This is a genomic window from Mesoflavibacter zeaxanthinifaciens DSM 18436 (genome assembly GCF_000422365.1).
Taxonomy (GTDB): domain Bacteria; phylum Bacteroidota; class Bacteroidia; order Flavobacteriales; family Flavobacteriaceae; genus Mesoflavibacter; species Mesoflavibacter zeaxanthinifaciens.
Map to the genome: position 1 here is coordinate 173,015 of NZ_AULQ01000002.1, position 115,343 is coordinate 288,357.

The 115,343-nt window shown below is 30.9% G+C and carries 99 protein-coding genes and 1 pseudogene (2 of these 100 running past the window's edge); 23 read left to right on the top strand and 77 right to left on the bottom strand.

All coding sequences use genetic code 11. The features are described from left to right. The 4 genes from H574_RS0103595 to H574_RS0103610 form a co-directional block, all read right to left on the bottom strand. Window positions 1-221, bottom strand: the 5' portion of a protein-coding gene (locus tag H574_RS0103595) for a hypothetical protein (RefSeq protein WP_027879246.1). 214 nt of this gene lie to the left of the window's left edge; 221 of the gene's 435 nt are visible here — the first part of the coding sequence; its start codon is at window positions 219-221; the stop codon falls past the left edge of the window. 5 nt (window positions 222-226) lie between these two features. Next, the gene (locus H574_RS14845; RefSeq protein WP_027879247.1) at window positions 227-10,759 is read right to left on the bottom strand and encodes an endonuclease toxin domain-containing protein; all 10,533 of its coding nucleotides are present in this window, start codon (window positions 10,757-10,759) and stop codon (window positions 227-229) included. 15 nt (window positions 10,760-10,774) lie between these two features. Continuing rightward, a complete protein-coding gene (locus H574_RS0103605) occupies window positions 10,775-13,483 on the bottom strand; it encodes a T9SS type A sorting domain-containing protein (protein WP_027879248.1) in 2,709 nt (902 codons plus the stop codon). A 167-nt stretch (window positions 13,484-13,650) separates the two neighbouring features. Continuing rightward, complete coding sequence (locus tag H574_RS0103610; RefSeq protein ID WP_027879249.1) at window positions 13,651-16,227, bottom strand: choice-of-anchor tandem repeat GloVer-containing protein; 2,577 nt, start codon at window positions 16,225-16,227, stop codon at window positions 13,651-13,653. Between the two features lie 152 nt (window positions 16,228-16,379). On the opposite strand from H574_RS0103610, the gene H574_RS0103615 reads away from it, so the two are divergent. Beyond that, window positions 16,380-16,625, top strand: coding sequence for a helix-turn-helix domain-containing protein (locus H574_RS0103615; RefSeq protein WP_027879250.1), 246 nt, complete (start codon window positions 16,380-16,382; stop codon window positions 16,623-16,625). A gap of 394 nt (window positions 16,626-17,019) precedes the next feature. Here H574_RS0103615 and H574_RS0103620 read toward each other — a convergent pair whose 3' ends face one another. Then, window positions 17,020-18,954 (bottom strand): hypothetical protein, encoded by a 1,935-nt coding sequence (locus H574_RS0103620; RefSeq protein WP_027879251.1) that lies wholly within the window; start codon window positions 18,952-18,954, stop codon window positions 17,020-17,022. 175 nt (window positions 18,955-19,129) lie between these two features. On the opposite strand from H574_RS0103620, the gene H574_RS14625 reads away from it, so the two are divergent. Genes H574_RS14625 through H574_RS0103635 form a run of 3 tightly spaced genes read left to right on the top strand, consistent with a single transcriptional unit; the run spans window position 19,130 to window position 22,086 of the window. Then, window positions 19,130-19,300 carry a hypothetical protein gene (locus H574_RS14625; protein ID WP_155912575.1) on the top strand — a complete coding sequence of 57 codons (171 nt, stop codon included), beginning with the start codon at window positions 19,130-19,132 and terminating at the stop codon, window positions 19,298-19,300. Window positions 19,301-19,316: 16 nt separating this feature from the next. Further along, window positions 19,317-21,467 (top strand): ATP-binding protein, encoded by a 2,151-nt coding sequence (locus H574_RS0103630; protein ID WP_027879252.1) that lies wholly within the window; start codon window positions 19,317-19,319, stop codon window positions 21,465-21,467. Beyond that, window positions 21,460-22,086 (top strand): response regulator transcription factor, encoded by a 627-nt coding sequence (locus H574_RS0103635; RefSeq protein ID WP_027879253.1) that lies wholly within the window; start codon window positions 21,460-21,462, stop codon window positions 22,084-22,086. The genes H574_RS0103630 and H574_RS0103635 overlap by 8 nt, the downstream gene beginning before the upstream one ends. Before the next feature lie 7 nt (window positions 22,087-22,093). On the opposite strand, the gene H574_RS0103640 is transcribed toward H574_RS0103635, so the two are convergent. After that, the gene (locus tag H574_RS0103640; RefSeq protein WP_205619336.1) at window positions 22,094-22,672 is read right to left on the bottom strand and encodes a TIR domain-containing protein; all 579 of its coding nucleotides are present in this window, start codon (window positions 22,670-22,672) and stop codon (window positions 22,094-22,096) included. Window positions 22,673-22,762: 90 nt separating this feature from the next. On the opposite strand from H574_RS0103640, the gene H574_RS0103645 reads away from it, so the two are divergent. Genes H574_RS0103645 through H574_RS0103665 form a run of 5 tightly spaced genes read left to right on the top strand, consistent with a single transcriptional unit; the run spans window position 22,763 to window position 26,111 of the window. Next, window positions 22,763-23,557, top strand: a complete 795-nt coding sequence (locus H574_RS0103645; protein WP_027879255.1) for a hypothetical protein — start codon at window positions 22,763-22,765, stop codon at window positions 23,555-23,557. 16 nt (window positions 23,558-23,573) lie between these two features. Further along, window positions 23,574-24,116: a toll/interleukin-1 receptor domain-containing protein gene (locus H574_RS0103650; protein WP_027879256.1), complete on the top strand. Its 543-nt coding sequence runs from the start codon at window positions 23,574-23,576 to the stop codon at window positions 24,114-24,116. A 28-nt stretch (window positions 24,117-24,144) separates the two neighbouring features. Beyond that, entirely contained in the window at window positions 24,145-24,564 is a 420-nt protein-coding gene (locus tag H574_RS0103655; protein WP_027879257.1) for a TIR domain-containing protein, read from the top strand. Between the two features lie 2 nt (window positions 24,565-24,566). Then, on the top strand, window positions 24,567-25,523 hold the full coding sequence (locus H574_RS0103660) for a caspase family protein (protein ID WP_027879258.1): 957 nt from the start codon (window positions 24,567-24,569) through the stop codon (window positions 25,521-25,523). A 3-nt stretch (window positions 25,524-25,526) separates the two neighbouring features. Then, window positions 25,527-26,111 (top strand): hypothetical protein, encoded by a 585-nt coding sequence (locus tag H574_RS0103665; RefSeq protein WP_027879259.1) that lies wholly within the window; start codon window positions 25,527-25,529, stop codon window positions 26,109-26,111. Here the strand turns inward: H574_RS0103665 and H574_RS0103670 are convergent. Next, entirely contained in the window at window positions 26,108-26,611 is a 504-nt protein-coding gene (locus H574_RS0103670) for a hypothetical protein (protein WP_027879260.1), read from the bottom strand. The two genes, H574_RS0103665 and H574_RS0103670, sit on opposite strands and share 4 nt — an antisense overlap. 66 nt (window positions 26,612-26,677) lie before the next feature. On the opposite strand from H574_RS0103670, the gene H574_RS0103675 reads away from it, so the two are divergent. The 3 genes from H574_RS0103675 (at window position 26,678) to H574_RS0103685 (ending at window position 31,630) form a co-directional block, all read left to right on the top strand. Continuing rightward, window positions 26,678-27,013, top strand: coding sequence for a hypothetical protein (locus H574_RS0103675; protein WP_027879261.1), 336 nt, complete (start codon window positions 26,678-26,680; stop codon window positions 27,011-27,013). After that, window positions 27,014-30,079 (top strand): type IV secretory system conjugative DNA transfer family protein, encoded by a 3,066-nt coding sequence (locus tag H574_RS0103680; RefSeq protein WP_027879262.1) that lies wholly within the window; start codon window positions 27,014-27,016, stop codon window positions 30,077-30,079. 63 nt (window positions 30,080-30,142) lie between these two features. After that, window positions 30,143-31,630 carry a recombinase family protein gene (locus H574_RS0103685; RefSeq protein WP_027879263.1) on the top strand — a complete coding sequence of 496 codons (1,488 nt, stop codon included), beginning with the start codon at window positions 30,143-30,145 and terminating at the stop codon, window positions 31,628-31,630. Here H574_RS0103685 and H574_RS13920 read toward each other — a convergent pair. After that, window positions 31,611-32,138: pseudogene (locus H574_RS13920) on the bottom strand (DNA-processing protein DprA); the annotation flags it as partial. The gene H574_RS0103685 and the pseudogene H574_RS13920 overlap by 20 nt on opposite strands. A 106-nt stretch (window positions 32,139-32,244) precedes the next feature. Between H574_RS13920 and H574_RS0103695 the strand changes: the two are divergent. Further along, window positions 32,245-33,183, top strand: coding sequence for an HU domain-containing protein (locus H574_RS0103695; RefSeq protein WP_027879264.1), 939 nt, complete (start codon window positions 32,245-32,247; stop codon window positions 33,181-33,183). A gap of 126 nt (window positions 33,184-33,309) precedes the next feature. Next, the gene (locus H574_RS0103700; RefSeq protein ID WP_027879265.1) at window positions 33,310-33,819 is read left to right on the top strand and encodes an acyl-CoA thioesterase; all 510 of its coding nucleotides are present in this window, start codon (window positions 33,310-33,312) and stop codon (window positions 33,817-33,819) included. On the opposite strand, the gene H574_RS0103705 is transcribed toward H574_RS0103700, so the two are convergent. The 23 genes from H574_RS0103705 to H574_RS0103815 all read right to left on the bottom strand — a co-directional run bounded on the left by H574_RS0103705 (window position 33,820) and on the right by H574_RS0103815 (window position 54,220). Continuing rightward, complete coding sequence (locus H574_RS0103705) at window positions 33,820-35,043, bottom strand: murein hydrolase activator EnvC family protein (protein ID WP_027879266.1); 1,224 nt, start codon at window positions 35,041-35,043, stop codon at window positions 33,820-33,822. Between the two features lie 2 nt (window positions 35,044-35,045). Next, entirely contained in the window at window positions 35,046-35,819 is a 774-nt protein-coding gene (gene lolB1 / locus H574_RS0103710) for a lipoprotein insertase outer membrane protein LolB1 (RefSeq protein WP_027879267.1), read from the bottom strand. Then, entirely contained in the window at window positions 35,819-37,183 is a 1,365-nt protein-coding gene (locus H574_RS0103715) for a tetratricopeptide repeat protein (protein ID WP_027879268.1), read from the bottom strand. The genes lolB1 and H574_RS0103715 overlap by 1 nt, the downstream gene beginning before the upstream one ends. 56 nt (window positions 37,184-37,239) lie before the next feature. Further along, the gene (locus H574_RS0103720) at window positions 37,240-38,259 is read right to left on the bottom strand and encodes a sugar phosphate nucleotidyltransferase (RefSeq protein ID WP_027879269.1); all 1,020 of its coding nucleotides are present in this window, start codon (window positions 38,257-38,259) and stop codon (window positions 37,240-37,242) included. Window positions 38,260-38,370: 111 nt separating this feature from the next. After that, window positions 38,371-38,805 carry a dUTP diphosphatase gene (dut, locus tag H574_RS0103725; RefSeq protein ID WP_027879270.1) on the bottom strand — a complete coding sequence of 145 codons (435 nt, stop codon included), beginning with the start codon at window positions 38,803-38,805 and terminating at the stop codon, window positions 38,371-38,373. 6 nt (window positions 38,806-38,811) lie between these two features. Beyond that, a complete protein-coding gene (locus H574_RS0103730; RefSeq protein ID WP_027879271.1) occupies window positions 38,812-40,266 on the bottom strand; it encodes an oligosaccharide flippase family protein in 1,455 nt (484 codons plus the stop codon). A 53-nt stretch (window positions 40,267-40,319) separates the two neighbouring features. Further along, the gene (locus tag H574_RS0103735; protein WP_027879272.1) at window positions 40,320-40,778 is read right to left on the bottom strand and encodes a hypothetical protein; all 459 of its coding nucleotides are present in this window, start codon (window positions 40,776-40,778) and stop codon (window positions 40,320-40,322) included. Between the two features lie 19 nt (window positions 40,779-40,797). Next, window positions 40,798-41,268 (bottom strand): hypothetical protein, encoded by a 471-nt coding sequence (locus H574_RS0103740; protein WP_027879273.1) that lies wholly within the window; start codon window positions 41,266-41,268, stop codon window positions 40,798-40,800. Window positions 41,269-41,376: 108 nt separating this feature from the next. After that, entirely contained in the window at window positions 41,377-42,237 is an 861-nt protein-coding gene (atpG, locus tag H574_RS0103745; RefSeq protein ID WP_027879274.1) for an ATP synthase F1 subunit gamma, read from the bottom strand. A 74-nt stretch (window positions 42,238-42,311) separates the two neighbouring features. Then, a complete protein-coding gene (gene atpA / locus H574_RS0103750; protein ID WP_027879275.1) occupies window positions 42,312-43,892 on the bottom strand; it encodes a F0F1 ATP synthase subunit alpha in 1,581 nt (526 codons plus the stop codon). A gap of 41 nt (window positions 43,893-43,933) precedes the next feature. Then, the gene (atpH, locus tag H574_RS0103755) at window positions 43,934-44,470 is read right to left on the bottom strand and encodes an ATP synthase F1 subunit delta (RefSeq protein WP_027879276.1); all 537 of its coding nucleotides are present in this window, start codon (window positions 44,468-44,470) and stop codon (window positions 43,934-43,936) included. Between the two features lie 7 nt (window positions 44,471-44,477). Further along, window positions 44,478-44,978 (bottom strand): F0F1 ATP synthase subunit B, encoded by a 501-nt coding sequence (locus H574_RS0103760; RefSeq protein WP_027879277.1) that lies wholly within the window; start codon window positions 44,976-44,978, stop codon window positions 44,478-44,480. Window positions 44,979-45,066: 88 nt separating this feature from the next. Further along, window positions 45,067-45,255 carry an ATP synthase F0 subunit C gene (gene atpE, locus H574_RS0103765; RefSeq protein WP_004569351.1) on the bottom strand — a complete coding sequence of 63 codons (189 nt, stop codon included), beginning with the start codon at window positions 45,253-45,255 and terminating at the stop codon, window positions 45,067-45,069. A gap of 37 nt (window positions 45,256-45,292) precedes the next feature. Next, window positions 45,293-46,417: a F0F1 ATP synthase subunit A gene (gene atpB / locus H574_RS0103770; protein ID WP_027879278.1), complete on the bottom strand. Its 1,125-nt coding sequence runs from the start codon at window positions 46,415-46,417 to the stop codon at window positions 45,293-45,295. 129 nt (window positions 46,418-46,546) lie between these two features. Beyond that, a complete protein-coding gene (locus H574_RS13925) occupies window positions 46,547-46,918 on the bottom strand; it encodes a DUF6168 family protein (protein WP_027879279.1) in 372 nt (123 codons plus the stop codon). Next, on the bottom strand, window positions 46,918-47,145 hold the full coding sequence (locus H574_RS0103780; protein WP_027879280.1) for an AtpZ/AtpI family protein: 228 nt from the start codon (window positions 47,143-47,145) through the stop codon (window positions 46,918-46,920). The genes H574_RS13925 and H574_RS0103780 overlap by 1 nt, the downstream gene beginning before the upstream one ends. Beyond that, on the bottom strand, window positions 47,114-47,503 hold the full coding sequence (locus H574_RS0103785) for a bactofilin family protein (protein ID WP_027879281.1): 390 nt from the start codon (window positions 47,501-47,503) through the stop codon (window positions 47,114-47,116). The genes H574_RS0103780 and H574_RS0103785 overlap by 32 nt, the downstream gene beginning before the upstream one ends. 12 nt (window positions 47,504-47,515) lie before the next feature. Continuing rightward, window positions 47,516-50,068: a type IX secretion system periplasmic lipoprotein PorW/SprE gene (porW, locus tag H574_RS0103790; RefSeq protein WP_036227056.1), complete on the bottom strand. Its 2,553-nt coding sequence runs from the start codon at window positions 50,066-50,068 to the stop codon at window positions 47,516-47,518. A gap of 137 nt (window positions 50,069-50,205) precedes the next feature. After that, entirely contained in the window at window positions 50,206-50,913 is a 708-nt protein-coding gene (locus H574_RS0103795; protein ID WP_027879283.1) for an ABC transporter ATP-binding protein, read from the bottom strand. 19 nt (window positions 50,914-50,932) lie between these two features. Beyond that, complete coding sequence (locus tag H574_RS0103800; RefSeq protein WP_027879284.1) at window positions 50,933-52,411, bottom strand: DUF5687 family protein; 1,479 nt, start codon at window positions 52,409-52,411, stop codon at window positions 50,933-50,935. A 52-nt stretch (window positions 52,412-52,463) separates the two neighbouring features. Next, window positions 52,464-53,153 (bottom strand): hypothetical protein, encoded by a 690-nt coding sequence (locus tag H574_RS0103805; protein WP_027879285.1) that lies wholly within the window; start codon window positions 53,151-53,153, stop codon window positions 52,464-52,466. Window positions 53,154-53,156: 3 nt separating this feature from the next. After that, complete coding sequence (locus H574_RS0103810) at window positions 53,157-53,882, bottom strand: hypothetical protein (protein ID WP_027879286.1); 726 nt, start codon at window positions 53,880-53,882, stop codon at window positions 53,157-53,159. Then, the gene (locus H574_RS0103815; protein WP_027879287.1) at window positions 53,882-54,220 is read right to left on the bottom strand and encodes a PadR family transcriptional regulator; all 339 of its coding nucleotides are present in this window, start codon (window positions 54,218-54,220) and stop codon (window positions 53,882-53,884) included. The genes H574_RS0103810 and H574_RS0103815 overlap by 1 nt, the downstream gene beginning before the upstream one ends. A gap of 111 nt (window positions 54,221-54,331) precedes the next feature. Between H574_RS0103815 and H574_RS0103820 the strand changes: the two genes are divergently transcribed. Further along, on the top strand, window positions 54,332-55,390 hold the full coding sequence (locus H574_RS0103820) for a ferredoxin--NADP reductase (protein ID WP_027879288.1): 1,059 nt from the start codon (window positions 54,332-54,334) through the stop codon (window positions 55,388-55,390). Between the two features lie 188 nt (window positions 55,391-55,578). Here H574_RS0103820 and H574_RS0103825 read toward each other — a convergent pair whose 3' ends face one another. After that, complete coding sequence (locus tag H574_RS0103825) at window positions 55,579-56,595, bottom strand: glycosyltransferase family 9 protein (RefSeq protein WP_240471248.1); 1,017 nt, start codon at window positions 56,593-56,595, stop codon at window positions 55,579-55,581. A 23-nt stretch (window positions 56,596-56,618) separates the two neighbouring features. Then, window positions 56,619-57,227 (bottom strand): DUF4254 domain-containing protein, encoded by a 609-nt coding sequence (locus H574_RS0103830; RefSeq protein ID WP_027879290.1) that lies wholly within the window; start codon window positions 57,225-57,227, stop codon window positions 56,619-56,621. A gap of 111 nt (window positions 57,228-57,338) precedes the next feature. On the opposite strand from H574_RS0103830, the gene upp reads away from it, so the two are divergent. Further along, entirely contained in the window at window positions 57,339-57,998 is a 660-nt protein-coding gene (gene upp, locus H574_RS0103835) for a uracil phosphoribosyltransferase (RefSeq protein ID WP_027879291.1), read from the top strand. Here upp and H574_RS0103840 read toward each other — a convergent pair. Further along, the gene (locus H574_RS0103840; protein ID WP_155912577.1) at window positions 57,987-58,910 is read right to left on the bottom strand and encodes a DUF6427 family protein; all 924 of its coding nucleotides are present in this window, start codon (window positions 58,908-58,910) and stop codon (window positions 57,987-57,989) included. The genes upp and H574_RS0103840 overlap by 12 nt on opposite strands. Window positions 58,911-58,948: 38 nt before the next feature. Between H574_RS0103840 and H574_RS0103845 the strand changes: the two genes are divergently transcribed. Beyond that, window positions 58,949-59,176 carry a DUF6341 family protein gene (locus H574_RS0103845; protein WP_027879293.1) on the top strand — a complete coding sequence of 76 codons (228 nt, stop codon included), beginning with the start codon at window positions 58,949-58,951 and terminating at the stop codon, window positions 59,174-59,176. Here the strand turns inward: H574_RS0103845 and purD are convergent. Next, on the bottom strand, window positions 59,171-60,445 hold the full coding sequence (purD, locus tag H574_RS0103850; protein WP_027879294.1) for a phosphoribosylamine--glycine ligase: 1,275 nt from the start codon (window positions 60,443-60,445) through the stop codon (window positions 59,171-59,173). The genes H574_RS0103845 and purD overlap by 6 nt on opposite strands. Before the next feature lie 287 nt (window positions 60,446-60,732). Between purD and H574_RS0103855 the strand changes: the two genes are divergently transcribed. Beyond that, window positions 60,733-62,040, top strand: a complete 1,308-nt coding sequence (locus H574_RS0103855) for a phenylacetate--CoA ligase family protein (RefSeq protein WP_027879295.1) — start codon at window positions 60,733-60,735, stop codon at window positions 62,038-62,040. On the opposite strand, the gene H574_RS0103860 is transcribed toward H574_RS0103855, so the two are convergent. The 11 genes from H574_RS0103860 to H574_RS0103910 form a co-directional block, all read right to left on the bottom strand. Next, on the bottom strand, window positions 62,024-62,803 hold the full coding sequence (locus H574_RS0103860) for a glycosyltransferase family 2 protein (protein ID WP_027879296.1): 780 nt from the start codon (window positions 62,801-62,803) through the stop codon (window positions 62,024-62,026). The genes H574_RS0103855 and H574_RS0103860 overlap by 17 nt on opposite strands. Next, the gene (locus tag H574_RS0103865) at window positions 62,803-64,215 is read right to left on the bottom strand and encodes an exopolysaccharide biosynthesis polyprenyl glycosylphosphotransferase (protein ID WP_027879297.1); all 1,413 of its coding nucleotides are present in this window, start codon (window positions 64,213-64,215) and stop codon (window positions 62,803-62,805) included. The genes H574_RS0103860 and H574_RS0103865 overlap by 1 nt, the downstream gene beginning before the upstream one ends. A 7-nt stretch (window positions 64,216-64,222) precedes the next feature. Continuing rightward, complete coding sequence (locus H574_RS0103870; protein ID WP_027879298.1) at window positions 64,223-65,212, bottom strand: UDP-glucuronic acid decarboxylase family protein; 990 nt, start codon at window positions 65,210-65,212, stop codon at window positions 64,223-64,225. Continuing rightward, entirely contained in the window at window positions 65,213-66,511 is a 1,299-nt protein-coding gene (locus H574_RS0103875; RefSeq protein ID WP_027879299.1) for a UDP-glucose dehydrogenase family protein, read from the bottom strand. It abuts the gene before it with no gap. Window positions 66,512-66,517: 6 nt separating this feature from the next. Beyond that, entirely contained in the window at window positions 66,518-68,479 is a 1,962-nt protein-coding gene (locus H574_RS0103880; RefSeq protein ID WP_027879300.1) for a nucleoside-diphosphate sugar epimerase/dehydratase, read from the bottom strand. Window positions 68,480-68,573: 94 nt separating this feature from the next. Then, entirely contained in the window at window positions 68,574-69,704 is a 1,131-nt protein-coding gene (locus H574_RS0103885; RefSeq protein WP_027879301.1) for a DegT/DnrJ/EryC1/StrS family aminotransferase, read from the bottom strand. A gap of 2 nt (window positions 69,705-69,706) precedes the next feature. Further along, complete coding sequence (locus H574_RS0103890) at window positions 69,707-70,348, bottom strand: acetyltransferase (RefSeq protein WP_027879302.1); 642 nt, start codon at window positions 70,346-70,348, stop codon at window positions 69,707-69,709. A 2-nt stretch (window positions 70,349-70,350) separates the two neighbouring features. Further along, complete coding sequence (locus tag H574_RS0103895; protein WP_027879303.1) at window positions 70,351-70,956, bottom strand: sugar transferase; 606 nt, start codon at window positions 70,954-70,956, stop codon at window positions 70,351-70,353. Then, the gene (locus H574_RS0103900; RefSeq protein ID WP_027879304.1) at window positions 70,956-72,155 is read right to left on the bottom strand and encodes a glycosyltransferase family 4 protein; all 1,200 of its coding nucleotides are present in this window, start codon (window positions 72,153-72,155) and stop codon (window positions 70,956-70,958) included. Before H574_RS0103900 ends, H574_RS0103895 begins: the two co-directional genes overlap by 1 nt. Further along, window positions 72,145-73,347: an O-antigen ligase family protein gene (locus tag H574_RS0103905; RefSeq protein ID WP_081653168.1), complete on the bottom strand. Its 1,203-nt coding sequence runs from the start codon at window positions 73,345-73,347 to the stop codon at window positions 72,145-72,147. The genes H574_RS0103900 and H574_RS0103905 overlap by 11 nt, the downstream gene beginning before the upstream one ends. A 158-nt stretch (window positions 73,348-73,505) precedes the next feature. Next, window positions 73,506-74,708: an O-antigen ligase family protein gene (locus tag H574_RS0103910; protein ID WP_081653169.1), complete on the bottom strand. Its 1,203-nt coding sequence runs from the start codon at window positions 74,706-74,708 to the stop codon at window positions 73,506-73,508. Between the two features lie 51 nt (window positions 74,709-74,759). On the opposite strand from H574_RS0103910, the gene H574_RS14545 reads away from it, so the two are divergent. Further along, window positions 74,760-75,908 carry an O-antigen ligase family protein gene (locus H574_RS14545; RefSeq protein WP_081653170.1) on the top strand — a complete coding sequence of 383 codons (1,149 nt, stop codon included), beginning with the start codon at window positions 74,760-74,762 and terminating at the stop codon, window positions 75,906-75,908. A gap of 72 nt (window positions 75,909-75,980) precedes the next feature. Here H574_RS14545 and H574_RS13930 read toward each other — a convergent pair whose 3' ends face one another. The 21 genes from H574_RS13930 to H574_RS0104030 all read right to left on the bottom strand — a co-directional run bounded on the left by H574_RS13930 (window position 75,981) and on the right by H574_RS0104030 (window position 97,055). After that, window positions 75,981-77,132 carry a glycosyltransferase family 4 protein gene (locus H574_RS13930; protein WP_051169819.1) on the bottom strand — a complete coding sequence of 384 codons (1,152 nt, stop codon included), beginning with the start codon at window positions 77,130-77,132 and terminating at the stop codon, window positions 75,981-75,983. A gap of 75 nt (window positions 77,133-77,207) precedes the next feature. Next, window positions 77,208-78,344: a glycosyltransferase gene (locus H574_RS0103935; protein ID WP_027879309.1), complete on the bottom strand. Its 1,137-nt coding sequence runs from the start codon at window positions 78,342-78,344 to the stop codon at window positions 77,208-77,210. Beyond that, entirely contained in the window at window positions 78,328-79,848 is a 1,521-nt protein-coding gene (locus H574_RS0103940; RefSeq protein WP_027879310.1) for a lipopolysaccharide biosynthesis protein, read from the bottom strand. The genes H574_RS0103935 and H574_RS0103940 overlap by 17 nt, the downstream gene beginning before the upstream one ends. 1 nt (window position 79,849) lies before the next feature. Next, on the bottom strand, window positions 79,850-80,734 hold the full coding sequence (locus H574_RS0103945) for a dTDP-4-dehydrorhamnose reductase family protein (RefSeq protein WP_036227059.1): 885 nt from the start codon (window positions 80,732-80,734) through the stop codon (window positions 79,850-79,852). Next, on the bottom strand, window positions 80,724-81,746 hold the full coding sequence (locus tag H574_RS0103950) for a polysaccharide biosynthesis protein (protein WP_027879312.1): 1,023 nt from the start codon (window positions 81,744-81,746) through the stop codon (window positions 80,724-80,726). The genes H574_RS0103945 and H574_RS0103950 overlap by 11 nt, the downstream gene beginning before the upstream one ends. A gap of 8 nt (window positions 81,747-81,754) precedes the next feature. Continuing rightward, window positions 81,755-82,291 carry a hypothetical protein gene (locus H574_RS0103955; RefSeq protein WP_027879313.1) on the bottom strand — a complete coding sequence of 179 codons (537 nt, stop codon included), beginning with the start codon at window positions 82,289-82,291 and terminating at the stop codon, window positions 81,755-81,757. Window positions 82,292-82,312: 21 nt separating this feature from the next. Then, window positions 82,313-83,596 carry a nucleotide sugar dehydrogenase gene (locus tag H574_RS0103960; RefSeq protein ID WP_027879314.1) on the bottom strand — a complete coding sequence of 428 codons (1,284 nt, stop codon included), beginning with the start codon at window positions 83,594-83,596 and terminating at the stop codon, window positions 82,313-82,315. Window positions 83,597-83,611: 15 nt separating this feature from the next. Then, complete coding sequence (cysN, locus tag H574_RS0103965; protein WP_027879315.1) at window positions 83,612-84,865, bottom strand: sulfate adenylyltransferase subunit CysN; 1,254 nt, start codon at window positions 84,863-84,865, stop codon at window positions 83,612-83,614. A gap of 14 nt (window positions 84,866-84,879) precedes the next feature. Beyond that, complete coding sequence (gene cysD, locus H574_RS0103970; protein WP_027879316.1) at window positions 84,880-85,785, bottom strand: sulfate adenylyltransferase subunit CysD; 906 nt, start codon at window positions 85,783-85,785, stop codon at window positions 84,880-84,882. Further along, complete coding sequence (gene cysC, locus H574_RS0103975; RefSeq protein WP_027879317.1) at window positions 85,778-86,380, bottom strand: adenylyl-sulfate kinase; 603 nt, start codon at window positions 86,378-86,380, stop codon at window positions 85,778-85,780. Before cysC ends, cysD begins: the two co-directional genes overlap by 8 nt. 7 nt (window positions 86,381-86,387) lie before the next feature. Continuing rightward, complete coding sequence (locus tag H574_RS0103980; RefSeq protein WP_027879318.1) at window positions 86,388-86,813, bottom strand: DUF2061 domain-containing protein; 426 nt, start codon at window positions 86,811-86,813, stop codon at window positions 86,388-86,390. Window position 86,814: 1 nt separating this feature from the next. Continuing rightward, window positions 86,815-87,624 (bottom strand): 3'(2'),5'-bisphosphate nucleotidase CysQ, encoded by an 810-nt coding sequence (cysQ, locus tag H574_RS0103985; RefSeq protein ID WP_051169820.1) that lies wholly within the window; start codon window positions 87,622-87,624, stop codon window positions 86,815-86,817. Then, the gene (locus H574_RS0103990) at window positions 87,611-88,624 is read right to left on the bottom strand and encodes an SDR family oxidoreductase (protein ID WP_027879320.1); all 1,014 of its coding nucleotides are present in this window, start codon (window positions 88,622-88,624) and stop codon (window positions 87,611-87,613) included. Before H574_RS0103990 ends, cysQ begins: the two co-directional genes overlap by 14 nt. Window positions 88,625-88,632: 8 nt before the next feature. Beyond that, window positions 88,633-89,487: a dTDP-4-dehydrorhamnose reductase gene (gene rfbD / locus H574_RS0103995; RefSeq protein WP_027879321.1), complete on the bottom strand. Its 855-nt coding sequence runs from the start codon at window positions 89,485-89,487 to the stop codon at window positions 88,633-88,635. After that, a complete protein-coding gene (gene rfbC, locus H574_RS0104000; protein ID WP_027879322.1) occupies window positions 89,484-90,029 on the bottom strand; it encodes a dTDP-4-dehydrorhamnose 3,5-epimerase in 546 nt (181 codons plus the stop codon). The genes rfbD and rfbC overlap by 4 nt, the downstream gene beginning before the upstream one ends. Then, window positions 90,029-90,895 (bottom strand): glucose-1-phosphate thymidylyltransferase RfbA, encoded by an 867-nt coding sequence (gene rfbA / locus H574_RS0104005; protein ID WP_027879323.1) that lies wholly within the window; start codon window positions 90,893-90,895, stop codon window positions 90,029-90,031. Before rfbA ends, rfbC begins: the two co-directional genes overlap by 1 nt. Continuing rightward, complete coding sequence (gene rfbB, locus H574_RS0104010; RefSeq protein ID WP_027879324.1) at window positions 90,895-91,905, bottom strand: dTDP-glucose 4,6-dehydratase; 1,011 nt, start codon at window positions 91,903-91,905, stop codon at window positions 90,895-90,897. The genes rfbA and rfbB overlap by 1 nt, the downstream gene beginning before the upstream one ends. Then, complete coding sequence (locus tag H574_RS0104015) at window positions 91,901-92,959, bottom strand: hypothetical protein (RefSeq protein ID WP_027879325.1); 1,059 nt, start codon at window positions 92,957-92,959, stop codon at window positions 91,901-91,903. Before H574_RS0104015 ends, rfbB begins: the two co-directional genes overlap by 5 nt. 6 nt (window positions 92,960-92,965) lie before the next feature. Further along, on the bottom strand, window positions 92,966-94,654 hold the full coding sequence (locus H574_RS0104020) for a DUF6909 family protein (protein WP_027879326.1): 1,689 nt from the start codon (window positions 94,652-94,654) through the stop codon (window positions 92,966-92,968). 29 nt (window positions 94,655-94,683) lie between these two features. Next, entirely contained in the window at window positions 94,684-96,186 is a 1,503-nt protein-coding gene (locus H574_RS0104025) for a GH3 auxin-responsive promoter family protein (protein ID WP_027879327.1), read from the bottom strand. Next, window positions 96,186-97,055, bottom strand: coding sequence for a M23 family metallopeptidase (locus H574_RS0104030; RefSeq protein WP_027879328.1), 870 nt, complete (start codon window positions 97,053-97,055; stop codon window positions 96,186-96,188). Before H574_RS0104030 ends, H574_RS0104025 begins: the two co-directional genes overlap by 1 nt. A gap of 119 nt (window positions 97,056-97,174) precedes the next feature. On the opposite strand from H574_RS0104030, the gene H574_RS0104035 reads away from it, so the two are divergent. Next, entirely contained in the window at window positions 97,175-97,354 is a 180-nt protein-coding gene (locus H574_RS0104035) for a Sec-independent protein translocase subunit TatA/TatB (RefSeq protein WP_027879329.1), read from the top strand. Window positions 97,355-97,423: 69 nt separating this feature from the next. Here the strand turns inward: H574_RS0104035 and H574_RS0104040 are convergent, their stop codons facing one another. Genes H574_RS0104040 through H574_RS13935 form a run of 4 tightly spaced genes read right to left on the bottom strand, consistent with a single transcriptional unit; the run spans window position 97,424 to window position 102,836 of the window. Next, a complete protein-coding gene (locus H574_RS0104040; RefSeq protein WP_027879330.1) occupies window positions 97,424-98,401 on the bottom strand; it encodes a DUF4837 family protein in 978 nt (325 codons plus the stop codon). A gap of 26 nt (window positions 98,402-98,427) precedes the next feature. Then, window positions 98,428-100,017: a lytic transglycosylase domain-containing protein gene (locus tag H574_RS0104045; protein ID WP_027879331.1), complete on the bottom strand. Its 1,590-nt coding sequence runs from the start codon at window positions 100,015-100,017 to the stop codon at window positions 98,428-98,430. A 38-nt stretch (window positions 100,018-100,055) separates the two neighbouring features. Further along, window positions 100,056-101,243 (bottom strand): phosphoglycerate kinase, encoded by a 1,188-nt coding sequence (locus tag H574_RS0104050; protein WP_027879332.1) that lies wholly within the window; start codon window positions 101,241-101,243, stop codon window positions 100,056-100,058. An 18-nt stretch (window positions 101,244-101,261) separates the two neighbouring features. Beyond that, the gene (locus tag H574_RS13935; protein ID WP_051169821.1) at window positions 101,262-102,836 is read right to left on the bottom strand and encodes an SPOR domain-containing protein; all 1,575 of its coding nucleotides are present in this window, start codon (window positions 102,834-102,836) and stop codon (window positions 101,262-101,264) included. 122 nt (window positions 102,837-102,958) lie between these two features. Here H574_RS13935 and H574_RS0104060 point away from each other — a divergent pair, with 122 nt between their 5' ends. Continuing rightward, window positions 102,959-104,113, top strand: a complete 1,155-nt coding sequence (locus tag H574_RS0104060; protein ID WP_027879333.1) for a DNA polymerase III subunit — start codon at window positions 102,959-102,961, stop codon at window positions 104,111-104,113. A gap of 58 nt (window positions 104,114-104,171) precedes the next feature. After that, the gene (locus H574_RS0104065; RefSeq protein WP_027879334.1) at window positions 104,172-104,567 is read left to right on the top strand and encodes a DoxX family membrane protein; all 396 of its coding nucleotides are present in this window, start codon (window positions 104,172-104,174) and stop codon (window positions 104,565-104,567) included. Between the two features lies 1 nt (window position 104,568). On the opposite strand, the gene H574_RS13940 is transcribed toward H574_RS0104065, so the two are convergent. The 6 genes from H574_RS13940 to H574_RS0104095 form a co-directional block, all read right to left on the bottom strand. After that, the gene (locus tag H574_RS13940) at window positions 104,569-106,287 is read right to left on the bottom strand and encodes a hypothetical protein (protein WP_027879335.1); all 1,719 of its coding nucleotides are present in this window, start codon (window positions 106,285-106,287) and stop codon (window positions 104,569-104,571) included. A gap of 132 nt (window positions 106,288-106,419) precedes the next feature. After that, on the bottom strand, window positions 106,420-106,932 hold the full coding sequence (locus H574_RS0104075; protein WP_027879336.1) for an OmpH/Skp family outer membrane protein: 513 nt from the start codon (window positions 106,930-106,932) through the stop codon (window positions 106,420-106,422). A gap of 232 nt (window positions 106,933-107,164) precedes the next feature. Further along, entirely contained in the window at window positions 107,165-108,016 is an 852-nt protein-coding gene (locus H574_RS0104080; RefSeq protein ID WP_027879337.1) for a class I SAM-dependent methyltransferase, read from the bottom strand. 75 nt (window positions 108,017-108,091) lie between these two features. Continuing rightward, the gene (gene mnmG, locus H574_RS0104085) at window positions 108,092-109,963 is read right to left on the bottom strand and encodes a tRNA uridine-5-carboxymethylaminomethyl(34) synthesis enzyme MnmG (RefSeq protein ID WP_027879338.1); all 1,872 of its coding nucleotides are present in this window, start codon (window positions 109,961-109,963) and stop codon (window positions 108,092-108,094) included. 73 nt (window positions 109,964-110,036) lie between these two features. Beyond that, window positions 110,037-110,453: an rRNA maturation RNase YbeY gene (gene ybeY, locus H574_RS0104090; RefSeq protein ID WP_027879339.1), complete on the bottom strand. Its 417-nt coding sequence runs from the start codon at window positions 110,451-110,453 to the stop codon at window positions 110,037-110,039. After that, the gene (locus tag H574_RS0104095; protein WP_036227062.1) at window positions 110,446-113,925 is read right to left on the bottom strand and encodes a DUF4175 family protein; all 3,480 of its coding nucleotides are present in this window, start codon (window positions 113,923-113,925) and stop codon (window positions 110,446-110,448) included. Before H574_RS0104095 ends, ybeY begins: the two co-directional genes overlap by 8 nt. Before the next feature lie 131 nt (window positions 113,926-114,056). Here H574_RS0104095 and gltX point away from each other — a divergent pair, with 131 nt between their 5' ends. Beyond that, on the top strand, window positions 114,057-115,343 hold the 5' portion of the coding sequence (gltX, locus tag H574_RS0104100) for a glutamate--tRNA ligase (RefSeq protein ID WP_027879341.1). Its footprint extends 225 nt past the window's final position; the window shows 1,287 of its 1,512 coding nt (coding positions 1-1,287); its start codon is at window positions 114,057-114,059; the stop codon falls past the right edge of the window.

Genomic DNA, 115,343 nt, shown 5'->3' on the forward strand with positions numbered 1-115,343 from the left:
AATTCATTACCTAAATAATATTTTTCATCTTCTTCTTTTTGAGATATTTCCCTACTTTGATTAAAACAATCAATTAAGGATTTTTTAATTACTGATTCATCACTACCTAGTGGTAGAACATAAATAGGTTTGCTGTGAATAGTCAACCAAGACTCAGTTCTATAACCAGTATAAATTCTAATAAAATCTTTTTTTAAACTTATAAATGTGCTTTTATACATATCAATTATTTTATTACTCTTACATTTACTTTAATACCATTTTTAGCGCCATATTCAATTACTCTATTAAGTTGTTTAATTTGAGCTTGAGTAGCTCCTCTAGGAATTCCAACTTCCATAATCTTAGATTTTATATCACTATTATTTAGTGTTTGTCCTAATTTAGTATCACTTGAAAAATTAATCATATCGTCTAGATACTTCTTAAAAGTTGAGTAAATTCGTGAAGGAGCTTCTTTATATGTATCATCTAAAAGATTTAATGTTTTCACACTCCATGCCTTTCCTTTATAAAAAGCATCAAATGTTTTAAAATTAGATGCCTTAAATCTATTTTTTATTACACCTGCTTTCTCTAAAATTTGTTCATAAACAACTCCTCTATTACCGAGTCCAATAGCTGGTAATTTCCAAAGAGTACCACCAGCTCTTTTTAAAATATTAAAAAGTAGACCTCCTGCTTTAAATATACCCCATCCTACAAAGTTTGCTTGTGCTTCATTCCAAAACGACTCATCTGCTTGATTATATTGTTTGTGATCAACATAATCGCCTCCAAAAAGATTTCCGATTTTTGCAAATAAATTTGAAGTGTTTTTATGATAATACGTTCCTTTTATTTTTGTTAACTCAAGATATCCTCCTTGACCTCCACTTGGTTTAACATTACCCATATATTCTCCAAAACTAGAATCTCCATCTATCCAAAAACCTTGATGGTTCATATAGTATTCTGGGGGTAGTCCTTCCATTCCATTAGGGTCAATAAAATTTACTGGGTTACTAAAAGTGTATTCATAAGGGCTTCTATTTGGGTATTTTTCTGTCATAGGGTCCACACTTAACCAAACAGACCACTTAGGGTTGTAATACCTTGAACCATAGTAATAATTACCGGTTTCATAATCTAATTCTTTACCATTAAACTTGAAGGGTGTGTTATAAGAATTTTGATGTTCATCAACCAAAGTTTCTCCGTAAGGTAAATACTCTATATGCTGAGTAACTACACCGTTAAGGTTGGTAATATAACTAGAGCTTCCTAAATGATCACTGTGATACCAGTAGGCGTCGTATTTTTTACCATCATGAGTAAATCGGGTAATACTGCCCTCAATTACTGGTGCGTTAAGGTTTATAGTCTGTTCTAAATCTGTATAAGTCTCTATTAAACCTGTGTTGGCTTCTTGTACACTGGTATTTGCCAGGTTACGTATGTTTGGGAACATCCCTTCTATTTTTGGAGGATACAGCCCTAAGTCTTTAGTTGTTCCCAAAGTACTATTAATGCGTTCAGAACCAATATAATAATGCTTAGTGTAATTACTAACCAAATCTCCTTTTTGTGGTGCTATACCAGGTTTACTTAAGGCTTTAGCAGTTACCAAAGGGCTTGGGTAAATCATTACTTCGTCTCGCTCGTTTTTTGACACATTGTTGGCATTGCTACTTACATCCAGTCGACCTGGTACATAACGTACAGCACGTTGCCCTGAGGCATCATAAGTATAAACGGCTATAGGGTGTGCACTTTTGTCTTCTGGGTTTAAATCTACAGCACGTAGGCGGTCTTCTTCATCCCAAATGTTTTTTTGCAAGGTTATTTCTTGCTGCTCGACAACACCTTCGTAAGCAGCATTTTGTGGCTCTTCAGTAACTACTTGCTTAATGGTGGTCTGGTTGCCGTTAGCATCATATTCAATCAGTTTCTTTTTATAATCAGGGTCACCAGTATTTAAAGTTGCAGAAGCATCAGGAGTTTCAATAATCTCCCTTGGTGCATGTGGCTGTACATAACCATACTCATCACCTTGGTTTTGGACTACATTTACACCCGAAGCGTACCCACCATATTCCAAATGATAATTGGTCTTAATCATAATTTCAGGAGTTGCAATGGTGCCTGCATAACTATCTACTGCCCCTTGTACATGAGATTGTGTCTTTTTGATAATGTTATGAGCCAAGTCATACTCCATATCCAAACTGTACTCCTGAGCCAATAGTGGTGCGGTCAAATCATTAGGGCCTGTATAGCGACCTTCGGCATGTATTAAACGGTTATAATCATCATACTCGTAAGTATGGCTTATTGGTCCTCCCAGTTGTCCAGTAGCAGGAATACTGTTCTGAGGGTTTTGGGTGGCAACACTAGTCACGTTGCTTAAGGCATCATAGCCATAGCGGTTGGTAATTCCAAAACCTGTAAACTGATGGCTTAAGTCTTTAAGACGTCTTCTATTATCATAAGTGTATGAAGAACTTGTGCCATTACCATAGGCTATTTCTGCACGCTCTCCTAAATTATTGTACTTTATATTACTTACTATAGGATCGTTGTTTACAATGCCATCAATAGTCCTAGTAATATTTTTGAGCGTACCTCCTAGATTATAGTTATAGTCCACAATTTCCCCATCGGGGTAAATAATACGCTGTACACGATTGTGGCTGTCATAAGTCCATTGGGTATGGTACCAAAAGGTATGTCTTCCTGCCACGGCCACACCTCGTAAATGGTTGTTAAGGTTTCCTAATTTATCATAACCAAACCCTTGAACACCAGAGGCATCTTCTTGCATATACAACCTACCTACTGCATTTCTGGCTACAGCATCTGAATTGTTTGGTGCACCATAGGTGTATTTAACATTATTCTCTGGGTTTTGAGGGTAAAGGACTTCTTTTAACCTATTGTATTCATAGGTATATTTTATAGATAATTGCTGGCCATCTACCAATAAATTTGAAGTGGAGCGTTCCAGTAGATTACCTACAGCATCATACTTATAAGTAGAAAGCCCTCTATCAGGATGCCTTTCTTGTATTCTTCTTCCTCCTAAATCATATTTATAAAAGTAATCATAGCCTTGTTGGTTCCTGACTTTAACTTTTTCATCAATAGCATTGTAATATATTAGAGTTGATATCTCGCCATTTTGAACAGATTTACGCTGCCTCCCTCTAACATCGGTATATGTTTCAAACGTCTGACCTAGCTCATTTGTTGCAGTGGTCAGGAACATTCCATCTGCAATACTAAAACTTGTGGTTGCTGTCTGGGATTCTCCAGGCTGTTTAATGCTTACTAAACGATCCCTATTGTCATAACTCATGATTGTTGGAGGTATCGAATTTTGGGTTGTTATATAATTAAAGGCACTTGTTGGTAAACTGTTAGGATTGGTAGGGTACCCTGTTTGGTACGTTGGCAAATAGGCTTCTATAACACGACCAAAAGTATCCTTTTTCTCTTTACCGCTCACAAGCCATCGCACCTGACTGCTGCTATTGGTATTTGCATATAAGGTTTTTTTAAGCTGAATGGCGCTGCCTGTACCATCTACCAAGCTTACAGTTAATAATTGATTGCCTTGTGCTTGAGTTACATTATGTCTAGTAACTGCATAATGCTTTGATGAAGTAGGTTGACTGGCTCCAGGGTTAATCGCTTGGAAATTTCCAGTTGCGGATAGTACAAAATTAGAACCATTAAAACTTGGTACATTTACACTCTCTCCTTGATATTGCATTCGTATTGTCCAACTGTTAGGCATTTCATTAGGAGCTGTAACCTCTACAAGGCGCCCTCTATTATCAATACGTGTGCGCAGTTGCTGACCATTCAAATCAGTAGCCAATACTGGTATCCCAAAGAGATAATCATAACTGGTAGAAGATACTTCATTAAAAGAATTTGATACTTGTATTGGATACGTATGAATAGTTGTATCGTAAGCAACAGTAGTCTCAAAACCATTTTGGAGTATCGATTTTATAAGGTTGCCGTAAGAATCATATAATAAGTCAACTTCATTGGTATCAGAACTGTTAAGTTTTGTTTTGACTTTAGTCAATTTACCTTGGGTGTTGTATTCGGCTTCGCGCTCACGTAACAATTGCCCATCACTTTGACGTTTAACCTGTATTTTTTTGACAAAACCAATACTATTGGTTAAGCCAGTGATTGAATTATAATATTCCAGTTCTGTACGATAGGCATCGTTAGATGAAGCAGAGGTATAGGTGTCACCAAAATTCTTATATGTTAATAAGTTACCTTTATTGTCATAAGCAGTGAACTGTTGCTCAACACTCAGACCATCTCCGTCTTCATAAGTCGTGGATACGGTTTTTACTGGCGCAACAAATAGACGAGAATAATCCAATAGATCTTCGCTCAACCCTGTTTGAAGATAGTTTTGAGATTCAGTACTATTAAGATTGACCTGAGGGTTTTCAGGGTTCATAACATTATATAGCGTTGAGCTTTCGTTAAGCATTGTATCACTGGCATCCAATACAGCAGTGTGTTTTACTAAACCTTTTAAATAGATATTATCATTGTGGTACTCAGCGACTGAATAACGAAAAAGACTTTGACTGTTGGGGTCTCGCTGTTCTATTCTGACTGATCCAAAACCTAAAAACTCTCGTTCTCTACGATCATGTTTAGGGTTTTCATAACTTATAGTGGTCAATGTTTCATCTGGTCCAAAATTAGAATCAGCTGTAAATCCATCATGGGTCTTTATTTCATTCAATACCCACTTGTTTTGAGGTAAATTGTAAGTGTTGCCTTCTCTTTTATAATCAACTGTCCAACTTCCTCCTAAAGGCGTATTAACCGTTTTAAGTAAATTGGTTTTACCAATTTTGTTAAGCTTAGCTACGACATCTCCATTGTCATTGCCTGCTTGTAACACATCAGGATAACCATCTCCATCGATGTCTTGTACTGTTATTCTTTTTTCATTTACCCCTGCATTTACTCCAGCGGTAGGTGTAAAAGTGAATTTAAGTGGAATTACTCCTATTACTACATAAATTGGAATGACAAATCCAGCCGTGAATGACCCGTATATATTTCCTGAAAATGATACATCTCTATCTATATTTCCATTATAAAATGTCTGTTGCGCAGTAGACTCAAAACTAACTCCATTATTTAGATAGAACTTATATGTTGCCCCTGTTTTTTCTACTAAATCAGGTAAACCATCTGAGTTGACATCAATCAAAGTAGCGTTAAGATTGGCGGTACTTTCCGCTGCACCAAACCCTGCTGCCCAAGATGCGTTTGGATTAAAATTTCCGCCAAGACCACCTCCAACACCAATATTATTTCTGGTACTTACATATAAGTCATTGTAACCAGAGCCCCAAACCACTTCGTTAGCAAAACCGTAGCCTGTATTGAGTTGTACCCTGATTTCAGATTTAGTTATAGTAACTCTATCTGTAAGACCATCTCCATTAATATCACTCCATTGTCTATTATTATAGGAGTTTCCATTGCTGGTATTTATCCCTGAGTTAACATTGGTTCTCGTGTTATTGTTGTTATCGGATTTTGTTGAGTTGGGTGCGACTCCAGAAATAGTGACACCAACTGTATCGTCCTTACTTTTTCCACCCGATACAAAGTTGTTGCCAATGGTTAGGTTTGATAAACTTCCTTTCATTCCAGTAAATTGTATATCCCCATCTGTAACGATATCAGGGTATCTGTCACCGTTGAGATCAATATACTGGTTAAGCACCTTCGAATTAGCTTCACTAATTGTTCCTGAAGCACCAGCTGGTCCTATACCTACATTTCCTGAGGTTGATTTACCCTTGGATTTTGAACGTTGTTTTAGTCCAACAAAGGCACTACCATTAATTAGTGTCTGAGGATCAGTCCATAAGTCGTATATATTTGGTTCTGCAAATCGTCCCAACAATACGGTTAATTGATTGCCACTATTAAATCCAAAACTAGCTGGAATGTACTCATTAGAAGAAGTATTGAACTTGTGTTTTATTGCTACGTTTTCATATTTATTGAATTCATTTACTTGAGTATAAAATGAGTATCGAATTGCTGTATCATTCAAATCCATATCATCTGGATTAGCTGAGTCGATATCATTTTGTAGTTGGTTTGGATCAGCTCCATAGTTAAAGACTGACATATCAATAGCCCCATCAAAATACGTTGGTGGTATTGTAGGAATGATTTCGCCTTCATCATCATATTGGAATTTAAGCCCTCCATTATATAAAAATTGACCCCAACCACGGTACGTCCACCCATAGAAAGCTGGTTGCTTAGCCATAAAAGGGCTGTCCAAAATTTGGGTGCTAAATGAATAGTTTGCAGTTTCATTAGGATGCAAAACAATACTAATATCAGCATTATTGCCTTGACCAAATTCAGGATTTTCTATATAAAAAGAAGCATATACATTACCTGAACCATTTTTGATTTCTTGTACTTTATCCTTGGAAAGGTCAAATTGAAAGTAAGGTTCGTAATAGGAATTTGATGTGTTTATTTCTGAACTGGTCGGTGAGCTAGAAGTTCTATAAGTATAGGTACAAAAATCTGGTTGTCCAAACGGAGGATCATAACAATTATTTCTGTGAAGATAAAAAGTACGTTTATGCAACACTCTTGAAACGGAATTAATCTCTTCTTTAATAATCCAATTAACTTTTATTGGAAATTGTACATCCTCAATACCAACAATAAACTGACTATAGTCAATACCAAACATATTGTGGCTTATTCTAAGTAAAGGATTATCCCCATCATTTGGAACATTAGCATCAATATTTGGAGTTGGGAAACTACTGCCATAAAGTTTGTAATTACTTTGGTTAATATTACTGTCAAAAGGTGTATAGTTGGTTGGAGCATAATGTGCGCCTGACGTACTTCCAGTAATGATTGGTTGCCAATTTATCTCATCCCATTGCACATTCGAGTCACTTTCAACATAAAAACGGTATTCATAGCTATACAAACTGCCATTAGCAAACTGATTTGACGTACCGTAAAATCCTGATGGTAAACTTGAAGTAGAGATATTTCCATTTTGGTGGTTATAGGTTTTGCTCCAAGTCCAAGTTTGAGGTGTTCCAACAATCTCACCATAATTATCATCATTAGGGTCATTGTTATGTTGTGTCCTTGTTTTCTCTATCCTGAAATGGACATTATCTGAAAATTGAAATTGGTTAAAATTCGGTAAATTCCAGTTGATGGCCACACTATTATCCTCTTTATCAGGACTCCAATTTCCTCCATTGTTCATCATATAGTCATCTTCCGCATTAAAAACCCTAAATTGTTTATCATGCTCATTGGTAGTATTGGGAATGTTAGATGATGATGTAAAGGTAACTACTGGATTCCATTCTATTTCACCACCACAGCCATATACCTTGTTGTGAACTCTGAAGAAGAACAAATCTCCTTTTGTAACATTACTTTGAGAAACATTAAGTGAAATTGTTTGATTAACATTAGTTAAGGTGCCATTTGAAATTTGGCTAGCTGTCCCTGAACTTTGCCCATTCGTTGCACGTTCAATAGTTAGTTTGAATTGATTAGGTTCATTTGAACTTCCACAATTGTTTTTAGCTATTAATTTAGCAACTCCTTGAATATTTATATTTCCGCTATAAGGTGCCTTCCAAACTTTCACATGATCAAATTGCGAGTGCTCTTCCCTAAGTTCATCTTTGGTCTCTAAATCTAAATTATCTATCAATGATGGATTAATAGACCCTGATACAATAGGGTTAGAGGTGTTGTCAGCCAGTATACTAAAAGCTGTATTAGTAGGTGTTTCCCATGCGTAAGTTGTATTAAATCTTACCGAGCCATTGTTTATTATATCAGGAAGTCCATCGCCATTAAAATCAGTAAAATAACCATCTGTAGCAGTTCGTGTTGTACTCCAGCTTTTTCCAGCTCCTACTACACCGAATAGATTAGCATCAACACCAGTTGTATTTGTCTTGGATTTGGTCTCATCAAGTTCGTTCCACCCCACAGAAAGTGCTGAACCAAAACTACCTTGACCATCAACATACCCTAAGTTAGGTAGGTATTTTAAGCCTCCTGAGTTAGGTTTATAGACCTTATCTGGTAATCCATCTCCATTGATATCCAAAAAGCTAATTCTGGTTTTTTCTTTAGCTTGACTATAATTGTATGACCCTCCAAGTGTATTGTTTACACTTGTAGATTGCCAACCAATCCCAGCTCCAGTTCTTAATCCCGCAGAAAATCCGCTGGTTGTACTTGTCCCTAAAGCAGAACCCGTAGGCACAGGAGTGCCACTAGGAGCCATATCTAAAAGTGGAGATCCTACAGTATCTGAGGTTCCATTCCAAGTTACAGAGATGTTATTGACTAATGGGTTTGTTCCTATCTCATCATAATACTCCATGGTATTGGAATAAAAAAGATTTCCTTCTGTATCGTATTCTGAAATCTTATTTAGCTGCATTTTTTTAAACGCTGACTCGACATAGTCAAAGCGATAGCCTCTAATGGCATTGGTTTGTCCATCATAATAAGAAACCTTAATTTCTGTAAGTAGTTCGTGTTCCGCCATCATGACTCCATTTCTTGCACTTAAGGTAACATCAGTACGGTTGACACTGCCTCCTGTTCCAAGACTGTAATCTTTTCTTAAGAAATCTACTTGATAATAATTAGGATTAGAACTTCCCTTTAATGTGTATTTGATAGTTTTAGGGTAAAAATATTGAGCTGTAACTCCATTGGTTTCATTAGTATTTGCTATTCCTTTATCATATTCATAGATCACATAATTCCCGTAAGGATCTTGTGTTTTATATAATGCCCAATGTGTGATGTTTCCAGAACTTATTGAAGCATCTCGAATGACAGTGTTAGAAACCGTTCCATAGAAACTTTTATTTCCATATTTATCGGTAACCTCCCACTTGTAGTTACTTGGATTTGAACCTTGGCGTACTATTTTTAAGTAACTTCCCTCGTTTCGAAGATAAAATATTCTATTGGATGAGCGTGGAATATCAGCTTGATGTCGGTGTGGATTGGTATATTCACTTCCAACTTTCATTACCATAGTTTCACCATTCATTTGATAAATTTCAGATTCTTTAGAAGATTCAAATCGAGGTGTTCCCCAACGGGTATCCAATGTTATAGCAGGTAATTGGAGATTCCATCCAACACCCATCCATCCATTGCCAGCTTCACTATTATAATTGATGCCCAAACTAGGCATCATACCATTTCTTCCCGTTGGTAGTTTTATAGGGAAACTTGTAGATACATTACCATTAGAGTTAGGGCTTGGGGGAGCAATGCTCACAACTCCCGCACTTGGATCTGCATACTTCATATCAGTAATGGTGGTTGGGGTAAAACTTGATGTTTCTGCCATTTCTGGCACTTTAATAACCCCATTTATGTAGTCCGTATCACCATTGTATTTTGTGACAACTACACTGTTTTCATAGTCCAAATTCTCTACAGGCAGGGTAACCCATTCCCTTTTTTCCTTGTCAAAGAAAAAGGTACGCACATCTTTATCTGTATAACCATCTGGTATTTTTGACTTGTCATACTTTAATTGCAATTCAAAATCAGCACTGTCATTCTTGATAAGCGTCTTAAGTCTATATCCTAAGAATTGTCCTGATGTCACATTGACAACATCGGAATTAACAGGTCGTAATTCCTCAAAATTTATCCCCTCAATCTGCAATTGGCTATCTGTTAAACCTGAAGTGTTTACAGTATTTTGTATAGTTAGTGCATCTAGGGATAAAACGCCTAACATATTGTTTTTATTTACTTTATTATCTGTATTCTCTTTTTTAGAAAAAGCGTAATCAATAGTCTCGTCTTTATAAGTGACTCTAATTTCTTCTTTATTATTAAGGTTTTTACCATAATTGATAGACAATATTCTTGTATTCTTAGGTACTTCATTTAAAATGGCTTCAAACATTCCATCTTTAATAGGTATTATCTCACCCAAAACCTCAATTTGATTGATATTATCATCAACAAACCCTGAAAGATAAATCTTATCTTTATAATTAGTTAATGAACTTGAAGTGGTAAAAACCTTATTGGAGCTTTTATTAACTAATTCAATTCTTAAATCTTTTACCTTGTACAGATAGTTTTTATCAGCTCTTCGATTAAAGAAAATTTCATTTTTCCCTGTTTTAAGGTAGGATTTAGGTAAATTTTCTTCAACTGAAATCCAAGTATCATTTAGTTTGATAACTTGACCTCCATAAATATCGTTACTATTTATACTTTTCGCAGTTTGTTCTGCACCTGAAACACCATAAACCTCATATTTTAATACAACATCATGGTTCTCTAAATCTATAGATTCAGGAAGTATTAACGTGAAAAAGTTATCACGAGGATTCTCCTTTTCAATCTCAGTAGTTATACCTATTACAGCTTGTTCTTCCAGTGCATAAAAAACTGTTGAAGTATTCTTTTTGAGTGTTTTAACTTTCTCTTTATTGGAAAAAGCAGGTACTACAGAGGATGTTTTTTCTTCAAAATTAGAGCTTGAAACATAAGCATAGTTTGAGTAGTTGTCAAAGGTCTCAAGTTGGTTGATTCTTTGAGTCATTTGCTGAATAGGCTGACCAAAGACTATAACATTACTTAAAAGAGAGGTTAATAACGTTCCTGTAAAATATGACTTTCTAATGGTTTTAAATAAGTTGTTATACATAACTAATAGCTTAGGTTATTCAATTATAATCTTGTCTGTTTTTACTCCTAATGAAGAAGTCGTTCTTATAAAGTACATTCCAGCAGAATTGAGGCTGAAAGGCAACGTATAGCTTGAGCTTCCTTTAATTTTCTTGGTGTATAGTTTGGCTCCTGACACAGTAAACACTTCAACAGTAGCCTCGAATTGTTCTGTTGCTATAGCTTCATAAGTAAAAGTTGCACTTGGTTTTGAAGGATTTGGATAAACTTTAGTTTTTAAATAGCTATTATCATCAGTACTTTGACTTAACTGAGTAGGTTGTGATGTTTCATTATCATTGTTTGGACAATATCCTTTAAATAAGAATGATTCGCTTACAAAACAATTATTTTCTATGACATCAGAAACTTCTACTCTTAAAATTCTAACATTTGATGGTGAGTTATAAATAGAATCTTGATAGCAATAAAAAGGATTTACAGAATCAAATGTAATTGTTGGTTGTTCACTTATAAGGATGTCATTTAAAAACCATTGATAGGTTGCTGTTGGGCTTGAAATTAATATACTTGCGTCAATTGTAAACTCTAAATTCCCATGTGAGAAAAATGGAATATTATAACCTAAATAACTAGGGTATGCAGGGTCTCCTGGATAATCAAGACAACTACTACAGATAACCTCTAATTGTGATGCTAAATCTAATTCAAATGATGGCATCACGAAATCTACAAGTCCCTCAAAAATTTCTCCAACATCATCTGTTACAGTAACTATATAAGATCCATAAGGAATATCGGTTATTGTAGTCGTACCACTATGGGCATAATTAATAGTTCCATCAACACCCTCTAAACTAGTTGTATAATTAGGTATACCTCCATCAATTGTAACCGTTAGACTATTATGTAACTGATCACAACCGTTTATGCTTGAAAATACGACTTCAAAATCTTTATAGAATATTTCTACAATATCAGATATCGTACAGGACAGGTCACCACTGGTAACTACTACCTCATATTCTCCAATTTCATCTATAGTTAATGTACTTCCAGTATCAGGTAATAGTACATCATTATGATACCACTCATAAGTGGCATCTGGATCATTTATTCCTTGTCCTGCATCAAGAGTAATTTCAGGTTGTGAGGCGCTTAAAAATTGATCAGGCCCCAAATTCAAATCAAAACCCCATGGCTCGACAGTCACTTCTATTTCAGCTACAAGACCCTGTGAGTCATGAACTATAATATGGTAGGTTACATCAGGTTCTACAGAAAAAGTATATGTATTATTATTTGTAGTATCTTCTATGTTGCCTTGATTAGATTCAACTACAATATGATATTCTGGTTTTCCTCCAGTAATATCAAGGACTATTTCCAACTTATCTTTTTTACAGCCTTGTACTTGAGCTTGTACAATCATTCGAGGTCCTACGCCAAAGGTAAATTGATCATATACACTTTGGTCAGAATCAAAATGTACGTCTCTAAAATAGGCTATTTTATTTTCCCAATCAATTTCACCTGCATAATACTCAATGTTTTCACTATCGAACTCAGATACTTCATCATTTCCTATATACTTGTCTTGTAAAAGCCATATAGATTCTTCTGGTGTAGATAGTAAATATTCTAATAAATCCTCGGTTAAGAATAATTTATAATGGATTGGAAATTCTTGTACGGCTTTTCCTGTACGTTGTGCCAACCATACTTTTTCCCAAAACTTAATTTTGTGTTCATTTTCTTTTATCAGCAAAGGTTTACCACCATTATCTCCAAACACTAGGAAATGGTCGTTTGGGATGTTTATCTGCTCTTGCTTTTCCATGTTGGTTTCAACAATATTATCAATAGCAGAAACCAAGTGATCTTTTAGATGTGTACTTTCGCTTTGTAGTTGGTTGAGAATAGAGGTATTGTCCTTACCAAAACCAAAAATTCTATTTGGAAACAACTTGTTATTGGAGTCATTCCAGAACACAATGTTTTTTGAACTTAAATAAGAGGTTTTTTTATTGAGAGTTAATCCGTATTTAAGAGCCAAGTAACTTTCAATACGGTTACGTTCGTTATTACTCAGTTCTCTAGGAAAGGAAATAAATTCAGGAAAGTTTCCAAAAAAGTAATTGTCCTCATAACTTTCGTCAGGGTCTATTTGTGTAGGCTTACCAATATAGAACGTCGTCTCACCTTCCTGACCGTAACTTTTAAACTTTTTATCAATATTGTAATTGTTGGTATGATAGAAATTTACATTAGCATTTTTGTCACTTGAGTAATCCGAATAAATTTCTTTTGTAAAGACATTTTTATTGTTAAAATCAAAAAAGTTTCTAATTATAGAATCTGACAGAATGTTTTGCCCAAAATCATGCCTCCACAATGTCCCCAAATGCGAAAAAGAGGGCTCTGGTTTTTCAGGCTCTCCAACAAAAAACACGTTTCTCCCAGTTGTATTTTCTAAAGGTGCAACGTATTCCAAACAAAGTTTTTCAGTAAAGATTGAAGGGTTAAAGTTAAAAAGAGCTTTTTCTGCTTCGCCACACTTATTAATATTAATATCTGTTTGTGCTGAATTTTGAAATTCTCCATTACCGATGTGTTCCCAATTAACCATATACCAAACTTCAGAGCCAGTAACACCACCCGGATAGTTTTGTGCGTTAGAAAGATTAACGGTTACAATAAAGAGAACTAATACTAAAATTTTGAAATTTAATTTTGAAAACATAATTAAAGCATTGATTAATAACAGTTTGAATTCGCATTGAATATTCAGTTAATTTAATATTTTTATCTAATATTTAATTACGGCAAAAACCGTAATTAAACTTAAGCTATTGATTATAAACGATTTAATTAAAGTTAATTAACGTTTTTTTAACATTGATATTCTTGTTAATTTTTAATAAATTTTAGAGTATTAATTATCATTGATTTATCAATTACCTTTAAGAAATATATACCCTCAGATAAAACCTTAACATCTATCAAATCATGATTTTGAAATGATATTACTTTTTGACCTTGTAGATTGTAGATTTCTACTTTATTAATTTCACTTTTTGATTTTATATTTATGAAGTCCGTGGTTGGATTTGGGTAGATTGAAATATTTACATCACTTTCAAATTCTTCTGTAGATAATGGCGCATCGTTAAGATCAATGATATTAAACGTAGTTTCAATATCAGAATTGAAATTATATGCTATGCTCATTGCTGTATCTCCTTGATTGTATGAAACAAGACTTAAAGGTGTCCCCGTAAAGGTTGGAGCTAAAAGCCTATCATCATTCATTATAGATATATTTTTATGCCATATTCTACTATTTGTACCGTTAGGGTTGTTAAAGGTATTCCCATCATATAATAGCGACACATTGTTAGTGTTGATATTAAATTCTGTTAAGTAATAAGAAAAAGCCTTCCCATCAGATTGAAAAACCGTTTGGCTCTCTACATACAGGTTATCATTAGCAGCATATATAGCAGTTGGATTTTGACCAGTACCATTTACAGCATTATCAAATTGGTAATAAACCGAAAACAAACCTGTAATCCCATCTATTTTAAATACTGAGCCATCTACTCCGTGAGAGTTTTGAAGTACACCATAAACATCACCACTGGTTACTTCAACAAAATCAGAAATGGAAGCGTTAGTTATATTCTCTATGACTAAAAATTGATTGGTTTGAATGTCATAAGAGAATACATATCCATTACCATTAGTACCGCCAGTACTTGTTACGCCATATATTATACCCTGTGAAGTTAGAAGAGATGCTCCTGTACTGGCTAAATCATCAGACTCATATAAAACGGAATAGGTGTGAGTTACTGTATTATACGAAAAGATAGTCCCTTTGTACAAGACACTATTCCCTCCCCAGCGCTTAATACCATAAATAATATTATCCTTTTCAAAAAGTTCTACATACTCACCAATAGTATTACCATCATACAAATCACTAAACTCATGGGCGAGTTGGTGATTTCCTGTGCTTGGGTCATATTCTATTAAAGAACCTTGTTGGGAAGCTAAGGCTCCAAAAGAGGTGTAAATGTATATTAAGCCATCAGTAGTTTCAATTAAATTAATAGGATTGTTACCGTAAATAAAAGTTGGTTCTGTAGCAAAATCAAGAAGTACATTATATTGATTTGTATTAGGGTCAAAACTAAAAAGCTTATCATCATAGGTGGTCGTAAAATTATCCGCAGTAACACCATAAATAATTCCTGTAGATGATTTAATCATCTTATTGGGTGTTTTACCATCTGTACCAAAATTAGTACCTAGTAATTCACTTGTTGTTTGCGAATTAATATCGTATTCGATAAGGTTTCCATTCCCTTGGTGTATTCTATTTCCATATACAATTCTATTGTCGATTGTTTTTATAATCGATGTGGTTATTATTCCATCATCCAATCCATTTAGAATATTACTGGCAGTATTAGTAACTACATCATATTCAAAAAATACTTGCTCGTTACTATTGAGCAAAAGGCTTACACCTAACAATTTATCGTTACTAAAAAACAGAGGGTTAAAATCTCTAAACCAGGCAGCATTCCCTTTAGGTTGAATATTTGCAGGAAAAGAATAGATATTATTAAAACTATTGGTATTTAAATCAAACTGATAAATTCTTGCGCCTCCACCTGTAATTGGATTGGTATATCCATAGAGTTGATTTGAATTTCCTTCAACTAAATTATCGGCTTTGTTAGTAGTCGTTAAATCATATAGTTTAGAATAGGTGTTGTTTGTTGTGTTGAATTCAAAAATAACACCTTCATCATTAGTGCCTCCATAGGTTGTTGCTCCATAAATATTGCCATTGCTATGTTCCATAATGGAATGACACCAATGTCCATCATTACTATTGAAAGTAAATTCGTTAGTTAACGAATTACTTGTTAAATCATAAGAGAACATTACATTTGTTCCAGTATCAGGTCGGCTAACACCATAGATTTTATTATTAGTAGTAAATATTAAGTCTTTGACCTCACTAACTCCTATGGAGCTCAAAGACACTAATGGTGTTATAGTCTGAGTATTTATATCAAATTCTATTATGGATGTGCCTGTAAAGAATTGGGTTTGCGTTCCATATATTTTAGTTCCATCTGTACATAAATTTGAGATGTAATCTAATGGTTCAAAGTAATATAATATGGAAGACGTCCCGTTACTGTAATCATACTCATATAGAGCTCCTTTACCTAAAACACTATATTCAGTAGTGATTCCATATATCTTTCCATTTATTTCTAATAAATTATCACTTGGTAATGCAAGTGCGCCATTATCAGTAAAAGTATATCCCGTTTGAGGTACATCGTCATTAATTGTGATGATAGAACCAAAGCTATTGGCATCATTGTTATCTGAAAAAGCAAGATAGTTGGTTTGAGTAAACCCTATAAGTGGAAGCAGTAGAATAAGTAGTATTTTTTTCATCCTTATTTAGTTTTAATTACCCTTTGGCTCCTAAGGGTGTTAATATTGAGCCATTTATAGTTCAAAGATAGATTTTATTTTTAAAAATACTACTTAAAAGTAGGAATTTATAAATAGTAACAAATTAATGTGAATTGATAGTAATTTGTTATATGGCTAAAAAGGATACATACACAGAAAAACAGCTTACAAATTTGGGTAACAAATTGCGTGAGTTACGCATACAGCAAGGCTTTTCGAATTATGAACAGTTTGCCTATGAGCATAATCTCCCTAGGGCACAATATGGCAGATATGAGCAAGGACAAGATCTTAGGTTCTCTTCCCTTCTCAAAGTTCTTAAAGCATTTAATGTGTCCTTAGAAGATTTTTTTAAAGATGGTTTTGAAGAGTTATGATTTTTTTCTTCGATATATGTTTTTTAGAGTTTCATCTAATTCATAAAAAACTACAATCTATTTGAGGTATATAGAATTTAGTGTCTTTATTAGTTTTCATTTTAGAAAATTTAAACTTTTTAATAAAAGAAAAAGACCATAACGAATTATGGTCTTAATAATCAGTGGTGTTCGGATAATGAATACAACACCTTGTTTTTTGAATTAGGGTACTCGTGTCCGTTTGGAGTTAGCTGATTATCTAACTAAGTCTAATTACCTAACGCATAATATACTTGGTAAGCTTCTTCCCTAGATCATTACTCCGACGATAGTTCGCGATTCATTTAAATCATAACAGAACATTTAAAAATTAAAAGCGATTTTATTTAAAGAAAATAAATAAAACAATTTGTCAAAAGTTTCTTAAGTTATAACATCTCTCAATTAGTGAATTTATGTCACCATCATTACCAATTAATGCTGTTAAAACAGTATCTAAATTTTGTTGATATTTAGTTTTATTTCCACTTCCAATCTGTTTTATAAGCATGTACTCTTCATTATCGATTATCAATTTTCTTTTACGAATCTGAGACCATACATACCTAAATTTTTTCTTATAATCATTTAAAGTATTTTCGTTTTCATCGTCTATTGCAGATGTCCACTTAAATACTTTGCGTGAAGCTTTTGAGATACCTGTAGGGTAATTAAGAAGAATATTTATATCTAATATTGCTGATGATATATCATCACTGAATTGATTAAGCCAAGCATCAATTATATTAATAACCCTTAGTTCAATCAATGATTTTATGCTTTCAATTAAACTTTTGTTAAACCCTTCATCATCTGTTTCATTAATATCATGTATGGCGTGTAATTTATTATTTAATTTACGAATTAAATTTGATTTTGCTAGCTCAATATTTCGGCATTCAGGATTTAAAAAGTTACTTGATTTATCTATGTAGTTTTTAAAATTCTTAATTAGGTTTTTATTATGACTTTTACTTAAAATAAATAAAAGTTTATTTTGTAGTGTTACAGAATGAATAGCCTCTTTGGTTAGCCAATCAAAATTGGCCTCATCACTATCTTCTGTATTTGGTATTACGCTATAAGTAGCTGTACTAAGCCATATTTTTGATTTAACAACCTCATTAATAAATTTTCCAGGAGTTGTTTCTTTAACAGTAATAAGTTCAACTCGATTAGCAAAGTGTTGCTCAATTAAATGCTCTATTTTATATCTAAGTGTTTGTGAGTCTGATTTAGTAAAACGATTCGATAAAAAAATCTTTGTATTTAAAGGCGATATCAAACTTTGTTCACGTAGATTATATAAAAAAGTAGAAAAATTTATAAATCTTTTAACCCATAATGATGAGGTTTGGTTAGCTAAATCATCTTCCAAAGTCTTGTCAACTTTTTCTGAGTGATAATTTAAAATACTTTGTCTTAGTAAGATTAAATCATTATCATTTTTAATTCTAGAATCATAATCTATTTTATCATTTTTTAGTTTCCTAAATTTTTCTTTAAAATCTTTTGAGCTAAATCCTATAATTTTATAGAGTTCGTTAATAAAAAAATAAGCAAAATATTTAGCATAACGTACTTTAAATATTGAATCTCCATATAAATCGTTGAGCTCTCTTTTAGTTTTTGTAAGTTCATAGAAAAATTGGTTAGAAAGCCCCCTTGTAGTAGAATTTATAGCGTCTGTTTTAGAGGTTATAGATTCAGAGAGGATTGATTCACAAGATTTCGCTTTTTTAATGGCAGCAGGTAAATCTGAATGATTTTCGATGTCAAAAAAGTTTTCAGCTACATCTTCCAAATATCGATTAAAAACGACATCTAGTCTAATTTTAAGACTTCTAAGAAATTCTAATTTACTCGTTAAAGCTTGATGTTCATTACTACTTTTAGCCTTATTTTCTATATATGGATAGACCCCGATTCGACACTCCCTTTCGTGACCATTAAATACTACTTTAAATTTTTCTGGTAAAACACATACTGGGATAGAGCCAAAACGATGTACAGCAATCGATATGTGTGGGATATTAAATTCCTTATCATAAATACTATTTACAATGCCCTTAGCTGTGTAAAATGAACCTTTACTTTTGTAAAGTTCTATTTGATTTCTAAGTGTATCAAAACTTCTTTTTACCTTTTTACTCTTAATAATATTTGATTTTGTTGTTAAAAGTAATGTTCGCTTTTTTAAGTTGTCTAACAAATCATAAGTAAGATACCCAGTACCTTTTTCACCATTAATTACAAATTCATACTTATAGCCATTGTCATTTTCGTTTGGTTGAATTATCTTAATCATACTTAAATAGTTTTAAAAGTTATTTTGCAATGTAATTGAAGTATTATTAGCATTTAACCTTGAAACAGATGATTCATTTAGTCCTTATTTTTAAGGAGGTAAAAACACTTAATTTAAATGAAATATGCTTTTAATTAGTTGTGCAACTTTGTTTTGAACGTTAAACAGAATAAACATGAAAAACAAAAACGATGAAACTGTTGAAAAAATGCAAACAGTAACGGAAACAAATGCATCAGAAAACAACTCTGAAGAAAAACCTAAAGATCCAAAACCAAGTACTGAATCATCAGGAGAGGTTATAAAGCCTGGTATTACCAAAGAGAAAAATCCAAAAAAAATGTAAGAATACATTTTTTCAGATGCTTACAAGATTTGGCTTTATTATCTTTAAAAATAATAAAGCCATTTTTATGATAAACCAAAAAGTACTAATTAAGAGGAATATTTTTCATATGACATTTTTTATATATCTAAGTTTAACCTTAAATTTTTTATATGGTCAAAATACAACTATTGTAGATAGTCTTTTAGATAAATTAAGTCAGCAGGTAAATATTGATAGAGTCGATACATTAAATGAATTAGCATGGGAACTAAGAAAAAATGATTCTGAACATGCGCTTGATTATGCTACAAAAGCAAAACTATTAAGTAATTCTTTAAATTATAGAGAAGGATACTTAACAAGTTTGAATCGTATAGGAACTATTTATATTTATCAAAAGAAATTTGAAAAAGCCGAATTTATTTATCAAGATATTTTAAGTAATGAGAGCAAGTTAAATAATGAATATGGTATAGGTAGAGCTTATAACCAACTTGGCTTAATCTACACTCAAAAAGGAGCCTTGAATCAAGCCTTGAGATATACTTTAAAAGCAGAACAAAAATTTGAGAAATTAGGAAAAAACAATATTGTAGCTATAACATCCAATAATATTGGAGATCTAAATCGTCAACTAGGAAACTATGAAATAGCAATGCAATATTTTTTAAAAAGCTTAGAATTAAAAAAGAAACAAAAAAACAAAGAAGCTATTGCTCTTACGTTACAAAATATTGGGTTGTTTCAATTAGAAATTGGCAACAATGATAAAGCTTTAAACTATTTATATCAGAGTAAATTAATATTTGAGCAACTCAATGATAAATATGAGCTAGCAAAGGTTTTTAAGAATATAGGCTCTATATATTTTAAGAATACTATGTTAGATTCCGCCTATATTTTTTATCAAAAATCTATCGCTTTGAAAAAGGAACTTGATATAGGTGATAGAGATGCTGATATTTATAACAATCTAGGAGTTATATATCATAAAAAGTACCTATATGATGATGCTTTGAATTCCTATAATGAAGCATTAAAAATTCATCCTACAAGTAATATTTATAACAATATAGGCCATTTATATTATGAAAAGGAAGATTATTTAAATTCAATTTTTTACTACCAAAGGGCTTTAGAAAAAGCTAATATTTCAGAGAGAAAACTAGATCAAATGGATGCCCTAAACAATTTGTCGGATGCAAATAGTAAACTTGGTAAATTTGACGTCGCTATGCGATACAATCAACATTATTTAAAACTAAGAGATAGCTTGGAGTTAAAATATAAGAATGCTACAAATCTTAAAATAAATTATGAGGAGCAACAGAAACAGAAAGCTCTCTTGGAAAAACAAGAAGCAGAAAACCAAAGTAAAGAAATTCTTATTTATAGCTTAATTGCAGGAATAGTATTAATAAGCTTATTATTTTTTGCAGTTTTAAGAGGTAATAAACAAAAACAACTAGCCAAAATTGCAGAAAAAAATAGATTGATTGAATCACAAAGAGTTGAAGAACTATTAAAAAATCAAGAATTAAAGTCAATGAATGCAATGATGGTTGGACAGGAAGAAGAAAGAAAGCGTATTGCTAGAGATTTACATGACCGACTGGGTAGTATGTTAGCCATGGTCAAAAACCATTTTAAGTCTGTTGAAACCAGTATTGACAGTATAAAAGACGCTAATACAACATTATATAAAAAAGCAAATAGTTTACTTGATGAGGCTTGTGAAGAAGTGCGCAAAATTTCACAGGATATGGCATCTGGGGTACTCACTAAATTTGGATTAACAGCAGCTTTAGAAGATTTAAAAGTTACCTTAGAGGAAAGTAAACGATTAGAAGTAGAATTTATAGCTCATGGATTAAGCGAACGATTACCTTTAGAATTAGAAATCACTATTTACAGGATAATACAAGAGTTAATAAGTAATATTTTAAAACATGCCAAATCTTCAGAAATTTCTATTCAATTACTAAAAAGTAAAAATGGATTAAATATTATTGTAGAGGACAATGGTGTTGGCTTTAATACTGACAACAATAATACTGGAATGGGATTGAAAAACATTCAATCAAGAGTTGACAGCCTTAATGGGGAACTAAAAATAGATTCTACCTTTAAAAAAGGAACCACAGTAACAATTGATATACCTTTAAATAGAAAAGCAAATGATTAATATTGTAATAGCTGATGATCACGAAATTGTAGTGGAAGGATTACGCTCTTTATTAGAAAATGAAGAAGAAATCGTAATTGTAGGCGAAGCCTATGACGGAGAAGAAGTAATACCTCTTTTAGCATCAAATAATGTTGATGTAGCCGTACTCGATATTAGTATGCCTAAAATGGATGGTGTTGATTTGACTAAATTTATAAAAACCAACTATCCTCACGTCAAAATTTTAATTTTAACAATGCATAATGAAATTGGTTTTATCAGAAGAATTATTGAAGCTGGTGCCCATGGTTATATATTAAAAAATAAAGGAAAAGAAGAGTTAGTGAGAGCCATCCAAGCATTACATAGCGGAAATGAATATTTAGGAGAAGAGGTTACAAAGACTTTATTCTCTAGTATTAGAAATGCTAATGTATATGGCGAAATACAACTTACAAAACGAGAAAAAGAAGTCTTAAAGCTAATAGCCAGTAGTTATACCACTCCAAAAATTTCTGAAAGACTCAATATTGCTCCTTCAACAGTTGAGACCCATCGAAGAAACTTAATTGAAAAGACAGGTGTTAAAAATTCAAAGGGATTGGTGAAGTTTGCAATTGAAAATGGTTACTACTAAAACTTTTCTACCATGAATTCCCCTTCCAGTTATTTTTCATAATAGGCATACTATTATTTGGAAGTATTTTATTTCTTCTTAAAAATGCATCATGAATCCATCTTTGATTTTCGAGAGGATTTTCAGACCAAAAATGAATACTAGAATAACGATTTTGAATATTTTGTATTAAACGTTTTGGAATGGTACGAGAATTATAGGTTTTTGATAAATAGGAGGTATAACTTGGTAAAATGATTCCAATTAGACCAGACCTTGAATTGTTTGATGTATCTTTAAGTGTATTATAAATCTCATAATCAACATGTTTTCTACTCCATGTAGATTCTCCTATCAAGACGACTGTAACAGTTGATTCCTTTAAATGTTTTTCTCTAATAATGCGTCTAAATTCTTCAGTCCCTACATTACCTATTTCATTTGGTTTTACGGCATAAGAGTTTAAAATATCTAATTGATTAGAAAATAATTCTTCAAACTTGAATCTATAATCGTAGTCTTTTTCATGATGATAACTAATAAATACTTTATGTTTCATAATTATTTTTTGACAAAAATAATGACCTAAACACAAAGAGAACTCCACACTTTTGAGGATAAAAATATCACTAGATATAATGTTATATAAGATGTAATGATTATTGAATTTTGACATATAAATTTAACGAATCATATTATGTCAAAACTACAAATTCAATACTCAAAAGAGCTAGCTAAAGAGCTAGGTAAGATTGCTGTTTACTTACCAGGAGAGAAAGTTAACGTAGGTGATATTATAGCTTTTCCTTTTGGAAAATCTTTTTTAGGAAAACCTCGCCCTCTAGGAACTTTCAAAAAAATTACATCATTACAAAAACTAAATGTAAAATATACTGAACCCTTGTTTTCAAACCAACCTGATACTTACCAATTCTCAAGTAAAAACGCTGTTGATTTTAACTTTAGCATTGGAGCTAATGCAGACTTAGGAAATGATGATTTACCAAAAGGTAATGCTAAAATGAAAATTAGTTTTACTTCCGAAGGAGCTATTTATTTTTTAGCAGTTGATTGTGATAAAAAGCAATTAGATGATTTAAGTGCTTTGGAAAATGAAATAAATGCTAAAGGGAAAAAAATGTTATGGAAAGATACTTTTCTAGTTACCTCAGTAACTGTAGCAAAAAAGGCATTCATTGCGCAATCACGTTCTAAAACTTCCGAGCTACTGATTGATGGAAATATCCAAGGACTTAAGTCGAATACGGCTAAAATTGATGCTGAGACAAAACTCAAAATAAATAAACAAGAGGGAGATATTTTTATTAAGGATTGGTCTAATAATGTTACTGTATTTATTGACCTTGTTAGGTTTGAAGAAGAAGTTTTTAGTGAAAACTACCGAGGAGACAAAGCAATCTCTAATGAGAAGTTTGAGGAATCAAGAATATCATTTAAACCAGTGCTTATCGAAGATTTATTAACGGATTAACTAAAAATAATATTACATGAAATTTTATACAAAGAGTTACTTATCAGACCTTTCCGAATCTAGAAAAAAAGGAGCCAAAACGTTTTCTTCTGTTATTAATGAAAACAGAAATCGAACACATTTTGACATTTTTTTGTCTCATAGTTTTAAAGACCAAAAATACATAGCAGGACTCTATTTAGAACTTACTTCAAAAGGCTACTCTGTTTATGTAGATTGGATTATTGATCCTCATTTTCAAAGAGATAATGTGACTAAAGCGACTGTTGACAAAATTAGATTAAGGATGAAGCAATCAAAATCTCTTATTTATGCCACTTCAGAAAATGCATCTAATTCCAAATGGATGCCTTGGGAATTAGGATTCATGGATGGAGACAAAGGGAGGTGTGCAATTCTTCCAATTACAGATTACGAAACAGATACTTTTAAAGGACAAGAATTTTTATCTGCTTATCCTCTTGTCACCAAAGGAAGTAATACTTTTTTTGAATCTGACCTAAATATACAATTAAGTACTTACTCTTCTAAAGAGATGAAAAGTTGGATGAGCTTTTAACTAAAACTAAAATTTAAAACCAAAAAATATGGCAAACACCCACAATCTTTTTATTAGTCACTCATGGCAATACTCCAATGCTTATGAAAGTCTATGTAATTTATTAAGTAATAGAAATTATTTCTATTACAACAACTATTCTGTACCAAAAGATGACCCTGTACATACCAACGGAACAGACAAAGAATTGGCTCAAGCAATCTATAATCGACTAAGACTATGTCACGTCGTATTAATAATGGGTGGAGTTTACTCTACTCACAGTAAATGGATCAATAAAGAAATACTAATTGCGAACAATAGTTTTTCAGTACCAAAGCCAATTATTGGTATTAAACCCTGGGGACAAACTAAAATTTCAAGTAGAGTTAAAGAGAATGCTGTCGAGATAGTAGGATGGAATACAGAATCTATCGTTGCAGCTATAAGAAAACATTCAAACGCATAATTATGAGAAAAGCATTAATAGTAGGTATAGATTATTACACGCATCAAAATTCACTTCACGGTTGTGTTAATGATGCTTACGCAGTAAAAACTGTTTTAGAAAGACATGGAAATGGTACAATCAATTTTGATGTTAAGCTCTTAACAGCTACTAGTGAAAATCAACTTGTAAAAAGGAGTACATTAAAAGAAAATATCATTGAATTGTTTAAGAGTGAAAGTGAAGTTGTTTTTTATTTCTCTGGGCATGGTCATATCGAGAGCACAGGTGGTTATTTGATAACTTCAGAATGTGAGGAAGGTGACCAAGGATTGCCAATGATTGAACTAATGGATATTGCCAATAAATCAAAAGCTAAAAATAAAATCATTATTCTAGATAGCTGTCATAGTGGTTATACTGGTACTGATTATCATTCTGAAGATAATGCGTTGTTATCAAAAGGCACTACCATTTTAACCGCCTCATCAAAAGATCAGTATGCAACAGAAAAAAATGGCTCAGGAGTTTTTACATCCTTATTGGTGGACGCTTTAAATGGAAGTGCAGCAAATTTAATGGGAGAAATAACACCAGGTAGTGTATATGCACATATAGATCAATCATTGGGACCATGGCAACAGAGACCTCTATTTAAAACTAATATAGAAAACTTTGTCTCATTAAGAAAAGTTCACCCTCCCATCGATCTTGAAGACATTTTACTAATAACCACTTTATTTGAAGAAAAAGGGATGGAGTATCAATTAGACCCTTCATATGAACCTGAAAGTGATACTCCTGACTCTGAAAACACCAAAAAATTTGCTGTATTACAAAAGTATGAGGGTGTTGGTTTAGTTATTCCTAAGGGCGCAAGTAAAGATCATATGTATCATGCAGCGATGGAATCTAAAAGTTGTGTTTTAACACTTCTCGGACAACATTATTGGAATTTAGTTAAAAATGAAAGAATATAAATTATGGACGAATTCACTTTCTATCTAACAAAATATGGGGTGTATATCCTATCTGGTATTATTGCTATTCTAGTTTTAAGATTTATTTTCAGTAAAACTAGAAAAAATTATCACTCGCGGTGGAATATCCTTATTGATAACTTTGAATATTCACCTAAAGAATTTTATGCCTTATTAAAAACCGAATTAGAATCTCATGGCATAACAAAAATCAATATCAAAGAAAAATTCATTAAAGAAGGAGGAGCAATGTCTCATTCTCGCATCTATTTACGAGCTACATGGAAAGATTACCAATATGATATTTGTGGAGCCAAGTTTGGTGATGGCTTTTTCGTGTCTTGGTGGTTGTTATATAAAGATTCCATTGGCAAGATACTGGTTGCTAAAATTCCATTTATAGGTGGTTGGCTTGCAAGAAAATTGTATCCAGTAACCTATTACCGAATTGATACTGCCAGTATGTTTATGAACTATGCTCAATCTTCTGTATTAAAAGTCATTGATGACATTACCAACGAAAAAGGAGTCCGTTCTATTAGTGAAGCAGACCGTAAGCCTATGCTAAATAATGTATTTGTCCGCTAGCTTTTGATGTTTCTCTTGTTTTTGTTTCTTTCAAGGGACAAGTCCAAGAATTTAAACTTTACACCAAGAGCTTCCATTTGTTGAACGGGATTGACTATATATGATATAGATAATGGTTTCAATATCTCTTTTGTGATGCACTCCATAGTTCCAAGTCCTTTGGTGTGGTAAAAGGAATTATGATAAAACGTATGTATATAACCACCATTACCATAAAGAGCCTCAAGGCTTTTTTCAAGGGATTGATAACCATGAATTGTAATTTCCTTTGTGTTTTTATAGAGATCAACACAAATGTTGTAATAGATTTCTTGGTCGCTAAACCTGAATGTTTGAATAGCATAGGTGTATGCCAACGCTATCCAATAATATGGTGTTGCATGGAAAGAAATATCGTCAAAAATAGTCTGCTGTGATCCATCAGTTCCCTTTTTTGTTCGTTTATGACGGGTTGGTGTAGTTCTTTCTATTCGATTTGAAGCTCCGTGATAAACATACATAACTAAAGTATAACAGATTGAACCTATAAATTGAAAAATCAAATACAAATCTTAAATTCAAATACAATGAAAGCACAAACTAAAAACTGGAACGATTTACCAACATTGACTGATGTACATGAAATATCAGCAAAAGATGATTTATGCCTTAAGGAACTACAATCCGTGATAGAAAAATATGGATTGACCTCAAAATTCGGTGTGGCACTTCTTCATAAACATTTTAGTATTGGAGATGATGAAGTTCTTTTGGAAAAGAATGACCCAGTAGAAAAATTATTGACGAGCAGTCCTATTAAAATATCTGAAATTAATAATGAGGGTTATGCTACGACCATTTGGCGTTTTGATGATGGACATAGGTATGGTTGTAGTTACTGCAATAAAAATCATTGTGATTAAATGAAATTAACAAGAAGTGAACAAGCAACACTTAATTTCTATAATTGGGAGTATCGATTTCGTGGGTATTACCATTTCGATACTCCTATTGATATTGAAGTGCCATATGTTCCCTTTCAACATGTAAGCCAAAACCGACCTTCAATACAAGATGATGGTCGAGCACCTTCGCTATTCAAACAAGTAACCAAACTACTTGCTCCTCCTAAAGAAGAAGAACCAGAAGAAGATTTAACAGAAGTTAAACCTCGTTTTCTTGAAGTTTCAGAAAAGCCTCAACTTGTTGGTCTCTCAATTTCTTTTCCGTCTGGGACAGAAATTATCCCAAGCAGGAATATTGAACTTCTCAATCTACTATCCTTTACGGAATATTTACTGTCCTTTGAAATTATTGGTAATTCAGACACTATCAAAATTCAAATGGTATGTAGTGAGCAGGATATAGGTAGATTGGAATCACAATTATTGGCATACTTCCCAACGGTTATCATTAAAACTATTGAAGTTGATGATTTTGGCTTTTCAAACGAAAAGGATATTGCTATTGCAGACTTTGGGCTTAACAGTGAATATATGCGAAGCATTGTTACGACTGATTCTTTTAGCATAGACCCATTAACTTCAGTCATCGCAACTATGGAAGCTTTGCATGATGATGATGTTGCTGTTTTTCAAATTCTGTTTAAAGGTATTAGCTCTCCTTTAGCAAAGGATACAGTATATTCGGTAAATGATGGTTCTGGCGGTTCTTTTTTTTCGGATGCTCCTGAAATGCCCCAGTGTGCCAAAGAGAAGATAGCACATCCACTATTTTCAGTGGTGATGCGTATAGCAACTCAAGGCAAGGATAATTACAGGAGTCAGTATCTGGCACAAGATTTAGCACGAAGTATTTCGGCAGTTTCAACCTCTCAACATAACAACCTCATCCCTTTATCCAATGAAGGGTATGATTATGATTTTCATAAATACAATCTACATCATCGCCTGAGTAACCGATTGGGTTTTGTGTTGAATTCCAAGGAACTGAATACCTTTCTGCACTATCCCAATAAAACGGTGGTTTCTAAAAAACTACAATGGCAAATTGGTAAAACCAGACGCATTCAACAGCAAGAGAATCAGGGTATCCTAATTGGAACCAATACCCATAATCAAGAAGATATTCCTGTTCAATTAAGCTATGAAACACGTTTGTCACATACACATGTAATAGGAGCAACTGGAGTTGGTAAAAGTACCCTACTGGCAAATATGATACTTGCCGATATTGAAAATGGGATGGGCTGTGCTATGTTCGACCCACATGGCGACATCATTGATGATATTTTAGAGCGTATTCCAGAAAATAGGATTAATGATGTAGTTTTAATAGACCCTTCCGATGCTGACTTCCCTATTGGATTCAATCTATTGGAAGCGCATACGGATGCTGAAAAAATTGTACTCTCATCAGATTTAGTTTCGGCATTTAAACGTCATGCAACTGCTTGGGGAGACAATATGACTGCGGTACTACAAAACGCAGTTAATACCATGTTAGAGAGTACTCAAAGAGGAACGCTTATTGAATTAAAGCGTTTTCTGCTTGAAGAACCTTACAGGGCTCAATACTTAAAAACAGTCAACGACCCTTCGTTACATTACTATTGGAATAATGAATATCCGTTGGTACGAAAAGGTATTGCACCACTCCTTACTCGTATAGATACATTTTTACGCCCAAAATTGGTTCGCTATATGTTGGCTCAAAACAAAGGTGTTGATGTACCAGATTGTCTTAATACCAACAAAATTGTTTTACTGAAATTATCGCAAGGACTTATTGGAGAGCAGAATTCCTATTTATTAGGCTCACTTTTCTTGGCAAAATTTAATCAATCGGCATTGGCAAGACAATCTAAAGGTAAGAATAGTCGTAAACCTTTTATGTTATACCTAGATGAGTTCCAAAACTTCATCACACCAAGTATTGAACGCATATTAAGTGGTGCCAGAAAATATGGTCTGGGTATTACCATTGCCCATCAAGAATTGGCTCAAATTGAAGATGTAAAATTGCTGAACTCTGTTTTATCAAATCCCAAAACAAGAATTTGTTTTCGTCTTGGTGATAGCGATGCGAAGCGATTGGAGTCTGGGTTTTCTTATTTTGAACAATCCGATTTACAGAGTCTTGGTCGAGGTGAAGCCATTATGCGAATAGGCTCTAGTACTAACGATTTTAATTTAAATACCAATCCGCTTTCTGAAAACAAAACCTATACTTCAGAAGATATTATTGTAAATGTTAGGAATAGATATGCATCGCCAAGAGCAGACGTTGAAGCTCATCTAATTGCAATGCTTCCTTCTCAAAACGTTAAATCCAAAGAGGTTAAAAAAGTTGTTGAACAAGAGGATCGGAAAGAAGAATCAATTAAAGACGCAACTGTAATAAATACACAAGAACTATCAAATCTGAAAGAAACACCAATAACAAATACCTCTAAAACGAATACATCCTCCCTGGAAAATCAAAAACAAGAATATATTCAGTATGAAGAAGAAAAAGAAATTTTTCGAAAACATCGTGTAATCCAAGATTATATTAAGGCACTTGCTTCTCAACGAGGGTTTGTTACTACTATTGAAAAAGAAATAGAAACAGGCGGTCGTATAGATGTAGTTCTTAATAGAAATGAAATAAGTATCGCTTTCGAAATATCTGTTACTAATAGTATTGATTATGAAGTACAGAATATTCAAAAATGTATTAAAGAAAATTATACACATATCTGTATGGTGTCTGAAAGTGATATTCACCTCAAAAACATTAAAAAAAGAGCAAAAAAACATATATCAGATACGATATTTAAAAAGATTTGCTTTATATCTCCGTCTGAAATAATACCGTTTTTAGATTCATTTGAAAATAAAAAGAACCTTATTAAACGAGTATGTGGATATCGAGTACAGTCAAGTTATCTAGATATGCAAGAAAATGATGTAAATATTAAAAGTTCAACTATTAAAAACATCGTATTAAAATCACTTGGGAAAAGCTCGAAAAGAAAGAAAAAATGAAAGCAATATCCTCTTGATTTTTAGCCACATGAAACGTAGGTTCGTTATATAAATTTTTGACAAATGGAACAAAAAAAGGTAGGTATTTGGGTACGCGTATCTGACCCAAAACAAGTTGTAAAAGAAAGCCATATTCATCATGAACTTCACGCAAAAAATTTCGTGGAATCTCGCAAATGGAAAGTGGCAAAAGTTTATCGACTTGAAGCGATGAGCGGTAAATCCATTATGAATTACCCGCAGACGAAAGAGATGCTCAATGATATTAAAAATGGCCTTATCTCTTGTCTTGTTTTTTCAAAAATTGCACGATTAGCAAGAAACACCAAAGAGCTTATTGAAATAGCTGATTATTTTAATGAATATAATGCTGATTTAATATCTATGGATATGACTGTAGATACCTCTACAGCAATAGGAAGACATTTTTATCGAACTATGGGTTCAATGGCTCAATGGGAACGAGAAATGACCGTTGAACGTATTAAATCTTCTATTCAAGCTCGAGCTCAACTAGGTAAACAAATAGGAGGTCAACCTCCTTTAGGATACATCTATGTAAATAAAAAGCTTACAATTAACCAAGAAGAAATATCTGTTATTAAACTAATATTTGAGCTTTTTTTAGAAAATAAAAGAAAACGAACAACTGCAAGAGAACTCAATAATAGAGGATATCGAACTCGTAGAGGTAATTTTTTCACAGACGCTACTATACGAAGAGTGCTTACTGATCCAGTATATAAAGGGCTGCATAGAATGAATTATAGTGCGATGGTAAATGGAGTAAGAGTTATTAAACCAAAAGAAGAATGGGTTTTTCATGAGGTTGAACCTATTGTGTCTGAAGAAGTGTGGAAACAAGTTAATGATATTGTCATTCAACAAATATCTTCTCACACGCAAGTATTAAATAGAAAAACGTATCTTTTTACAGGGTATATATACTGTTACTGCGGAAGTAAAATGTATACACATAACAAAACTAAAAATTACTTCTGTGACAAAAGATGTGGTAATAAAGTAAATAGAGAAGACCTTGAAGAAGTATTTCAAAGTCAATTACATTCATATACAGTATCACAAGCAGAAATACAAAATTATGAGATTAATATATTAAATATTATTCAACAAAAAGAACGTGAGTATTCAAGATTATTAAAGACGCGTGATGCACTTGAAAAGAAAATACAAAAACTTTTAGATTTACATCTAGAAGGACAAATTCCTACAAAATCATTTAAAGAACATCATGATACACCATACAAACAATTGCAAGAAGTTAAGGGACATATACAAGAAATTGAGAATGAAAAAACACTATTAGAAAATCAAAAATCAGTAGTAGAAGAAACAATTTCTGATGCAATAAATTTATATCAATCATGGAGTACTTTAGATCATAATCAAAAACGACAAGTAATCGAAACCGTGGTTAATAAAATAATTGTTGGCATACAAGATATCTCAATACAATTGTATAAAGTATTACCAAACGATATATTACCTCCATTTTCTAAAACAACTCCGAATGGGCTTCACAACCAATAGTTTGCAATTTGTTTTTTATTGCTGCTTTATGTGCGGTTATATCTGTACCATAAGCAAACCCAGAAATAATTATAGGCTTGTATACTGCTAAATCTTCAATTAATTTTTCGCAAAAAGCTATACCAGATGTTGTAATTTTTCTAGTACCAACTATGCTAATAATGTGTTGATTATTTAAGTTGATATTTCCTGACGAGAACAATAAAATAGGACCATCTAAGCAATGTTTTAATTTTTCTGGATACGTTTCATCTAAAAAATAATGACAATTTATACCTTCATCTCTTATGTATTTTAGTTCATTTTCTGCAGCTTCAAGATGATTTGATTTATGCAATTCACTCAATAAAACTTCACCAATACCATCAATTTTTAAAAGATTACTTCTTTTTTCTTTAAAGACAGCTTCTGCACTTCCGCAGTGATTAATTAGCTTTTTTGCAGTAGTATCTCCAATTTTTGATACGTGTTGTAAGGCTAAAATATGCAGTAATTGGCTATCTTTCATTTTATATTAATCTGATTTTTAAGCTACAAGAAAAGAAATTTATTGCTGTTAATAAATAATAGGGTCTAAATTTTATTCGCTTTTAAAAATTTATAACTTTGTTTTTATGCAATTAGAAACCTACATAAGCGATTTGTTATACCGTTACGATTGTGTGACTGTACCAGAGTTTGGTGCTTTTTTAACGCAACGTAAATCGGCTACGGTACACGATTCTACCAACGCGTTTTATCCGCCAAAAAAAGTATTATCTTTTAATGAACAAATACAAAATAACGATGGTCTTTTAGCACGTTATATTGCAGATGTAGAAAAGATTCCTTTTGAAGTTGCTACGCAAAATATAGCAATGCGTGTTAAATCGTTAAAATCTTATTTAACCGAAGGAGAAACTTTAACCTTTGAAAATATTGGCGATTTAAAGTTAAATAATGAAGGTAAAATACAGTTTACACCTTCTTATCACCTTAATTACTTAACAGATGCGTTTGGTTTATCTCAATTTGTAAGTCCTTCTGTAACAAGGGAAGAATACAAAAAAGAGGTTGAAACAATTGAAAAAGAAGTACCAACTATTGCAATTACCCAAGAAAAACGTAAAAGTAAATCTTATCTTAAATACGCTGCAGTTGCTATTATTGCATTAGGTTTAAGCGGTTTTGGAGTAACTAATTATTACAAAAATATAGAAAACCATAACCAAATAGCTCAAGAAGAAGCAGATGCACAATTAGAAAGTCAAATACAAGAAGCTACATTTGTAATAAGCAATCCTTTACCTGCTGTAACATTAAATGTAAATAAACAAATAGGTAATTATCATGTGATTGCTGGTGCTTTTAGATTAGAAGAAAACTCTGATAAAAAAGTTGAACAGTTAAAAGCTTTAGGTTTTAAAGCAAGAAAAATTGGTACAAATAAATACGGATTACACCAAGTTGCTTATGGTAGTTATACGTCTAGAGAAGACGCTTTTAACGCTTTAAATTCAATAAGAAAAGAAAGTAATAAAGACGCTTGGTTGCTTATAAAAAAGTTAGACTAAGTAATGTTTAAAACAAATATTAAAAGCCTTACAATTATAATTGTGAGGCTTTTTGTTTTCATAATTATTTGTAAAAAGCTAAACTAAAAATGTAAATCGTCTTACCTTTGCAAAAAAATAAATTCTATGACACCTAAAACTGCCGAAAGTTCTAAAACAACATTAACCGATTTAGTATTACCAAGCGAAACTAATCCGTTAAACAACCTTTTTGGTGGCGAGTTACTAGCACGTATGGATCGTGCAGCAAGTATTAGTGCAAGACGCCATAGTAGACGTATTGTAGTAACTGCTTCTGTTAATCATGTAGCATTTAACAGAGCTGTACCTTTAGGTAGTGTTGTAACTGTAGAAGCTAAAGTATCTAGAGCCTTTAAAAGCTCTATGGAAATATTTATTGATGTTTGGATTGAAGATCGTGAGTCTGGAGAACGCACAAAAGCTAATGAAGCTATTTATACCTTTGTTGCTGTTGACGAAACAGGAAGACCTGTAAAAGTACCAGAACTTTTACCGGAAACCGATCTTGAAAAAGAACGTTATGCTGCTGCTTTAAGACGTAAGCAATTAAGTTTAGTTTTAGCAGGGAAAATGAAACCTCAAGACGCTACAGAACTTAAAGCTTTATTTGAGTAATTACATTTTATAAACCCATTCTGCTGGGTTTTGTGATGCATTATTTTTATAAACGCTAAACTTTAATAAGGTTTGACCATCGCTGTCTGTAAAGACTTCGCCAATCTGTTGTTTTGTAGAAATCTGTTCGCCTTTTTTAACGTAAACTGTTTTTAAATTACCATAAGCTGTAATGTAATTACCATGTTGGATTAAAACCACAGGATTACTCTTTTTTTGCACCATTACAGCTAAGACTTTACCTTTAAAAACAGCTCTAACTTTAGCATCTTTTTCGGTAGCTATTCTTACACCGCTACTTTGTATTTCGACACTAGGATTTATAGGAGATCTTTGTTTTCCGTAACGTAGTTTTACAATTCCCTTTTCTACTGGCCAAGGTAATTTTCCTTTGTTACTTATAAAGTCTGCTGCTATTAATTTTGCTTCGGCTGTTAATGCAAAACCAGATTTGTAGGTAGACGTTTTGCCTGCTTTTTTATTAGATTTTGCTATTTCGGCTTTAATAATTCGGTCTATTTCTTCATCTATTTTAGCAGCTTCGCGCTGTTTTTCTTTTATTTGAGCAGCATACTTATTTAAGTCTTTTTTAATCTCTGCCATTATAGATTGATGTTGCTTTCTATCGGCTTCTAATTGATTTTGAATGACCTTATTTTCTGCAATTAACTTATCCTTTTCTTCTTTTTGCTTAACTAAGTCTAAGTTTAAATCTTGAAGCTTTTTTGCTTTTACTTTTATGTCTTCAGCTTGTTGTTTCTGCACCTTTGCATATTGGTTCATGTACTGTAAACGCTTATAAGCTTGTCTAAAATTGTCTGAAGACAGTAAAAACATTACACGGCTTTGTTCGCTTTTATTTTTATAACTTTTTTGAATCGTTTTTGCGTAGTTTTCTTTTAAAATGGTAAGCTCGTCACGCAATTGCGAAATTTCTTTTTGATTATTATTTATTGATCTAGTTAATAAATTAGCTTGTTGATTGGTGACTTTTATTAAATTATTGGTCACGCTTAACTTATAGTTTAAGTCTTCTATTAAAGCGGTTTGATCCTTCTTTTTATTTTGGTTAGAAAAAAGAAGACTGTTTATTTTTTTAATTTCGTTTCTAAGCTCTATTCGTCTTGCTTCAAGCTGGTCTTTTTTATTGTTTTGCGCTTGCGCGGAAGTGATGCCAAGCAACAAAAACATTAATGAAAGGGTTAGAAACTGATTGAATTTCATGGTTATAATTCTATTTTTTTATATCCTGAAGGAATACTAAACGGAAAACGTACATCTTCATTCAAATCTACAGATTTTAATTCTAAATTAATCACTAGTTGATCTTCATTTTCTATAGCAAAAATCTTTGTTTCTGAAGGTAAAGTTAAGTTGTCTACTTTTTGATAAGATAAATAGTCTATTTGTAAAATTCTACGTTCTTTAGGTTGTGCAATTTGCTGAGAATCCATTTTAAAATGACTTGGGTTGAACATTAAAAAAAGCTCGAATAAATCGCGTTGTTTTTTTGGTTTTAATTGGTACGATTGGTCAAAAGTATCAATCTCATAATCCTTATCATTAAGTGCAAACATAGACTGACCTAATAGCATATTTTGTACTTTTTGAAAATCTAATTCTGTCCCTAAAAGATTACTTAAGTACGTAAAATCGCCATCAAAATAAGTGTTATCTAGTTTGTTATAAAACGCGACTCTTGTTGGTGTTATTAGCGCTTTAACTAACCCTAATTTACTCATCCAAATGGTTTTATCTTTTTCTATACGAAGACTAACGGTTGTTCCTTCAGATTTATTTTTTTCTATGTATTCAATTTTCATTTTACCTACTAAAGTCTTAAAATCTGACTCTACTTTTTCGGTTTGTTTAATTAATTGTTTTGCTGTTAATCTATTGTTTAGTTCGCCATTGGCAACAATAGTTTTGGCTGATTTACAACCAACAAATACAAATAAAAATAGTATTGTATATAGAGAAAATTGAGTTTTAATAGTCATTAATTAGATAATTGTAATTTTTTTGCTTTATCACTAAACGTTTTTGCTTTATTTAAATTGTTTGTTGCAGTATAAGCTTTGGCTAATTGATTATAAAAATCTGCTTCCATTGGTTTGTCATCAATAATGTAATCTAAGCCCATTTCTAAGCTTTCTATAGCTTCTTTTGGTCTGTTTAAATAGTTTAATGACACACCATGAGTAAGATATAAAACTGGTTGCGATGGGAAAATTTCTATACCTTCTTGGCTACGATCTGCTGCTTGTTTAAATTGTTTTAAATCTATGTGAAGAAGTATTATATTTCTTAATATCCCAAAGTTTTCTTCTTCTTTTTGAAGTGCTTGTTCGTAAAAACTTATTGCTTTTTGTTTTTCGCCTTTAAGTAAATAATATTGAGCTAACTCTACCAACGTTTTACCACTAGATTCAATTTTTGTTAGCATTGAAGTTACATCTACTAAGTCTTGCTCGTATTGTTGATTTTTACTGACAAATTTTACAAAATCTGCTAGTACTTTTATTTTAGATTCGGGATTAATTTTTGAGCTTTGTAAAGCAATTTTCATAGAATTAATTGCTTTATCGTGGCTACCTTCATCTAAATAAAATTTATATAATGCTAGATGAACAAGTTGGTTTTTTGGATTAATTTCTAATAGCTTTTTTGCTGTTTCAAACGCTTTTTTCTTGTCGTTATTTTCGCTGTAACGATAGATTAATCTTAAATAAGTTTCTTCAGATTCTGGATTTTTATCTACGCGTTCTTCAAGATTTTCAATTTGATCTTTTTTTCTACCTGTTGCGTTGTAAATGCGGTTACGTAGTAAGTCTCTATCGTCTGTAATACCGTACTCTTCATCTAACTCGTCTAAGATTTTAAGTGCATCTTTAAAATTACCTGTTTGTACGTAAATATTGGCTAAATCCTCTTTATAATCTGGATGGTATTTTACCAATTGTCTTACGGTTTTTATGGCTTTGTTATATTCTTTTTGCTGAATGTAAACATGATACAGCTCGTCTAAAACCCATTCGTTATCAGGCTCTATTCTTAATGCATCTTTTAATGCATCTTCAGCTTCTCCAAAATTTTTAAGCTTGTTGTAGTTTTTTCCTAATTGATAATAAATAACCACATGAGAATCGTCTAATTCTAAGCAACGTTTTAAGTTATCTACAGCACGGTCATAATTTTCTATACCGTGTTGTTTCATGGCTTCGTAGAAATTATTTTGAAATTCGTCTTCAAAATTTCCTAAGTCGTCATTTGGTGTTTTATTAAAATCTACTTGGGCATAGTTAGTCTGCGGAATGCATAACATTCCGAAAAGGAAATATAAGATGTAAAGCGTTTTTTTCATCTAAATAACCTTTTGACTAAGGTTTAAGTGACTATTTATTTTAATTAGGTCAATAATTATTCCAAAACAGAATAATCGCCAATGCTAATTTTGGTAAACTTACCATCGTACTTAACGTGGTTACCAATCATAGCTTCGTCTAAATTAGCATTTTTTATACTAGTTTGGTTTTGTATTAAACTATTTTTAACGGTTGAATTTTCGATAACACAATTATTACCAATTGAAACATATGGTCCAACCGTTGCGTTTTTAAGCACTACGTTTTCTCCAATATAACAAGGTTCTATAATTGTTGAATTTTCATTTTTTACAGAGTCTGAAACTAATTGCTCTTCTCCATCTGCTTGTAAAAAGCCTAACATACGTTGGTTTGTGTCTAATGTTATGGTTTTGTTTCCGCAGTCCATCCACTCGCTAACTTCGCCTGTTTTAAAGACTTTTCCGTCTGCCATCATGCCTTTAATTCCGTCATTAATTTGATATTCGCCACCATTTATAATATTATTATCTAATACTTTTTGTAGCTGATCTTTTAATTGGCTTACTTCTTTAAAATAGTAAATACCTATAACTGCCAAATCGCTAACAAATTGTTGTGGCTTTTCTACAAGTTCTATAATTTCCTTTTTGTCGTTTAATTTAACAACACCGTAAGCTTCTGGTTGATCTACTTGCTTTACCCAAATTACTGAGTCTGCTTCTGGATCTAAATTAAAATCTGCACGTATTAAAGTATCTGCATAAGCGATTACTGCTGGTCCTGATAAGCTTTCTTTAGCACACATAATAGCGTGACCTGTTCCTAAAGGTTGATCTTGACGATAGATTGAGGCTTTTGCACCTAAGCTAGTCGCTAAGTCTGTTAAACTGTCTACTACATCGTCTCCAAACCAAGCTGGATCACCTAAAACAAAAGCAACTTCGGTAATTGGTTGTTTTAAAACCTTTGCGATATCTTTTACTAATCTGTGTACAATTGGTTGTCCTGCAACAGGAATTAATGGTTTTGGAACTGTTAAGCTATGTGGTCTTAGACGAGATCCTCTTCCCGCCATGGGTACTATTATTTTCATTTTTTTATGCCTGCGTAAGCAGGTATCTTTTTTTAATTAAACTTATTTTTTGGGTTTATACTAAGCTTGATTTTATTTTTACTTGCTTAGAGATTCCTGATTTCGCAGGAATTATTTGACTCCTGTACTTCCAAAACCGCCTTCTCCACGAGATGTTTCAGAAAGTGTATCTACTTCGATCCATTCGGCACGTTCGTGCTTAGCAATTACTAATTGTGCAATACGCTCGCCGTTTTCTATCGTAAAATCTTCGTTAGAAAGGTTAACAAGGATAACACCTATTTCTCCTCTATAATCTGCATCTACTGTTCCTGGCGCATTTAAGACAGTTATTCCTTTTTTTGCGGCTAATCCACTTCTTGGTCTTACTTGCGCTTCAAAACCTATTGGTAACTCTATAAATAAACCTGTTTTAACTATAGTACGATCTAAAGGTTTTAAGGTTATTGCCTCATCTATATTTGCTCTTAAATCCATTCCAGCGGACGCAATAGTTTCATAATTCGGTAAAGCGTGATTGGATTTATTAATGATTTTTATTTGCATGAAATGTTATTTGAGTAGTTTTTTGATTTCATTTTTTTCAAGTTGAAAAACTATGCCTAAAAGTACAATTATTGCAGTAAAACCAATAAAATAATTACCTCTAAAATTATAAAAATAGATGAAAGAGAAACTAATCGACACCAATAAATAAATGACTATTTTCTTTAAATTGTAAGGAATTGGATAGTATTTTCTTCCGAAGAAATAAGATAAAAACATCATTAAGCTATAAGCACAAAGCGTTGCAATTGCAGATCCTTTAAATCCTATTTTAGGTATTAAAATGTAATTGATTAACAATGTTATTACTGCACCAAAAACCGAAATATAGGCACCATATTTAGTCCTGTCTGTAATTTTGTACCAAACGGATAGGTTATGATAAATACCAAGACAAAAGTTTGCTAATAGGATAAAAGGCACTATCCACATGGCGTCATAATAAGCTTCACTTCTAATAATTATAGGTTTTATTATATCTGCAAAAACAACAACTGTCACTAAGATTATTGCTCCAAATGCAATAAAAAACTCTAATATTTTGGCGTAATTTTTTTGTGGATCTTTAGTTTTTGAATGGCTAAAAAAGTAGGGCTCTATCCCTAATCTAAAAGCTGTTGCAAAAAGCGTCATAAATAACGCTAGTTTATAGCATGCAGAATACATACCTATTTGGTCATCTGCTATATTTTCTGGCAATAATTCTTTTAAAAGAATTCGGTCAAAGGTTTCGTTTATAGAATACGCAACGCCTGCAATAAGTACAGGTAAAGCGTAGTTCATCATCTTTTTCCAAAGTTTAATGTCTATTTTAAACTTCACTTTTCTATAAAAAGGTAATAACCAAACCAACGTTAATGCGCTAGCAATGACGTTAGAAATGAAAATATAATTGATTTCAAATTTTGGTTTATAAATAGAATTGAAAATGGAAATAGTTTCGGCTAAATCTTTTAAGTAAACTAATAAAAATACATTTAATCCTAAGTTTACAGCTACGTTTAAAATCTTAATTATAGCATATTTTGTAGGTTGACTTGTAGCTCTTAACCAAGCAAATGGTATAATTACTAATGCGTCTAAAAGCAAAATTAAAAAGACTAAGTTTAAGTATTGTAAGTCAATTTCAATTAAAGATGAAATTTGATTTCTAAAAAGAAAAGCAATACCTAAAACAGCTAAACTACTAACTGTTAACGATGTTGCTGATGTATTTAAAACATTTTTTTGATTTTCTTCTTTATTAAAAAATCTAAAAAACGCGGTTTCCATTCCGTAGGCTAAAACCACATTAAATAAAACGAAATAAGCAAAAATAAAAGATACTTCGCCATATTCAGCTCTTGATAACACTGAAGGATCTGTGTATAATGGCACAAGTATAAAGCTTAACATTCTGGGTAAAACTGTTGCTAAACCATAAATAAATGTTTGCTTAAAAAGAGATTTAAATCCGCTCAAAAGGTTGTTTATTTTGACCTAAATGTATTGAATTTGTTACAGTAATAAAAACATTAATTAATTGGTGGTCCTTCTGGATAGTAAACACCTTCTTTTTCTTCTATATTTGAAACCTTGTAATACTTAGTTGTACCATTTTCTATATAACTAATTACACATTCTCTATTTTCTAATTGAAAAGGAAAAAAACCTTTAGTTGTTAGTGCATTTCCTTCTTCATTAGTTAATCTTTTTGTTAATCGAGAAAAATATTGACCTTTTAAAGGTATTAGTTTTCCTTTCATTTTTCTAAAGTACACACTATCCATTTTAATACTTGAATGGTTTGGATAAAGGTTAGAAAAATAAAGATTGACACCAGAGCTACCAATAGCTACACCGGTTGTCCAATTCTGTAAATAGGTTTGCGTTAATTGAATTGGTGCTTGTTTTTGTAATGCATATTTAGAAGGTGAACAATTACAAATACAAATAAATAACACAATTAGTGTTATTGATTTAAGGGCTTTCATAATGTAAGTAGGTTAATAATTAATTTTGTTTTGGTGGCGCACTCGGAAAATACTCAGTTTGTTTTTCTTTTATATTATCAATTTTATAATACTTCTTTTTATCGTTTTCGGTATAAATGACAACTGCTTCATTTTCTTTTAAATCGAAAGAAATTTCTGCTTCTGTATTAGGAGAGAAATCTTCATTTTGATTAGCTTCAGTTAAAATACGTCCTATAAACAGATTTGGATTATTTGGTTTAGTTTCTAATAAAACTTTATGCCCTCTAAAATATAAACTGTCTAATGATATATTAGTCTTTAAGTTAGTTACAGGAATAAATATATTAATACCTGATCCGCCATTTTTAACTCCTGCAACCCAGTTTTGATAATAAGGTTGTTCTATTTTAAAACTTACACTATCTTGAAGTTTTTGGACACTAGAACATTGTAAAAAAAATGCAAATACTATAAATGTAAACGTGATGTATTTAAAAAAGTTAATCATGAGCTTAGTTTTTTTATAAATATAACAATCAAATTGTATTCCATAAAAAAAGCCTTATCAAAATTGATAAGGCTTTTATTTTTTATAATTGCTTTGAGTTTAGCACTATTAATTATTTAATGCTTCTGCACCACCAACAATTTCTAATATTTCATTAGTAATTGCTGCTTGACGTGCTTTGTTGTAAGTTAATTTTAATTGATCTCTTAACTCTGTAGCATTATCTGTTGCTTTATGCATTGCTGTCATACGTGCTCCATGCTCACTAGCAAAGCTATCTCTTACACCTTTATAAAGCTGAGTTTTTAAAGATTTAGGGATTAACTCTTCTACTATTTCGGCTTTAGAAGGCTCAAAAATGTAATCTAAATTAACGTTTTCATCCTGTTGTATTGGAACAATAGGTAAAAACTGTTCTGTCATTACTATTTGTGTTGCTGCATTCTTAAATTTGTTGTAAACGATTTCAATTTTATCAAACTCGCCTGTAACAAACTTATCCATTAGCATTTGTGCTATTTCTGCAACGTTATCAAAAGTTAGATCATCATAAATATCACTTTTGTTAGCAATAACAATTCCTTTTTTTCCAAAAGCGTCATTAATCTTTTTTCCTATTGCTAAAACAGATACTTCTTTACCTGCGTAAACATTATCTATCAAATTGTTTGTTTGTTTGATAATGTTAGAGTTAAAAGCACCACATAATCCTCTATTTGAAGATATTGAAACTATTAATACTCTGTTTACTTCACGTTGGTCTGCAAATTTACTTCCTGCATCTGCTTCTAAAGTTGCACTTAAGCTTTGTAAAAGCTCTGTTAACTTGTCTGCATAAGGACGCATTGCTGTAATAGCGTCTTGGGCTTTCTTTAACTTTGCAGCAGATACCATTTTCATAGCACTGGTTATTTGCATTGTTGAAGATACCGAAGATATCCTATTACGTATTTCTTTAAGATTTGCCATTTTTTAGTAATTAGTATTGAGTATTCAGTAGTGAGAAAACTTTCTATCTCACTACTCAATACTAAAATCTATTATTATGCTTTATATTTAGCTGAAAGGTCTTTTGCTACTGCAGATAATGTATCTGTAACCTCATCAGTTAATTTTCCTGCTTTTAAAGTATCTAAAACATCTCTGTGTTTAGCATTTAAGAACTCGATATAATCTCTTTCAAATTCTTTTACTTTTTCAACAGGTACATCTCTTAATAAGTTTTTAGAACCAGCGTAGATAATTGCTACTTGGTCTTCTACTGTATAAGGATCGTTTTGTGCTTGCTTTAAGATTTCTACGTTACGCTTACCTTTTTCAATTACATTTAACGTTGCAGCATCAAGGTCTGAACCAAACTTAGCAAATGCCTCAAGCTCACGGAACTGTGCTTGGTCTAACTTTAATGTACCAGCTACTTTCTTCATTGACTTAATTTGAGCAGATCCACCTACACGAGATACCGAGATACCTACGTTAATTGCTGGACGTACACCAGAGTTAAATAAGTCTGACTCTAAGAAAATCTGTCCGTCCGTAATAGAAATTACGTTAGTTGGAATATATGCAGAAACGTCTCCAGCTTGTGTTTCGATAATTGGTAAAGCTGTTAAAGATCCACCACCTTTTACTACTGGCTTTAACGATTCTGGTAAATCATTCATGTTTTTAGCAATATCATCATCTGCAATTACTTTTGCAGCACGCTCTAATAATCTTGAGTGAAGGTAGAAAACGTCTCCTGGATACGCCTCACGTCCTGGTGGACGACGTAATAATAAAGATACCTCACGGTAAGCAACTGCTTGTTTTGATAAATCATCAAATACAATTAAAGCTGGTCTACCAGTATCTCTAAAATACTCACCTATTGCAGCACCGGTAAATGGCGCGTAAACTTGCATTGCAGCAGGATCTGATGCATTTGCAGCTACAATAGTAGTATAAGCTAAAGCTCCTTTTTCTTCTAAAGTCTTAGCAATGTTTGCAACTGTAGACGCTTTTTGTCCTACTGCTACATATATACAATATACAGGCTCTCCTGCATCGTAAAATTCTTTTTGATTTAAGATGGTATCAATACAAACTGTTGTTTTACCAGTTTGACGGTCACCAATTACAAGCTCACGTTGTCCACGTCCTACAGGAATCATGGCATCTACAGATTTAATACCTGTTTGTAATGGCTCGTTTACTGGTTGACGGTAAATAACACCAGGCGCTTTACGCTCTAATGGCATTTCGTAAGTATCACCAGCGATAGGTCCTTTACCATCAATTGGATTTCCTAATGTATCTACTACACGACCAACAATACCTTCACCTACTTTAACAGAAGCAATACGGTTAGTACGTTTTACTGTAGAACCTTCTTTTACTCCAGTTGATCCTCCTAATAATACAATACCTACGTTGTCTTCTTCAAGGTTTAGTACAATACCTTCTAATCCTCCTTCAAATTCTACTAACTCTCCGTATTGAGCATTTGATAATCCGTAAGCACGTACAATACCATCTCCTACTGTTAATACTGTTCCAACTTCGTCTAATGAAGCACTTGCTTCAAAACCAGATAGTTGTTGTTTTAAGATTGCTGATACTTCAGCTGGTTTTACTTCTGCCATCTTATTTAGATATTAGATGTTAGATTTAAATCTAACTATATTTAATTTATTGTAAATTCTCTTTTTAATTTGTTTAGTTGGTTAGCAATACTTGCGTTGTATTGTGTATCTCCAACTCTTAAGATGAAACCTCCTAAAATGTTTTCATCTACTATATTTGTTATTGCTGCTTCTTTACCTGTAAGCTCTTTTACTTTTGCTTGTACTTTATTTTCTAACTCTTTTGTTAAAGGTACTGCTGTAGTTACTTGTGCTACTTGGCTGCCTTTTTGTTGCTCAAAAAGGGTTATAAAACTTGAAGCCACTTCTGGTAATAGAGATATACGCTTGTTAGCAATAAGTACATCTATTAAATTAACTGTTGCTTTGTTAGTATTTTTAAAAATTTCTAACAATGCCGATTTTTTTACAGATGAACGTATTACAGGACTGTAAAGCATATCTTTTAAATCTTTACTCTCAGCAACAGTATTTTTTATTAGCTCCATATCTGTATTTACAGCATCTGCTGTATTACTTTCTGTGGCTAAACTTAGTACTGCTTTTGCGTAACGTATTGCTGCTCTTTCTCCTGCCATTTTTTGACTAGTTTAATTTTGCGTCTCCTAACATAGACTCAACTAATTCTATTTGTTTGTCTTTGTTAGATAATTCTTGACGTACAACTTTTTCTGCTATCTCTAAAGATAATCCTGCTACTTGACCTTTTAACTCAGCCATAGCAGATTTCTTTTCGCTTTCTATTGCTGCTTGAGCTTGCTCTATAATTGTATTAGCCTGCTCTTGTGCTTCTGTTTTAGCGTCTTCAATCATTTTTGTTTTTAACTCGCGTGCTTCTTTTAACATTGCTTCACGTTCTGCACGAGCTTCTTTTAATAACTTATCGTTATCTGCTTGAAGATTTTGCATTTCAACTTTGGCATTCTCTGCTGCTTCTAATGCGTTTTGGATACCATCTTCACGAGATTGTAAAGCGTCTAAGATTGGTTTCCAAGCAAATTTTCTCATTAATACTATAAGTATTACTAAGATTACAGCTTGCATTATAAATAAACCTACTGAAAAATCGTTTAATAAAGTTTCCATTTGATATTGATTACTTCTTTGTGTTTGTTTAATTTAAAACAGCTTCTGCAACCAACCGTTGCAGAAGTTGTCTTGTTTTGTTTTAGGATTATTTTCCTAAGATTAATGCACCGAATGCTAAACCTTCTAATAAGGCACCGATGATGATCATCGCAGTTTGGATTTTTCCAGCTGCTTCTGGTTGACGAGCAATACCTTCCATTGCTTTTCCACCGATTTGACCTAAACCGATTCCTCCACCGATTACGATTAATCCTGCTCCAATTAAATTGTACATACTAATTGATTTTAAATATTAATTAAACAAATTCTTATTAATGATGGTCATGCTCTTCAACCGCCATACCTATAAATAACGATGATAACATCGTAAAAATAAATGCTTGTAAAAAGGCTACCAATATTTCGATAACCGATATAAATAATGCTAACACTAAAGACATACCTGTAGATGCTACTGGTCCAAATGCTTCCTTCATTGTTATCATTAATGCTATAAGACTCATTACCACAAAGTGTCCTGCTGTCATGTTTGCAAATAAACGAACTAATAAAGAGAACGGTTTAATTAACACAAATCCTACTAATTCTATCACTGCTAATACTGGTCTTAATATTACTGGTACTCCTGGCATCCATAATGTATGCATCCAGAAATCTTTGCTACCACTAAATAAATAGATTACAGCTGTAAATATTGCTAAACATACTGTTACAGCAATTTGTCCTGTTACGTTAAATCCTAATGGCGTTAATCCTAATAAGTTTAATATCCAAATAAAGAAAAATACTGTTAATAAGAAGCCCATAAATTTACGGTACTTTTTCTCTCCAATATTTGGCTTAGCAATATCGTCTCTTACATAGATTACTAATGGTTCTAATACACGACCTATACCAGTTGGGATGTTTTTTCCTTTTTTGTAGCCTTTTGCTAAACTACCAAAACCTAAAATCATTAATAATCCAGCTAGCAACATACCAAACACACTTTTAGTTATAGAAAAATCTAAAACTTTGTGTGCGTTTGTTGGGTGATGTGCATCATCAAAAGCAACAGTTGTTGCACCATTGTCTAACTCGTATATTTTACTGTGTAATTTTACTAATCTAGTATCTCCTTTTTCTACGATTACTTCACCGTTATCGTCATGATGGAACTCTGAAGACATAAACGTCTTTAACCCATTACTTGTCCAAACAATTACAGGTAATGGCATACTCCAATGTTTTCCTGTTTTATTATTAGTAAACAAATGAAAATCGTGAGAATCTTTTAAGTGATGTTGAATATACTCTTTAATTTCTGAAGGTGTATCAATTGTATTACCGTTGTGGTCTTCTTGATGAGACTGGTTTGTTTCTGCTAATGAAACAGAAGTTATTAATACACAGAATAATGCTATAATTAATTTGATAGATCTTTTTGCAATCATCATTTTTTCGCCTAATTAAAGTTTTGCCTTTAAATTTCGTGCAAATGTAAGCATTTATTTAAAAATTTAAAGCTTTTTTTTATTTTAAAAAACAGCTTTTTTTTTTGAGCTAAATAGCTGATTATATAAGCCTTATTTATTAGTTAGTAGTTTACCTACTAATAATGCTTCAATAATTAAAAAAATAAATAAAGGAACCACCAAACTTATTCTTTCTTGTAGCGCTTCTAATTCTACCGCAAAGACTGATTTTTGAAAAATTAACACAAATGCTCCTATCTTAAAACACATTAGCATTAAATAGGCGTAACCTACTTGATTTGGTAGTTTGGTAAAAAGAAATTCTATTATTAAATATACTATTATGGCAGATAGTGCATGAAAAAGATAGACACTAAATAATGAGTACTGAAGCTGAATATCTATTAGTGATTTATTTAGTCCGTAACTAATAAAAAAAGCAGCTATGATTATAGCTACAGATATTATAATACGTTTTAGCATTATTTTTTGTTTGTAATTTTTATAACTTGATAGATAACCGAAAACATTGCAACAGCAACTGCAATTAATGTTACTACCTTATAATAGATTTGATTGGTTGTGTTGTATTTTTGGTCAAGCCACTCGCCAAGCTTGCTTCCTAAGTAAATGGTTAATCCCATTTGTAAAGCAATAGAAGTAAACTTTATGTATTTATTAGGCTGTTTTTTGTTGTTTTGATTTGCCATTTATATCTTTTACAGAAGATTTCATCTCACAAGTTACATTAAATGTTGCTCCTGGCTCTACTGCTAATTTTTCGGTAACAACATCTCCTTCTATATATGCTGTAGATTTTAATGTTAATGTACCTGTTAATTCTATTGTACCGTTTAGTTTTCCTTCAAAATAAGCATTGCTACATGATAACTTACCTGATATTTGACCATCTTTACCTACTACAACCTTACCTGGTGTCTGTATGTTTCCTTCAATAATTCCATCTACACGTAAGTCGCCTTCACTAAAAAAATCACCTACAATTTTAGTTCCTTTTGCTATTATATTTTGGATAGAAATATGTTCTTGATTTTTGTTTTTCTTCATAATTAAGGGAGATTATTGATTTGCTATATAAGTGTCTAAGTTTTTATGTATTTGGATAATCTGGTAATTTTCTTGCGAAATTCCAAAAAATGGTCTATCTATTTTCTTTTTATCCTTTTCTTCTACAATATTAGCAAACCCTTTTGCGCCATCTATACTTTTTATACCATGTACTACTAAAAATGTTTTATCTTTACTATAAACATCTACAGACGTTGATAAGTCGTAGTAAGATATTTTTTCTATCACTTTATCTAGTGTTTCTTTAAACTCTTTTAATTCAACTTCTTGATTTTTATCAAATTGATAGACTACTTTAAAGTTTTTAGATACATCATTTGGCACAAATATTTGTTTACTTAAAGACTGTAAACTATTAATTAGATTTTGTGCTTTTATACCTTCTTCTGTGTTAGCATAATCTAATGCTATTTGGTTTAAGGCTTCCATGTAAGCTGTGTAACCATTTAATCTACCGTTTGCTGTTGCTTTTAGCAATTCAAATTTTGGCACAATTGGATCGCCGTCAAAGTAGTTTATATATTGGTCACTGTCTTCTATAACAGATTGATATTGTTGCTCTTCAAGTTTTTTATAGGTTTGCTCGTAAAGATTTTCTGGGCTTCCTTCATTATCTGCAACTGCTTGATTTGGATTCTGTAAAATAAAGGCATATCTAGAATCTGGATAATTACTTATTATATCTTGCTTAGTAATTTCAGCTTCATTTGTTTGTCCTAAAATTTCATAGATTTTATACAGATTATATTTTGAAGGTAATATTAAACGTTCCTCCGGTGCACTTTTTAATAAGGTTGTGAATTTTGTTTTTGAAAGCTCGTATTCTTTAAATTTCTCTTTATAAATTAACCCTAATTGATAGTAAGCATAATTTCTTTCCTTCATTAGACTATCAATGTCTTTATCTGTGCTTGGTAATTGTTTTAAGTAATAATCTGGAGAGAATTTTTCGTTTTCAGAATTATTTTCTATTGCAGAAGCAATTGCGTCTGTAAAAGAAAACCCACTGCGACCATTACTTGACCAACGCCAATTATCTTCATTACTTCTTTCTCCCCAAAGTTGTTCAAATTGGTTTTTACCATAAGCTACAGTTTCTTGATTATAAAAATAGAAACTTGTTGCATTACCTACTGGTGAAGCACCTCGTGGTGGACCAAAACCACTTTTTTTGTTAGTAGTGTTTTGCTGAAAATCTTTTATACGTTTTTGAGTTTCTAAACGCTCTTGCTCTTCTTCAGCTTTAGCTTTTAATTTATCTGTATAATCTTTAAAATACTGTTCTCTTTCTGCTATTGGCATAGCGACTAACTTTAAAATACTGTCGTTAGCTTCTGCAACACCTTCGTAGAAGATAACATCTTCTAAATTTTCGTTTTTCTTTTTAATCACACGGTATGGTTTACTATTTTCTACCATATTGATTAATGTACTGTCGTAGTAGGCGCCTGCTAGTTTATACTCTGTATTATCAAAATAGTAATTACCTAAAGTTTCGTAGTTTTTGGCAACTAAAATTTTGTCTTTAGAGTTGGTGCGAAGTGATTTATTGTAGTAAGCTATTGCTAAAGAATCGAATTTATTTTCTAAGTGAAACTCGGCTATTTGGTGATAAATTTTATCTAAAAACGGACGGTTTTCTCTATTTTCTTCAAGTTTGGTTAAGTGTTCTAAAAATTCGATTTTATTACCGTTTTCATAATCGAAATTCTTAGCTTTTTCTACTTCTGCAGCAATAAGATATTGACGTGGTATTTTTCGGTTTAAATCTATAACCTCATCAAAAGCTATGTTTGCGCTGTCTTTATCTTCTAAAGCATTGTAAAGCTGACCTTTTATAAAGTTGAAACGACCTTTTTCTTCATTCTTTTTTGTGGCTTTAGATGCTGTTTTTATATGCACAATAGCACTATCTAACTGCTCTAAATTAATATAAGCTTGTGCCAAAGTAGATGTAGCATCTGCAAGTTGTTGGTCTTCTAGATCTTCTTGTTCTAATAGGCGTTTGAGGTTTTCTATAGCAATTTCGTTATTTTCTAATCGCATATTGGTTTTTTCTCGCCATACTTTTGCTGTGTTGATTTTATCAGAATCGCCATAACTTGATAAAATCTTATTAAAAGCGTTTAATGCAGGAACAAAACGTTGGTCAAAATAACGTGCTTGACCTAATAGTAAATAAGCTTCGTCTATTTGTGGATTATGCTCTTTACCTTGAATATTCATACCGTGTTTTTGAACGGCTTTGACAGCTTTTTCTTCAGCTTTTGTAAAATCAGAATTTTTGGATTGTCCTGGTAAAATAACTTCTTCTGTTATTTGCATACGCTCTACAGGAAGTATGGCCCAATAATTATCAAAATAAGTAGCGTTTAGACTGTTACGTCCTTGCTCTAACGCATTGTAACCATTAAATAATGTGTTATATTCTGCAGTTACTGCGTGAAAATTACGACTTATAAAACTATCGTTTTTTCGAGAGCAACTTGTAATTGTTAGTACTATAACCGTAAAGGCTAAACTTATTTTAAATGCTAATTTCAATGCGGTTGTATTTTGTGTAATACATAACTGTTTACATGCAATTTTATTATATTTTTTGCATGTAAGAGCGTAAAAATAAGCATCTTTTTTTAAATAACTTAACGCATATCAATTTACAGAGAAAAAACTATAAAATATTACACTTCTGATATGCCCGAAAAATGCGCTTCTAATTCTTTTAAAGTCGCCTCGCTAGTTTTAATATCTTTTACAGCTTGACCTTTATCTAAAACCACAATACGCTCGCAAACATCGGTAACATGTAATAAATCATGACTTGATACTAACACGGTTACACCTTGTTTTTCGGCTAAATCTTTAATGATTTGTTTTAATCTAATTTGTGTTGTTGGATCTAAGTTTGCAAAAGGTTCATCAAGAATAATGACTTCTGGATTACCTATTAATGCAGCAACAATTCCGGCTTTTTTCTGGTTTCCTTTACTTAAATCGCGTAAATATTTTTTCTGGTTTAAGATTTCACCATGAAAAAAATCTTCAAACTGTGCCAATAAGTTGTCTACGTCTTGTTTGTTTTGCCCACGTAAATCACCAATAAAATAAAAATATTCTTCTGGTGTCAAGTAACCAATTAAGAAGCTTTCGTCTATAAATGCAGAGGTAAATGGTTTCCAGTCTTCACTTTCGCTAACAATAACGCCATTATTTTCTATCTGTCCTGTTGTTGGTTTTATTAAATCAAGAAGTAAACTAAAATAGGTTGTTTTACCTGCTCCGTTGTTTCCTACTAATCCAAAACTTTGTCCTTTTGGGATTTCTAAAGTTGAAATATTTAATACTTCTTTACTATTATATTTTTTTGAAAGGTTTGTTGTCTTTATCATGATTAAAAGTGAATTAAGGTTAGCTGTCTTGACTAAATGCGTCTATCATTTTATATTTAGAGTCTAGGTATTTTTGTGTAATTAGTTTCATTAATTTTTGATGAAACACAATACCTAATAAACCCAAAAAGGCTAATGCAAATAGACCGACTTGAAAACTGATAAAAAATGAAGTTAAGCCAAATATTGCTGCAGGTAAAATCATTAAAGGAATACCAATAATCCATTGTACTGCACCAGTACCTTGATAGTTAAATGCTGCACGTTGATTTAAGTCTATTTTTTTGCGATTAAAGCTTCCGCCAAGCATAATTACATAACTATTAACACCAATGTTATAAATGGCTGCAGCAAAATGTGCTGCTAAAATTTTCCAACCAAAATACACATACGGAATACTAAGTACAAACATGATAATTACGCTTAAAATCATAAGCGTGTATTTAGATTTTAGGTATTGCTCGTATTTAATGTTTTGGCTCATTAACATTTTGTAGTAACCGCTATCCCAAGCAGGAATAAACTGCCCAAAATTGATTAAGAAAATACCTGTTACGAAAATACCTACAAAACCAAATATCATTGGTGAATCTTGAAATTGAGGATTAGGGTAAAAGAATAATCCATATAGTAAGCCAATAACTAAAATAAATACCGAAGATTTTGGTCTTTTATTACGCCATATTAAACGCAAATCTAATTGCATAAATGGTGCAATGTCCCCAAAGTTTTTTGTCCAACCAAGGTTAGAAGCATTAACTTCTTTTATTTTAGTTTTTAAAGAATGATCTAAATACAGTTTTTGTCTTAAAATCTTAAAATTAAACCAATAACAAACACCTAAGATAGCGACTAATATTAATAGATATATTGGGTTATTAGCTATAGCTAAAATGGATGCAGATAGTAATCCAGAAATATCTAAAATTTCGAAATAATTTAAAGCAAATAATCCTCCAGCAACTACAATAATTGGTAGGTAAGATAATTCGGTTTCTGACGAGATACTTTCAATAATAAAATTTAAAAAATTACTGATTAACGATATCAAAACCATTGCTACTAACCATGTTAACACCATAGATTTTGAATATCCTTTTGACATTAAGACTATGCTAAAAGGGATTGTTGCAAAAAGCGGTAAAAAGTTAATAAACGCTAAAGTTGATTTACCCAAAACATAGTTAACCACTGTGTTTCTTTTAACAGGAAGCGTTAGCAAAGGTTTTACACTCATTACTGGTAATTTCTGAAAGAAAAAACGAATAAGAAGCTCCATTAAAACCCAGTAAAAAATAACTTGATTTACAATAATAAAAGGATCTTGATCTGGAAATGCTTTTTTTAAACCAGGATATAGTCCAACACCTAACGCTAAAAATGTAACAATAAAATAAAGCGCAAAAAAGCCCATTAAAATTTTTAGCGCTAAGCTTTTTCCGAAACTGGCAGAACGAAAAAATTGTTTCCACTCTAAACTTATAAACTTGCTTATCATAGATTAATATTTTGGTTTGGTTTATGTATTGGTAGCTAAGTTTATAGATTTGTTACAAACTGAATTCAGGATAAGTTGTTTTTAACAACTCTTCTGCTTTATCTGGTATAACTCTAAAGCTTATATAATTAACTAAATATAAGAGTGTAAAAATTGCTGCAGTTAATAAAACTAATTTGGTGTTAGATATAAAAACATCACTCCACATTGAGATATTATAAAATTGAGATAAAAAAATTATACCTATACTTCCTGCTTGTTTAAAAATAAGCTCTTCTAACAACCATTTTTTACTAGATATTTCTTTTCTTTTTCTAAACTCTCTATTAAGCTGTATACTTCTAAATAATGTCCAAATTGCCAATACACCAAATATTATAAAGAAAAAATATTTAGCATAACTTGTTTGAAGTAGTGTAAAAAAAGTAACAAATAAAGTTGCGGTCATTATTATTTTTGGGATAGAAAACCATTGTTTAAGTTCTGATAATAAATATTTGTAATAACGTTTATTCATTGCTTTTTGTCGTTGCTCTACCACATCCATAAAACCAAAAACACCAAACTTTTTAAAAGATTGATCTCTTGCTTCTTCAAAAGACAGCTTAGGGTTTTCTTGCCAAATAGATTCTATATCATTAGCTAAATGGTCTACAAGCTCTGTTTGTAAATCGTAATGATATACATAATGATTTCTTGTAAAGGCATATAAATCTTGTAATTGTGATGGTGTAACTTTCAAAATCTAATTTGTTAATTTAGAAAAAATATTTTTGTATTTATTATAATATTTAAAGTAAGTGTTTGTACTAGACCTCATGATAGGGTAAAGTAATATTGCTGTTATAAATAGTATATAATATGGTTTATTATCTTGGTCTTTATTAAGCATTACAAACAACTGAAAAACCATATTGTATAAACTCCATGCCAACATTATAATTCCAGAAGACATTGTAATATTTAAAGACCGTTTTGAAACCTTATCCTTTATTGAGTGTAAAGCGCTAAAAAATAATGGTAACATTAGTAGTCCTAAAACCAAAGTACTTGACACTTTAGGATAAAAATTAAAACCATAGTAACTAATAATGCCAAAAGCTGTAAACTCTAATAAAAATTTAGGCGTAAACATTAAATTTTTCAATTCTTGCCAATGTGCTTTTCTTAGTTTTCGGCCTATACTTCTCTGTTTTTGTCTTTCAAATTTTTTAAAGCCATTATTATCTGCATACAATCCTTCTTTTAATAGTTTACCATGATAAATCCCGTAAACTTCTGTACTATTTCCAAAACTTTGATGCACTTCTAATAAAGCTTCGTTAAATGAAATTCCTTCTTTTTCTATTTTTTCTTCTACTGCAGAAGCAATATGATCTAATAGTTCTACACGCACATCCCAATACTTAACCTTAGATTTGATTAAGTAATTGTCTATATATTTTATTTCTTCTCTAGTTAACTTCTTCATTACTCTAAACCAAATTTAGGATTTACTAAAATCTGCATGGTTTTAATATACTCTTGTAATTCGTTTAGTTTATTAACCGTTTCTTTGTTTCCTTTTTCTGTAAGTTTATAGTATTTACGTAAACGATTATCAACTTTTTTCATCTCAACTTCCAACAAGCCATCTGCTTCTAATTTATGAAGCGCAGGGTACAAAGCGCCTTCTGTAATTTTAAGCTCTCCTTTAGTAATTTCTTTTACTTTTTGGGTAATTTCATATCCATACATTTTATCACTTTCATTTAAAAGCTTTAAAATAATTGTAGTTAAACTACCTTTATATAATTTAGAATTTGCCATGATTCAAATATACATAATTTCCTTATGCATAATAAACTTAGGTATTAATTTTTTATAAAACAGACCACTTTCCGTTTAGGCTTCATTATTTTTGCATTAAAATTTAAAACTATGTCTCAATTTCATACACTAAATATTAAAGATATTACACGTCAAACAGATCAATGTGTATCTATAACTTTTGATGTTCCAAACCATTTAAAGGAAGAATATAAATTTAAAGCAGGACAATACATTACTTTAAAAACAGATATAGATGGTAAAGAAGTAAGACGCGATTACTCTTTGTGCACTTCTCCGTCAAGCGGAAATCTAACCGTTGCGGTTAAAGAAGTAGAAAACGGAACATTTTCTAAACATGCTAATCAAGCTTTAAAAGTTGGCGATACTTTAGACGTTGCGCAACCACAAGGTCGTTTTACCTTTACACCTGACACTTCAAAAACTAGAACCATAGCTGCATTTGCTGCAGGTAGTGGTATTACACCGGTTTTAAGTATTTTAAAAACAGTTTTAGAAGAAGAGCCAAACAGTAAATTTGTATTAGTTTATGGTAACAAGACATTAAAGGACACTATCTTTTTAAACGACCTTTTAGATATTCAAAATAAATATAGTGACCGATTAAGTATCCAGTTTTTATATAGTCAATCTCAAGAAAAAGATGCGTTATTTGGTCGTATTGAAAAAAGTACAGTAAACTTTATCGTTAAGAATAAATACAAAGATGTAAATATTGACGCATTTTACATTTGCGGACCAGAAGGTATGATTAATACCGTAAAAGATGTATTAGCAGAAAATAATATAGAAGATAGTAAAATCTTTTTTGAGTTGTTTACAACAACTTCTTCAGTCTCTGTAGAAGATTTAGAAGAAGTCACTGACGGTACAACATCTATAACTGTAATTGTTGATGATGAAGAAAAAACATTTACAATGTCACAACAACAGTCTGTTTTAGAAGCTGCTTTAGAGCAGGATTTAGACGCGCCTTATTCTTGCCAAGGTGGTATTTGTAGCAGTTGTTTAGCAAGAGTCAAAGAAGGTAAAGCAACAATGAGACAAAACAATATTTTAACCGATAATGAAGTAGCCGAAGGATTAATCTTAACATGCCAAGCACATCCTGTATCTGCAAAGATTATAGTTGATTATGATGATATTTAAGCAATTTGTCGTTTTTTATTGCATTTTGTCGAACAATTCAAATCGTTGGATATCATTTTAAAGTTCTTAAACTAATCATTATAAATTAGCTAAAGATTAGAATGCTACAAATGTGTTAGTTTAAGGGATAATATTAATATGAATTAGTAGTAAAATCTAAAAAGCCTCAAGAAATTGAGGCTTTTTTTTTATGCTTTTAAAATAGATTGAATTTTTTCTATAACTTCTTCTGAAGTAATACTTCCTGCAACATCCTTATAGTCTTCTGGATATTTATTACCGTAAATTGAGGTAGGAATTTTAATAAATGTATTTCTATTTGGTAATAAATGATAATCTGACGGTTGATTAAACGCTGAAAAACCAGCATAAGGATGAGTTACGCCCCAAATTGTCAATACTTTTACGCCAAACATAGCTGCTAAATGGGCATTACCAGAATCCATAGCAACCATTAAATCTAAATTAGAAATTAAATCTAATTCGTCATCAAAATTTAGTAAACCTGCAACATTTACAACATTTTTTGAACTTGACAATTCACTTAATTGCTGCTGTTCTGCTTTAGCTCCAAATAAAAATATATTGTATTGCTCTTCTAAAGCATTTACAACGTTTTTCATTTGTGACAAAGGGTACATTTTTGAAGGGTATTGAGCAAATGGTGCAATACCTATCCATTGTTTTTTTGATGGTTGTACTTGCTCTACAATTAACTTAGGAAGCGTTTTTCTTTCAGGAAACCTTGGGTTTGATAAGTCTAAAGAATAGCCTAATTTTTTAAACACGTCGGCGTATCTTTCATGGGTTGTTTTTAAGGATTTAAAACTGTCACCATTTATCAGTGCCTTCTTCTCTGCTCTACCTTTATCAATTTGTACAAACGTCTTTCTGAAAAAGAATAACTTTAAAATTTTGGTACGTAAAACGTTGTGTAAATCGGCTACTTTATCAATATTTAGCGCTTTCAGTTCTTTGTATAGTTTATACAACCCAAAAACACCTTTATGCTTTTGCTTTTCGTCAAAAATAAAAACCGAAGTATTTGTTAGATTTTTAAAAAAAGGCGCAAAAAAAGGTCTAGTTAACACTGTTAACTTGACCTTTGGATGTTGTTGTGTAAATGCTCTCAACACAGGAACTGTCATAGCAACGTCACCCATTGCAGATAGACGTATAACTAAAATGTGTTGTGTTGTTTGCATTTCAACTTATAATTAAATTGAAATTATTTCTGATTTCTTAACACAGGATTAAGCTCATCATCATTATACATTTTCATCTGCTTATACACTTTCATGTATTTATCACCTTTAGAAATATCGTCTAAAAGTGTATCTATTGCTGTGCTTAAATCTACACGTTGCTCTAATAATACGTCTAGTTTTTTTTGGCAAGCTTCTTTGTGTGCATCCGTAGCATCTTCACGAGTTGCTTCTTCGTGCATGTGATAGATTTTTAATGCTAAGATTGATAATCTATCTATTCCCCAAGCTGGACTTTCAGTATTAATAGTTGCATCTGCTTTAGGTGTAACGTCTTTATATTTTTCTAAAAAATAACTATCAATATACTCTACCATATCCGTTCTATCTTGGTTAGAGGCATCGATTTGTCTTTTTAATTTTAAAGCAGCTACTGGGTCTATTTGTGGATCTCTAATAATATCTTCATAATGCCATTGTACGGTATCAATCCAACATTTACGGTATAACAAGTGTTCTAAAAGGTTAGATTTTTTGTCGTAAGGATTTGTAAACGGTTGGTCTACGGTATTGATAACGTGGTATTTTTCTATAACGTCTTGAAAAATTTTATTGGCTTTGTCTGTAAACATATTTTATAATTTAAGACTGTAAAATTACACATTTTAAAAATAAAAATGAGTCATACCTTAAAAGGCTTTACAAATAATAATAAATTTGTAATTCACATTAATAATTAAGTCATGATTGTTCATAATTTATCTGAAGAAAACTCGATTTTAAACCAATTTATAGCTGAACTTAGAGACGTTTCTGTTCAAAAAGACAGTATGCGTTTTAGAAGAAATATTGAACGTATAGGTGAAATTTTAAGTTATGAAATGAGCAAAACCTTAGAGTTTTCTTCAAAAAAAATAACAACACCTTTAGCCGAAATGGAAGTTAAAACTCATGACAACAATATTGTTTTATGCTCTGTTTTACGTGCTGGCGTACCTTTACATAGCGGATTACTTAATTATTTTGATGCAGCAGAAAATGCTTTTATTTCTGCTTACAGACATCACAAAGAAAACCCTGAAACTTTTGAAATTGTTGTTGAATATTTAGCATGTCCTGACTTAAATAACAAAACATTGATTTTAGCAGATCCGATGCTAGCAACTGGACAATCTTTAGTGGCTACCTACAAAGCTTTACAACCTTTTGGGACTGCTAAAAACTTACACATTTTTGCTGTTATTGGCGCTAAAGAAGGCGTGGAATATTTAGAAAAACATCTACCTAAAGATGCTCATTTATGGATTGCTACTGTAGATGATAAATTAAATGATAAAGGCTATATTGTACCTGGTTTAGGAGATGCTGGCGACTTAGCTTTTGGTGAAAAACTACAAAACTAACAGCACAATTGGTGCTATGATTAATAGTGCTAAAAATGAGTTTTTAAACCAATTGTCTGTAATCGTTTCAATGTAATTCATGATAATTACAGATAAAGGCGCGAATAAAAATAACATCTCACTACCGTTTTTATTTGGAGTAATTATAGCAATTGCAGTCGCAAACATACAAGCAACAAACATAATTTTATATGATGGTCTGTAACTTCTCATTTTCTTTTTAATAGTTGTTAAATAAAATACAGAAGACCATAACCCAAAGGACAATAAAATTGTTATTGCACCAATGAGTTGAAACGAATTGTATGCTGTATAATTAAAGCTGAAGGCTATTTTCTGAGGAAAAATTGAAAAAATATCACCATAAAATATTACTGAAACTGCAGACAAAATGACAACTAAAGTTGCTAAACCTAACACCGGAATAAAATAATATTTCGCTTTAGATTCAGAAAAAAACAATAGTGAAATTATGATTAACGGAAAGAATAATATGGACCAAAAATAAAAGACACTAGCTAGTCCTATTAAAAATCCAGAATCGAATAATTTTTTAATGATTTCTTTTTTAGACCTAATGCTTATCATTCGGCGTAAAGCCATCAAAATAAACATATTAGAAACTATAATTTTATACGATATAAATGTTTGTGGTACATCTAAAACAAATAAAGCAAACACTAAAAGCTCTATATTACTTTGTTGTGATAGACCATTTTTTAAAACAATAAAATGAAGCACTAATACTGAAAAAAATACTATTAAAAACATGCTTATTTTAGTACCTAAACCATAATTTACCGATAGGCTGTGTGAATACTTAAATTCTAATATTAAAAGTGAAGCAAGTAGCACACAAAACACTATTAAAAAATTAATTGGTTTGGATTTACTAAAAATTGTTGTAATCATTAACTCTTTTTGTATTTTTGCTGTATAAATATACAATCATGAAAGATTTTTTTTACGCAATACAAGATTTATTTGTTAACGTTTTATTTGCTCCATTAGACGCTTTAAGAGAATTAGAGTTAGAAAACTGGTGGGCAGCAAACATAATGAACTGGTTATTTATGATCATTGGTTTTGTTGCATTTGTTTATTGGATGGGACAATTAAAAAAGTTTAATAACAACAACGAAGAAGATAAAAGTATTTCGTCTCATTCTTATTTATAAGTCGAAACCAATATCTTTTCTATAATACATCTTATCAAACTTTAGATTATTTTCTATAGTTTGGTAAGATTTTTTTATGGCTTCTTGGTAAGTTTCTCCATAACTAGTTACCGCCATAACACGTCCGCCAGACGTTACTATTTTACCGTCTTTTTCTTGTGCACCAGCATGAAATAAAATAGAATCCGTAGGCTTTTCTACTCCAAAAATTTCTTTTCCTTTTTCGTAAGCTTCAGGATATCCGCCAGACACTAACATTATTGTTGTTGCTGCTCTTTGATCTACTTCTAAAGTAACTTTATCTAATGTTTGATTTGCAATAGCATCCATCAAAACGACAAAGTCGTTTTTAAGTCTTGGTAAAACTACTTCGGTTTCTGGATCGCCCATACGCACGTTATACTCTATTACTTTTGGATCGTCACCAACTTTAATTAAGCCAATAAACACAAACCCTTTGTATGGCAAATTGTCTTTTTGTAAACCTTCAATAGTTGGTTTTACAATTTGGTTTTCAATTTTATCTAAAAACGTTTGGTCTGCAAATGGTACTGGAGACACTGCTCCCATTCCGCCAGTGTTTAAACCTGTATCACCTTCTCCAATACGCTTATAATCTTTTGCTGTTGGAAGTATTTTATAGTTTTTACCATCGGTTAAAACAAAACAGCTTAATTCTATGCCGTCTAAAAACTCTTCGATAACAACTTTGGTACTCGCATCACCAAATTTAGCGTCTACAAGCATACTTTTTAGTTCGGCTTTAGCTTCATCTAAATCATTTAAAATAACAACACCTTTACCAGCTGCTAAACCGTCTGCTTTTAAAACGTAAGGCGGATTTAAAGTCTCTAAAAACGCATAACCTTCTTCTACATTTTGCGCGTTAAAACTTTGGTATGCTGCAGTAGGAATATTGTGTCTAAATAAAAATTCTTTTGCAAACTCTTTACTACCTTCTAAGGTTGCTGCTGCTTTTTGAGGTCCGATTACAGCGACGTTTTTAAGTTCTTCGTCTGCTAAAAAGTAGTCATGAACACCTTGCACTAAAGGATCTTCTGGTCCAACAATAACCATTTCTATATTGTTGTTTAGTACTACGTCTTTTATTGCAGGAAAATCGGTTACCGAAACTGGTACATTTTTAGCAATTTTTGCTGTTCCAGAGTTTCCTGGTGCTACAAAAAGGTTACCACATTTTTCGCTTTGCGCTAATTTCCAAGTTATTGTATGTTCTCTTCCGCCAGAACCTAATACTAAAATATTCATGAGTTGATTGTTGTGTTGTTTGGCACAAAAATAATTATTTAAAAGAATTCTGTTAGGATTTAATCAGATAGTTTTAATATTTAAATTCGCTTTCAATTTGTAATTGAAATTTATCAAATATTGTCTGTTTGAGTAATTTTGAAATATGAGAAATTGTATCGAGATCTATTTTAGTTAAAATTCTTGTTTTCGATACAAATTTTCACTCTTTCTAATCGTGAAAATTCACTCAAACTGACGAATTTCATTATAAAGTGTAATATATTTACAATATAAAATTCAACCTTTTGAAACGATTTGAATGGTCTTTACGTCTTAAAGGTTTCCCGATAAAGGAAGCTAAAAAAACCTTGCGCTTAATTGAAAGTTATGACGAGAAAGCGTATGCTAATTTTCTAAGTAGACAATTACGCAGTATTGTGCAATTTCATTTAGAAAACACGCCATTTTATCAAGAGTTATGCAACGGTATTAACTCCAATAATTGGAACGAATTACCTGTCTTAACCAAAGCCAATTTACAGCAACCTTTAAAAGATCGTTTGTCTAACAAATACACCGAAAAAACGGTACATCAACATAAAACTTCTGGCTCTTCGGGTACGCCTTTTAGCTTTGCTAAAGACAATTTTGCGCATGCTATGACTTGGGCTACGTTTATGCAACGTTATGCTTGGTATGATATTGATTTAAATACGTCTAAACAGGCGCGTTTTTATGGCATTCCGCTAGATAAAAAAGGGTATTACAAAGAGCGTTTAAAAGATTGGCTGGGTAATCGTTTTCGATTTTCAGTTTTTGATTTGAGTGATGCTGCTTTAGAAACTGTTTTGAAAAAGTTTAAGCATACAAAATTTGATTACATTAACGGTTATACCAGTAGTATTGTACAGTTTGCGAAATTTTTAGAACGAAAAAACATCATTCTAAAAGAGATTTGCCCAACATTAAACGTGTGTATTGTAACCTCTGAAATGCTTTTTGAAGCCGACAAACAATTACTTGAAAAACAATTTAATATTCCAATTGTTAACGAATATGGCGCTGCTGAATTAGGTTTAATAGCTTTCCAAAATAAAGACAACCAATGGTTGGTTAATAGCAACCATTTATATGTTGAAATTTTAGACGAGAAAAACCAACCGTTACCTTACGGAGACACAGGGAAAGTAGTAATTACTGATTTGTTTAATCGTGCGCATCCATTTATACGTTACGAACTTGGTGACATTGGAAGTTTGTCTACAGCTAGCACATTACAACAACCCATTTTAGAACAATTAACGGGTAGAACTAGTGATATTATTAAATTGCCTAGTGGAAAAACCTCAGCAGGATTGACCTTTTATTACGTCACTAAAACTGTGATGGATACTAAAGCCAACGTTAAAGAATTTGTTATCGAACAAACCCAATTGGACTCTTTTTTAATTAGTTACGTTGCTAAAAACGAATTAACTAATGAACAAAAACAAGCTATACAACTCGCAGTTGATAAATACTTAGAACCAAATCTTAAGCTAGTTTTTGACCAAAAAGAGGTATTACAACGTCAAAACAGTGGAAAGTTGAAGCAGTTTATTTCTTCTCTGTAGAAACAATCAGCTTAGATTTTACCATAAAATGTTCCCAAAGAAAAATAAGCATTCTATAAAGCGATTTTATAGTACTAAACCCTAAGCCTTTTTTATAGACTAGGTAATTGTATTTAAGTAATTCTATTTTATTAGAAGAAATTGAATTTTGCCTAACACGATAATACGCTAAAGATTCTTGAATACCTAAAGCTGGTTTGCTTGACTTTTTAATTGCAGCTAACCATAATAACCAATCTTGTCTTTTTCTTAAATCGGGACTTGTTATTTTGCCTAAAGTTTTGGCATTGTACATTCCTGTTAAATTGCCAATGTAGTTTGTTTTTAGGTATTTATTATACGTAAGTTTTGGTATGGCTTGTACTAATTTGTTTAGCGGTTTACCGTTTTCATCTATTTGCTCGTAACTAGAAAAACTAACGTCACAATTATGGGTTTGCATAAATTGAATTTGTAGGTCTAGCTTATTGGGTTTCCATAAATCATCTGCGTCTAAAAACGCTATGTAATCACCTTTTGCTTCTAGTATTCCTTTGTTTCTGGATTTTGCGGCACCTAAATTAGTTGGATTTTGAAGTAGTTTAATGTTAGTGGATTTCTGCTTAAAATCTTCAACGATTTGAATGGTATTATCGGTTGAACCATCGTCTATAAGCAACAATTCCCAATTAGAATAGGTTTGATTTACAACGCTATTAATAGTTTTCAGAATAAATTTTTCTGAATTATACATTGGAGTAATAATGGACACTAAAGGTTGCATTAATAGGCTTGTTTTTGTCCCTTAAAGATATTAATTGTAGTCTGAAAAATAATTTTTAAATCTAAAACTAGTGACCAATTTTCGATATAAAAATTATCGTATTTAACACGGTTTATAATGTCTTCATCATTTTTAACTTCTCCTCTATACCCCTTTATTTGCGCTAAACCGGTTACTCCTGGTTTTACATTGTGTCTAAAAATGAAGTTATATTTATCTATTTTTTTCGAATAATCTTCTGTGTAAGACAACATATGTGGTCTTGGTCCTACAACGCTCATATCGCCTTTTAAAACGTTATAAAATTGAGGTATCTCGTCTATGCTTGTTTTCCTTAAAAACTTACCAATTGTGGTTAATCTGTTATCATCTTGAGTGACGTAAGTTCCTTTAACTTCTTTAGTTTCTCTTAAGGATCTAAATTTATAGCAATCAAACTCTTTATAGTTAATCCCGTTACGTTTGTGCTTATAAAATAAAGGTCCTTTAGATTCTAGTTTTATTAAAATGAATAATAGCGGCGTTAACCATGATAAAATAAAAACAATTACAAATAACGAAAACAAAACATCAAAAGTACGCTTAACCAATTTATTAAAACTATTATTTAAAGCGACTTCCTGCATAGATAAGACAGGTAGGTAATTGTAATAATCGGTTTTTAATCGTTTTGTTATTAATTTATTGGTTTTGGGAATAAACTTGATATTGCAATGGTGCAAATTGGCGTATTTAACGTATTTATTAACTTGATTTTCTGTAAGCTCGTCAATCGAACAATAAATCTCGTCAATACCAGAATTTTCATTTAAAAACTGAAAACTATCTTCTATGTTACCTGTAAATTCGTTTTCATTTTTAGTGTTAGCAAACATTCCTTTTAGCTGGTATCCTAACTCTTTTTTTATTTCAAAAAGTTGTTTAAGTTCTAATGCGCCTTCGCTTTTACCGACTATGATTACACGTCTTACGTTTCCGTTTAAATAGCTTCTAAAACTCTTTAAAACATAAAAACTAATTAGTTTAATAAAAGCTATGCAAGCAAAACTGTAAATAAGGTATTTTAATGTTGTAAAAGCTTGGATATCTATACTTCTAAATATCCCTATGAAAGCAAATACAATGATAGCAAATACAAAAAATTGCTTGATTAAAAGTGAAATTATATTAAGAACAGAGGTATATCTATATACTCTATAAAAGTTGATTAATGATGTAGACATTAACCAAGCAATAGTTGAGTAAAAGATGTATAATAAATGTTTATTATTTAATAATGCTGAAGAGAAAAAGTATAAATTTTCTTCATTAAAATTGAAAATATAAAACGCAAAAAGATTGATGACAAAAATGTCAAAAAGCACCAAAAATGGTCTTAACAACCAAGAATATCTACCGCGTTTAAACTCCATAAACTATTTATTTATGGTAATTAGTAAAGTCTTTGTGTTCGCTTTTGTAAAGCTCTTCTTCAGTTAAACTTTTAAAATATTCGAAAGTTTTTTTCATGCCTTTTGCTCTGCCAACTTTTGGTTCCCAACCTAAAATATCTTTAGCTCTTGTAATGTCTGGTTGACGTTGCATAGGGTCGTCAATTGGTAAATCTTTGTAAATCACTTTTTGATCTGTACCTGTTAATTGGATGATTTCTTCAGCAAAATCTTTAATTGAAATTTCATGTGGATTACCAATGTTTATAGGGTTTACATAATCACTTAAAAGTAATCTATAAATACCATCTACTTGATCTGACACGTAACAGAATGAGCGCGTTTGAGAGCCATCACCAAAAACGGTTAAATCTTCACCACGTAAGGCTTGTCCCATAAATGCAGGTATAACACGACCATCGTTAAGTCTCATACGTGGTCCATAAGTATTAAAAATACGAACTATTCTTGTCTCTAAACCATGAAATCTATGATACGCCATAGTAATGGCTTCTTGAAAACGTTTAGCTTCGTCATAAACACCTCTTGGACCAATTGTATTTACATTACCATAGTAATCTTCTGTTTGAGGATGAACTAATGGATCTCCGTATACTTCTGATGTTGATGCAATAAGCATTCTAGCACCTTTTGAACGTGCTAATCCTAAACAATTATGCGTACCTAAACTACCGACTTTTAAGGTTTGAATAGGGATTTTTAAATAATCTATTGGACTTGCTGGAGATGCAAAATGAAGTATATAATCTAAATTTCCTTCTATATTAATGTAATTGGTTACATCATGTTCTATAAATCTAAAATTAGAGTTTCCTGTAAGGTGTGCAATGTTTTTAGAGTCTCCAGTAATAAAGTTATCCATGCCGATAACAAAATAACCTTCACTTACAAACTTATCGCATAAATGCGAACCTAAAAAGCCTGCAGCACCTGTAATTAAAACTCTTTTTTGACTCATTTATCTGCCTATTGATATGTATTTAAAACCTTCGTTTACAACATCTTTAACTTCGTACAAATTACGTCCATCAAAAATGGTATGACCTACCATTAGATCTTTCATTTTAGAAAAATCTGGAGTTCTAAATATACTCCATTCTGTAGAGATTACTAAAGCATCTGCGTCTTTTAACGCTTCATACATAGAATTAGCAAAATTAATTTTAGTGCCTAGCTTACGTTTTACATTAGACATAGCTTCTGGATCAAACGCTGTAATGTTAGCTCCTTGAGACAATAATTCTTCAATCATATATAATGAAGGCGCCTCACGAATATCATCTGTTTCTGGTTTAAAAGCTAATCCCCAAACTGCAATATTTTTACCCTTTAAATCGTTATCAAAATGATTTTCTATTTTAGGAATTAACACTAATTTTTGTCTAGCATTGACGTTAATTACTGCATCTAATATTTTAAAATTATAGTTATTTTCTTGTCCTGATTTATGTAATGCTTTTACATCTTTTGGAAAACAAGATCCACCATAACCTATACCCGGAAATAAGAAACGTTTACCAATACGAGAGTCTGTACCCATACCTATACGCACCTTATCTACATCTGCTCCAACTTTTTCACAGAAGTTAGCAATCTCGTTCATAAACGTGATTTTTGCTGCTAAAAAGGAATTTGAAGCATATTTAGTTAGCTCGGCAGATTTTTCGTCCATTATAATAATTGGATTACCAGATCTAACGTATGGTTTGTATAGTTTTTCCATAAGTTTTGTTGCACGCTCACTACTAGATCCAACGACTATACGTTCTGGTTTTAAAAAATCGTCTACAGCAAATCCTTCTCTTAAAAACTCTGGGTTTGAGACTACATCAAATTCTACTTTTGCATGTTTTGCAATAGCAGCTTTTACTTTATCTGAAGTACCAACAGGCACAGTACTTTTATCTACGATTACTTTATAATCTTTGATTAATTTACCAATATTGTCTGCGACACCTAAAATATATTTTAAATCTGCAGATCCATCTTCATCTTCTGGTGTTGGTAAAGCAAGAAAAATAATATCTCCATGCTCTAATCCTTCTTCTAGACTTGTTGAAAATCTTAGTCTATTTGCTTTAATGTTTCTTTCGAAAAGTACATCTAAATGTGGTTCGTAAATTGGAACTTCTCCATTTTGCATTTTATTAACCTTTTCTTGGTCAATATCAATACATAAAACTTCATTTCCTGTCTCTGCTAGGCATGTTCCGGTAACTAAACCTACATAACCTGTACCAATTACGGCTATTTTCATTGGTAATTACAATATTTTTTTATCAAAAATTTCATAGTCAGAATTCATACTAATAAACTCTGGAACTATATCTTTCATTTTTTTAACGATTGCATTTTTATCTTCCTCTTTTGCAATCGTTATTAGTTCTTGGATGTGATCGTTGATTTCTAAATGAGAATATGTCTCTACTTTAGCAATCATTATTTTTTCATTATATGTAGGCAGTGTTGTAGACTTGTCGCTTAACAACTCTTCATATAGTTTTTCTCCTGGTCTTAAACCTACTACCTTAATATCTATGTCTTTATAAGGTGTAAATCCTGCTAGTCTAATTATTTTTTTAGCTAGGTCTATAATCTTTACAGCCTTACCCATATCAAATATAAAAATTTCGCCTCCATTTCCCATTGCTCCTGCTTCCAAAACTAACTGACAAGCTTCTGGAATAGTCATAAAGTATCTTATGATGTCTGGATGCGTTATTGTTAGTGGTCCACCTTCTTCAATTTGTCTTTTAAATAAAGGAACTACAGACCCATTACTACCTAAAACATTACCAAAACGTGTTGTCACAAAATTTGTTGTTGCTTTGTTTTTTTTATTAACCTTTTGTTGAAGAGCTTGAACATAGATCTCGGCAATTCTTTTAGATGCACCCATAACGTTACTTGGGTTTACCGCTTTATCTGTTGAGACCATTACAAACTTTTCTGCTTTATACTTACAGGCTAAATCAGCAACATTTTTTGATCCAATGATATTAGCAAATACAGCTTCTGAAGGATGACATTCCATTAATGGGACATGCTTATAGGCTGCTGCATGATATACAACATCAGGTTTATATTTTTCAAAAACTGTTTCTAATACATCTGCTTTTCTTACATCTGCAATAACAGCCTCGTATTGTAGTTCAGGAAAATTATTTTTAATTTCTAATTGAATATTATATAAAGGCGATTCTGCTTGATCTAAAATTAATAGTTTTTTGGGCTTATAATTAGCTACTTGCCTTACTATTTCACTACCAATTGAACCTGCTCCACCTGTGACTAAAATTGTTTTATTAAAAATTTCTTTAGCAACTAGTTTGTTGTCTAGCTTAATCGGATCACGCTCTAAAATATCTTCAATTTGTATTTTTTGTATTTGAGAGGATAAGTTTGTTTTGTTTTCTATATCAGAAATTAATGGTGCTCTAAACACTTTATAATTATGCTCTAAACAGCTATCAACAATTTTAATACTTTCTTCTTTTGTAAGGCTGTTATCTGCAAGTATTAAAGCTTGTGCATTATAAATTCTTAAAATTACAGCTGTCTTGCGATTTATATGTATAATTGGTAAGCCTAATATCTCTTTGCTTTTATTTTTACCTTCTTTATCTATAAATCCTAACACATTATATCTTGCTGGTTTTTCAGATTTTAAAGCACTTGCAATTGCTATTGCATTTTCGTCTGTACCATATACTAATACATTTAATTTTGTATCAATATCACTGTAGCTTTGATAAATTTCAAAAATTTGTTTTACTAAAACTCTAAACAAAAATAAACCACAAAACGAAATAACTGCATAAATAAATAATTGCGGAATAAAGAAAACCTCTTCTGATGTAAACAAATAATATCCATAATGGATTAACAATACTGAAAGTAAAGTAGCTGCTGTTGCTATTAAAAATTTAGCAGCATCTATAAATGTAGAGTGTCTAATTAATCCTGCATACGTCCTAAATAGGATAAAGAACAGTATATTAATTAACAATAAGACAACCTCTTGCGAAGAAAAACCAAAATCTACAATTATCGTCTTTTGTATTTTGCTCACAACTAACCTTGTTATAAACAAAGAGATAAGTAGTGTTATTGTATCAAAACAAAGTATAGCCCATCTTGGTAGGTAACCAATATTTTTAAAATCTATCTTCTTACGACTAGATTCGATAACTTGACGGAAGGCTTGTTTTAATTGATTAAGCATCTGGGTTGTTTAAAAACAGTTTACAAATATCTTAAATATATCTACAATATAGAAATTATTGAGTTTAAAACGCTTTTATGATAAGATATTAACCTTATGCTAATAAACTATTTACCACATTTTTTATACAGTTAAGCTCATTCTCTGTTAAGTTTGAACCACTTGGTAAACAAACTCCTTTTTTAAATAATTTTTCACTTATATTTTTTCCATAAAATGGTAAACCGTTAAATATAGGTTGAAGGTGCATTGGCTTCCAAAGTGGTCTTGTTTCAATATTTTCTGCATCCATAGCTGCTTGAAATTGAGCTTTTGTAAATGGCGCATCATCATGAATTAATATACAACTTAACCAAAAATTAGAATAGTAGTCTTGGGTTGGTTGCTGTTGCACCTCTATACCCTTAACGTCTTTGAATAAGTCATTATAAAACTGATTATTAGCTCTTCTTAAGTTAATGTGTTTATCTAAGACTTCCATTTGACCTCTTCCTATTCCTGCACTTATATTACTCATTCTGTAGTTGTAACCTATTTTTGTGTGCTCGTAATGAGGTGCATTGTCTCTAGCTTGTGTTGCAAAAAAGATAGTTTGCTTCTTTTCTTGTTCTGTATTACAAACTAATGCGCCACCACCAGAAGTAGTAATAATTTTATTTCCGTTAAAAGATAATATTGAATATGCTCCAAATGTACCGCATTTTTTTCCTTCATAAGTTGAACCTAAAGCTTCTGCAGCATCTTCAATTATTGGGATTTTATATTTATTTGCAACTTCTAATAATTGATCTATTTGTGATGGCATACCGTAAAGGTGAACTATTATAATTGCTTTTGGTGTTTTTCCTTTAGCTATTCTATCTTTTATGGCTTCTTCTAAATAGTCTGGACTCATATTCCAGGTCTGTTCTTCACTATCTACAAAAATTGGTTTTGCTCCCAAGTAAGTTATCGGGTTTGCTGATCCACAAAAGGTAAATGTTTGACAAATTACTTCATCATCTCTTTTAACTCCTAATTGCAATAAAGCTAAATGTATAGCTGCTGTACCAGATGATAGACAAGCTACATACTTATCATTATTCAAGTAATTTTCTAAATCATTTTCAAAGCCAGTTACATTAGGTCCTAATGGAGCTATCCAATTGGTATCAAATGCTTCTTGTACATAGTTTTGTTCTGTTCCTCCCATATGCGGTGAGGATAGCCATATTTTTGGTTTCATACTTAATGAAATTTTATAGGTTTAGCTGGTATACCTACTGCTGTACACTTTTCAGGTAAAGACTTTGATACTACTGCTCCTGCTCCTACTATTGTATTGTTTCCTATAGTTAATTGATTAATTATTTTTGCTCCTGTACCAACATAGACAGACTCTTCTATAACAACCTCACCAGATATATTTACAGATGGCATAAATGAACTATAGCTTTCTACTATTGTATCATGACCAACGGTACAACACAAATTTAATGTTACAAAATCTTTAATTTTAATATTGCATGTTATTATAACATTTGCACATATTACACATCCATTTCCTACTTCTACACTATCATCTGATTTAATAACAGAAGGATGTATAAGGCTAGGAAACTTCAAGTTATTATTACCTAGTTTATTATAAATCTTTTTTTTAAGATTTGGTTCACCTAAACCAAAAACAACATTAAGTTTATAATCTATCTTATTTAAATCTTCAATATTTCCAACAACTTTATAATCATTAATTAGTTTTCCTTTTTCGATATTATCATCAAAGAAACCTATAATTTCGTAGGTGTTATCGGCTTTGTTAAGGTCATCTATTAAACATTTAACTTCTCTACCAAAACCTCCTGCTCCTATAATTGCTATTTTTTCCATATTCAATTTAAACCGTTAAATTTTTCTGTTGTTGCCATATTTTTTGCATTTATATCTTCAGATTTTATAACCTTTGAAATTGTTAATGCTATAATTTTTAAATCTAAAAAAAAACTCATATTGTCTACATACCAGACATCATATTCAAACTTTTTACTCCAACTTATCGCATTACGACCATTTACTTGCGCCCAACCGGTAATACCTGGTTTTACTGAATGCCTCCTTTTTTGAGTATTATTATACAAAGGTAAATATTCTGGCAATAATGGTCTTGGACCAATTAAACTCATATCGCCTTTTAATACATTTATAAGTTGAGGCAACTCATCTAAAGAGGTTTTTCTAACAAATTTACCAAGATTTGTTAATCTATCTGCATCTGGAAGCAAATTACCATTTTTATCTTTTTTATCAGTCATTGTTTTAAACTTGACTACTTTAAAGATTTGTTCGTTTTTACCTGGTCTTTTTTGAAAGAAAAACACCGAGCCTTTATTATTTAATAGTAGTAATAATGCGACCAACATAAATATTGGACTAAAAACAATAATGGCTATAAATGATACTGTAAAGTCTAATATTCTTTTAAAAAAGGATTTATACATTATTTTAGGAATTCGATTAATTTATCACTTAATAAATCTATTGTTCTGTTTTTAATAACATACGATTGTCCTTTAAGTCCTAAATCATTAAAATTTTTAAATTCTTCATCAATAAATGTCATTAATTTAGTAGCAGACTCAGCCAAGTTATCTCTACTTAAAGATACACCACATCCAATTTCCTTAATTGGATCATTATGACTACCTCTTATTGCTAAAACAATTGGTTTACCACTAGCCATGTAATCATATAATTTGTTTTCACTACCATAAAGAACATTTGATGTTGAAACAAATAACAAAGTCGCTTGAGCCAAAATGTTAGGAACTATACTTTTAGAAACAGGATCGTGCCAAACAATATTGTTATTACCTGATTGAATAGACTTGTTCCTTAAATACTGTTTTTCCTTACCATCTCCATAAATATTAAAGGTAACATTAACGTCGTTGATTTTTGAAGCTAAGTCAACCATGAACTCTAATCCATGAACTTTTTCGATACCTCCTAAATAAGTTATATTTATTTTTCTTGACACCTCGTTATTTAATACATCTTTATTAATGTAATTTTTATTTACACCATTTGGTAATAATAATATATTATCTTTATTGTAATTATAATTATCTTTTAAATATCCTATTGTTAATGGTGATAATACAATAATTTTAGAACTTTTTATAACACTAATTTTTTCAATATATTTAAAAAATTTAGCCGTTATACTTGATTCTTTCCATAAATTCATGTCAATAAAAGTTTGAGGCCACAAATCTCTTATTTCCATAATATATTTGGCTTTAAACCTCCTAGCCATTTTGGATGCTATTAATGGAGCAAAAGGATGAACTGTTGATCCAATAATATAATCAGGTTTTTCTAAACCAAGCTTGGGTATAATTTTATTTAATTTAAGTGCGTAAGAAACTGTATTTAACATACGCTTCCAGTTATTAGCCTTATAGGGAAAAGTTTTAACCCAAATAAACTTAACTCCATTATTTATTTCTTCATAAAAACCTTTGTCATTATATTCTACTACATGTTTAAGTAAAGTATGATGATATCCAGAACAAAAAATGGTTACATTATAGCCTTTTTCCACTAATTCTAAACCTAAATCAAAATGTCTAGTACCTCCAGGAAGGTTAGACCCTTGAGCGTAGTGATTAAAAAACCAAAGATTTTTATTTTGCATTCTTCTTTATATAAAATTTGTTAAATGTATTACCCTTATGGGTTTTTAAAATTAAGCCTAAAAATAAAAATAACAGCCACAAATCTGTAATATTTCCTGTTTTCATTGCGCTTAGGAAAAGAAAAAAATAAATACCCTTTAATGTATTTGAAGTGTTTTTAATAAACAGAACAGATGTAGTAATAAAGATAAGTAGAATTGCCCCTAATATACCCAATTCAAACCATGATTCTAAAAATATGTTATGAGGATATTTTCGAGCATCTATACCTTGAGATAAAATACCATAACTACCTATACCATTTCCAAAAATAAAATTAATAGGTGAAGACAGAATAGTTTCAAAAGAATAATCATAATGATGAAGCCTTCCTAAACTTGATTGATCTTCAGTAAAATTTATTAAAGATTTAAATCTAGCTATTCCAGTTGATATAATATTTAAAATCTTATTTCTAAAGTTAATAAATACACCTATAAAAATTATCATGAGCAATAATAATGATACTTTTTGGCTACCTTTTAACTTCCTTATTTTTATTTTAAATATTTCTTGATAATGAAAACAAATCAAAGTTATAATCGAAAAAAGTAAAGACCCTCTGCTTCCTAATGCCAAAATCATGAAAAGTAGTATAAAAACTTGTAACCAATTTTTTTTAAAACTTTCATAAATTAAGCTAATTGAAACTAAAACACCTAGTGCTAAATATACAACGCTTAATTTAATGTAACTACTATCAGGACCCCTATATTCAGCATTTGAGGGTAACCAATAACTATATCTTTGATATATAAAAAAAACACTTAATACGATTGCGGTATATTTTACTATAGGCATTACTTTTTTTATGTTTATTTTATTGATAAAAAGAGGATAACATAAAGTAACACAATTCACAATAAAATTCATGCTCTTTATATATTTATATTTAGGTGATGGAGAGTAAAACAGAGTTATAATAATTAATAGATAAAAACAAAACATTAAACCAATAATTATAGCATAATTAGATGGTATTTTAATTTTCCGTCTTGATAAATTAAATATAATATCTATAATCACTATAATTAATACAAGGAAGGTTAAACTAAATTCAATAATGTAAGCGTTTAATAAGTTATTTAAAACTCCTGATACTATAATAAAAGAAAGTAGCCTGTTTTGAAAGTTATTATAAAAGTTTTCCATTTACTTAATCATAATTAGCATATATATACTATTACTATTCTTTTATATTTTTTATATCTAGTTATTTATATTGAATTTTATGAGACAAAAAATTAAAAAGTAAGATATTGCTTTAAGATAATTAATATTAATTTGTTGTTTTAAATAACTTAAATAATCTATTTATTCTTGACAAACAAAATATTTTTAAAATTAAAATAATCTGTATTTTCTTGGTTCATGTACATCAACCCAATTGTTAAAAATAATGTCCATAAATCTGTAATATTTCCTGTTTTCATTGCACTCAAAACTAAAAAAAAATAGATAGCTTTTAATAAAAGTGATTTACTATTTATAAAGAAAGGTATCAGAATAATTAATATCATTAAAACAAAACCAATAATACCTAACTCAAACCATGATTCTAAAAATATGTTATGAGGATACTTTCGTGCATCGATATTAACATATAAAACACCATAACTACCTATACCATATCCAAAAAGGATTGAATTTAAAGAAGAAAAAATCATTTTTATCGTATAAGTATAATAATCTATTCGACCAAGAACTGAAGCATCATTTAAAATATTTAAAAAAGAATTAAACCTAGATATACCAGCAGATGCTATATTATATTTTTTAATATCAAAATAAAAAAGAAATATAGGTATCACTAAACCGATTATTATAAAACTTAAACCATTTGAAAACCATTTTTTTATTGAATATTTTTTTTTAAAATGAAATAATAATAAGACAATGATTGAAAAAACAAACGACCCTCTACTACCCAAAGCTATTATTAGAAATAATAGTAATAAAACTTGAATCCAATTTTTTTTAAAACTTTCGTGTAGTAAAGTTATTGAAATTAAGACACCTAATCCTAAATATGCAACACTTAACTGACGATGCTTTGCATAAAAAGTATCACGACCAACATTTGATGGTAAAAAGTAGTTATATCGCTGGTAAATATAAAATAAGCTTAAAAAAAGACCTACAAACTTTATCAAGAATAAGGCCTTTTTTATATCTATTTTTCTTATAAAAAAAGGATAAATTAGGTAAATTATACTAACTATAAAATTTGCTGATTTAATATATTTATACTTTGGAGAAGGAGAGTAAATTAACGATAATAATATTACAGCATAAAAACCTAACACTATTAAAAAAAATTTAAAATAATTTTTAGGTATTTTAATTTTTTTTAAAGATAATAAATTATAAATGATATCTATTGTAACTACAAAAACAACTACAAAGGAAAAACTAAACTCATATAAATATACATTTATAAAATTATTTAATACTCCTGAAAGGATTATTAATGACCACAATATATTTTGAAAACTGTAATATAATTTCTGCACTTATTTAGTGTTTTAAAAAGTTCTTTTTACTTACTTTTACAATTAAAATTTATGAAAACAATATTTAGAAAATTACTTCTTTTAATTTTCCCTTTTACACTTTCATTACCACTAATACCACTAAACATATCTTCTATAGCTTTAGGTTTGTTTTGTTTAGGTGCAATTATAAACGAAAAACCTTCTGTAAAAAGAAAAGTCAAAGATAGTTTTTTAGTTTTGTTTTTACTGTTTTTTTTATCTGACACTCTAAGTAATCTATTAAGGTTAGATTTCAATTCTCATTTTTTTAGAGAAATAAAATTATCTTTCTTAATCTTTCCTATAATTTTCATAGCATACTCTAAAACTATTATTGAAAATTTTAAACCAATTTGCTATTCTTTTGTTTTTGGTGTTTTAGTTTATGTAATATACTCATGGTGTTTTGTTTATGATTTTTACTACATTACTAATCGCGGATATAGACTTTTTTCTTTAACCGATGGTTATATTCGTTATATGCTTTACAATTATCTTCCAGGTGCCATTCATCATACTTATATAGGAATATATATTGTTTTTTCAATTTCTCTGATATTACATGACATTATTACTTTAAAAAAAAGAATTATTATAAAGTCTTTATTATTACTTATTTTATTTGTTAGTCTGTTTTTCATTGGAAGTAAGTTTTCAATCATTATGCTAATTTTTTTCATATTCAGTTATTTACTGACACTTAAAAAATGGATAGTAAATTTTATATTTATAGCCTCTTCTTTATCTGGTTTATATTTAATTAAAATGTGGATTCTAGGAGTAGGATTAAATAGTAGTTTTTATTCAAGAATTGAGTATTATAAATGCTGTATTATTATTATAAAGAATAATTTTATTTCGGGAGTTGGAGCAGGAAATTTATCAAAGGCTTCTTCATTACTATGTGATAACGACATACTAATACCTCACAATATATATTTAAGATCTTTCGCTGAAAATGGTATTTTAGGCTTTTTGATTCTTGTGGCTATTTCCTTTTATTTAATAAAACAGTCATTAAAAAGTAATGATTATTTATATCTAAATATAGTTTTATTATTAATTTTAGGAGGATTAATAGAAGATTTTATTTTTTTACAGAGAGGCGTGCTATTTTTTATGCTTTTTCTATCCCTTTTCTATGTTAAAAATAAATACAATACTTTACAGCAAATTTAAGCTATATTGTATGATTGAAAAAAACATCTTACGTTTGCTTTTTTATAAAAAGCGAGAAAACACAAAGATAGTTTATAGAATATTTAAAATACCTTTATATATTTTACAATATTCATTAGCAATTGCTTCCCAATTAAAAGTTTTGCTTTCAACAATTGCTGTATTAGATATTTTAGAATAATTATTAAGTAATGCCCTTATTTTACTTGTCTCTAATTTTAAGTCTAATATGTTTATTGGTACTCCAACATGACCTTCTTTAAAATAACCATCTACGCCTTGGTTTTTAGTATATATAATTGGTAAACCTTGAGACATTGCTTCTATATATACTAAACCAAAAGTTTCTTTTTTAGATAACATTATAAAAAAATCTGATTTATTGAACTCTTTTTTAAGAGTTTCCTTTTCATAAACAGGACCTAAATAATCAATCCAATTATTGGTCTTAATTAATTTTAAAATATTTGAAGACTTTTTTGTTTCTGGACCAATTATAGTAAACTTTACCTTTAATTTATATGTTTTCTCTATATTCTTTAAAAAGCTAATAGCGCCTTCTATATTTTTATTACTATCTAAAACTCCAATAAATAAAAATCTAATTTCTTCTTTATTTAAATCTCTAGGTTTTACAGTTGTGTTAAGCCAGAAAGTATCTATACCGTTGGGGATTACTTTAGTTTTTTTTGTAAATTCATTTTCATAGCCACGAAACGTATTTTTTTTTAAAAAATTTTGATAAGAAGGAGATATGAAAATAATGCTTTCTGAAGCTTTTAATATTTCTTTTGCATATAATCTAAGATTAATGAAATATTTATAGAAAATATTTACATCGGTATTTCTAATTGCCGAAATATATGGGATATTATACTTCTTTTTTATTTCAAAAGCGACACCTCCATTTGAATACAAAAAATGAGAATGAACTATGTCTATCATGGATAAATCTATTTTAGATTCTATATCATTTAAAATCGTTTTTATTTTTAAATGATATAATACTCTCATGGACTTTTTTAAAATTACAGAATATACTAAAGTAGTATTTTCAAATGCTTTAAATTGTTTTTCAATCTCTTGTAATTTATCATAATTTTCTCCAAATTTAAGTGGAACATATATGATTTGATTTACACCTAATTTATCTAGAGATCTAACTAAATTAACATATAAATTGGTATTAAAAAATGCAGAACAAATATGAAGTATTGTGGGCATTATATTTTTACGTTATTAGTGATTGTTATAAATGAAAGCAAAATTTAGTTATTAAAAAATTATTTTTAACAACAATTAAAAAGGTAATTTTTCTTTATCAAACTTAGAGTTTAAAATCCTAATAGCATCACCTATAGTCTTTATATTGCTTTCTTGAATAATTCTATTGAAACTACTTCTGTTATATAAAAAAATATAGACTCTATTTATAAATATTTTAACACAACTAAAAATAAATTTAAAATTAAATAGACTAAAACGAAAATCTTTAAAAATTTGATTTCGCTTATTATAATCAAAAACAAATAATTTAGCGTACAAGTATTTAAAATTAAAATCCTCTATTTTATTTTCCTGATTGCATGCTCTCAATGCATCTAATACAGATTGAGCCCAAATAGTTGGTCCTGTCCAATATCTAGGGATTCTTGTATCCCAATTTTCTTTAGTTTTATTTGGCAAATGACCTACATCTTCTATCCTAGCAACATGTTGATGTAAAACACCTCTACCTCCAATACTACTAGATGATTTTCCACTTATTACAACAGGAAAATCTAAGTATTTAAAATTGTTTGTATAAAAACATAATGCTATAGCGTTAGCCATATCTGGACTAGGTCCAGGAAAAAAAGAACCAGTTTTTTTGTATATTTTATTTAAAACAGATCTTTCAGCAATTCCATGGTATAAGCACGGTAATTCATTAATATTGGTACCACCTTTTTTCAAGGCATTATTTAGAACTTTAGGTAAGTTTACATCTATAATTTTAAAATTCCTTTCTTTAAACTTTAAAACACCACTCTTATTGTTTTCTAAAATATTAGACTGTAAGCCTGGCCAAGTATACATTGGCTTGTATGATTTAATAACATCTACTGTATTATTCTTCATCCATTTAACAACATCAATTATGTAAGGCATTACACCATCGTCATCACCAATAAAACAAACATATTCGCCCGTTGACTTTAATACTGCTTGGTCTGAGTTTCCTGTTTGTGATAGCTTTTCGAGTGTATGATAATATGAAATTCGCTTATCGTTAACTTCTTTTAGATGTTTTAGTATTTTTTCATTCTTATCACTATTATCATGAACGACAAATTCTACTTCTTGAGAGTCTATTGTTACCAAAAAATCCAACAATGGTAAAAGTGTAGAATATCTATTCTTGGTTGGAATTATTATACTAAGCAAATAGTTCATATTTTATAAATTTTAATATATTTTTTGGTTTTATTTTAAAAGAAAAACAGGTTGAGACTATAAATATTAAAACAGATGAAATAATAATATATATAAGAATTAACAATTGATTATTGATTAATTTCTGTTGAATTAAATAAAAAAAGAAGTTTCCTAAAAATATTAGTAAAAGAGGTTTTAAAAAATTTATTATTATCCAATCCTTAGTTTTCATACTAATATATTTTTTTAATACGATTATAATAAAAATTGGAGTTATAAAACAACTGTATAAAAACCATCCCATTGCAGCTCCTTTAAGTCCATAATATTTTGATAACAAAATAACCAATGGAAAGAGTAAGAATAAACCAAAAACACCCATTTTAATATTGACTTTCGTGTTTCCTTTTGCCAAAAGTAAATTAAATGGTATTACTTGAAAAGATAACATCATTTGACCCAATAGTAAATAAAACGCAGGTATACTTGCTTGAAGTGCTAATGTTTCATTCTGAGTCCATAAGGCGAGAAAAAAACTAGAATAAAAAGCTAATACAAATCCTGCTGAACCAGTCAAAAGTAAAACCATTTTAAATGAATTTTTAAATAGCTTTTCTAAATTTGGCACATCATCATTATCATGATAATTTACTAGTTTAGGGAAAATTGCAGTAGCTATAGGACCAGACAATATTACAGGAATCATTGCTAATGAATAAGCTAATGTATAGATTCCTAATTCAGAAACAGAAAAATATTTGCTTATTAATATTTTATCAAATTGAGAATTTAATGCAGCGATAATAGATATTATTAGCATGCCTAAAGCATATTTCCAAACTTTATTTAAAACTTTAAAGTCTCTTTTAAATTTCCAGTGAAACTTATTTTTTTTGTATAATAGTTTCAATAATAAGAATCTTAAAGCTAAAACATATGCTAAATTAACAACTAGTTGCCACCCAAAAAATATCTCAAGCGTATTGTTTAGATAATAAATAGCAAATACTACACCTCCATTTTTTAATAACCCCCATAAGAATTGAAGTAAATTTGAAAGCACTTGTTTTTCCATTCCTATCAAAGCGCCTTGATATGGTTTTGATAAAAAATTGAGACCTAAAGCGAAACCCATTATTTTAATACCATTAACTGTTACTTCTTTATCTAAATCTTCAATATTTAACCAACTATCTACTATGTAGTTAGATCCAAAAAATATTAAGCTTGTAATAACAAATACTATTAATAGGTATATTAATTCTATAGACCTAAGAATCTTAAATTTATATTCTCTACTTTCTTCAGAATTATTTCCTTTGGCTAGTTCTCTTTTTAAGGTTGCTGTTAAACCTGCGTCTGCAAAAATCAAAATACCTTGTAAAATAGCATAGAAACTTACTACACCATATATCTTAACTCCAAGAATTGTAATGTATAAAGGAATAAAAATAAAAACAGACAAAACACTCCAGATTCTTCCCAGAATGTTTGCTAAAATGTTCTTATTAACTAAACTCATTTTAAATCTTATACCTTACGTTATAATTAAAATCTAATTTATACTTGTTCATAAACTCATATTGTTCAATTAACATTTGTTTATATGATTTTGAAACAATAAAATCAGGATGTAAGGTATTAATGAAACTTTTATCTTTAAAGAAGTTATCTTTTTTAGTTACTTGAATTTTTTCTTTTTTCCAAATATCTTTAAATAGGCATAGAAGATCGTATTTGGAAATTTTATTATTATTCGTTAAATGATATATCCCTGTTATATTATTTTTTAAAACTGTTACTATACCATGAGCTAATTCTAATGTAGTAACACCACTCCAATAGACCTTTGTAAAACCATTAATTTCACCATCTTGAGACATAAACCAATGAAATAAACCTTCTCCATTATCTTTTAATTCTGGTCCAATTATTGACGTTCTTATTGTAACACTATTTTTGGTATTTATTTCACCAAGTGCTTTTGACCTTCCATAAACATCATCGGCATCTCTAAAGCTATCTTCCTTATACCCTCCATGACCATTACCAGAAAATACACAATCGGTACTTATATGAATAAATTTAGAACCTTGATTAAAACAAATTCTTTCGAGAAAATGAGGTAGGTAACTATTAATAAGAATCGCATTATCTGATGCTGATTGTGATCCTTTTATTAAAACTCCAACAGCATTAATAACATAATCTGGTTTTACTTCTTTTATTGTTTTCTCAACCTCATTAAAATTAGTAACGTTCAAAAGAATATGCTCCTTTTGATTTTTTAATTCTCTATGAGATGTGCCTATAACTTCAAATTTATTTAATTCAGTAAGGGTTTTATATATAACATGCCCAGCCATACCAGCCATGCCTAAAAGTAAAACTTTTTTTTTATGCTTCATACTCTTCTAATTCTCTTTTCACATAATCAATTGTTAACAACAACTCTTTCAGTTCTTTAACATTTAACTGTTTTGTGTTGTCAGAATTATACTCATCACCTTGTAATTTAGTGCCATCTGATTGTACATATTTAGTATAATTTAAATCTCTCATATCTGCAGGAACACGATAATATTTTTCCATATTCTCTGATTTCGAAATTTCTTCCTTACTGCATAATGTTTCAAACATTTTCTCACCATGTCTTGCTCCAATAATGCTAATTTCGTTGTTAGCATGAAATAATTCTTTCAATGCTTTAGCTAATGTTAAAACAGTAGCAGCTGGGGATTTTTGGACAAAAATATCTCCAGGGTTTGCATTTTTGAAAGCAAACATTACAAGATCTACAGAATCTGTTAATGACATCATAAATCGTGTCATATTTGGATTAGTAATTGTTAAGTTTTTTCCTTCTTTTATCTGTTTTATAAATAAAGGAATTATAGATCCTCTAGAAGCCATCACATTGCCATATCTAGTAGAACAGATAATTCCATTATTTTCTTGAACTCTAGTATCTCTAGCTTTTGATATTGCTAATTTTTCCATTAATGCCTTGGTCATACCCATTGTATTTATTGGATAAACCGCTTTATCTGTACTTAATACTACTGCTTTTTTTACATTATTTTGAGCTGCTGCTTCTAAAACATTTTCTGCGCCTAAGATATTTGTTTGAATAGCCTGCATTGGATAAAATTCACAAGATGGAACTTGTTTTAAAGCAGCTGCATGAAATAGGTAATCGACTCCTTTCATGGCCTTGTTTATACTATTAAAATCACGAATATCCCCAACAATAAAGTTTAATTTATCATTCTTGTAGTTAATTCGCATATCTTCTTGCTTTTTCTCATCTCTACTAAAAATTCTAATTTCTCTAAGATCAGATCCTAAAAATTTTTCTAAAACTGCGTTACCAAAAGAACCTGTTCCGCCTGTTATCAATAATACTTTATCTTTAAACATATTATTTATTATTTAGTGATTTTATATGTAACGTTTCGAACATATATTCTCTTTTTACTTATTTCGTTTGTATTATCATTTATTAATTGCAAAATTATTTTATCGAATTCACCTCCGCTTTCTGACAAGTTAACTACAAAAAAAATATCACCATTATTTTCTATTTCATTAATTTTCGAATACCATGAATCATACTTTAAATTGCGCTTTTCAGTATCTTCTCTTAAATCGTCTAAATAAGTCGGAAACGTTCTTACAATAATTCTATAGTTTTCTTTGATATCATTTTCTATTCGTTCGCTTAATTTGAAAACAAGAAAAGTTTTCTTTTGAATTTTATCTTTGAATACGGAGATATTCTCAATTTTAACAGACTCTCCAAGGACATCATTTACTTCTACTACATTTTCTTTATTGTCTAATTGAATATAGTCTTCTATTGTTTCAATTTTTTTTTCTGGCTTTTTCTTAAAATTATCTTTCTCATTTGAATCTTTACAAGAAATCGAAAGAAGGATAATAAAAATAAATACTATTTTATTCATGATTTTTTGTTTTAAATTTTATTAAAGACGTTTATTTACGGTTTTAAATTCTAAAGTTCCTTTAACATCATAAACAATTCCTTTATTAGATTTTAAATTATTTAAATCTAAATCTAAAAATTCTTTATGAGATACAACGTGTACAATTGCATCATAGTTTGTTCCCAGTTTTTGAATTGTAGATATGTTATACTCATCCTTAACCTCTTCTTGATCTGCCCAAGGATCATAAACATCCACATCCATATTAAAGCCTTTTAATGCTTCATAAACATCTATAGCTTTTGTATTTCTAATATCTGGACAGTTTTCTTTAAAGGTAATACCTAACATTAACACTTTAGCATCCTTAATAGTAATGTCGTTTTTTACCATTAATTTTAAGACTTCAGTTGCTACATATTCTCCCATAGAATCATTTAAACGTCGTCCTGCTAAAATTATTTCGGGATGATAGCCTACTTCTTGTGCTTTTTGTGCCAAATAAAAAGGATCTACGCCTATACAATGTCCGCCTACTAAACCAGGTTTAAATGGTAAAAAATTCCATTTTGTTGCAGCTGCTTCTAAAACCGCATGTGTGTCTATATCTAATTTATTGAAGATTTTAGCTAATTCATTTACAAAAGCAATATTTATATCGCGTTGCGCATTTTCTATTACTTTGGCAGCTTCTGCAACTTTAATGGTTGGTGCTAAATGTGTACCTGCTGTAATAATAGATGCGTATAAATTATTTATTTCTTCCCCTATTTCTGGTGTAGATCCTGAAGTAACTTTTAAAATATTAGCTACTGTATGTTGTTTATCACCAGGATTAATACGTTCTGGAGAATAACCACAATAAAAATTTTGGTTAAATTTTAAACCACTTGTTTTCTCTAAAACAGGAACGCATTCGTCTTCTGTTACTCCAGGGTAAACTGTTGATTCGTAAATAACAATATCTCCTTGTTTAAGTACTTTACCTATAGTTTCTGAAGCTTTAATAAGCGGTGTTAAAATAGGTCTATTATTTTTATCTACCGGTGTTGGAACTGTAACTATGTAAACGTTACATAAAGAAATATCTTGAGCTTTATCTGTTAGTTTTAAACCTTTATTTTCATTTTGATTTAAAACAGCTTTTAAATTTTCGTCACTAACTTCTAAAGTATCATCATGACCGCTGTTTAACTTAGCAACACGAGAAGTGTTAATATCAAAGCCTGTTACTTTATATTTTTTTGCAAACTCTACTGCTAGAGGTAAACCAACATAGCCTAAACCTATTATTGCAATTGAATAGTTTTTGTTTTTAATCATTTTATTCGTTTTAAATTATACAACCATACCAGCAGCTACAGTCTCATTAGTGGTATCATCTACCAAGATAATACTTCCCGTTGTCCTGTTTTCTCTGTATGAGTCTATCATTAATGGTTTTGTTGTTCGTATTTTTACTTTAGAGATATCGTTCATCTTTAAGTCTTTATCCTCGCTGTTACGCTCTAAAGTATTAATATCTATTTTATAAACCACTTCTTTTATCATTGCTTTTTGATCATTAGAAGTATGTTTTATAGTATATTTTGCTCTAGGCTTTGCTGGATTATTATTTAACCAACATAGCATCACCTCGATATCCTGAGAGGCTTCTGGTTTGTTGTTAGAACGTACAATCATATCACCTCGGCTAATATCAATATCATCTTCTAAAGTGATGGATACAGACATTGGCGCGTAGGCTTCGTTAACTTCTCCTTCAAAGGTGTCTATACTTTTTATTTTTGAAGTAAAGCCAGAAGGCATTACAGTTACCTCATCACCTTTTCTAAAAATACCACTAGCAACACGACCTGCATAACCACGATAATCTCTAAAATCTTCACTTTGTGGTCTTAAAACGGATTGCACAGGAAAACGTGCATCTACTTTATTTACATCGCTACTAATATGCATCGTCTCTAAAGTATGTAATAATGGTGCACCTTGATACCAAGACATATGTTCTGAACGGTTAACCACATTATCTCCTAATAATGCTGAAATTGGTATAAATCTTACATCCTTAACTAGCATTTTAGATGAAATACTCTCAAACTGAGAAACTATATTATTATAAGCTTCTTCTGAAAAATCTACTAAATCCATCTTATTAATACATACAATAATATGTGGAATTTGTAGTAACGAAGCAATAAAAGCGTGTCTTTTAGTCTGTTCAATTACACCATGTCTTGCGTCTACTAAAATTATAGCCACATTTGCTGTTGATGCGCCTGTAACCATATTACGTGTATATTGAATATGTCCTGGTGTATCTGCTATAATAAACTTTCGTTTTGGGGTTGTAAAATACCTGTAAGCAACATCTATGGTAATCCCTTGCTCTCTTTCGTCTCTTAATCCATCTGTAAACAAAGCTAAGTCAACACCTTCATGTCCTTTTTTCTTACTTGTGCTTTCTATAGCTTCTAATTGATCTTCAAAAATAGATTTAGAATCGTATAGTAATCGACCAATTAGTGTGCTTTTTCCGTCATCTACACTTCCTGCTGTTGTAAATCTTAATAATTGATTATTGTCTAACATGCTTTGCTTTCTTTTTAAAAGTAACCTTCTCTTTTTCTATCTTCCATTGCAGATTCTGAACGCTTATCGTCACTTCTGTTACCTCTTTCGGTTTGCCTCATTGCTGCTACTTCTGTAGCTATCTTCTCTACAGTATCTGCGTCAGATTCTATTCCTCCTGTTATGGTAATGTCTCCTAAGGTTCTAAATCGTATTTTTTTAGTTACTACTTCTTCACCTTCATCTAAAATTAAAAATTCAGATTTTGGTATCCAAGAGTTACTTCTCCAAACCACTTCTCTTTCGTGAGCAAAGTATAGTGATGGAATTGAGATGTTTTCTCTTTTAATATAATTCCACACATCCATTTCTGTCCAGTTACTTATTGGGAATGCTCTAAAGTGCTCGCCTTCAAAATGTTTCCCGTTAAATATGTTCCATAATTCTGGTCGTTGATTTTTTGGATCCCATTGTCCAAAATCGTCTCGATGTGAGAAAAAACGTTCTTTTGCTCTTGCTTTTTCTTCATCACGTCTTCCTCCTCCTATTGCACAATCTATTTTATTAGCTTCAATAGCATCTAAAAGTGTTGTAATTTGAAGTGCATTACGTGTGGCATTTTTTCCTTTTTCTTCAGCAACTCTACCTTGGTCAATAGACTCTTGAACAGATCCAACAATTAAATTAGCGCCTAATTCTTTAATTAAATTATCTCTAAATTGAATAGTTTCAGGGAAATTATGTCCTGTATCTACATGCATTAAAGAAAATGGTATTTTGCTTGGGTAAAACGCTTTTCTAGCTAAATGTGTAACGACTATCGAGTCTTTACCACCAGAGAAAAGAATGACTGGATTTTCAAACTGTGCCCAAACTTCTCGCAATACAAATATTGCTTCACTTTCTAATTCATCTAAATAGTTTAAGTAATACTTACTCATTGTCCAGTTTTAATTTTGGTGTTATGTGGTCAATAATTTTATTAACCGCCTCTTTTACAGATACTTCTTCTGTTTTTATTTCTATATCAGGTTGTTCAGGTGCTTCGTAAGGCGCCGATATACCTGTCATGTTTTTTATCTCTCCTGCACGTGCTTTTTTATAAAGTCCTTTAACGTCTCTACGTTCACATTCTTCAACACTAGTATTGATAAAAACCTCGACAAAATTACTGTTTTTAACGATATTCTTGACGTTTTCTCTATCTTTTTTATAGGGTGAAACAAATGCAGCTAAGACAACTAAACCTGCATCAATCATTAAGTTAGAGATCTCGGCTATTCTTCTTATGTTTTCAGTTCTATCTTCAGGTGAAAATGTTAAATCATTATTGATTCCTTTTCTAATATTATCACCATCAAGTGTGTAGGTTTTTATTCCTTTTTCAAAAAGTTGCTGTTCTACAAGGTTTGCTATTGTCGATTTTCCAGATCCTGATAGACCCGTAAACCAAATCAAAAATGAATTGTGGTTATTTTTAGACTTTCTGTCTTCACGACTTACTTGATAATCGTGTTGTATAATGTTTTTACTTATATCTAATTTATTTCCTTCTTTCATCTAATCCATAATTTATTTTATACCACGTTCTTTCATGTAAATAGTATAATAGCATTTTTGTAATTACTTCTGCAAAACCTATTTTTAGTCCTGTTAATGGGTCACCAGATATAATCCAAGCTAAAATTATTGTGTCTAATGTCCCTATAAAGCGCCATGTTAATGTTTTTGCTATGTGTCTTTTTTTGCTTTCTAAAACTTTACCATCTTTTGATAAGTTAATTTTAAACCATGTTCTTTCATGAAGGTAATACAAAATCATTTTTGTAATCACTTCTGAAAAACCAATTTTTAATCCTGTAAATGGATTACCAGATATGATACATGAAAGCACAATGGTATCTATTGTACCAACAATACGCCAAGTAATGGTTTTGGCCAGGTGCCTTTTATATGAGCTATCTTTCATTTTATTTAGACACTAAAAACCAAGGATTTAACAAATTTTCTTTGTTATAAAGTAGTGGTTTATTGGTTTCTTTAGAAAATACAGAAATACCAACAGCATTACAGATAGCTTGTCCTGCAGCAGTGTCCCATTCCATAGTTGGTGCAAATCGTGGATATACGTCTGCTTTACCTTCTGCGACTAAACAGAATTTTAAAGAACTTCCTTTTGATACTATGTGTACCTCTTTACCTTGTTGTTTTAAATCTTCTACATAATCAAGTGTTTCTTGACTCATATGAGAACGACTTCCAACAACTTCCACTAATATTGAATCTTCTTGTTTTGGTGTCAGTTGAGTTGCTGAACTTAAAACTTCATCTATTGAAACATCATGAGTATTTAATTCTGCTTTAAAAGCTTGTTTGCTTTCTACATCTGCAAAATAAATGATTTTAATTGCAGGTACATAAATGACTCCTAATTTTGGAATACCATCTTCGGTTAATGCTATGTTTACAGTAAACTCTCCATTACGTTTTATAAACTCTTTGGTACCATCTACAGGATCTACAATCCAGCATTGATTCCAGTGTTTTCTATCGTTATAATCTGTTTGTTTATTTTCTTCTGAAATAATTGGAATTTCTGTGGGAATTAAAAACGAATTGATAATGTCATTCGCTCTTTTATCTGCTTCCGTTAAAGGCGATTTATCGTCTTTGTATTCTACTTCAATTTCAGAATTATAAACCTTCATTATTTCCTTTCCGGCATGTAATGAAGCTTTTATTGCTGTTTCTAAGTTTTTTGAAATGCTAAATGCTTTCATTATTATCTATATAATATTTTATCGTGTGTTTTATACCTTCAGAAAATGAGAACTCAGGATTATAATCAAAATTAGCTTTGGCTTTAGATATGTCTGCTAAAGAGTGCTTTACATCGCCTTGTCTTTCTGGTCCGTTAGTTACTTTGGAGGATGTTGAAATATTTAAGGCTGAAAGTCCGTTTTTAATGGCTTCAACTAATTCATTTAAATTAGTATTATCTCCAAAAGCAACATTATATACTTGATTAACTGCTTTTGGGTTATCTGTTAAAGCTGCTTTTATATTGGCTTGTACTACATTTTCTATGTATGTAAAATCTCTTGAGTGTTTTCCGTCCCCGTTGATAATAACCTCTTCATTATTTAAAAAACGACCGATAAATTTTGGGATTACTGCAGCGTAAGCTCCGTTTGGATCTTGTCTTTGCCCAAAAACATTGAAATATCTTAAGCCAATAGTTTCTAATCCATAAGTTTTGTAAAAAACATCTGCATACAGTTCATTAACATATTTAGTGACTGCATATGGTGATAATGGTTTACCTATGTTGTCTTCTACCTTTGGAAGTTGTTTACTATCTCCGTAAGTACTAGACGAAGCGGCATACACCATTCGTTTTACTGTTGAAGAGTCTTTAGCAGCAACTAACATGTTTAAAAAACCAGAAATGTTGACTTCGTTAGAAGTTATTGGATCATTAATTGATCGTGGTACAGAACCTAAAGCTGCTTGATGTAAGACGTAATCTACATTTTGCATTGCCTTTTTACAAGTGTCTAAATCTCTAATATCTCCTTCTATAAACTCGCAATTAGGTTGTTTGATAAAATCGCTAATGTTGGAAAGTTTTCCTGTTGCAAGATTATCTAAGATAACAACTTTTTTAGTATTATTTTTAAGTAGATATTCTACTAAATTGGAGCCAATAAAACCAGCGCCACCTGTGATTAAAAAGGTGAGATTTTTTAATTCTTTATTATGAAAATTAGTGTTATACATAGTCTTCATTATTTTATTTCTTTCAAACACTTCTCTAAACTTTTCTTCCATTGTATTGGTTCTAATTTTAGAAGAGAATGTATTTTACTAGTATTTAATACACTATACTTTGGTCGTGTTGCAAGTGTTTTAAATGTATTTGAGTCAGTTTTGTAAAGATTAATATCTACATTTGATTGCTTAAAGATTTCTTTTGCTAAATCATACCAAGTGATTTCTCCTTGGTTTGAATAATGATATATTCCAAACTTTTTAGATTGACTGTTTATGATTTTTAAAATGACTTCAGCTAAATCTTTTGCATAGGTAGGGCAACCTGTTTGATCATCTACAACACTTAATTCTTTTTTTTCTTCTGATAACCTCAACATAGTTTTCACAAAATTACTCCCAAATTCTGAATATAACCAAGATGTACGAATAATAAAGTGTTGTGGTAGGTTAGATATTATTGCTAATTCTCCATCTCGTTTTGTTTTTCCGTATACAGATATTGGATTTGTAGTATCTTCTTCGGTATAAGGTAATTTTGCTGTTCCATCAAAAACAAAATCTGTAGAAATATGTATTAGTATACTGTTGTTCTTTTTACAGGCTATTGCTAAGTTTTTAGCACCTGTAACATTAACTTTTTTTGCTAATTCTAGTTCTTCTTCAGCTTTATCTACAGCTGTGTAAGCAGCACAGTTAATACAATAATCAAAATGGTTTTTACTAAAATAATTTTCAACTTCTTTTTTTTTAGAAATGTCTAAATCACTACTTCCTAAAAACACAAAATCTAACGTTTTAAAGTCGTTAGATATAGATTGCAAACATTGTCCTAATTGCCCTTTTCCTCCTGTTATTAATACTCTTATCATTTAGAAAACTGCTTTAAGGTTGGTAAGTTTTTATCTTTTTCAGATATTAACAACTCATCTTCATTTAGCAACCAATCTATGCTTAAATCGGAATCATTATACATAATTCCAATTTCTGCATCTTTGTTATACCAATTATCACATTTGTAATTAAATACTGCTGTTTGACTCAACACTACAAAACCGTGTAAAAATCCTCTAGGAACAAATAACTGCTTCTTATTTTCTGAAGATAATTTTACTGATACGTGTTGCATATATGTTGGTGAATCTTTTCTAAAATCTACAGCTACGTCTAGTACTTCGCCTTGTGTTACTCTAACTAATTTAGCTTGAGCAAACTCATCTTTTTGACCATGTAATCCTCTTAAAACTCCACGAGAGGAAAAGGACTCATTGTCTTGTACAAAATTTATATTTTGACCTATCAGTTTATCAAACGTTTGCTTGTTATAGCTTTCAAGAAAATAACCTCTTGAATCATCAAAAACTGTTGGTTCTAGAATGTAACAACCTTTAAGCTTTGTTTCTTTAGCAATCATTAGTCTTCTTTTACTAAGCTTATTAAATGTTTTCCATAACCACTTTTTAGAAGTGGCGTAGCAAGGTCTATTAACTGTTGTTTAGTTATAAATCCGCTTGTGTATGCCGCTTCTTCTATCGCTCCTATTTTTAATCCCTGACGTTCTTCTATAACTTGAACAAATTGAGAGGCTTGCATTAAAGATTTAAATGTGCCTGTATCTAACCATGCAGTACCTTTATCTAAAATACTTACTTGTAGCTTTCCTTGTTCTAGATAAGCTTTATTAACGTCTGTGATTTCTAATTCGCCTCTTTGACTTGGTTTAATATTTTTTGCAATTTTTACTACCTCATTATCATAGAAGTATATACCAGGAACTGCATAATTTGATTTAGGTTTTTCTGGCTTTTCTTCGATAGAAAGTGCTTTGCCTTCTTTATCAAAATTAACTACGCCATAACGTTCTGGATCTGTAACGTGATAAGCGTAAACAATACCTCCATCTGGATTATTATTTGCTTTTAACAGGTCTGCAAGTCCAGTTCCGTAAAAAATATTATCTCCTAAAATTAGTGCTACTTTATCTTCTCCTATAAATTCTTCTCCTATAATAAATGCTTCTGCCAGACCGTTTGGTGAGTCTTGTACAGCATATTGAAAAGTACAGCCTAAGTTTGATCCATCTCCTAAGAGTTGTTTAAAAAAAGGGATATGTTCTGGTGTAGAAATTATTAGAATTTCATTGATACCAGCTTGCATTAAAGTAGAAAGCGGATAATATATCATTGGCTTATCATAAATAGGCATTAACTGCTTACTTAATACTTTTGTCAATGGGTGAAGTCTGGTTCCTGATCCGCCTGCTAAAATTATTCCTTTCATTAATCAGTATATTTTTTTAGGTACCAATCAATAGTTTTTTTAATACCTGTTTCAAAATTTTCGTCTGCATTCCAGCCTAATTCATTTTCAACTTTAGAAGCATCTATTGCGTATCTAAAATCATGTCCTGGTCTATCTGTTACAAAAGTAATTTGATCTTTATATGATTTGTCTGCAGGCTTAATTTCATCTAAAATTGAACAGATAGTGTTTACAATGTACAGATTATTTCTTTCATTTCTACCTCCAATATTGTAAGTTTCTCCTGCTTTTCCTGTTTTAAAAACTAGGTCTATACCTTTACAGTGATCTAATACATATAACCAATCTCTAACGTTTGTTCCATCGCCATAAATAGGAATGTTTTCTCCTGAAATAGCTTTTCTGATAATTGTTGGTATAAGCTTCTCATCATGCTGTTTTGGCCCATAATTATTAGAACAATTTGTGGTAACAACATTCATTCCATACGTATGAAAATAGCTTCTAATTATAAAATCTGAAGATGCTTTTGATGCACTATACGGACTATTTGGTGCATAAGGCGTATTTTCTGTAAACAATCCTGTTTTTCCTAAAGTACCATAAACCTCATCTGTAGATATATGATGAAACCTGTTGTTTTCGCAACCGTCTTTGTGTTTAAATGGTGCTTCCATCCAATTGGATTTTGCTACATCTATTAAATTGAATGTCCCAGTAATATTTGTGTCTATAAAAGCGCTAGGACTGTTAATAGAATTGTCTACATGAGACTCTGCTGCAAAATGAATAACACCATCAAATTGATATTTATCAAATAAAGATTCTATTAAGTTTCGGTCACAAATATCTCCTTTAATAAAAGTATAATTTGGATTACTCTCTACTTCCTTTAAATTAGAAAGCTCTCCTGCATAGGTGAGCTTATCTAAATTAACAACATTTGTACCTGGATTGTTGCTAAGATAATGTAGAATAAAATTAGACCCTATAAATCCTGCGCCTCCTGTAACAAGTATTGTTTTAATCTTCATAATTTAAAGTAAATATTATAACTTTTTTAGCTATAAAGAAAATGATTAGCAGTACAAATGCTAAAACTGGGAATATAATAGAGTATTTTTCTAACCAACTAGAAGAAGCATTTCCTACTCTTTGAAAACTTGATATAACTTCAAAGATAACATCTTGCTCTATTTTTTCTTCTTCTAATTTTTTTATTTCGTTTCTTATCTTTTGTTCTTCTTTTAATAAGTCAAATTCTCTAGTTTTAGAGCTTTCATTTGAAGTAATTGAAAACTCGCCTAGTCTAACATTCTGTTTTTTGTTATCGGCTTCGGCTCTAACAACATCTATATAAAATTGTTTTAAAGAATCTACTTGCTTTAATTGATCGTAAAGATTTTGCTTCTGTATTTCAATTAAAGTATCCCTTCTTTTCATCTCCTTATTAGTATAGTCGTTGGTAAAAGAGTTTAAAATACCTCCTTCTAAATCTTTAAAGATATCAGACTTATAAGCATTAGCCTTAATTAAAAAATATCTACCAGCATACACACTCCTGTTTTCTAAAAACTCTTCATAAGAATAATCTTGAGCTCTAACAGAATCTAGTTTACTAATAAACTCCTCATACTGCAATAATTTATCATTTTCAGTTTCTGGTCCTGGTTCTATTTCAAAACTTCTAACTTCATTGATAACATCATCTCCAACTTTAAATATTTCTTTTAAAGTTTCTTTCTCGTTATTAGAAATTAACGCATTAAAATAGTTGATATTTGTAACTAGTTGATATTTTGAATTAAAATATGGCTCTACCAACATTTCTGTAGTATAAATTGTTGGTCTTGATTTTTCTAAAGCATAACCTACTATAGCTGCTATAAGCAAAACTCCTAAAACTATTTTCCAGCTTTTAAAAAGTGTTTTTAAGGCATAAATAATTGAAGAGAAAATAGTTTTAAGAATGCCTTTAAAGAAATCTATAACTTTGTTTATTGCATTTCCAATTAGATTAAAAAAAACAATTAAGTCTACTTCTTCGTTTTGTTTTTGATTGTTTGGTAATTCTTTACTCATAGCTTTTTAAGCAAATATTTGTTGTAATATTTTACGTGTTATTAAATATGTTGGTTTTACTCCAGAAGTACCTAAACCTCCTGAAGCTAATGTACTTCCTGTTTCTAACGGATTATCACTTGCGTAATAAGCGTATCTTACTTTTACATCTGGATTAATACTTCGTCTTACTTTAGATGCTGCTTGTATAGCTTTTTGATAATGCGCACCTTCCATTTCTAATCCAATAACATTCCATGTTGAATTAAAAAAGAATTTAAGTATGTCTTTATTTTGAAGTGATGTCCCTAAAACAGTTATCATAGACCCTTCATAAACATCTACACCTTGACCTTCTAAATCGGTTTTAGATAATTCATTTGTGAAAGGATAGTTGTCTGCTGTACCTTCAAAAATATGAGCAGAAGGTATCATAATATCTCCTTTTCCTCCTTCTAATATTCCTGCTTTACCCATTATTGATACAGATTCTATATTTAAAAATACTTTATCTCCTTCGTTAGTATATGGTTTTAAAAACTCGTCAATGGTTTCATATGCTTGTTCACCAAACGCATAATCCATTACAAATAAAACTGGTGCTTCTTTGTCTTTAGATGGTTTAGGCAAATTTAAATCTGTTTTAGAAAGATCTATTTTAGATGTATCAAAAATCTGAACGTCTATGTTTGTTCCCGATTCATCTTCTATAAAAATCATTCCTTGCTGTAACGCCTTTTGCTTTACTTTATTGCGAAGCGATGTATTGTTACTTTGACTTAAACTTTCGTAAACTTTAAATATATCGTTTTTAGACGTTTCTGATTTTAATGCAATTGGTGCAAAAAGTGTATTCATAACACTGTGTAAATTTGCACTAATTATATGGATTGGTCTTTCTAAAAGCTTATGCTTTTGAAGTGTTTCTTTAATTCTATTTGCCCAAATTTCTCCATGTAAATGGTGCCCTAATCGTTCTCTTAATACAGGACTAAAAGTAACTGTTCTTTTATTGTTATGAACAACTTCGTCTATTGCAAGATTACCTAGCCAATAGACTATTTCTAATAGACGTTCTGGCTTATTTGGTAAAGCAAAAGCGTTGTAAACCTTAGTAAGTTCTTTAAACGTTCTTCCTAGTATATTAGCAGTGTGTGTTATTGCTATTTCTCGTTCTTTTTGAGTAAGCTTTTTTGTCTTTAAAACTGCTTGTTCTAACTTTTGCCAATCTCTTGTTGTTGCTCCGTTTTCATCAATAAGAACACGTTTACTTATTTTATGAGACTCTACAAACAAAAAGGTTAGATGGGTTAAGATATCGTATATTTCTGATCTACCTCTTGTTATTTCAATATTCATCTGCTCATCATCAATACGATAACAGTTACGACGTCTTTTAGGAGGTATTATAACCTCAAAATGTGAATCTTTATAACCTTCGTCGCTTGTTAAATTGATAAATCGGCATTGTTCTATACCGTATGGTAAACGGTCTATAACATAAAGCAGTCCTTCTAATTCTGCTTTTTCTTCTGATATAGAACCATAAATTTCTGGTCGTAAAACCAATAATGCTTCTCTTAATGTTTCTCCAGAAACACCCATTGGCTTATAAAACCCACGATTAAACAAGTGTCGCATGGTAATATACATGCGTTCAATTGCATTTGAGCTTTCTTGAGCTCTAGTTCTTTCATGTGGTTTTTTTATACTCATTATCTAGTTTTGTTGAGGCAAATATAATATTATTTAACCAATAAGAATGCTTTTAAGGCTTCAGCTATCTTTCTATCATTAGACAGTCTTGGCATTTTATTTTGTCCACCTAATTTACCTATAGATTTCATGTAGTTTTGAAATCCATTTTTTTCAATTTTTGTAATTTTTAATGGTTGAAGCACTTTTCCTTCAATTAAATCAAAATAATAGCTGTTTTGCTTTTGCAAGGAAGTATCTAATTTTTTCGCTAAAGCGGAAAGATTGTCTGGTTCATTTTCAAATTCTATAAACCATTCATGATACGGTAATCCTGAATCTGGATTTATTTGCGGAGCTACAGTAAATTCATTTATTCTAATTGAAGTATTTGTTGTTGCATCTTTCATTGCTTGCTCTACTTCTTTGCCAATTACATGTTCTCCAAATGCAGATATGAAATGTTTAATCCTTCCAGAAACAATAACTCTGTAAGGCTTTGTATTTGTAAACTGAATGGTATCGCCAATATTGTAAGCCCAAAGTCCTGCTGTTGTTGATATAATCATAACATAATTTACGCCAACCTCAACATCTTTTAAAGTGATTCGTTTAGGGTTTTCGTTGAAAAAATCTTCTGCTTTTACAAACTCATAAAACATACCTGAGTCTAGTTGTAAAAGCATTCCTTTTTCATCTTGCTTGTCTTGAAAAGCAAAAAAACCTTCGCTTGCAGGATACAATTCTATACTATCTACTTTTCTTCCTATTAGGTTTTCAAATTTAGCACGATACGGTTCATAATTAACACCACCAAAAATGAATAAATTGAAATTTTTAAAGATATCTCCTACCTTTTTCCCTGTTTTTTGCTGCAGTTTTTCAAAATACATTTGTACCCATGACGGAATACCTGATATTACTGTCATGTTTTCTGGCAATGTTTCTTCTACAATAGCGTCTACTTTGGTTTCCCAGTCTTCAATACAGTTAGTTTCCCAAGATGGCATACGATTTTTTTGAAGGTATTTTGGAACATAATGTGCTACAATACCCGATAATCTACCTAATTGTACTCCGTTTTTTTCTTGAAGTACTGGACTACCTTGTAAGAAAATCATTTTTCCGTTAACAAAATCTGCATTACCAGTTTCGTGTATGTACATTAAAATGGCATTTCTTGCAGCGTTTACGTGTGTTGGCATACTTTCTTTAGTAAGCGGAATGTATTTTGCGCCAGATGTTGTACCAGAAGTTTTTGCAAAGTATAGAGGCTTACCTTTCCAAAGTACATTTTCTTCACCATCAACAACACGGTCTACATATGGTTTTAAATCTTCGTAATCTCTTATTGGTACACGTTTTACAAAGTCTTCGTAAGTATTGACACTTATAAAATCGTGGTCTTTACCAAATGCTGTTTCTGTAGCTTCTGAAATAAGGTTTTTAAAAACTTTTTCTTGAGTTTCAATGGGATTATTTGCCCATTTTTGAACTTTCTTGTAGATGCGTTTTGCAAATGGTTTTGCTAATATGGATTTAAATGAAGGCATTACTTAAAATCTATAAAATTAGTTGGGTTTACAGGGTAACCGTCGCTCCAAAGTTCAAAATGAAGATGTGGTCCAGTGGTTAATTCTCCTGTATTACCAGCTGTTGCAATTACTTCTCCTGCTTTAACTAAATCTCCTTGAGATTTGGTCAATGACGCATTGTGTTTGTATACAGAAATTAATCCTGAGCTATGTTCTATTAAAATTACATAACCTGTTTGCGCTGTCCATTCTGCAAAAATAACCGTTCCGTCTGCGGTTGCTTTTATGGGCGTGTTTTCTTCTACAACAATATCTACAGCATAATGTTTACTTTTTACATCATAAGGCTCACTAATGGTACCATTTACCGGTGGGAAAAGTACAAAGTTTGTTTTTGCTGTAGCAGTTTCGAATAAGCTATATTTATCTTCTTTATCTACTTTTTCTCTTAACAAAGAGTCTTCTTTTATTGGTGATAAATCTACCTCACTAACCTCTTGCTTTACTGCTTGGATTATTGAATCTCTATCAAAGTCGGCTACACTAACTTCTCCTTGTAAAACTTGCTTTATTGACGCAAAATATTTTTCGTTAAAATCTATAACGCGTTGTAAGGAATCTGTTTTAAAACTTAGCGCTATAGCTTTCTTTTTTAAAGATGTTGACGAATAACCAGGTATGTATTCTTTTAAAGGCGTAAATGCAATTAATAGTGTTGTAAATGCAATTAAAAATATAGCCGATAATGTACCTATTACAAATACATTTAATCGGTTTAAGTTTAAAGATAAACGCTCTTCAAAAGTATCTTCATTTAAAATAACTAAACGGTACTTGTGTAGTAGCTTCTTCTTTATTTTTTTTGATTTCTTTTCGCTTTTTGCCATAGTAAAAAACAAAAGTAATTAAAATATTATGTTAAGCACTTTAAGCAAATGCTAAAGTTAGTGTTTAAACGTTATTATTTAAGTTTAATTATTAACTTTGTAGCCTAAATTAAAAAGTTATGATTTCTAATAGTATATTTTTAGGTGTAGTAGGACCTTGGCAAATTGCCATAATTGTTATTTTGGTTTTACTTTTATTTGGAGGAAAAAAAATACCAGAATTAATGCGTGGTCTAGGAAGTGGAATTAAAGAGTTTAAAGACGCAAGTAAAGAAGATAATAAAGAGGAAAACAAATAATTTTTCTCATTCTTATAAAAAAAACCCAATGCAAATGCGTTGGGTTTTTTTATGCTTTATGCCTAATTGTTATTTAACTTTAAGCGACTTTATAATTGCTTCAAGCTCTAAAACAAAGTCTCTTTTATTTACGGATGGTGCAAAAGTAAACCCTTCTGCAACTATGTACCTGTTGTTTGGTTTATCCTCTATCATATAATTTACAAAAGGACCAGCATTAAAAGTCCCTTCTATATCCCAAGTACTTCTTACCTCGTAAGTTGGTTTATTGTCAATTGTTGTATTAAATAAGAATGGCGAGTAAGCTTCTTCTGTCTTCATATAACTACCGTCTAAAGGTCCTGGTATATATTTTTTACCCAAACTATCTCTGTGTTTTATAACTTGCTCTATGATGTCTCCTTCTTTATTGATAGAATCATAAGGAATGGTATATAGCATAACGTTGTTTGTTCCTGTGCTTAGGTTTTTTCTTATCCAGAAAAAGTTATCGTCCTTTTTAGCAAATCTATAAATAGAAGGAAAACTAATTGTAACGCCTAGTTCTTTCTCAACATCATCTGTATTTAATACAGATTTTTTTATTTGATCTTGGCGCCATTTTACTTCTTGCGCTTTAAAAGCACTAATTATTTTATCCTTATTAACTTTTAAAATTTCGATAATTTGATCGTTGTTTTGTCCTGTTACAAATACTACTTTCTGTGGTTTAGCATAGACATTATTTGCTATTTTTAAACCCGCTTCTTTTCCTTTGCTAACCCTTAAAACTGTTCTGTTTTTTGTAGCAAAATCTTTAAAAACTTGAGGTGGAATTTGATTTACATCAAACATAGGCTCGTTTTGTGGTAAGCCAGGTACATTTGTAGTTACTACATCTCTTACAGCATCTCCTACACTACCTTTCCATAAATCACTATCAATAACGACAGAAAGGTTATTTAAAACTCCTGATGAGTCTTGTACGTATCTTTGTTCTTTTTTATTCTTATCATTACACGCAATAGTAAGTGTAGCTGCTAAGACCAATAAAATTATTTTTTTCATTTTATAACGATGTTTTAATTTGAAGTTTAGCCTTTAGACAGTTTTAATGTCATACCAGGCTTTAAATTAGTACCACTAATACCATTCCATTCTTTAATATTTTCAACAGAAATTCCTGAAAATTTTTGAGAAATACTCCACAAGCTATCTCCTTTTTGAACGGTATAGGTTTTTCCTTTATAGTTTTTTAGATTTGAACTATTTGAATTTGAAGCTGTTGATTGCCTTATTGCTGCACCATTTCGTGGGTAAATAGTTAAGCGTTGACCAATTCTTAAATTATTACTTCTTAAACCATTCCAACGTTTTATTTGACTTACTCTTACTCCAAATTTTCGTGCAATTTTACCTAAATAATCACCTTGCTTAACACGGTATCTAGTTTTTGTATCTGTATTAAAAAATTGAGGTAACGGTTTTTCGCGTTTATCAAATTCTGCTTTAGCATAAGCATACATTTGGTCTTCGTTATTTACAAAAGCGCCAATAATATTTCTTGGTAATCTTAAAGTGTAATTTTTTCCTTCGATATGAGGAATAATATCTAGTTTGTACGATGGATTTAAAAACTGAAGCGTTTCTATCTTAACACCTGTAAACTCTGATACTTGATCCAAAGTAATCATTTGCTTAACGCGAATCGTGTCAGTATCTATGTAATTAAATTCTGGTTTATGTTGAATGAAACCATGCTCTTCTGCATATTCAAAAATATACATAGTGGCTAGAAATGCAGGTACATATCCTGCTGTTTCACGTGGAAGATGTGGACGAATATTCCAGTAGTTTTGATACCCGCCAGAACGTCTAATGGCTTTACTTACATTACCTGGTCCAGAATTATATGCTGCTAACGCTAAGTCCCAATCTCCAAAAAGCTCATAAAGTTTTGCTAAGTATTTTGCAGCAGATTCTGTAGATTTTATTGGGTCACTACGCTCATCTACATAACTGCTTACGTCCAAACCGTATTGTTTACCTGTTGCAAACATAAACTGCCATAACCCTGTGGCACCAACACGAGATCTAGCTCGTGGTTTTAAAGCAGACTCTACAATTGCTAGATATTTCATCTCTAAAGGAATATCGTAGTTGTCAAATTCGCGTTCAAACATTGGGAAGTAGTAATTACTTAATCCCATTAAACGCTCAAAAGATTGATGTCTGTTCTTTAAGAACATTTTTATCACACTTTCTAACGCAGGATTATATTCTACATTAAAAGGTGTTTTTGCATTTAATCTTTTAAGCCTTGCTTTTAGTGTGTCTGTGGTTAATTCTGGATAGTAAACTGCTTTATAGTTAAGCCCTTTAACATCTCTGTAAATGGTATCAAAAAGTGTTGTACTATATAACTCTTCTAACCATTTTTTATCAATTTCTGCAGCGTATTCATCATCTAAAAGTGCTTCCGGAATTTCTGCAGAAATTGCTTTAATTGACTTTTTATAATACGTCTGACCATCAATAATTGTATCTATCTCATAACTTTCTCCAGAAATTAATTGGTCTTGTTTTAGCCTAGTTGGATTAATTTGCAAGGAATCTTGTGCTAACAACCAGCTACAACAAAATGATAAAATTGAAACTATTAAAAATGATTTTTTTAAAGACATATAAAGCGTTTTATTGCTTAACGTTAATTATTTATATTTTATTCTAAGATAGCAGCGATACCTGGTAAAGTTTTTCCTTCTAAACTTTCTAACATTGCGCCACCGCCAGTACTTACGTAGCTTACTTTATCTTCAAAACCAAATTGTTTTACTGCAGCAACAGAATCACCACCACCAACAAGTGAAAATGCACCGTTTTTAGTTGCTTCTGCAATAAAATTACCTAACTCTATAGTACCGTTAGCAAAGTTTTCCATTTCAAAAACACCTAAAGGTCCGTTCCATAAAATGGTTTTAGATTCTAATACAACATCCTTAAATTGCTCTAAAGATTTTGGTCCTGCGTCTAAACCTTGCCAACCATCTGGAATATTATTTATATCACAGGTTTGAGTATTTGCATTATTATCAAACTTATCTGCTGCTTTAACATCTACAGGTAAATGTATTTGTACATTTTTCTCTTTTGCTTGTTTTAATATATCTAATGCTAATGGTATTTTATTATCTTCGCAAATAGAATCTCCTACTTTTCCACCATTAGCTTTGGCGAATGTAAAAGACATACCTCCACCAATAATTAAATGGTCTACTTTATCTAAAATGTTTTCTATAATTGTAATTTTAGAAGACACTTTTGCACCACCAAGTACTGCTAAAACTGGTTTTTCGCCAGTTTTCATTACTTTTTCTATACTTTTAATTTCTTGTTCTAAAAGGTATCCAAAGCATTTGTTTTCTGTAAAAAATTGTGCAACTACTGTTGTAGATGCATGTGCACGATGCGCAGTACCAAAAGCATCATTTACATAAATGTCACCTAATTTTGATAATTGTTCTGCAAAACCTTTATCGCCTTTAGTTTCTTCTTCATGAAAACGTAAATTTTCTAAAATTAAGATTTTTCCAGGTTCTAGATTTGCTACTGCTTGTTCTACGTCTTCTCCAACACAATTGTTTACAAACTGAGTTTCTACACCAATAATATCTTCTACTTTAGATACAATATGCTTAAGAGAAAATTCTTCTTGCACACCTTTAGGACGACCTAAATGAGACATTAATACACAACTACCACCATCTTCAAGTATTTTGATTATTGTTGGTTTAGCTGCTTGTATACGAGTTGCATCTGTAACCTTAAAATTAGCATCTAAAGGCACATTAAAATCTACTCTGATTAAAGCTTTTTTGTTTTTAAAATTGAAATCGTTAAGCGTTTTCATTAGTTTTTAATTTTGTTGTTAATCGAGATTGGCTTTAAAAATCCAAGCATCTCTATATCTATAATTTGTTCTTAATTCTTCCATAAGCTTAAAAGCTTCTTCTGCGGTATCGCTTCTAAGTACGTAAACGTAGTTCCAATTATTTTTTGGGTTTACAAATACGTCTGCATCAAATCCTTTTTTTATTAATGATGCTGTCCATTTTCCTGCTCTTTGTGCTTCTGAAAACACATTAGTAATTACATAATAACCTCCTTCTATACCTATAACAGATGTGGATTTTTTTCGTTTTAAATATCTAAAAGCATTAGAGTTTAACCCTTTTTTGTAATATACGTAAGGTGCTCTTTTTGTGTCTTTAGGGTCTTTACTTGCTATAGTAGAAGCGTTAGATCTTACTACTTCTGGTTCTACTTCGGCTTTTTTGCTTACTGGTGTTGTTTCTTGTACTACATCTTCAAAAAATGTTTGTGCAATCTCGGTTTGAAATGCGGTAAAGTATAAGTAAAAACGATCTGATTTTGTTTTTAATCTCATCGTTGTTTCATTTATATCATTACTAATTATTGTGTTATTATAATTAGGGATTTTTAATTGAGCAATGTCAAAACCTAAAGTATTTTCGCTATTAGGGTAACGATCTCTATTGACCATAGAGTTATTGGTTATTGTACTATTAAAAAAGTTTTGCTGGTATCTTGCACCATTACTTAAGGATTGAAATTGATTGCTATTTGCTTTTAAAATGGCACACTCGTCTAAATCTAAATTATTATCTCCTTCTAAAGCAGATACAACTAAAGAAGTGTTTACTTTACCTTGATTAATAGATTTAAAATTTTTAAAGTTTATATCTACCGGTCTACTATTTACTAATGCAAAACCATTGTAAGTTGAAATGTACTTTGGATTATCTGTAGGTGATTGATAAATAACATACAACATCCAACCTGCTGCACTACCACCAGACAAATAACCTTCTGTTGCTTTAACATTTGCAACAGTGTAGTTACCTGCTTTATCTTCTGTGTTTTGAAGTAATTTTGTAACATCTGCATAACAAACATATGGCGAGTTTATTGCATGCGTTACATTAGTTGATCCGTCATAAATAATATCTCCTGTAATGTCTTGATAATCTTGATTTGGAAGCTTAAGTTTTATTTGATTTATTACTGGTGATCGCTCTCCATTACCTCTAAAGATATAATTATCCTTTTTAGCTTTTCTTGTGCCTTTTTCGTACGCGTAAGTTGCTGTCCAATATAAACCTGCATAAACAATTTTTTTAAAATCATCAGGTAATGTTAATTTTGCTTGACTAGAAGAAAACGTTTCTGGATTATCATCAATATCAACATATTTCATTTTAATATTGTCGTTGTCTTCTTGTCTATTGTTGTATGGTTTTTTACTGTCTTCACTTAAAAGATTATTACCAATAACAGCAGCATCACCAAAGATATAAAACTCGTTAACCGGTTTAAAAGAAACACCATTAGAAAGCGTACTATCTATAGCTACTTTTAATTCTTGAGCTACTGATATATTTATACTTAAAAAAGCAATAAAAAATACAGATAGATATTTCATTTAATTTTAATGATTAAGTAATTTTCAAATATAGACATTTAGAGTGATACAAAACAGTGTAATTATTAAAATCAAGCGGTAAGATATTCGCTTTTATTTTAGAAGAAAACTATATTTGCTTTATGCTTTTTAGTGATATTTTAGGACTTCAACATATAAAAAAACACCTTACAACTAGTGCAGACCATGGTCGTATACCACATGCACAGTTATTTGTAGGACCAGAAGGGTCTGGTACATTACCTATGGCTATTGCCTATGCACAATACATTTTGTGTGGTAACAGCAATGCAGAAAACGATGGTAATAATCAAGCTTGCAACTTAAAGTTTAATAATTATTCGCATCCAGATTTACATTTTGCCTTCCCGGTAACTACAACAGATAAGGTAAAAAAACATCCTGTTAGTAGTGCTTTTTTAGAAGAATGGAGGCAATTACTAACCCAACAACCTTACGGAAATTTATTTGACTGGTACAGACTTTTAGGTGTAGATAATAAACAAGGACAAATTGGTGTAGATGAAGCCCAAGATATAGTTAAATCTCTTAGCCTTAAAGCTTATGAAGGTGGCTATAAAATTATGCTAATTTGGATGGCAGAAAAGCTTAACACGCAAGCAGCAAACAAGCTTCTTAAGTTAATTGAAGAACCGCCAAATAAGACCATTTTTTTATTAATTGCCGAAGACGAAGAGCAAATTATAAATACCATTAGATCACGTTGCCAAATTATACATTTTCCGCCATTAGCAGAAGAAGATATAAAAAACGGATTGATAAAACAGTTTGATATTAATGAAGCTGATGCTACTAAAATTGCACACCAAGCCGAAGGTAATTATAATAAAGCATGCGATTTAGTCTATCATGATAGCGAAGACACTCAGTTTGAAAAATGGTTTATATTTTGGATTAGATCTGCTTTTAAAGCTAAAGGAAACAAAGCTGCAATACACGATTTAATTGGTTGGAGCGAAGAAATTGCAAAAACAGGTAGAGAGACACAAAAGCAATTTTTAAACTTCTGTTTAGACTTTTTTAGACAAGCCTTACTGCTTAATTACGGTGCTGAGGATTTGGTGTTTTTTGAAGCTAAAGCTGAAAAATTTGACTTGTCAAAATTTGCTCCTTTTGTACACAATAATAATATTTTAGATATTTCTAACGAGTTACAAGATGCAATCTATCATATAGAGCGTAACGGAAATTCTAAAATCATACTAACCGATTTATCTATAAAACTAACTAGACTTTTACACGCTAAGCAAGAGTAGTATTAAGCTAAAATTTCCTTTATAATTTTAATATCTTTAAAATATAAACTAATTAACTATGATTTCTATTTTAGACCACATTACCGAAATAATTTTATTACTTTTTTTAGCCATCACTTTTTTACAATCTGGATTAGATAAAATTTTGGATTGGAAAGGAAATATTGGCTGGTTAAAAGAACATTTTTCTAAAACTTTTATGGGAAAGATAGTAGAAATTAACGTTGCCATTATCCTAATAATAGAAGTTATTGCTGGTATTTTGGCTGTTTTAGGTATATACCAACTTATAGTTAATGATAACTCTACCTTAGGGTTTTATGCTGCTATTTTAAGCGCTATTACATTACTTTTATTATTGTTTGGGCAGCGTGTAGCTAAAGATTATGACGGTGCAAGAACTATTGTTATCTATTTAATTCCTACTCTTTTTGCTTTGTATTTAATGCAATAGATTAAAAGTCTGTCATATTAACTTTAAAGACCCAGTTATCTTTAAAAAGATTTTGCTCTAAATACGATTTATGTTGCATGTAAGCATCATAAAAGTTTTCTGTATGAAAGATATAAACATAGTAAAGTTTATTTTTTTCATCTATTAAAAAGTCGCTATTATACCCTTTTTCTTTTAAGTCTTTTTGCCAATTAAAAGCATTTTGAGGCGAAGAAAAAAACTTTGTAATAACGTAATATCCCTTTTTAGCACCATCAATCTCTGCTGCATTTTTTTCTAAGACAAGTTTAAATTGTTGAGTTTCTAAAGGTTTTTCTTTAACCTTTAAAGCTTCAACATAAGTAGAAGAACTAATAATAACATTACCTTGCTTTATTTGTTGTTGCTGGTAACCAGATGTAGCTACTTTTGGGCTTAAAGAATTTTTATCTTCTTGTTCTTGGATAACTTCTGGTTTTTTAAGCACAACATTTTCTGCTTTAATTTCATTATTTACGACTGTTGATTTAATCTTTGTTTGTGCTTTAATTTCTATTTTTTCCTCAACAACTTTTGGTTTTACTTCTTCTTTTGTATCGGATTTTATAACCGTAGCTTTTTCGGGTAAATTTGCTTCAATTTCATTAAAAAAAGATTTGCTGATTTCAGTTTCAAATGCAGTAAAAAACAAGTAAAACCGGTCTTCTTTTGTGTTAAAAAGTAATTCTACTTTATCCGTATTATTATCTATTACTATTTCTTTATTTTTTGGCACTTCTATACGTGCAATATCAAATCCTAAAGTATTTTTACTGTCCGGAAAACGTTTAATATTACTATCTATACTGCTATTAAAAAAGTTTTTTTCTTGTCTGTTTGTTGTACTTAATCGTATTGCTGTTTTAAGATTAGGATTTGCTATTATACACTCGTCTTCAGTAATATCTGCATCACCTTCTAACGTTGCTAAAGTTAGATTTGTATTTATTTCTCCTTGTTCTGGCGATTTAAAATCTTTCAAATTTATAACAACAGGCTCTGTACCAACATGAGCAAAACCATTAAATGTTGTGATGTATTTTGGTTGTTCTGTTGGTGCTTCATAAACAATATAAAGCATCCAACCTGCTGAGCTTCCACCAGCAACAAAACCTTCTGTAGCGTGAATGTTTGCAACTGTAATTTCGCCATTTTTTTCTTCAGCATTTTGTAATAAACTAGTTACATCTGCATAACAAGCGTAAGGAGAATTAAGATGAAAACCGCTTTTTTTATAGCCATCAAATATAACTGTTCCTGTTATGGTTTGATAAGATTGGTTTGGCAGTTTTAATTTAATATTTCTTATTAAAGAACGGTTTTTCTGTCTTTTTCCAGAGAAGAAATGTTGTCCGTTTTGAGACCGTCTTTCTCCCTTAATATAACTATACGTTGCCGTCCAATAAAGTGCCGCATAAACTATATTGTTTTGATTTTCAGGAAGTTGAATATAAGAAGAACTAGAATTAAATGTAGAATCATCATTATCAACGTCTACAAATGTCATTGGTATATCATCGTTAGCAATTGATGATTCATTAAATGGTGTATTTTTTTCTTTACTTAAACTATTATTACCAATAACCATTGCATCTCCATATACATAAAACGATTTTTCCGTTTTAAATGAAGTTGCAACTTGAGCGTTAAGTTGATAAAAAAAAGTAAAGAAAATGATTAAATGCGTTAGCAATTTTCTCATAGTCTTTTATAAATGATTAATAGCACGATAAATATAATTAAAACTATGAAAACAACTGATAAATAACAGTTTATAAATAAAAAAAAAGCGTTAAACCGAAGTCTAACGCTTTTTTTATAAGTAAATATTTAATTACTTTTTGTAATTATTATCTAAGTCTTTTATAATTGTTTCTGTAAGGTCATATTCATCTTTAGCATACATAACACTTGGAGAAGACTCTACAGTACCTAAAATAACATCAAAACCATTTGTTTTACCGTATTTTTTAACATAATCCTTAACCTTAGTAATTAAAGAATCCATTTCTTCTTGATAAGGTTTAGATATTTGTTGTTGCTCCATTTGAAATTGTTGCTGCAACATTTGCTGTTTTTGACCAAGCTCTTCATATTTAGCTTGAGCTTTAGATTGACTCATTTTTTGAGCTTCCATCTGGAATTTTTGAGCTTCCATTTGAAAAGCTCTCCCGATACTATCCTTTTTAGCATTAAAAGCATTAAGCTTTGTTTCGTATTTTTTTTCTAAATCAACTTTCTCTTGCATTTCGTTAATTACTTTTCCGTTGTCAACATATCCTATTTTCTGTTTTTGACAAGAAGTAATAAAAATTGCAATAGATAAAACCGCTAATATTTTTTTCATCTTAATTTTTGTTTTAATGAATTTTCGCAAATGTATAAAAATTAAAAAGTGATAAACACATTTTATGTAAATATTGTACTAATAAGTAAAATCTATTTTAATTTAATTTTAAAATAATTATTAACTATGAAAAACAACTTCAAATAAAGCGATTTAAGACACTTTCTAAAAAAGGTAAGGTTATCTGTTGTTTAAGACTAAAATTTAACCTTATGCTTTTTTAAAATAAGTTTTAACTGTTTTTAAGCACATAAATTAGCGAAGAATACTCTCTAGTACGACTTGCATTTAAATTAGATCGTAATCCGTTATAAAAACCTTTAAAAATATTTTTACGTCCAGATTTATATTGTTCAGAAAGTAAGCTAACATAAAATGCATCAAATAGCATTGGTTTAAGTTGTTCTATTTCCATATCAATAGAAGCGAATAATTTTGATATTGAATTTTGATCAAAATGCCATAAATGTCTTGGCACATCATAAGCTGCCCAAAACTGATTATAATAGTTTGCATCAAAACTTTTATAATTTGGTACAGCTACCACTAACCTACCTTTAGGTTTTAAAAGTTTTTTTAATATTGAAATTTGATGTTCTAAATCTGGAAGATGTTCTAAAACATGCCAAAGTGTAATTACATCAAAACTATTAGATTCAAAATTATTTAACTGTTCGATATCAAAAACTGCGTTTTCTGTTTTTTGATTTGCTATTGTTCTTGCTTCTGCATTTGGTTCGATTCCAGAAACTATCCAATTATTTTCTTTAGCTGTTTTTAAAAAATCTCCTGTACCGCAACCTACATCTAAAAGTGTTTTTGTTTCGGTTTTAAAACCATTGATTAGTTTTAGTTTTTGTTTTAAAGAAAAACGTCTAACTAAATGATATGCTTTTTCAAACCAATTTCGTTTTGCATCTGTGTGAGAAATGTAATCTTCCGTTTTATAATATTCTGAAAGTTGATTAGTTTTTGGTTGAGGAAAAGTCTCTAAAAAACCATATTTTTCATTCTCCTTTAATTGAAACATTTCACCAGAAACGGAATGGTCTTTTATACATAATTGTGTTTGTTCTTTAGTCATAAATTAAAATCTAATCAAAAAAAAGAAGAATTGAAACTGAAAAAAAATAAACGTTCCACGTGGAACGTTTAAAATTTATCGACCTAAATACACCAATAAAACAGAAATATCTGCAGGAGAAACTCCACTTACTCTTGATGCTTGTGATATGGTTACAGGTTGAATTTTATTTAATTTTTCCCTTGCCTCCATACTCATCGATTTAAGTTTTGAGTAATCAAAATTATCAGGTATTCTGATATTTTCTAGACGCGTTAGTTTATCTGCGTTATTCTTTTCTTTAGCTATATATCCAGAGTATTTTACTTGTATTTCGGTCTGTTCTATAATCTCATTATCTAGATTATGTTCTTCTATGTAATTAGAAACAGACTCGATTTTTTTCATGTCTTCAATATCAATATTTGGTCTAGCAAAAATCTTAAACATCTTATCTTGCTGTTTCATTAATGAAGAATTTTTGGACTCTAAAATCGGATTTATTTCTCCTGTAGTCACACTAGTATTTTGAAAAAACTCTACAAACTTTTCTGCTTGTTCGTGTTTTTCTTCCATACGTTTCAATCGTTTTTCAGATGCTAAACCAAGCTCATATCCTTTTGGTGTTAATCTTAAATCGGCATTGTCTTGACGTAATAACGTCCTGTATTCTGCGCGAGATGTAAACATACGATACGGTTCTTTTGTTCCTTTAGTAATTAAATCGTCAATTAAAACACCTATGTAAGCTTCGTCTCTTTTTAAGATAAATTCATCTCTTTCTTGAACTTTTAACGCTGCATTGATACCTGCCATTAATCCTTGAGATGCTGCTTCTTCATAACCAGTTGTTCCGTTAATTTGACCAGCAAAAAACAGTCCGCTTACCAACTTAGTTTCTAAAGTATGTTTTAATTGTGTAGGTGGAAAATAATCATACTCTATAGCATAACCAGGTCTAAAAAATTTGACATTTTCAAACCCTTCTACAGAGCGTAGAGCTTTAAATTGTACGTCTTCTGGTAATGAAGTTGAAAACCCGTTTATATAATACTCAACTGTATTCCAACCTTCAGGTTCAACAAACAATTGATGTCTATCTTTATCTGCAAAACGGTTAATTTTATCTTCTATAGAAGGACAATATCTAGGACCTAAGCTTTTTATTCGACCATTAAACATTGGTGAGCGATCAAAACCATCTCTCAATAAATCATGTACTTTTTCACTTGTATAAGCAAGATGACAACTACGTTGTTGCGTTAGTGGTTTTGTGATATCTAAATAAGAAAATTTATCAGGATTTTCATCACCAGGTTGTTCAACCATTTTAGAAAAATCTAAAGATCTTCCATCAACTCTTGGAGGCGTTCCGGTTTTCATTCTACCGGATTCAAAACCTAAATCAACTAGTTGTTCTGTAATACCTGTTGCTGCTTTTTCTCCTGCTCTTCCTCCACCAAAGTTTTTATCTCCAATATGAATTAAGCCATTTAAAAATGTTCCGTTAGTTAGCACAACAGACTTTGCTTTTATTTGAATTCCAAGAGACGTAACTACACCTTCAACCTTACCATTATTGACTAAAAGACCTCTAACCATTTCTTGATAAAAATCTAAGTTAGGTGTATTTTCTAACATCAATCTCCAGTCTTCTGCAAAGCGCATACGATCGCTTTGTACCCTTGGACTCCACATTGCAGGTCCTTTAGATTTGTTCAACATTTTAAATTGAATTGCTGATGTATCACTAACAATACCAGAATAGCCACCAAGTGCATCTATCTCTCTTACAATTTGTCCTTTTGCAATTCCTCCCATAGCAGGATTACAAGACATTTGAGCAATGTTTTGTAAATTCATAGTTACTAATAAGGTTTTACTACCCATATTAGCAGCTGCAGCTGCAGCTTCGCTTCCAGCATGTCCTGCTCCAACAACTATTACATCGTAAACTTCGTTAAACATATTATTTTGATTGTTCCACGTGGAACGTTTTTAAATTCGACTTAAATTTGACGTGCAAATATACAACAAACTATTACATTTCTTTTAATAACAAAAGTGCTTCGTCTTCTTTAGCTCGCATTAGTTTGGCATCATCTTCGGTCTTATCTTTAAAACCACAATAGTGCAAAATACCGTGTATGATTACACGATGTAGTTCTGTAGTAAAATCTACATCAAAATCTTTAGCATTATCTTCTACCCTTTCAACAGAAATAAAAATATCTCCTGATATAGTTTTTCCTATTGAATAATCAAAACTAATAATATCTGTTAGGGTATCGTGATTTAAATACTGAACATTTAATCGATGTAAATATTCGTCATCACAAAACACATAACTTATCTCTTCTTTTTTGCAGTTGTGATGTGCTATAATTTTTGTTATCCAATTAGAAATTTTAGCTTCATCTAATAGCTTAAAATCGGTTTCGTAATTAAAACTAATCATTTTTTTGTTTGAAATATTCTTGTACTTTTTGCTTATAAATTTGCTGCAAAGGTAAGCTTTGTTTATTCAATATTTCGGTAGTATTAAAATATTGTTTTGCTTTGTCTATCTGATTGTTAGTTGTATTAGAAAATGTTTTGGTATTGGTTTGAGATTCGCGTTTTGAATCTTGTCCTTGTTGAAAAGTGGCGTTTTCTAACTTTAGTAATTGATGTTTAAGTTCCATCATTTTAGTTAAAGTTTCATTAGTAAAGCCTTCATTGATTAATTTTAATTCTACATCTTCCATATCATTTAAAAGTTTTTTGGCGTCACCATTTCCTCTTAAACCATCTTTCTCTAAACGTTGTTCTAGTTGTTGACGTAATAATTGTTGTTCTTGATAGATTTTAAATAATTCGGCATTCATCTGTTCATTAAAGTCGCCTTCTCCTTGTTGACTTCCACCTTGTCCTTGTCCATCACCATCTTTACCGCCTTCTTTACCGTTTTTACCTTTTTCTCCTTTGTTTCCTTTATCTCCTTCTTTACCTTGTTTACCTTCATTATCGCCTTTCTGATCACCTTCATTTTTTCCATCTTTACCAGACTTTTGTTCGCCTTGCTGACCTTGTTGTCCGTCTTTCCCTTTTTCTCCTTTTTTCATTGCTTCTTCCATTTTTTTTGCCAATTCTTCTTGACTTATTATAATATCTGGAAGTGGCATATCGCCTTCTCCTTGACCTGGAGATGGCATACCCATTTGGTTTTGCATATTATCTAAAGCAGCACTTAAAAAATTTGCTAGATTATTAGCAGACGTTAATGCATATTGTTGTGATGATACACCTTGATATAATTGATTTTCTGATAATTGATCTAATGCTTTATCAATATTAAAATACACATCATTAATTTCTTTATTTATTTGTTCTGAGAATTGTGGTTGTCTTAAAGATATTGCAAATAAACTATCGTCTACGTGCTCAAAATGTGTACGTAAATCGTATTGCTTTTTTAAGTACTTAGCATATTCATTATGGTTAACTTCTATGCTTTTAAACTTGTTCATTAAGTCTTCTTCATCAAAAGAAAATACAACTAAATTATCAATGATTTGTCTAAGCATTTCTATATCTTCTTGCAATTGTTTTTTACTACCTGAAGACATTTGCATTTGCATACTCATACTCATTTGTTTCATTTTTTGAGCTGCATTTTTTTGATTTTGTTTTGCAGAATTTTGTTTATCCTGCTTTTGTTTTTGGTCAGTAGATTGTTCTTTTTTTTCTAAATCTTCACTTGCCTGTTGTTGATCTTCTTTAATGTTTTCCTCTGTATTTTTATTACGAGGTATATCCATTGGGGATTTTAAATCGTCATTGTCTTTTTGTAAATCTTCAAGTTGTTTCTGGATGTCTTCAAACTTTTTATTTAGTTCGTCTTGCTTCTCTTTGGTGTTTTTTTCTGAATCTTGATTAGCTAATTTATCTTGTTCTTTGGCTAATTTATCAAGCTCATCACTAATTTTTTCCATCTTTTTGGACACGTAGTAGCGTTTGGTCAATTCTAATAATTGCTCCATACTACGCTTTTGGTTTTTAGCTTGTTTAGCAAGATTATCTAATTTCTCAGTAAACTCTTCTTTTTGAAACTTTTCTTTAAGTTTCTCTAATTCTTCAAGTAGCTTTTCATCTTTTTTTAATTGCTCTTCGTTATCTTTTAAACGCTCTTGTAACTTTTCTTTAAATGGATCTTCTTTTGGATTATCTTTCTGAAATTCTTCTAAATTATTTTGAAGCTTTTTGTTGAATTGCTTCATCATGTCTTCTTGTTGCTTCTGACGCTTCAAGAAATTTTGAAGTTTTTTCTTAACGTTATAATTAAGTTGAGCTTTCTCTTTTTGCGTTTTTGAAATCTCTTTAAGTTGTTGTTCTTGTTTTTCAAAATTTTCAAGAGATTTATTAAGATCTTTTATAGTTTCGTTTTGTTCGTTAAGCTGCTTTTGTTCTTCTTCGTCTTTAGTACGCTTTCTGTATGAGATCACAGAACTTTTTGTGCTTTTGTTTTTATTTACCGCATCGTTATCAAAAACTTCAAAATACAACTCGTAAGGTATACCGGCTTCTATATCTAAATTGTTTGGGAAAGCAGTTAAAAACTCATCAAAATTAGAAGATGAAATAGGTATGTTTTTTACAATTTTATTGGTTTCATTTTCTGAAGGATAATAGACTAACTGTAATTTAGATAAACCATAATCGTCACTTACTTGACCTTTAAAATACAAGGTTTGTTGGTCTAAGCTATCTGTTTTAGATTCAATTTTAAGTTCTGGATATTGATCTTTGATAACCGAAATACTATACGCTAAATTCTCGTAATTTTTAAGGTTTTTATTACTTGTGCTAATGTTATAGTCTAAATTATTATAAACGCGTTTAGAGGCTTTAAAAACACCATTTTCTTCTGTAGTAAACGCTAAAGTATCTATACTAATTAAATCGACTTGATCGGTTGCTTTTGTGTTAAGTTGCCAAGTAATTTGTGTGCCTTGTGGTACAACTGCATTACCTATGCCTTTTAAAACTTCGTTACGTTTGTTGGTGTAATTTGGATAGTTTAAAACCATCTGAAAATTTAACAATGTTGGCACTTCTACAACCTGTAATGTATATGGTTTTGAGTTAACACCATTGGCAGATAAATTGAAAGTAATGTCTTGTTTTGGTTGCTCAAAAACATACTCAAAAGTACCTGGTTGACGCTGTTGCAAAAAATAAGACTGATCGTTAAAATTGATTTGTGCATCTTCAGGAACAACATCTCCTTCGGTTTGTACAAATAATCTAAAGGTTTTGTTTTCTTCAGTTTGCAAACTTTCATTTATAACAAAAAAACTGAAAGGTGCTGGCGGCTCATATGCAGTTTGATAATTTACTACTCTTTTATAACTATCTGTAAACCAATTAGTTTTTCCTAAAACAAAGCTTATTAATAAAATAGCGACTGGAATAACAGCGTATTTTAAATATTTAGTATTGTGTTTAAAATTAATCGCAAAATTGAAAGGAATTGGGCTTAATTCTTCAGCTTTTTGATCGATGCTGGCTAGAAGTAATTCGCTATTATCGTTAGTTTCTTTTAGCTGAAGTACATTCAATAACTTATCATTAACTTCAGGAAAATGATTACCAATAATCGCAGATGCTTGTTTATAGTTAATACCTTTTTGAAGTTTAAATAACTTAGCTAATGGCAATGCAATAAATTTGATAAACAAACCAACCTCAACAGCAATAAACAACCAAAATAAAACTGTACGTAAACCAGAATTTAACCACAGAAAATATTCAATTAGTAACGTAATAATAAGATATAACAAGCCAATACTAAAAAACAGGATAGCGCCTTTAATCAACTCATTAGTGTAATATTTTCTAATAAATTGTTCTAATTTGGTTTGTATGATATTGAAGTTATTCAAAGCCATTTTTTTAATTAACTTACTAAAATACAGTTTTTATTTTTTTATGTCTGTTAAAGGCGCTTAAAACTTGTTTTTAAATAGTTCTTTGTGTTTCTTCTACTCTATTCTATCTTTGCACTTTCAAACCAAAAGAAATGTCAAAACAAGTTAGAGTGCGTTTTGCACCAAGTCCTACAGGACCTTTACATATTGGCGGCGTACGTACCGCATTATTTAATTATTTATTTGCAAAAAAACACAACGGTACTTTTGTATTACGTATAGAAGATACAGACCAAAACCGTTATGTAGAAGGCGCAGAACAGTACATTATAGATAGTTTAAATTGGTGCAATATTCCGTTTGATGAAGGTCCAAATAAAAATGAAAAATTTGGTCCATACAGACAAAGTGAACGTAAAGACTTATACAAACAGTATGCCGATCAATTAATTAAAAGTGGTCATGCCTATTACGCATTTGATACTGCAGAAGCACTTGATGCACACAGAAAAGACCATGAAGCTAAAGGAAAAACCTTTATCTACAATTGGCATAACAGAGAAAAATTAAGCAACTCTTTATCGCTTAGCGCGGAAGACGTGCAAGCTAAATTAGATGCTGGTGAAGATTATGTAATTAGATTTAAAAGTCCGCAGGATCAAACACTTCATCTTAAAGATATTATTCGTGGTGATATAAAAATTGATACCAACATTTTAGATGATAAAGTTTTGTTTAAAGCAGACGGAATGCCAACCTATCACCTAGCTAATATTGTTGATGACCATTTAATGGAAATTACGCACGTAATTAGAGGTGAAGAATGGCTACCAAGTCTTGCTTTACATTACCAATTATACGATGCTTTTGGTTGGGAAGCACCAGAATTTGCTCATTTACCGTTAATCCTAAAACCAACAGGAAAAGGAAAATTAAGTAAACGTGATGGCGATAAATTAGGATTTCCTGTATTTCCTTTAGAATATATATCTCCAGAAGGTGATGTTTCAAAAGGTTATAAAGAAGATGGATATTTTGCTGAAGCTGTTGTTAACTTTTTAGCCTTTTTAGGATGGAATCCTGGAACAGAACAAGAAATATTTAGTTTAGAAGAACTTATAGAAGCGTTTGATTTATCTAAGGTGAATAAAGCCGGAGCACGTTTTGATCCAGATAAAATTAAATGGTTTAATCACCATTACATGCAAGAACAAAATAATGATGATTTAGCTGAAGCGTTTAAACAAAACCATGAAGCATTAAAAGACATAGATGTTAATTACATCTCAATGGTTGTTGGGCTAATTAAAGAACGCGCTACGTTTGTAAACGATTTTTGGGATTTAAGTAATTTCTTCTTTGTAGCTCCAACAGAATATGACGAAAAAGCTTTTAAAAAAGCTATTAAAGACGATACAAAATCTATAATGACCGACGTA

Bases quoted from the DNA above. Each gene is read 5' to 3' on its own strand.
- H574_RS0103605 (WP_027879248.1), bottom strand. From the start codon at position 13,483: ATGTTTTCAAAATTAAATTTCAAAATTTTAGTATTAGTTCTCTTTATT.
- mnmG (WP_027879338.1), bottom strand. From the start codon at position 109,963: ATGTTTAACGAAGTTTACGATGTAATAGTTGTTGGAGCAGGACATGCT.
- atpG (WP_027879274.1), bottom strand. From the start codon at position 42,237: ATGGCAAATCTTAAAGAAATACGTAATAGGATATCTTCGGTATCTTCA.
- H574_RS0103935 (WP_027879309.1), bottom strand. From the start codon at position 78,344: ATGAACTATTTGCTTAGTATAATAATTCCAACCAAGAATAGATATTCT.
- H574_RS0103825 (WP_240471248.1), bottom strand. From the start codon at position 56,595: ATGCAAACAACACAACACATTTTAGTTATACGTCTATCTGCAATGGGT.
- H574_RS0103645 (WP_027879255.1), top strand. From the start codon at position 22,763: ATGTCAAAACTACAAATTCAATACTCAAAAGAGCTAGCTAAAGAGCTA.
- H574_RS0103900 (WP_027879304.1), bottom strand. From the start codon at position 72,155: ATGCAAAATAAAAATCTTTGGTTTTTTAATCACTACGCTCAAGGGTCT.
- H574_RS0103720 (WP_027879269.1), bottom strand. From the start codon at position 38,259: ATGAAAATAATAGTACCCATGGCGGGAAGAGGATCTCGTCTAAGACCA.
- H574_RS0103870 (WP_027879298.1), bottom strand. From the start codon at position 65,212: ATGAGTCAAAAAAGAGTTTTAATTACAGGTGCTGCAGGCTTTTTAGGT.
- H574_RS0103860 (WP_027879296.1), bottom strand. From the start codon at position 62,803: ATGCAACCTTTAGTGTCCATTATTACTCCAATGTATAATTCAGAAAAA.
- H574_RS0103740 (WP_027879273.1), bottom strand. From the start codon at position 41,268: ATGATTAACTTTTTTAAATACATCACGTTTACATTTATAGTATTTGCA.
- H574_RS13930 (WP_051169819.1), bottom strand. From the start codon at position 77,132: ATGCCCACAATACTTCATATTTGTTCTGCATTTTTTAATACCAATTTA.
- H574_RS0104040 (WP_027879330.1), bottom strand. From the start codon at position 98,401: ATGAAAAAAATAATTTTATTGGTCTTAGCAGCTACACTTACTATTGCG.
- H574_RS0103990 (WP_027879320.1), bottom strand. From the start codon at position 88,624: ATGTATAACACTAATTTTCATAATAAAGAATTAAAAAATCTCACCTTT.
- H574_RS0103960 (WP_027879314.1), bottom strand. From the start codon at position 83,596: ATGATTAAAAACAAAAACTATTCAATTGCAATAATAGGTTTAGGCTAT.
- H574_RS0103885 (WP_027879301.1), bottom strand. From the start codon at position 69,704: ATGAAACCAAAAATATGGCTATCCTCACCGCATATGGGAGGAACAGAA.
- upp (WP_027879291.1), top strand. From the start codon at position 57,339: ATGATTGTTCATAATTTATCTGAAGAAAACTCGATTTTAAACCAATTT.
- H574_RS0103840 (WP_155912577.1), bottom strand. From the start codon at position 58,910: ATGATTACAACAATTTTTAGTAAATCCAAACCAATTAATTTTTTAATA.
- H574_RS0103670 (WP_027879260.1), bottom strand. From the start codon at position 26,611: ATGTATGTTTATCACGGAGCTTCAAATCGAATAGAAAGAACTACACCA.
- cysN (WP_027879315.1), bottom strand. From the start codon at position 84,865: ATGTTAGACAATAATCAATTATTAAGATTTACAACAGCAGGAAGTGTA.
- H574_RS0103815 (WP_027879287.1), bottom strand. From the start codon at position 54,220: ATGGCAAATTCTAAATTATATAAAGGTAGTTTAACTACAATTATTTTA.
- H574_RS0103820 (WP_027879288.1), top strand. From the start codon at position 54,332: ATGTCTCAATTTCATACACTAAATATTAAAGATATTACACGTCAAACA.
- H574_RS0103705 (WP_027879266.1), bottom strand. From the start codon at position 35,043: ATGAAATTCAATCAGTTTCTAACCCTTTCATTAATGTTTTTGTTGCTT.
- atpB (WP_027879278.1), bottom strand. From the start codon at position 46,417: ATGATGATTGCAAAAAGATCTATCAAATTAATTATAGCATTATTCTGT.
- H574_RS0103695 (WP_027879264.1), top strand. From the start codon at position 32,245: ATGCAATTAGAAACCTACATAAGCGATTTGTTATACCGTTACGATTGT.
- H574_RS0103785 (WP_027879281.1), bottom strand. From the start codon at position 47,503: ATGAAGAAAAACAAAAATCAAGAACATATTTCTATCCAAAATATAATA.
- H574_RS14545 (WP_081653170.1), top strand. From the start codon at position 74,760: ATGAAAACAATATTTAGAAAATTACTTCTTTTAATTTTCCCTTTTACA.
- H574_RS0103715 (WP_027879268.1), bottom strand. From the start codon at position 37,183: ATGAAAAAAACGCTTTACATCTTATATTTCCTTTTCGGAATGTTATGC.
- H574_RS0103810 (WP_027879286.1), bottom strand. From the start codon at position 53,882: ATGAAGAAGTTAACTAGAGAAGAAATAAAATATATAGACAATTACTTA.
- H574_RS0103620 (WP_027879251.1), bottom strand. From the start codon at position 18,954: ATGATTAAGATAATTCAACCAAACGAAAATGACAATGGCTATAAGTAT.
- H574_RS0103940 (WP_027879310.1), bottom strand. From the start codon at position 79,848: ATGAGTTTAGTTAATAAGAACATTTTAGCAAACATTCTGGGAAGAATC.
- H574_RS13925 (WP_027879279.1), bottom strand. From the start codon at position 46,918: ATGCTAAAACGTATTATAATATCTGTAGCTATAATCATAGCTGCTTTT.
- H574_RS0103895 (WP_027879303.1), bottom strand. From the start codon at position 70,956: ATGTATAAATCCTTTTTTAAAAGAATATTAGACTTTACAGTATCATTT.
- H574_RS0103830 (WP_027879290.1), bottom strand. From the start codon at position 57,227: ATGTTTACAGACAAAGCCAATAAAATTTTTCAAGACGTTATAGAAAAA.
- rfbC (WP_027879322.1), bottom strand. From the start codon at position 90,029: ATGATTGCTAAAGAAACAAAGCTTAAAGGTTGTTACATTCTAGAACCA.
- H574_RS0103865 (WP_027879297.1), bottom strand. From the start codon at position 64,215: ATGGAGTTTAAACGCGGTAGATATTCTTGGTTGTTAAGACCATTTTTG.
- atpA (WP_027879275.1), bottom strand. From the start codon at position 43,892: ATGGCAGAAGTAAAACCAGCTGAAGTATCAGCAATCTTAAAACAACAA.
- H574_RS0103675 (WP_027879261.1), top strand. From the start codon at position 26,678: ATGAAAGCACAAACTAAAAACTGGAACGATTTACCAACATTGACTGAT.
- H574_RS0103635 (WP_027879253.1), top strand. From the start codon at position 21,460: ATGATTAATATTGTAATAGCTGATGATCACGAAATTGTAGTGGAAGGA.
- H574_RS0104025 (WP_027879327.1), bottom strand. From the start codon at position 96,186: ATGCCTTCATTTAAATCCATATTAGCAAAACCATTTGCAAAACGCATC.
- H574_RS0103680 (WP_027879262.1), top strand. From the start codon at position 27,014: ATGAAATTAACAAGAAGTGAACAAGCAACACTTAATTTCTATAATTGG.
- cysQ (WP_051169820.1), bottom strand. From the start codon at position 87,624: ATGAAAGCATTTAGCATTTCAAAAAACTTAGAAACAGCAATAAAAGCT.
- purD (WP_027879294.1), bottom strand. From the start codon at position 60,445: ATGAATATTTTAGTATTAGGTTCTGGCGGAAGAGAACATACAATAACT.
- H574_RS0103660 (WP_027879258.1), top strand. From the start codon at position 24,567: ATGAGAAAAGCATTAATAGTAGGTATAGATTATTACACGCATCAAAAT.
- cysD (WP_027879316.1), bottom strand. From the start codon at position 85,785: ATGAGTAAGTATTACTTAAACTATTTAGATGAATTAGAAAGTGAAGCA.
- dut (WP_027879270.1), bottom strand. From the start codon at position 38,805: ATGCAAATAAAAATCATTAATAAATCCAATCACGCTTTACCGAATTAT.
- H574_RS0103780 (WP_027879280.1), bottom strand. From the start codon at position 47,145: ATGGCAAATCAAAACAACAAAAAACAGCCTAATAAATACATAAAGTTT.
- H574_RS0104035 (WP_027879329.1), top strand. From the start codon at position 97,175: ATGATTTCTAATAGTATATTTTTAGGTGTAGTAGGACCTTGGCAAATT.
- H574_RS0103630 (WP_027879252.1), top strand. From the start codon at position 19,317: ATGCTTACAAGATTTGGCTTTATTATCTTTAAAAATAATAAAGCCATT.
- H574_RS0104075 (WP_027879336.1), bottom strand. From the start codon at position 106,932: ATGAAAAAAATATTAGCGGTTTTATCTATTGCAATTTTTATTACTTCT.
- H574_RS0104030 (WP_027879328.1), bottom strand. From the start codon at position 97,055: ATGGCAAAAAGCGAAAAGAAATCAAAAAAAATAAAGAAGAAGCTACTA.
- H574_RS13935 (WP_051169821.1), bottom strand. From the start codon at position 102,836: ATGAAATATCTATCTGTATTTTTTATTGCTTTTTTAAGTATAAATATA.
- H574_RS14625 (WP_155912575.1), top strand. From the start codon at position 19,130: ATGAAAAACAAAAACGATGAAACTGTTGAAAAAATGCAAACAGTAACG.
- H574_RS0103665 (WP_027879259.1), top strand. From the start codon at position 25,527: ATGGACGAATTCACTTTCTATCTAACAAAATATGGGGTGTATATCCTA.
- H574_RS0103905 (WP_081653168.1), bottom strand. From the start codon at position 73,347: ATGGAAAACTTTTATAATAACTTTCAAAACAGGCTACTTTCTTTTATT.
- H574_RS0103655 (WP_027879257.1), top strand. From the start codon at position 24,145: ATGGCAAACACCCACAATCTTTTTATTAGTCACTCATGGCAATACTCC.
- H574_RS0104065 (WP_027879334.1), top strand. From the start codon at position 104,172: ATGATTTCTATTTTAGACCACATTACCGAAATAATTTTATTACTTTTT.
- H574_RS0103735 (WP_027879272.1), bottom strand. From the start codon at position 40,778: ATGAAAGCCCTTAAATCAATAACACTAATTGTGTTATTTATTTGTATT.
- lolB1 (WP_027879267.1), bottom strand. From the start codon at position 35,819: ATGACTATTAAAACTCAATTTTCTCTATATACAATACTATTTTTATTT.
- H574_RS14845 (WP_027879247.1), bottom strand. From the start codon at position 10,759: ATGTATAACAACTTATTTAAAACCATTAGAAAGTCATATTTTACAGGA.
- H574_RS0103795 (WP_027879283.1), bottom strand. From the start codon at position 50,913: ATGATAAAGACAACAAACCTTTCAAAAAAATATAATAGTAAAGAAGTA.
- H574_RS13940 (WP_027879335.1), bottom strand. From the start codon at position 106,287: ATGAGAAAATTGCTAACGCATTTAATCATTTTCTTTACTTTTTTTTAT.
- H574_RS0104015 (WP_027879325.1), bottom strand. From the start codon at position 92,959: ATGAGTAAAGAATTACCAAACAATCAAAAACAAAACGAAGAAGTAGAC.
- H574_RS0104080 (WP_027879337.1), bottom strand. From the start codon at position 108,016: ATGACTAAAGAACAAACACAATTATGTATAAAAGACCATTCCGTTTCT.
- H574_RS0104050 (WP_027879332.1), bottom strand. From the start codon at position 101,243: ATGAAAACGCTTAACGATTTCAATTTTAAAAACAAAAAAGCTTTAATC.
- H574_RS0103650 (WP_027879256.1), top strand. From the start codon at position 23,574: ATGAAATTTTATACAAAGAGTTACTTATCAGACCTTTCCGAATCTAGA.
- H574_RS0103945 (WP_036227059.1), bottom strand. From the start codon at position 80,734: ATGAAGCATAAAAAAAAAGTTTTACTTTTAGGCATGGCTGGTATGGCT.
- H574_RS0103760 (WP_027879277.1), bottom strand. From the start codon at position 44,978: ATGGAAACTTTATTAAACGATTTTTCAGTAGGTTTATTTATAATGCAA.
- H574_RS0103700 (WP_027879265.1), top strand. From the start codon at position 33,310: ATGACACCTAAAACTGCCGAAAGTTCTAAAACAACATTAACCGATTTA.
- H574_RS0103610 (WP_027879249.1), bottom strand. From the start codon at position 16,227: ATGAAAAAAATACTACTTATTCTACTGCTTCCACTTATAGGGTTTACT.
- rfbA (WP_027879323.1), bottom strand. From the start codon at position 90,895: ATGAAAGGAATAATTTTAGCAGGCGGATCAGGAACCAGACTTCACCCA.
- H574_RS0103890 (WP_027879302.1), bottom strand. From the start codon at position 70,348: ATGGAAAAAATAGCAATTATAGGAGCAGGAGGTTTTGGTAGAGAAGTT.
- atpH (WP_027879276.1), bottom strand. From the start codon at position 44,470: ATGGCAGGAGAAAGAGCAGCAATACGTTACGCAAAAGCAGTACTAAGT.
- H574_RS0103955 (WP_027879313.1), bottom strand. From the start codon at position 82,291: ATGAATAAAATAGTATTTATTTTTATTATCCTTCTTTCGATTTCTTGT.
- H574_RS0104060 (WP_027879333.1), top strand. From the start codon at position 102,959: ATGCTTTTTAGTGATATTTTAGGACTTCAACATATAAAAAAACACCTT.
- H574_RS0104045 (WP_027879331.1), bottom strand. From the start codon at position 100,017: ATGTCTTTAAAAAAATCATTTTTAATAGTTTCAATTTTATCATTTTGT.
- H574_RS0103880 (WP_027879300.1), bottom strand. From the start codon at position 68,479: ATGCTTAATCAATTAAAACAAGCCTTCCGTCAAGTTATCGAATCTAGT.
- H574_RS0103685 (WP_027879263.1), top strand. From the start codon at position 30,143: ATGGAACAAAAAAAGGTAGGTATTTGGGTACGCGTATCTGACCCAAAA.
- H574_RS0104095 (WP_036227062.1), bottom strand. From the start codon at position 113,925: ATGGCTTTGAATAACTTCAATATCATACAAACCAAATTAGAACAATTT.
- H574_RS0103875 (WP_027879299.1), bottom strand. From the start codon at position 66,511: ATGAAAATAGCCGTAATTGGTACAGGTTATGTAGGTTTAGTTACCGGA.
- H574_RS0103980 (WP_027879318.1), bottom strand. From the start codon at position 86,813: ATGAAAGATAGCTCATATAAAAGGCACCTGGCCAAAACCATTACTTGG.
- ybeY (WP_027879339.1), bottom strand. From the start codon at position 110,453: ATGATTAGTTTTAATTACGAAACCGATTTTAAGCTATTAGATGAAGCT.
- H574_RS0103615 (WP_027879250.1), top strand. From the start codon at position 16,380: ATGGCTAAAAAGGATACATACACAGAAAAACAGCTTACAAATTTGGGT.
- rfbD (WP_027879321.1), bottom strand. From the start codon at position 89,487: ATGATAAGAGTATTAATAACAGGAGGAAAAGGGCAATTAGGACAATGT.
- H574_RS0103950 (WP_027879312.1), bottom strand. From the start codon at position 81,746: ATGTTTAAAGATAAAGTATTATTGATAACAGGCGGAACAGGTTCTTTT.
- atpE (WP_004569351.1), bottom strand. From the start codon at position 45,255: ATGTACAATTTAATTGGAGCAGGATTAATCGTAATCGGTGGAGGAATC.
- H574_RS0103800 (WP_027879284.1), bottom strand. From the start codon at position 52,411: ATGATAAGCAAGTTTATAAGTTTAGAGTGGAAACAATTTTTTCGTTCT.
- H574_RS0103845 (WP_027879293.1), top strand. From the start codon at position 58,949: ATGAAAGATTTTTTTTACGCAATACAAGATTTATTTGTTAACGTTTTA.
- H574_RS0104020 (WP_027879326.1), bottom strand. From the start codon at position 94,654: ATGAGTATAAAAAAACCACATGAAAGAACTAGAGCTCAAGAAAGCTCA.